A 107,079-nucleotide genomic window follows, 5' to 3' on the forward strand; every position below is an offset into this window, starting at 1 on the left:
AATTGGTTTGCAACGAAGATAAATACTGACTCGACTTCTTTAAAAGAAAATCACCCGATTCATTGCTTTTATTAGCAGTTTTCGATAAAATTGTAAACATAAAAAGACCTCCTGATTTTCGTTTGAGTTTGTAGTGACTCTCAAATTTAATCAGAAGGTTCTTTTTTTATACATCCCTAAATTCGGGATGACTCATGTTCTTAGCCAATACTTCGGTGATGGCCTTCGGATAACCTTTGGAGTTGTACTTCCGAGTTTGATTCTTGCTCAATTTGATTTATTAAAAATCGGAATTTCGTTTTCACTGGGAGCAGTTTGTGCAAGCATTGCCGATTCTCCTGGACCAATTACACACCGCCGAAATGGGATGTTTCTAACAATCGGCTTAGTAACAATTACTTCGCTTCTCACAAGTTTGGTCGGACTTTCGGTTTATACTTTGGGAGCTTTCGTAGTTGCATTAAGTTTCTTATGCTCAATGCTTTATGTGTATGGCCCACGAGCGGCTTCAATGGGTGTGGCGGCATTGTTGGTGATGATTATTGGCATTGATGATGTTCGCCCAATCAACGAAATCTTGTTTTATTCACTCTATATTTTCTTGGGTGGTATTTGGTATGCTTTGCTAAGTTTGTCCATTTATCAAATCATGCCTTATCGTTTGGCGAGACTTTCTTTGGCCGAATCTATCTCTGAAGTTGCCAATTTTATGCGAATCAAATCAGGTTTCTACAAAGAAGGAATGGACTATGATGAAAACTATAAAAAACTCATTGAAGCCCAAATAACAGTCAATGAAAAACTGGATGCAGTCAGAGAACAACTCTTTAAAAACCCGAAGATTGTACAAGAAAACTCGCAAGAAGGAAGGCTTTTATTGGTGATTTTTGTAGATATGGTTGATTTATACGAGCAAATCATGTCAACATTTTATAATTACCAAAAACTCCACAAACAATTTGACCACACAGGAATTTTAGTCGATTTTGAACATATTCTCAATCTTTTATCCGAACAAATAGATGAAATAAGCGAATCGTTGAAAGATGGAAGCAAGCCCGAAATAAATCTCCTTTTACCTCGAAAGCTAAATGCATTAAAGATAAAAATTGACACATTCACTGAAAACGATACAATTTCGGTGATTGGGCTGCAATCCTTGAAAAACATTGAGGTCAATATTGAGAATATTTTTAACCGCATCAAAAAGATAAACGGCTATTTTAGAGCAAAAGAACAGAAAAAACTTTCGAGAAATGATGTTCAGACGACGGCTTTTACTACAAGTCAAGTCTATGATGTCGATACTTTTTTGGATAATCTTAATCTAAAATCTGAGAATTTTAGACACGCTCTAAGAGTTTCAGGAATGATGCTCGTGGGCTTTATCATTGCACAATCGACCCAACTTTTGCACAGTAATTGGATTCTCCTGACCATCATGGTGATTATGAAACCAGCTTATAGTCTTACCAAAGAAAGAAATCTTGATAGGCTTTTTGGTACAATCGGCGGTGCATTGATTGGAATGTTCATCTTAAATTATATTACTGACAGATACTGGCTTTTCGGAATTTTGTTGATTTGTATGCTTGGAACTTACAGTTTTCAACGCAAAACCTACCTCGTGAGTGTCGTTTTTATGACTCCTTTTATCCTGATTTTATTTGAGTTTTTGGGAATGGGTAGCCGTGCGTTGCTCATTGAGCGTGTTTATGACACGGCAATCGGCGGTGGACTTGCATTCATCGGAAGTTACGTTTTATTGCCACATTGGGAACACAAAAAGTTAAAAAATACTTTAATAGAAATGCTGGAGGCCAATTTGGCTTATTATCATCAGGTTTCTCAGATGTATTTTGGGGAGGAATACCAACGAGTGCCTTATAAAATTGTACGGAAAGAAGTTTTTGTACGAAGTGCCAACTTAGCTTCGGGAATTCAACGTATGTACTCAGAGCCTAAAAACAAACAATTGAGTATTAAAGAAGTTCATAAATTTTCTGTATTAAACCATTTACTTTCTTCGTATGTAGCTACGCTCGCTTTGTATTCGAGAGAACATTTTGATACATTACCTAACTTCGATAAATTAAAAGAAATTACAACCAACACTGAGAATTTATTGAAAGAAGCTATCAAAATCATCGAAAAAAGTGATTTTGTCGTAAAAGAAAATATTCAGCTTTTGAAAGTGAAAAATCATCAAGCCGAAGAAACTGATGAAAGTACGATTTTGATTACTGAGCAATTTATGAATATTCAAAAAGTGGGTTATGATATTTGTAAAATTTCGGAGCGAATTGACCTTTGATAACCATTACAGAAGGCGATTAAACAAGTAGAACTATTTTATACCCAGTCAATCTTTACTTTCCTCCCATTATCAGCCGATTGCTTAATGGCTTCGATAATCTTTAAATCAATCATTCCTTCTTCGCCCGATGCTTCAGGTTTTTGTTTATTGATAATACTTTCAGCAAAAGCATCTATTTGTTTAATCTGCTGATAATCAAGCACTTTAAAAATCATTTCTTTGCGTTCGCCATCAAAAAACTGTCCCGCCGTACCGATTGCATTGTATGACGGACTCAACGAAAACCATCGCCAGCCAGTTGTGGCATGAAGCCTATCCACATAAGATGAATAAGTTGTAGTCGAATTTGAAATTGCTCCACTTGGAAAATCCATCTGAAAAGTCATTCCTTCATAAATATCTTTGAAAATAGTTTTGTCCATTATAAATCCTTGTGCCGAAACTGCCGTTGGTAATTCGCCCAACGTGCGTCTCGCACCTTGAATACAATAAACGCCCAAATCCATGATTGCTCCACCTCCACCAAGTGCTTTGTTCAACCGCCAAACTTTCGGATTTGCCATCGAAAAACCTAAGCTACTTTCTATCATTTTCACATCTCCATAGACTTTCTCCGTACCCAAACGCTTCATTTCGAGGTGATGTGGCTCAAAATATAGCCTATATCCTACCGAAAGTTGTACTTTTGCTGCATTACAGGCAGCTATCATATCTTTACATTCCTGCACATTCATAGCCATTGGTTTCTCACAAATTACATGTTTACCAGCTTTTGCTGCTCGAATCGTAAATTCGGCGTGCATCGAATTGGGCAGCACAACATACACAATATCAATGTCAGGATTATTCCTGATTTCATCGAAATTTTGATAATTATAGATATTTTTCTGCGGAATATTATATTGTTTTGACCAACTTTCAGCCTTTTCTGGGCTTCCCGTAACGATTCCAGTTAGCTTACAAAGATTGGTTTGTAGTAAAGCTGGAGCAAGTTGGTTGGTTGCATAATTTCCCAAACCGACCAAAGCGATACCAAGTTTTTTACCTTCTTCAACAAAAGCCAAAGTTTTGTCTGAAAGCATCATCGCACCTGATGCAAGAGCAACTTTTTGTATGAAATCTCTTCTATTAAACAACTTATTAAAAGTAATAAATATCAGATTAAATAGTTAAAATGGGATAGGTTCATTATAAACAACTCCTATATTTTCTACAAAGTTCTTCTCAGCAGCAACTATAAGTCTCTTTCTAATATCAAGAATTCTATTTATGCTATTTTCAGAATTATCATAGAGATTACACATCTCAATATTTATAAATAATGTTTCATTTTCCTGTTCTAATAAAAATGAAAACTCCTTTGGTCTTTTTGATTTACTCAAAGATTCTATAACAACTTTCCCATCTATTTCTTTCCTCTCTTCAATAATCGGTATAAAATTTTCTGACGAGTTTTCTTTTTGATTTTTCAAAAAAAGGTTACCTATTTCAAATGACTCTATGTAATTAGAATCTATCTTATCTAAGCTAATTTCCTTAAATCCCTTATAATAGTTAATCATAAATAATGCTAATGATTTAGCTCTTACACTACCCATAACTATTTTGTTGGGAAAATCTAACGTTGTAAAACTATTGCTTTCATTATCATAAAAAATTGGGTCTAAGTCTTCATTATCTATGAATGCAGCAAACTTCTCAAATGCTTTTCTTTGATTACTCAGTGAATAAATAGTAAAATAATTAGAATAGGAGGTCACCCAAAACCATTTCTTTACTTTTAAAATTTGTTTTGAGTTCAATTTTTTATCTCCCAATGAGTTAAAAAAAGTTGTCAAAAAAATTAACTGTAAATTGTAAGGTATTAGTTTACTATTTAACACTAATAAATCTTCAAATAAAAACTTTACAGCTCTTTTTATACTTGAAATTGTTTTTTTTGTTACGGTTGCAAAATCATTCCTTTTAACCAAATCTTCGATTTTATAATCAAAATAAATTTTACCATAAGAACTCTGAATACATTGAAAGATAATGTCTCTTTTTATAGTGTCATAATTATAAGGCTTCAAATCTTCAAGTAATTTATCAATTTCAGTACCCAATCTAAAACCGTCTTTATTTGTAATAGTTAAAGCAGAAACTATCCAATCCTTCGAAATAGGCAATCCTTTCTCATTGACTCGCCAAAATATCTCAACTGCTTCTTCTATTGTAGCATAATTTATATCTACTGAGGCAATTTGGTAATTTGTAAATATTTGTCCAATTTCATCTGCTCTATCATAATATAATTCAATTTTACTCTCATCATCAATTTTTTCAAACTCTTTTCTTGCATACTGTCTAAAATCAATAGAATTCATAAACACATATACAGGTACTTGGAAAGCTAAGTTTTTTGATTTCTGTCTTAAATAAATAAACTGCTCTGCTTCTAAATCATAATATAAATTAAATTTATCCTCCCACTTTTTTTTATCTAAGTCTAAAGCTGTTTTTCTGGGATTTGACAAACAACCAAATAGTGAAGATAGCCTTTGAAGCCCATCTAAAATAAAAAAAGGCTCTTTACTCTCTTTTTTTTTAATATTATAAGGTCCAATATTAGAAACCTCATTGATAAAATCTGGCATATCTTCCAAAGGCTTCCAAAATAAAATAGAACCTATTGGATAATTATTCTTTATGCTATCAAAAAGCTGCTTAATTTTATCTTGCTCCCACAAAAAATCTCTCTGAAAAGAAGGAATTAAAAAAGCCCCTTGCTCAAACTCTTCCAAATAATTTTTAAGTGAACGAACCCGTGTATCTATTTTTAATTTTGAACTCATAATAATTTACTTATTTTATCAAGAATATCTTTCAATTCATTAGGATTAACTTGTTCTTTGCATCTTTCCATTAATTCCTCTTGAGTAGCATGCTCAAATAATTTAGGAAAATCATTCTTGAAATTATCAAATTTAGCCTTAATCCCTACCCTTAAACCTTGCAACTTACTTTCTATGTCACTTTGGGTATCATTTTCATTAATGAATAAATTATAAACATTTATCTTTTGTTTTTTCAATGAATCTATACTCATATTAAGTCCATTTTCAATATCAATGAAATCTTTTTGAATATGAGTCAATCTCTTACAATATGTTTTAATAAAACTATCTTCAATATCTATAGTTGCAATTATATTATCAGGTAGGTAATTCTCAATTTCCCTCTTTTCTAAAAAATGATAAGGAATATTATTTTCAAGTAAATATTGCTCTATTTTTATCCTTTTTGTGTTTGTATTTTGTGGATATTCTAAATCACTATCCAATAAAACGAAACATTTTAAAAACCTGTTATCATTGGAAAATCTACGCCTAATCTCTTCAATAAAATTAATCACATTTCCACTTCCACCACTATTTCCATAAACAAGCCAGTGATTATCTTTAAACCTTTTTATCTTTTTAGATTTCTTAACAAACTCCCTTTGTAATGCATCCAAAAAATAGCCATCATTATTACTATTTTCAAGTATAACAGTAAAAGGCAAATTAAAAAAAATTATAGCCTCAGTAAGAGAAAACTTACCTGTACTTAAACTTTTAGATGAAACGACAAAGTCAATACTACAACTCTCGGTAGTAAACTTATTATAGAAAGCTTCAATAACTTCTTTAATATCACCATAAATGCTTTTAAAAGCTGATAATCCCTGAACTTCAAGCAAATTTATATACACCTCATATTTGTGTTTGTAACACAAATCTTGTAATAATTTTCTTATTTCAGCTATATTTTGATTTTCGAAGAAGATTTCTGATTCAATTTCTACCCACATTATTCATTTCTATTTGAGCTGTCCTTATTCCTATTGTTTCTTCAAGTGTTTCACTAAAAATTCCTTCAGGCCAAAAATTGACGTTACCAAATTTATCAACTTTAATTTCTCTTAAATTACTTTCATTAGATTCTTCATCAAATTCAACATAATAAATTCCTAAATCTGATTCATTTAACATACCTTCTGCAACTAATCTACGTAACCTTAAAATGAAATTTTGTGAGTGAGTTTCAAACAAATATTTTTTATTTATATCTTCTTTTATTGACTCAGCGAATAATTGGGCTAATTGTGCGTGTGCATAAGGATGTAAATGACATTCTGGTTCTTCAACGATTATTAGGGTTTCTTCTTCACAAGGTTTATATGCTCTGGTAATTAATGGTAAAGACTGTCCTATCCCCATTCCTGTCTCAGTGATATTTGTTTCTAATTTCCCTTTTCTCAATTCAATATGATATGGTTCACTATCAACATCAATATATAGTTCCCAACCTTCAAATTTTTCTTTAATCCATTGTGAAATTTTTGTAAAGTATTTCTTATCAGTTGAAAGATAATCTCGGATTAAAAAATCATATAAGTATCTGCCATCAAAATGAGATTTAACTTGTGAACTTACATTCAATCTATAATCTTGTTTGGTTTTCTCTCTAATTGCACCAATAAAATCAGTAGCCATAAAATGTGGTGGTGGAAGTGGTTTACCTTCACGTTTATCACTACCATTCTTTAAATATTTCATTAACGAAATACCTAAAAATTCACAATAATACTCTTCCCCATCAAGTTCATTCTCATAAATATTATTTTCTATATTTCTAAACTTAATTTCATCATTCAAGTTCCAAAAATCTAATATTGGTATGTTTTTATTAATATCAATAGCAACTTCAAAACTTAAAATATCATCTAAATCTTCACCCGTCTTTTTCTGGAATAACTCTATTTCTAATGCTCTACCAAATTTACCATAAACTAAATCTTTATATTCATTTCCCGCTTGTACTTCATCATTTATTAAATTTACTACGGAATTACTCTTTGCTTTTAGAGCCCCCTCAATTACAGTCATCAATTTCAAAATAGCACTCTTACCCGAATTATTCTTACCAATAATAATAGTTATTGGCTTTAAATCAAGCACCTGTCTTTCTTTAAAAAGTTTGTAATTTTTAAAAGTTACTTTGCTAATCATATTTTAGTATAGTATTATATACACAAAGATAGATATAATAAATTTATTTTTTGACTACGCTTTCATTTGGACTACATTACTCAGAATTCGTATTTGAATCTTCAAAAGTATCATTTTCTCTCCAATATACTCGCAAAACCTTGGCATTAACCCCAATTTCTTGGAAATACTGTAACCACGAAAGCTGTTGATTGGATAAATTATCGGTCGGCGATTTTACTTCTACAAAACAATATTCTCCCGAAACATCATCCCACATAAAAAGGTCAGGAAAACCACGCAAATGCTCGACCAAGTTTTTCGACATTTCGTGTAGAATTTTCTTCATTGCTTCAAATTCTATCAGTTCGACTGCTTTTCTGACAATCAGCCAGATTTCTTCCAGCCAGACTACAAACGGATTGGCAATACCAAACTTCGATTCGTAACGCTCGCCCATATAAATCAGTAAATCTTGCACATCTGCAAAACCTTCTAAATGACTGACGATTAAATCTTTACGTTTTTCGTAAAAATCGGGTAAATACAAATCTGAAGGACGACGCTGGAATGGGTGATGAAAAGCCACCAAACTTGGGTCAAAGACAATATCCCAGAAAACCAAGCCAAAAATGGCTCGCCAAAGATGGTTCTCGGAGAAAACTGCCAGTTTTCCTTCTTGGTTATAATAATCTACGACACCCATCTCAACTTGATGCCTAAAGTCAATAGAAATCGTAATCGACTCAGCTTGATGCAGCCAAGAAGTTGTACTTTTCTTAGCTCGCTTTTTGGTATTGAGTTTATTCAGAAAATCAATAGCATAAAATTTTTCATCAGCATTTTTAGGGTACTCAATCATTTGCTGACACAAAGAAAACGCTTCATCAATGTGGTTGAGTTTTTGGAGTGTCCGCACTTGTCGCTCTCTCGATGGCACTTGCTCGGTAAGTCGATAAACCAACAAAGCTTCGTCTAAAAGTTTACTTTTTTCTAAGAAAGTGGCCACTTTTATAATCAAACGCTCGTAAGAAGGTTTAGCTACTTCGCTCAACTCATGCACAGAATCAGCAAAATTCATGAACCAATCATACACATCAAGTGCGGGAGCAGTATCTTTCAGTTGCGAAAATAAATCATTTTGGTCGGTAATGAGCCATTTGTCTTCAGCATCTTTTCGAGTCGTAAATCGGGCTACAAGTTTGTCATCGTCATGATTTTCAAATTGTACTAAACCCATATCTCGCATCACAAACTCTGTCATGTCGAGGTAGCGATTACCAAAAAACAAAAACTTCATAAAAGTGACTTCATATTCAAAGCAAACTTTTATGATTGGCTCGAAATTATTGAGGGTTTCCACAATTTCATTAAGCTCAAAATCTTGTAAAATTGTCTCTACAAGTTCCTCTTTTTTTAGTTTTTTATACGCTGCTTTTTTCTCGGTGAGCAATTTAGAAAATTGCTCTACAAGCTCTTTTGTGGTCCAAACACTGAGCATTTCTTTGCTAAATGTTTGGTGTTTTTCGGGGTTAAGGGTTTCGATAAACTCTCGTTCGAGCAATTCATTGAGCAGTGCAGGAATATTCGTTAATTCGCTATAAGACAACTTATTAACTCGAAAAAACAAACCTCTGCGATTTGAGAAACGAATAAATAAACATTGAGCATCTTCGCTCAAGCAATAGTATTTTCGCAAGAAACGCCACTCGCCTTCATTTAAGATATGGCGGTACTTTTCCTGCACAAAATCAAGTACATAATTGAAATATTCGAGGTAATATTTTGGAGGAAGTTCATTTTTGGGCGTTTGTTCAATTGCCATAGTTAAGAACTTTGTTCATAGAAAAACACACTATAAATACACTAACAAAACAGGCAAGTTAGAAACTTGCCCTATAATCACTGCTTCACCTTCGGCTTGATAATTAATCTCAACGATTGGTCATACGTTACATAATTCCAAAGCCAGTTGATAAATACCATTACTTTGTTTTTTACGCCCAAAATTGCCATTAAATGCACAAACATCCAGACATACCACGCAAAAGCTCCTTGAAATTTCCAGAAAGGTAAATCAACCACCGCCAAGTGCCTTCCAACGGTTGCCATCGAACCTAAATCTTTGTATTCAAAACCCACAGGCTCTTCTTTCCGCATAATTTTCAAAAGGTTTTTTGCCAATAATTCACCTTGTTGAATCGCAGGTTGAGCCACTTGTGGGTGTCCATTAGGGAATTTTGGGTCGCCATTCATCAAAGCAATATCACCAACGGCAAAAACATTTGGCAAACCGTCAACTTGATTAAAAGCATTGACTTTCAGACGATTGCCACCGCCATAAACTTCTTTCGGGAAACCTTCAATCGAATTACCTTTGATTCCTGCCGCCCAAACTACATTATTTGTTCTGATTTTTTCACCCTCCTGCGTATAAGCATATTTCCCATCAAAATCTGTGATTCTTACGCCATTTCGCACAATTACGCCCAAACGTTCGAGGTATTCTTTGCTTTTCATCGAAGCTTCATCTGACATCACTTCCAGCACTTCAGGCGATGAACCAAACAAATAGATTTTCATTTGATTGAAATCTAATTCTGGATAATCTTTCGGCAAAATCAGACGTTTCATTTCAGCCAACGTTCCCGAAACCTCAACGCCCGTTGGGCCAGTTCCAACCACAACCATATTCATCAAACCTTCACGAGTATCGGCATCAGTAGCCGTGAGAGCATCTTCTAAGTTTTGTAAAACCTTGTTTCTCAGATAAATAGCCTCCGAAACTGATTTCATTGGCATGGCATTGTTGATGATATTATTCATACCAAAAAAATTGGTATCGGCCCCCATTGCCATTACTAAATAATCGTAGCTCAGTTCACCCAATTCAGTTTCTAAGGTTTGCTGTTCGGTATTTACCTTCAGCACCTTAGTGATACGTATATGAACATTTTTTTTATGTTGAAAAATCTTACGAAGCGGAAACGAAATCGAACTCGGTTCAAGCCCAGCCATCGCAACTTGATAAAAAAGTGGTTGAAATTGGTGATAATTGTTTTTATCAATCAATACAATCTGCACATCATGCTTAGCGAGTTTTTGAGCGAGAGCTAAACCACCAAAACCTGCACCGACAATTACGATACGAGTTTGGTTAGTTTCTGGAATGTTTGGAGTCATGTTTTGAGTTTATGTTTTGGATTAAAACTGTGATTAAAATCACAGTCTAATTGAACATAGGATTTATTAAATAAAACGATTTAAATCGTTTTATTTTTTGCATTTTCCCTTTGTTTCAATATCCACTGAATTTATTTACCGGCTTATCATATCAGTTTCAAAATTACATTTTTTGCTTTGGTTTTCGTAGTTTTTCTGTAATATTCTTACCGAAATTGTTTAGGTCTTCAATCCTTTGTACCTTTGTGCTTTTATAGAACAGTTGATAGAAACTATCGACCGTTATCTATTGACCATTGAGTAAATGAATTTCAAAGAAAACTTACAGAACGAACCTATTTTTGAGTTAATTGCACGCTCGGCAGCCGAAATAAATGTCGATGCTTATGTGATTGGCGGATACGTTCGTGACCTTATATTAAATCGCCCAAACAAAGATATTGATGTTGTTTGTTTGGGAAGTGGCATCGAATTAGCCGAAAAAGTAGCCAAAAATCTTGAAATTCTGAAAGGACAAGAACACGTCTATGTTAGTTTTTTCAAAAATTTTGGTACAGCACAAATCAAATCAGGCGACATTGAGATAGAGTTTGTTGGAGCAAGAAGAGAATCTTATCGCTCTGAATCTCGCAAACCATTAGTAGAAGACGGAACGCTCGAAGACGACCAAAATCGCCGAGATTTTACGATAAATGCCCTCGGAATCTCATTAAATGTAAAAAACTACGGTGAATTAATCGACCCATTTGGTGGTGTAGAAGATATTAAAAGAAAGCTCATTCGTACACCTCTCGAACCCGAAGTTACATTTTCCGACGACCCGCTTCGAATGATGCGTGCCGTGAGGTTTGCTTCGCAACTTGGTTTTGATATTGACGGAAAAACTTTCGATGCTATTGCGGCCATGAAAGACCGCATCAGTATTGTTTCGCAAGAACGAATCACTGATGAGTTGAATAAAATTGTCTTGTCGAAAACGCCATCTTATGGCTTCAAGCTATTGTTTTATACAGGCTTGCTACAAATCATTTTTCCAGAATTTTGTGAGCTACAAGGAGTTGAAACACAAGATGGTAAAGGGCATAAAGACAACTTTTATCATACATTACAAGTACTTGATAATGTGGCAGTTAAATCGAATGACTTGTGGTTGCGTTGGGCGGCAATCTTGCACGACATAGCCAAGCCTGCTACCAAAAGATTTCATCCAAAAATCGGTTGGTCGTTTCACGGACACGAGGAATTAGGCGGAAAAATGACTCCTACTATTTTCCGAAAATTGAAATTACCACTTGATGGAAAAATGCGAATGGTGAAAAAACTGGTGCGTTTGCATCTTCGCCCAATCGCTTTGGCAAAAGAAAGCATCACTGATTCAGCTTTACGTAGATTGCTATTTGAAGCAGGTGAAGATTTGGAATATTTGATGATTTTGTGCCGAGCCGATATTACTTCCAAAGACCCAAATAAAGTTAAAAAATACCTCGCCAATTTCGATAAAGTAGAAGAAATGCTCGTTGAGTTGGAAGAAAAAGATAAACTTCGTAATTTTCAGCCAGTAATTACGGGCGAGATAATTATGGAAGTTTTTGATTTGAACCCCTCGAAAGAGGTTGGAACAATAAAACTGGCTTTAAGAGAAGCCGTTTTAGAAGGAATTATTCCCAACGAATTTGAGCCATCTTTTGAATATGTTTTAAGAGAAGGTGAAAAATTGAACTTGAAGCCCGTGAAAAGTAAAGAAGAAATCAAACATATTTTAGAAACACCTAAACTTGAAGATAAGGAATGAATGACGGAACTAAATTTAAAAGAATGCTCGGCGGAATTTTAGCTGGAATGGGACTATTATTATTATTATTTGCTTGTATTGCCTTTATGTCAGCCGATGATACAGTAATGGGCTTGACAGTAAAAGGTGCAAGAAAAATCGCTCCAGCAGTTTTAGGATTAATCTTATTAGTATCTGGTATTTCGATGGTCAATCGTACTTAGCAGTGAAAAATGAAAGTTGAAAGGTGAAAAGTGTTTTTCACAAACTCTTCACTTTTCATCTTTCACTTTTTCAATATCTCAATACCCACATTACATTGCAAACAGCATTTTTGGGTACAAAAATTATTATAAAGCTCAATACTCGCTTGCGAATCGAAGGCTGTTTTTATTTTCATTCCCAAGCCTTCCCACATTTCGGTTATATGATTTTCTTCGGCTGGTAAAGCCTCCAAAAAACTCACACATCTTGCCATAAGCTCTTGATTATCAATTTTCTCAGAATAACACGCCAAGAGAGGAATAACTGTATTTATCAAAATATTATTGATAGAATCTTTGCCTAAACCTACCAATTTCTTACTGACAACTTTTCCAAAGTTATAATGTTCTTGCCAATAAATAGATTGTTCAATTTTTAGAGCATTTCGTAAATCTTCAATAGAATTGGTCTGAGTAAAAAGCGAGAAAAAACTTTGTTGTTGTGTAATCAGCTTAGCTAATTGAGCAATACGAATGGTCGGAAAATTTGCAGGACGAGTGCGTAAGAACTTCCATTCATGCCTGCTTAATTGATTGGTTTTTAAAGAAAACTTTGCGGCAAAGAAGTCATATTCTTGACTCAGTTTTTCGGAATATTCATCGCATTTATCTATCAAACCAGCTTGACCGAAAAGCATGGCTTCGATTTGGGTAATATTATCTCGGTGTTTTTGTAAAACCTTTAATGGAAGATTTTGAGCAAGTCTTAGAAACGTTTCTGAATTAAGCTTAAACCCAAAATTTCGGGCCAGAAGTTGATAAGCTGTTTCTTCCCAATCTCCATTATTTTGTTCAAAGAGTTGTTCTACAATTTGAGCTTTTTGTTGCAAACGCTTTGCCAAAACCTTATCTAAAATGGCAAATTTTGATAAATCAGATACTTTTAAAAACTGTTCTTTGCATGGAATAACAGCCTGATTATCAACTAAATGCTGATATTTGTTAAAAATTTGTATATCAGTAATTGTTTTCAATTCAAGCGTCGGTATCAGACTACCATCTTGTCGAGTGATGGCTTGGTCGTTTTCCCAAACCACATGCAGAATTACATTATTATAAGCTTCGTTATTCTGATGTTTATGAAGTTGCCAATCAGAAGATTTTATATGAATTTCTACATTTCCCACCCATTCAATTTCATTGATTTGAAGCCGAGCATTTGTAAAATCGGGGCCAGCATTGGTATTTAAAATACCTGTTTTTAGTACAGAAATCTTTTCACCCGAAATCGTTTGCAAATTTGATTTATCAAACTGCTGAAATTGCCAAAGATAGTGTAGAAATGCTTCATTCATATTGATAACAGCTTAGTTGTACAATTTTCCAAATTGTCTATTTTAATAAAACAATTTGGAAAATTGTACAACAAATTACAAATACTTCTGCAAATATTTCTTCATTTCTTGTTGCACGGCTTGAGCTTCTTTGGCGGCTACTTGGGCAAAATCTTCGCCAGAAGAGGCATAAATAATGGCTCTTGAAGAGTTTACTAACAAACCACATTGTTTGTTCATTCCATATTTTGAAACTTCTTCTAAACTACCACCTTGAGCTCCAACGCCTGGTACAAGTAAGAAATGCTCGGGAGCAATTTCTCTGATTTTCAATAATTTATCTGCTTTTGTAGCACCCACAACATACATCATACGCTCTGAGTCAGCCCATTGTTGGGAAGTTAGAATTACTTGTTCAAATAAATGTTTATCTCCTATTGATAACTGCTGAAAATCATCGCCACCAGCATTAGAAGTTAGAGCCAAAAGAATCACCCATTTTCCTTCAAATTCAAGAAAAGGCATCACCGAATCACTTCCCATATATGGGGCAACCGTTACTGAATCGAAATCCAGTCCTGAAGATGATTGATCGAAAAATGTACGAGCATAAAGCCCCGAAGTATTGCCAATATCGCCACGTTTGGCATCTGCAATTGTAAAACATTCTTGCGGTATATATTCTATCGTGCGTTGTAAACTCTCCCAGCCTTTCGCACCCAATGCCTCATAGAAAGCTATATTTGGCTTATATGCAACGGCATACTCGGCGGTTGCGTCTATAATCTGACGATTAAATTCAAAAATTGGGTCTTTTTCTTTGAGTAAATGCGACGGGATTTTTTTAATGTCGGTATCAAGACCAACACACAAATATGAGTTTTTTTTTGTTATTTGCTCAAAAAGCTGCTTTTTTGTCATTCTTTGATGTTTTTTACAGGCAAATTTCTATAAATAATACGATTTAATCAGAAAAATAACACGATTTTATTTTGTAAATACTACTTTTGTATATTCTTTAACCTTAGAAGAAATCAATTATTAGTTTAATTGATGAAAAAGTTAACTTGCCGATTTTAAAATTATTACCTAATAATGGAGTTTAGAAAAACAAGTATTGAAGGCCTAATTGAGATTTATCCAAGAATTTTTGGAGATGCCCGTGGTCACTTTTTTGAGTCATATCGACAAGATATTTTTGCACAAAATGGGATTCCTTTTCAGTTTGTACAAGACAATCAGTCATTTTCAACAGCTGGGGTTTTACGTGGACTTCATTTCCAGAATACTCCTTTTTCTCAAGGTAAACTTGTACGAGTAGTTACGGGAAAAGTCATTGATGTGGCGGTAGATATTCGTCCAAACTCACCAACTTTTGGCAAATATCAAAAGTTTACGTTGGATGCTTCGCTTCAAAATATGGTTTATATTCCAGAAGGATTCGCACATGGATTTGCTGCACTTGAAGACTCTATCTTTTCATATAAATGCACCAATAACTATAATAAAGCCTCTGAAGGTGGAATCATCTGGAATGACCCAGACTTAAATATTGACTGGGGAATCAAAAATCCAAATGTTTCAGAAAAAGATTTAGAACTAACAACTTTTAAGGATTTATTCAGCAAAATTTAAGCGAATTTTTGCAACATAAATTGTACCAATTTTGTAATTAGAGACAAATATTTTTTTAATATATTGAATAGCAAGCGATTGATACCGTTTGCTATTTTTATATAACAAGCGGATACATTTGGCATGGTCTTGGAACTTCATGGGTATATCGCAGACTAAGGTGCTTAGACTGCCTTGATTGAATCCTAATATGCCAAAGAATAAACTATCCTTAATGTTTGAGTCAATTTTCAAGAGAGATGTTTTGAGTGGTAATACTCCGAAACCAGAATTGACAGTTGATATTCATGCTCATGTACTACCTCAACTTGATGATGGCCCAGTAGATATAGAGCAGAGTATCGAAATAATTAAAGAGATGTATGCAATGGGGTATCGCAAAATTATTGCGACACCGCACGTAATGGCTGGCTATTATAATAATGCTCCTGAGGATATTCTACAATCATTACATATTCTCAAAACTGTTCTGAAACGTAGAAATATTACAATGGAATTGGAAGCAGCAGCCGAATATTATTTGGAAGATGAATTATTCAGATTGATCGAATGCCATGAAGTTTTAACTTTTGGTGGAAGTAAAAAATATCTACTTTTTGAGGCTTCGTTTGTTACAAAGGCCTCTTATATTCTTGAAGCAGTTATTAAAATCAAACAGGCTGGTTATACTCCTGTTTTGGCTCATCCCGAACGCTATGTTAGCCTCAATGATTTGGACGTAATCAATCGTTTATCTTGCAATGGTGCACTTTTTCAAGTGAATATTGGTTCATTGACAGGTTATTATTCAAAGCAAGCACAAGAGTTAGCAGAATTACTGATTAGCAAAAAACTGGTAGCTTTCTTAGGTTCAGACTGCCACAGCATCGCTCAACTCGAAAGTATCAAGCATGCTTTTAAGCTCAAAACTTTCAAAGAAGCAACTCAGCTCAATATCTTGAATAATACATTGATGGAGAAAAAAACAACTGTATTTGCCTAAACATGTTTATTTAGGTTTATAGGTAAGTAGTTGCATGGTTTCTCCATCAAAAACTGCGTAACTATTATACCAAATCCAATCGCCTAGATTTACATAACGAGCCGTTGGAGAAATATTCATTTCGGCCATTGTGTGTCGATGCCCAAAAACATAAAAATCATGGTGGGTTTTAGCTTCAATCTGCTTTGAATATTGCACCAAATGTTCACGTTCTTCGCTCAAAAACTTTTCTGGTTCACGTTTTTTCTTCCAGCTATTTTTAGTCCAGATTTGCCCGAGCAACATTCCAAGATTTGGATGCATAACTCTTCCGAACAGAAACCTTGGAAGTTTCCCTTCAAAAATTACTTTCAAAATTTTATAACCAAAATCATCAGCACCGAGTCCATCGCCATGGCCTACATAAAACGTTTTTTGATTGAATGAAAAAACTTGTGGTCGGCGAATGGTACGAATATTCAGCTCCGTTTCAAAATAATCAGTCATCCACATATCACGATTACCTAAAAAGACTATTATTTCGATTCCAGCATCTGATAATTCAGCTAATTTCCCGAAAAAACGCACGAAACCTTTCGGTACAACATGCTTGTATTCGTACCAAAAATCAAACAAATCGCCTACTAAAAAAATTACTTCGGCATCATGGCGGATATTTTCAAGCCACTCAATGATTCGGCGTTCACGGATAAGACTCTCAGCGTGCGTGGGTGCACCTAAATGAAAATCAGACGCAAAGTATATTTTTTTACCTGTGGGTATTGTACGATTCATTAACATTAATACAATTCTATGAAAATTAAAACTTTGCACAAAGCACACAAAATTTTATGAATATTTTAAATGAAAACAGAAAATTTGTTAAAAACTTATCGTTTTTGATGCTAATTATGCGTAGTTTTGAAATAAAGCAAAATTTGATTTTATAGAAAATCATCTTTCCTTATATTTACAACCGAATTCTTATAAGACCATTTTATAAAACAATATTATTATCCAATGAAACGAGTATTAATTGCCGAAGACAGCTCAGTGATTCAGAACTTAGCCAAAAAGATTTTGGAATTCCAGAATTTTGAAATTACTGCCGTTAAGAATGGCGAACAAGTGATGCAATTGCTCGACAAAGAAGATTTTGACATCTTGTTACTCGACATCAATATGCCGATTATGGATGGTATGGAGTGTGTAAAAGCGATTCGTGAATTGAGCGATAAATCAAAGGCAAATCTTCCTGTTGTGGCTATCACAGGCAATGCAAAAAATTATTCAGAAACTGATTTCAAAGAAGCGGGCTTTAATGATGCATTGATGAAACCTCTGAATTTTGATAAATTAGTCGAAGTTGTAAAAGGACTAACAGAATAAATCTAATGTCGAATGATAGAATGAGTGAATGATAGAATATCTTACTGACAACTATTATTCACTCATTCTATCATTCACTCATTCATTAAATTATGCAAGTAACTTTTCTCGGAACAGGTACTTCGGGCGGGATTCCCGTACTGACGTGTGGGTGTGAGGTTTGTAGTTCGCTGGATTATCGTGACAAACGCCTCAGAGTATCGGTTTGGATTGAAGTAGAAAATAAAAGTTTTGTGATTGATACGGGTCCAGACTTCCGCCATCAAGCACTTCGTGAACGAATTCCTCGAATTGATGGAATCATCTACACCCACGAACACAAAGACCACACAGCTGGTCTGGACGATATTCGTCCCTACAATTATCTGCATGGAATTCAGCATTTAGACCTTTATGGGCATCCGAGAGTGCTGGCTCAACTCAAACGTGAATTTGCGTATGCATTTGATGAACAGAAATACCCAGGTGTACCTTTGATAAATGTACATGAAATTGGTAATCAAACGTTTACAATAAAAGACACTACATTTATACCAATAGATGTTTTGCATCATCGTTTACCAGTTTTTGGTTTCCGTATCAAAGATTTTACCTATATTACTGATGTAAACTATATTTCTGAACAAGAACTGGCAAAAGCTTATGGCTCAAAGGTTTTAGTTTTGGGAGCTTTGCAACGCCAAAAACATATTTCACATTTCACACTTGATGAAGCTATAGAAGTTGCCAAGAAAGTAAATGCTGAAATGACATATTTTACACACATTAGCCATAAAATGGGACTTCATGGCGAAGTTGAAAAAGAACTTCCACCTAATATTCGACTGGCTTATGATGGTTTGAAGGTTCGATTATAATCAAAATTGCCTCAAATAAGCACTCGGTGACATTTTCATGCGACGCTTAAATTGTCGATTGAAGTTAGAGACATTATTAAAACCACTCGAAAAACAGATTTCCAATACACTTTTTTCATTGTTCTGTAGCATTCGGCAAGCGTGACCAATACGCACATCATTCAAGAAATCAGAGAAAGTTTTTCGTGTACGAAGCTTGAAAAATCTACAAAAGGCGTTGGGGGTCATATTGGCTATTTCGGCCACTTCTTCCAATGAAATTTCTCGCTCAAAGTTTTTCATCAAAAACTCAAACGTTGCATTAATCCGCTGATTATCAACTTCTTTCTGTGGAGATTGATAAGTAATACTTGATAAAAATTCTTTATTGGGCGAAATATCAATTTCATTTAAAATCTGTAAAAAAGTAAGTAATTTATCAAAACCTTGTTTATTGGCGATTGACTTTATCAAATCTGTGAGGGCATTTGCTTCATTATTTCTAATTCGGATTCCTCTCGACGCTTCTATCAATAATGCCTTCAAATGCTGAGTTTCTGGAATATCAAAGAAATTCTCTCCCAATAAATCTCCTCGAAAATAGACTGAAACCGAGTACGCACGCTGGTTTTCGGCATAATATTCTGCATCATTTCGGAAAACATGGGGTAAATTACTTCCCAAAAAGTAAATATCGAAAGGCTGAAAACGCTCTACATTATCGCCCACAAATTGCGTTCCTGTACTTTCAAGAATAAGTGTTATTTGCCATTCAGGATGAAAATGTAGCGTATCGTAAAAATACGGCAAATCATCGACCTGCACTCTAAAAGACTCAGTTTCGGTTTTTGGAATTCGGAATAATAAAGGTTTCAAAGTAAATTTTGAATGAATGACGGGGTCGCCCGTGCGATGATAGAATGACTGAATAAAAAACCTAATCAAATACTAATTTACCTTAATATTTCAATATATTTTTATTTTAAGAATAATTTAGTACAACTATCTGCGAAATTAAGATAAGTTTTCTATTATTAGCTCTATTACTTTTGCAAAAGAAATAATACATTCACTCATTCTATCAATCACTCATTCACTCATTGTAATATGAAACCATCGTGGACTGGCGTTTATCCTGCCGTAACAACTCCTTTTTTCCAAGACGAAAGCCTTGATTTAGATATGTTTAACTTCAACATCGAAAAACAAATCGAAGCTGGAGTGCATGGTATTATTATTTGTGGTTCGTTGGGCGAAAACGGAACGCTTACAAATGACGAAAAACTAACTTTGCTTGATTCAGCAAAGAAAACCATTGCAGGGCGTGTGCCGTTGGTAATTTGTATTGCTGAATGTATCACTCGTGAAGCGGTAGCTCTTGCAAAAACCTACGAACAAGCGGGTGCAGATGGTTTTATGTTATTGCCACCGATGCGTTATTCGGCTGATGAACGTGAGATTCTTCATTATTTACACCGTGTAGCTGACTCAACTGATTTGCCTGTTTTGGCGTATAATAATCCATTGGCGTATAAAAACTTTATTTCGATTCCAATGTTTCATGATTTGGCGGCAAACCCACATTTTGAGGCCATGAAAGAATCAACTGGAGATGTTCGTTACATGACAGATATTATCAATGAGTTTGGTGGACGATTCAAAATTATGTCTGGTGTTGATGATTTGGCCTACGAAAGTCTCGTAATGGGTGCTGATGGCTGGGTTGCGGGCTTAGTTGATGCTTTCCCAAGAGAAACAGTTGTGATTTATGAATTAGTAAAACAAGGTCGCTACGAAGAAGCTCGTCAAATTTATCGTTGGCACTTCCCGTTGATGCACCTTGATGTTTCGACTAAATTTATTCAAAATATTAAACTTGCTCAAGTGGCAACTGGCCTTGGTACTGAGTGGGTACGTGAACCACGTTTACCATTGGCAGGCGAAGAAAGAGAAAGAATCTTGAAAGTTATCAACGATTCGTTGGCAACAAGACCAGTTTTACCGCAGATTTAATCATGACAAAATCATTCTTTTGCATAGATGCCCATACTTGTGGGAATCCTGTACGTTTGGTGGCTGGTGGTGGGCCTAACTTGGAAGGTAAGAATATGTCAGAAAAACGCCAGCATTTTCTGCGTGAATATGACTGGATTCGTAAAGGTTTGATGTTTGAACCTCGTGGACACGACATGATGTCAGGCAGTATTTTATACCCACCCCATGACCCCGAAAATGACGTTGCGGTTTTGTTTATAGAAACCTCTGGTTGCCTTCCGATGTGCGGACATGGCACAATCGGAACGATTACGATTGCCATCGAACATGGGCTTATTCAACCTAAAAAGCCAGGTTTTGTGCGAATGGAAGCACCTGCGGGCTTAGTTCTGATTGAATATAAGCAAGAAGGAAATAAAGTAAAATCGGTAAAATTGACCAATGTTGCTTCATTTTTAGCTGCTGAAAATATAGAAGTGGAATGTCCAGATTTGGGAATATTAAAAGTTGATGTGGCGTATGGTGGAAATTTCTATGCCATTGTTGATGTGCAAGAAAACTTTCCAGGTTTAGAACATTTCAAAGCTGACCAACTAATTGCTTGGGCAAGAGTTTTACGTGAAAGAATCAACGCATCCCATACTTTTGTTCACCCTGATAATCCTACCATTAATGGGCTAAGCCATATTGAGTGGACTGGACAAGTAATTGACCCAACATCCACTGCTCGAAATGCCGTATTTTATGGTGATAAAGCCATCGACCGTTCCCCTTGCGGCACAGGAACTTCTGCTCGAATGGCACAATGGGCAGCCAAAGGCAAGCTCAAAGCAGGCGATGAGTTTATCCATGAGAGTATTATTGGGAGCAAGTTTATTGGGCGAATTGAAGGCACGACCAAAGTCGGGGAAATTGATGCGATTTATCCAAGCATTGAAGGTTGGGCAAGAATTTATGGAAATAATACCATAACTATTGATGACCAAGACGACCCTTATGCGTTTGGGTTTCAGGTGATTTAACCCCCAACCCCTAAAGGGGAGCTATTTTCGATAATTTTATGTAATAAATGTTTAAATTTGTCGAAAATAGCTATTTCAGACAATGAAAATTCAAAAATTACAACTCAAAAACTTCAAACGTTTTACAGATTTAACGATTGAAGGTATTCCCGAAAACACTAAATTAGTGTTGCTTATTGGTGCTAATGGCTCGGGGAAATCTTCGGTTTTTGATGCTTTTGAGGTTCTGAATACAATTACAAAAGGCGAGTTAGTTGATAAGAATACCCTTTACTACAAAAAGAATAATTCAATTTCATCCACTCTTTACATTCTAAAAAATGATGGAGATATTGATGTAAACCTTTTTCATCCAGATAATAGTGTGAATTTTGGGTGGTCAGGAAAAAGCAATTTTTACGGCAGAACAAGTTTCAGACAAATATCAAGGTTGACAAAAACAGTTTTAGGGAGTGATTTATCCACTCAAAATGATGCTGACCGCCCAAAAACCTACATTGACCGAGATGAGCGTTTTGAAAATGACATTGAAAACATGCTTAGGGATATTCTTAAAAATGTCTTTTCAAGCATTGATTCAAGTAAGTATTTAAGAGAAAAATATGTCTACCCAATCAACCAAGCATTACATAGAATATTTGATAACGACCATAATATAGAGATTGAACTACTTGAAATTATACCCCCATTGGAAGGTAAAACTGCTGAGATCAATTTCAAAAAAGGCAATTCTGAAATTCATTATAATTTATTAAGTGCTGGTGAGAAAGAAGTAGTGAATATTTTATTCAATTTATTGAGTAGAAAAGATTTATTGCAGGATGCTATTTTATTTTTTGATGAAATGGACTTGCATCTAAATACTGCCATTCAATATAATTTGCTAAAAGAAATCACCGAAAACTGGATTCCAGATAATTCTCAACTCTGGACAGCTTCTCATTCTTTGGGCTTTATTGATTATGCCCGTAAAAGTAACAATGCAGCTATCATTGACTTTGATTCTCTCAATTTCGATGTAGCTCAAACTCTTTTGCCACAATCAAAAGAAATGCTTGATGTATATGATATTGCAGTGCCCAAAAGTATGCTTTCTCAACTTTTTAAAGGTCAAAAAATTATTTTCTGTGAAAATAAAAATGATGAGTGGTATAACTTATTGGGGATTGATAAAACAATTTTTGTAGGAGGAAAAGATTCAAGAGATGTTTTTTTACATATCAAAAAAGACAAAAATAATCATGCTTTAAGAGACCGTGATTTCTTGTCAGATAGTGAAGTTTTAGCAATAAAAAAAGATTTTCCAAACTATCATATTTTAAAGTATTATGATTTTGAAAATTACCTCTATCACCCTGAAAATATAGCAGAATTTTCTCCAGAAGGATTTGATAAACAAACATATATCGAGGAAATAATCCGACAAAAAAACATTAAAATTTTCAATATTCTTACAACTGTTGCTTCATCAAGACAAACTTACGAAGAGTTCAAAACTAATGAAAAATTGAAAGACAAAGAAGTGGATGCTATTGTTGAAGATTTTAGAAGTGATGATTTTGAGCGTTTTTATAAGTTTTTTGATATGAAAGTGCAATTCAATAAAAGCTATTTAACAAAATTTAATCTGAGCAAAGAAAAATTAGTTTCAACCAAATGGTTTAAAGCTAAAATTCAAGAAATTATCAAATGAAAACAACCATCATCGGCAGCGGAGTAATTGGCTTATTTTCAGCATATTACCTCAACAAACAAGGATACGAAGTCACAATTATCGAACGCTCAAATGGCGATGATAGCTGTTCGATGGGAAATGCAGGAATGATTGTTCCGAGCCATTTCATTCCATTGGCGGTACCTGGAATGATTGAAAAAGGTATCAAATGGATGTTCAATTCTGAAAGTCCTTTTTATGTAAAGCCTCGCCTTAATCTTGATTTACTTTCGTGGGGATTGAAATTTTATCAAGCAGCCAATAAAAAGCAAGTTGAACGAGCGATGCCTGCCCTTAGGGATATTAGTTTATTGAGTAAAGCCCTCTATCAAGAGTTAGCCAAAACACCCGATTTTGATTTCTCGTTTGAAGAAAAAGGCTTGATGATGCTTTGCAAAACCGAACATAGTTTTGAAGAAGAAGTGGAAGTTGCTCACCAAGCCAACGAACTTGGATTAAAAACGAAAGTTCTTTCTACCAAAGAGTTACACGAATTTGAACCCGAAGTAAAACCCGATGTAGCAGGAGCAATTTTCTACGAAGGCGATGCTCATTTGTACCCAAACCAATTAGTAAGAAACCTAAAAAAATACCTCGAAAATAAAGGCGTAAAATTCCTTTACAACACCGAAGTAACAGGCTTTGAATTTGAAAAAAGTGAGATTAAAAAAACAAAGATTAAGCAAATAGTAGGTCATACAACTCAGAATTCAGAACTCAAAACTCAGAACTTAATTATCGCTACTGGCTCGTGGTCACCACTTTTGGCAGATATGCTCAATATTGGACTTCCAATGCAAGCGGGTAAGGGGTATAGCGTAACTTACGAGCAGAATGAAGGTAAAAAACTCAATATTCCATCTATTTTACTGGAAGCGAGAGTTGCTATTACTCCAATGTCTGACAATTTGATACGTTTTGGTGGAACGATGGAAATTGGCGGTTTGAACGATGAAATAAATATGAATCGTGTGCGTGGCATCATCAAGGCTGTGCCTAACTTTTTCCCGAATTATGACATAAAAATGCCACAAAAAGAACAAGTTTGGTATGGTTTACGCCCGTGTTCGCCCGATGGGTTGCCTTACATTGGACGAACAAATAAGTATAAAAACCTCGTGATAGCATCGGGTCACGCCATGATGGGGCTTAGCCTTGCTCCTGCTACGGGCAAATTAGTTCAAGAAATAATCGACAATCAGAAAAATAGCATCGACATTGACCTTTACAAACCTGAGCGATACGATTAAAATTGTTGCATTTGTTTCAGATTGTTGCAAATTGTTTTCTTAGTTTTACACACAAACAATTTGCAACAATCAAACTTTATCAACAAATGAGTTTTACTTGCCAAAAACATCTATTTTCTATTGAAGAAGGCGTAACTTACCTCAACGGAGCGGCCTACTCTCCTACCCTTAAAAGTTCGGTCGAACGAGGAGTTGATGGCATTCAATTAAAAGCATCGCATACGCATCTCATTAAAGGTAGCGACCATTTTTCTCTTCCACAGAAAGTACAAAAACTTTTCGCTCAACTCATTAACGAGTCTGATTATGAACGAATTGCGGTTATTTCTTCAGTTTCTTATGGGATGGCCGTTGTGGCAAATAATGTGCATCGCTTGCCCAATCTTTCATCAAAAAAGCACATTATTCAAATTCAGGATGAGTTTCCAAATAATGTTTACGCCTTCGACCGAGTTTGCCAAAAACATGATTTGACTTATAAAACCATTGCCAAACCTGATATTTTAGAAAATCGTGGTGGACTATGGAATCAGGCCATTTTAGAAGGTATCAATGCCGAAACTGCGATGGTAGTTATGCCACATATTCATTGGATTTACGGCGTAAAGTTTGATTTGGTAGCCATCTCGAAGCGATGCAAAGAAGTGGGTGCTTTATTAGTAATTGACGGTACTCAATCGGTTGGAATGCTTGACTTTGATATTCAGAGAATTCAACCCGATGCTCTCATTTGTGCAGGTTATAAATGGCTTTTAGGACCATATAGCATAGGAGTAGCTTATTTTGGTGAGTTTTTTGATGAAGGTGTACCCGTTGAAGAATCTTGGATGCACCGAGCCGAAAGCGATAATTTTGCCCAACTCATTCGCTACGAACGAGCTTACCGACCAAAAGCACAACGCTATAATATGGGCGAACACACACAATTTATTCAAGTACCAATGCTTGAAGATTCTCTTACCCAGCTATTAACATGGGGCGTGAATAATATGCAGAATTACTGTGCAGAAATCATCGAAAAACCATTAATAGCACTTCAAGAATTGGGTTGTTGGGTAGAAGATTCGGCCAATAGAGCAAATCACTTATTGGGTATAAATTTACCACAAACAATTAATAATCAAGCTTTTACTGAACAGCTTTCTGCTAAGAAAATCTTTGTATCGAATCGTGGGGTAGCTATTCGGGTTTCTCAGAATGTGTATAATACCGAAGCTGATTTATGGGCTTTAGTTGGGGTTTTGAAGGAAAATCTTTAGTAGAAACTTACATTTCTTACGTTGCCCCTTTTGGTCTTGTATGATTAAAAGGGGCTTTTTGTTTTTTTAAAGCTGTTTTTGTCTAATTTGCACAACAATCCAGCTCTCAAATCTTATTTTGAAAAATATCAACCCAAAACTAAAGCCATTTACCTTGAAAACTATACTCTTTAACTTTCTTCATCTGGTTGGTTTGTATCTAAAAGCGACATTTCTATCAGCATTTTTTGTGTTTTTATCAATTCTTTTTTCATTGGTTACAAAAGCACAATCTACAAATACTTATACACCGCTTGGAAAAGGTCTTCAAACTTTGCCTCTTGATACAATTCTTGTAAAACTGGGCAGTGCCGTACAGAATATGGATGTTAAGAATGAGGTACAAATCAAACAAGAAATACTCACTACTTTAGCACGAGCTAAAGCTACCAATAATCCGTTATACATAGCTAAAGCCAATCAACAGTTGGCAAATTGGCATTATGGCAGTACGACTTCAGGAAATAAAGATTCCATTTATCATTATGATAAGCAAGCATTAACGTATTTTTTACAAACCAAAGAAAATGAACTTATTACACGGGCATACCGAAATGTGGGCTTCGACTTTGATGAAATGCAACAATTTGCTCAAGCAGAAATCTACTACTTCAAAAGCCTAAAAGTAGCTCAATCCATTGGTTATCAGAGTGGTATAAATGCCGCTCATGCAGCTTTAAGTACTCTTTATAACAACACCAAAGATTATAATTCGGCGATTAAATATTCAAATTTAGTAATTGAAGCATACAAAAAAGACAAGAAAACCCATCCTTTGATTAGAGCCTTAAATAATATCAGTGATATTTATGTTAGCATCGGACAGCCCGAAAAAGCACTGACTGCTACTAATGAAGCTTTAGCTCTTACTGCAAATTTGCCAGAAAGTGTAAAAGAATCAGAAATCATCAATGTACGAGCATGGCGTGGAAAAGCATACCGAGCTTTGAAACGATACGATGAAGCCCTCAAAGACTTTGAGTTTTCGTGGAAAGCAATGCAAAAAATAAATGGCAATGACCAAGCAAATGGTTGGAAAGGCGATATTGGAAGTATTTATCATTTGCAAGGAAAACACGCAGAGGCAATTCCTTATTTAAGAGATTACATCAATCATTTGAAAGATAAAAAAGTTTATAGTCCAGAAGAATTGAAAAAACATAATATCTGGTTGGCAGAGTCTTTAAAGGCCTTAAATCAAACAGATTTGGCTTATAAATACCTTTCAGACGGTAAGGATATTGAAATAAATTCGTTGCAACAAGAAACAAAAGCACTAAAAAATGAGCTTCGTGTAAAATATGAAACCGAACAAAAAGACCAAACGATTGCTTCACAATCGGGGCAAATTGAACAACAAAATAAGATTCAGACCTTGAGTTATGCCATTGGTGGATTATTGATTTTGCTTTTGGGTGGTTTGTTTTTAACTTATAATAACAATAAAAAGAAAAATCAGCAACTACAAGAACTCAATAATAACTTAAACATTTCTAATACTCAACTCGATAAAAGAAACGCCGAAAACGAGTTACTCCTCAAAGAAATCCACCATCGTGTAAAAAATAACCTCGAAGTAGTTTCCAGTTTATTGGCCTTACAATCAGCCAAAATCGACGACCCCGAAATTCAAGATGCCATGCTTGCGAGTCAGAATCGGGTACAAAGTATGGGGATTTTGCACCAAAAACTCTATCAAAGTGAGCATTTAGCATTTATCGAAATGAAAAACTACTTTCAGAATCTTTGTGAAAATATTCTGGACTCTTACAACGAAACCGACAGAATTAACGTAGATATAGATATGAATGAAATTGAGTTAGATGTTGATACAGCTGTTCCAGTTGGTTTGATAGTAAACGAATTACTTACAAACTCATTAAAATATGCTTTCCCGAATGGTAAAAAAGGCTCGATTAAATTAAGCCTCAAAAATCTGGATAAAGATAGTTTAAGTCTGAAAATTAGCGATAATGGTATTGGTAAAAATCTGGACACAAAAGCAAAAGGAACTGGATTCGGCACACAATTGGTCGATTTGCTCACTCGCCAAATTGATGGTAAATTTGAGCAAGAAGTAAAAAATGGCACAGTAATTTCGATTAATTTTAGACGACAAAAAGCAGCTTGAAATGTTTACTGGTTATTAGATAACTGGTTGCAACTCACTAAATAACCAATTCTCAAGTAAACCAATAAGCAATTCACTAATAAGAAGTTTCCCAGTAAGCATTCACTAAGAAACATGCAAAGCCAACTCAAAATTCTAATCGTTGAAGACGAAATGCTGATTGCCGCCAATATCGCCAATCAGTTGGAAACCTTTGGTTATGAAGTAATTGGCATCATTCCGAGAGGTGAAGAAGCGATAAAAGTAGTTCAAAATGATAAACCTGACTTAGTATTGATGGATATTAATTTGAAAGGAGAAATTGATGGCATAGAAACAGCAAAAAGAATACAACAAGAAGGACAAATTCCGATTATCTACTTAACGGCAAACAGCGACGATGAGCATTTTAATCGAGCGAAAGCGACCAATCCTTACGCTTTTCTCTCAAAACCATTCAAAAGACTGGACTTACAACGTGCCTTAGAATTGGCCTCTGTACGAATTTTACAAGAGAATAATGAGCCAAAAACCGAACAAAATGGTTTAAAATTGGAAGACCGCATTTTCGTAAAACAAAATGACCTCATGTGCAAAATTCTCATTGCTGATATACTTTATCTCGAAGCCGACCGTAATTATTGTCAAGTTTTCACGAAAGACAAAAACTATCTTTTAGTAAATACGCTCAAAAATATGGAAGAGAAATTGCCTACTCAAAGTTTTCAAAGGGTTCATCGTTCATACATTGTAAATCTGAAAGAAATCAACGAATTCAATCATAACAACATCACAGTTGGCAATAAAATTTTACCTTTGAGCAAAGAACTCAGACCAGAATTATTGGCAAGATTACAAACTATTTAAGTTATTTTATATACCTCTTCTACTGAAAGCTTGCAGATTATTGAAATTTGTAAGTTTTTTTCGTTTTTCAGCTTCGGTAAATAATTCTACCCCTTCGGACAATTTCCAGTATGCTTCGTCCTTGATGAATTTCCTAAATAAACGTATTGGTATAGTTTGGTAAAACTTTATGTGAATTTTTCAATTCATAAAAAACAAAAACCATGAAAACCAATAAACTCATTCACCTCGGTAGTAGAAAAAATATCTCGCCTGCTAACATTCTGATGCTCAAAGCTGACATCAACTACACGCTTATCTACTTAGAGAATGGAAGCAAAATCATGTCTTCGACCACACTCGGCAAAATCGAAAAGCGATTGAAGGACTTTCAGTTTTTCAGACCTAACCGTTCAATCATATTCAATCTTGATTTTATGGCAGATTTTGAAAACAAAACTCAATCGGGCAGTTATGGCAAGATTTTACTCAAAAACAATGAAAAAATAGCTCTTTCAAGACGAAAAAGTGAAGCTTTTCTAAAAATCATTCAGTGAAAAACCACACTTAAATCATTCCAAAAACAATATTTACAATGAAAAATAATTTTACAAAATCTATCTTCGGTATTTTGGCAGTTATTTGTCTTTTACTAAGTTCAAATTTGATTTTTGCCCAAGCTACTTGGCTTTCTTCTGGCAATTTTACAGCAACTTATGCTTCCAGTAACGAAACCATTAAAGTTACCAATTCGGCTGGAAGTGTAGGCGGAGGAAATGTGGTGAAGGGTTATGCTAATAACAATACGGGTGATATTACAGCCAATGCTGGATATGGAGCAATTCCTAATGCCTTTACTAATGCACCAACGGCTCAACTCTTCAAAGCCACGGCAGGAAAACCTTTTACCATCACCTTAGAGTTTGACCTCCAAAATGCCATTTTTGGGGGTACTGAATCTACCATAACGATGTTGCAAAGTGGTCTTGGTAAAAATGACCAAAATTATTCCTATGACCAATTCATCACCATACCTCAAACGAGTGCAGTGGATGTTAATGGAAGAAAAAGGTACGTATTTACGGGCACATATACCTTTCCAGTAGGTAGAACTCAAGCATGGTTAGTATTTGGTTTTAGACGGTCATTAGGAAATCCCAATGATACAAGAGACAATATGATTATACTTCCGTTTGTGGTTGAAGGAGCTTATAATGACATATCTGAGGCGAATAAAGTAAAAATCTTGGGGAGATTCAGAGAACCCGCCATTCCGCAAATGATATTACACAATCCACCAGGCGATATGAGTAGTGTTACTTTTCAAACAGCACAGGAGGCTTGTAGAAACATGAGCGAATCATTGACCACCGAAGAATCTAACACAGGTAAGCTAAACGTTACTTTGGGAATTGCAGGTTCGGCAGGTTTGTTTGTTACGACCAATTTTGAGTTTTCGGTTACGGCATCGGTCAGTGGCGGTGGAGGTAGCACCGCTATGAGGTCTAACGGACAACAAAACTGTGTTTCGATTCTAAATGCCATTTCTACAATACCAGGGTCAGCTCCTGTCAATCAAGGCTCTATTTATTTAGGATATTCGTCCGATATAGACTATGGTGTCTTTCCGAGTGTAATTATCAATACTTCTCCCACCTTAACAATCGTAAAAGACTCCTCCTTGATTTTCGGAGTAGTACCCAATTCGGCTGCACCATTTTATTATTCAAAATCAGATATTCTGGCTGATATTGCTCAAAGACAAACCATCATAGATAATCTTGCAACATTACCAAAAATCAGATACGAAGCTCAAAGCCAAATAAATATATGGCGGCAAGTATTAGCAAAAGATAGCATCAATATCAATAATCCTAACGCCGAAGTTATTACTCCGTCATTTACCTTAACTGGTAATTCTTCATCGATTTCAAACTCGGTTACACAGTCGGTATCTACGAGTGAGACTTACGATGTGAGCCATTTTCTTGAACTCGGAGCTGGAGTAAGTTTTGTAGTAAAAGTTGGTGGTTCTGGCGTAGATGGAGGTTATGAATTTAAAACTAAAAAAACGCTGGGAACATCGGTTTCTAATAGTAACAATTCAAGTACAACAATCGCTTATACGCTACAAGACAATGATGCGGGCGATATATTTAAGGTCAAAATCATCAAAGATAAAACCTATGGTACACCCATATTTTTGCTTGACCATGCACAATCACGAACCTCTTGCCCCTATGAAGGTGGTTATCAAAGAGACCAACCAAGTTTACAAATCGTAGGCTCGGCTCAAAACAACATTACCATTCCGAATGTAACTTTGGGTACACCCGCTTCATTCCAAGTCAAACTTTGTAATAATAATTCGACCGAAGCACGTAGCTATAATTTAGGTTTTGTTCCGCAGACAAATTTAAACGATTTATTGATTTCAGCGGCTGGAAGTTCGGGGTCGCAATTTGGTCCTTTTACAATTCCTGCCAACGGTTGTAGAATCGAAAATTATGATGTAAATATTGCGAGACGATTTCCTGCCAGTGGTGTAAATTTCTCAAATCTTGAACTTGAATTATATACAGCTTGCGAACCGAGTATTAAATCAAGTATCATTGCCAATGTCAGTTTTGCTGCACCTCCAGCAGCAGTTGTAACCACTAATAACACCGAAGTTTGCTCTGGTTCACCTGTCACACTAACCGCAACTTGCCCCGTCAATTATGCCATAAACTGGTACACTTCATTTACTGGCGGTTTTGTCGTGGCGAGTGGCAGCAGCGTAAGTCTAAGCCCAACAGCCAATACGGTATATTATGTTGGTTGCGAAAGTACCAATCATGTACCACCGAGAGTTGCGAGCAAATTAGTTTTGGTAGGTTCACCTTCTACGGTTTTGAATTTAACTTCAAACTTTACAACAAGTACATTACAAATAGCCAATACAACCATTATAGCAAACAATAAGATATTCTCGCCAGCAAGTGTAACGTATAAGGCAGGAAAATCACTCTCATTTAACCCTGGTTTTGAGGCAAAAGCTGGGAGTAATTTTATGGCAAGGATTGGTGGGTGCGGGAATTAATTGACTAAGAATTTATTAAGATTTGAATCTTAACTATTATAACCAATCCAATTGTGGCAGTATTTTTAATCATTTATTAGGTCAAATGGCAAACCTCCTAATAAAAAATACTGAGAGTTTACCATTCGCTAAAGTTTCAATAGATAACTTTGAAGTAACTCAAGTAAGGTTTATCTTTAAGAATAACACAAACTCACTTATCTTTAAGCATAAAAGCATATTTGAGCCATTTTTTTCATCAACAACCACTTTTATTTACCCTAATTTCAAATTCAAACGAATGATAACAATCCAAGATTGGGAACTCAATAAGGAAAAATGGTTAGATAAAGACCTTGCTTTAATGATTTCGGATAAAGACTGGAAAGCAAGAACTCAGAAGGGCGATATTAAAATTTGGCAAAGGTCTTTTCCCGATGATAAAAACGACCTTTTCCGTTGGCGACTACCCAAAGTTGCCGCCAATCATAATGAAGTTTTTGATGTTTTTACCAATAAAATGGTTGATTATCATCATTATTGGACAGCCGAATATTCGGGCGGTTATCTTGTAAAAGAAATTGATGAAAACACCCAAATTATCTACCAACAATTCGACCCGAATAAACCATTTATTTCAAAGCGAGACCTTTTGTATATTCAATGGTCAAGGAAAATTGATGAAAAAACTATTCAAAGCAGTTTTAGGTCAATCGTTTGGGAAGAAATGCCATTACCAAAAGGTTTTGAAAGAATTGATTGGTGGGGAGGGCATCTTTTTGAGGCAAATGAAGATGGAACAAGTCAATTAGTATTGATTGACAGAGAAAATCAAGGTGGATTTTTTCCATCATTCCTGATGAACAAAATAATGCCACAATACCTCATACACCAATTTGAAAGTATTATTAAGTTTTTTGAGAAAGGAGGAGTAAAAACGCATGAAAAATTACCAAAATCTCAAAATACTGCTCTAACAAATAAAAACTAAACACCCTAAATCAAATCAAAATGACACTCTTTAATTGGCTGTCCCAACATCAAGCTATCATTAATCAGATTTGGGTATTTACACTCACCTCAACAGTAATTCTATACGTTGCGTGCAACCTACTGCCTGATAGAATCGTCGGGAAGTATTTGCCTTTACACAACGTTTTCAAACCTGAAACTAATATTGATTTAGACTATCAGTCAATCGGTTATGTACTTTTACATACTACTTGGGCAACAAAAATTACTCATTCTACCATCATCATCGAAGCAGTTTTATGGTTTATTATTTTTGAAAGTTGGCATTGGAGCGTTCCACTTATCGCACTAATTACCATTTTGATTCAATCTGTCTTTATTGGCGATAAAAAGTTTGGCCTTTTTTTTATTATCATTGGAATCCTTACCTATTTAACAGCTATTTTTAGTATCCAAATCATTGGTCTATCAGATTCAATTTTAGTCTCAAAAACATTCTTGATGCTGGGAGGATTGATGCGAATGCTGAGCCATTCGGCAGAACTCATACCACCACTTTTAATCAATAATACTGACCAATTTGAGAAATTAGACCCTAAAAAAATCACATTCAGATTATTACTTTCTTCACCTATTGGCTACATCGGCGAATTTGGTAGCAGCTTACCCAATCGAATTTTACCGATTCAAGTAAACTGCATTTACCAAACTATTTTTGGTATTGCTCCTGCAAAAAACTTGGGTTGGGGTGAAGTCAAAGAATCTGCTAAAATGGTTTTGACAGGCGGTTATTCAAAATTAAGTTCACTGAAAAGTTATTATAATAGTGTGATTAAAAATTAAGTTGTGAAAATTATATTAAAACAAAAAATGCTCTATTCTTTTCTGAATAGAGCATTTTTTGTAAATTTTGATTATTTACCATTCACAATTGGCGAAACCTTAGTTCCAATCAATTCGATGGCTTTCATTAATTTTTCGTGTGTAAGCCCCGCATTATCCATTTGGAATGTTACTCTCGTAATTCCACCCAATGCTTCGCTGTGCCGAAGTATTTTCTCCGCTACTTCTTCTGGATTTCCGATTAAAAATGCTCCGAGTTTGGTGGTTTGAGAATCAAAATGCGAACGTTGAACTGGTGGCCAGCCTCTTTCTTTACCAATATTCGTAAACATTTCAGCATAGCCTGGGTAAAATTCTTCGTGAGCTTCTTCTGTAGTTTCGGCTACATAACCCAATGAATGTAAACCGACTTGCAGTTGATCAAGCGAATGACCTGCTTTCAAACCTGCGTTTCGATAGAGGTCAATCAATGGTCTGAAACGGTGCGTTTCTCCGCCAATAATTGCCACCATCAATGGCAAACCCAACATACCAGCTCGCACAAACGATTGTGGAGTTCCGCCCACCCCTATCCAAATCGGTAGTTTTTCTTGCAATGGTCTCGGATAGATGGCTTGATTATAAAGTGCTGGACGAAACTTCCCTCTCCAACTTAAAACCTCATTTTCTCTAATTTTAAGTAAAAGGTCGAGTTTTTCGGTAAAAAGTTCGTCATAATCTTCTAATTTCAAACCAAAAAGCGGAAAAGCATCGGTAAAAGAACCACGCCCAACTACCATTTCGGCACGACCTTGCGAAATTAGATCAAGCGTAGCAAAATTTTGAAATGCTCTTACGGGGTCAATGGCACTCAAAACCGTAACAGCACTTGTCAATTTTATACGTTTGGTTCGAGCAGCAGCAGCAGCCAAAATCATTGTTGGTGCCGAATCAAGAAATTCTTTGCGATGGTGTTCTCCAATACCAAAAACATCGAGTCCAACTTCATCGGCTTTTTCGATTCTTTGCAATAATTCCCTTATCGACTGTTCGCTACTTATCGTTTCGCCTTGATTATTCTTTAAAACTGCCGCAAAACTATCAATTCCTATTTCCATTTTTATGCAACCACTCCTTGTTTTTCTTTCACTAAATCAACCAGTAACTCAATCCAAGCGTCAGAATCATTCAAACTCTCAACCAACTGCCAGTGTTCGCCACCATTTTCTTCAAATAATTCTTTATATTCTTCTCCTACTTCAAGCGTAGTTTCTAAGCAATCAGCCACAAAAGCTGGCGAAAATGCCAAAACTTTTTTGATACCTTGCTTAGCAAAACCTTTTACAACATCCTCAGTATAAGGTTGAATCCAAGTTTCACGACCAAGTCTCGACTGGAAGCAAGTTGTATAAGTTCCTTCTTTCAAACCTAATTCTTTAACTAAAAGGCGAGTTGTTTCAAAACATTCAGCACGATAACAATGCTGATTCATGGCAGTAATTGAATCACAACACGAACCGAGCTTACAAGTATTTCCAGTACAGTCGCCCTTACGTATATGACGTGCAGGAATTCCGTGATAACTAAAAATCACATGCTCATAATCATTCTCAGCCAAATGCTTTTTTCCCATTTCTGCAAAGGCATTGATAAATTTTGGATGATTGTAGAAGTAATTTAAGAACTTAATTTCGGGAATTACTTGCCACTTCGTCACGATTCGCATTACTTCTTCGTAAACCGAACCAGTTGTAGCCGAAGCATATTGCGGAAAAAATGGGATCACGATGATATTACTCACACCCATTTCTTGCAATGCTTTCAACCCCGACTCAATACTTGGGCTTTGATAACGCATTGCCAATTTCACCACATATTCGTCGCCTAATGCTTCTTGCAATTGTTTTTCGTTGGCTTCTCCGTAGATTTTCAATGGTGAACCATTCTCTGTCCATAATTCTTTATAAATTTTGGCAGATTTTGGCGAACGGAATGGTGCAATAATCAAATTGACCAGCATCCAGCGAGGAATAAAAGGAAAGTCAATTACTCGACCATCCATCAAAAACTCTCTCAAATATTTCCTTACATCAGGCACACTCGGACTATCGGGAGTACCTAAATTTACTATCAAAACTCCTGTTTTTCCAACCATTTCTTCAAGAATGAAGAATGAAGAATGAAGAATGAAGAATGATGGATTTCTTATAAAAAAATTAAAATATTATCTCTTTATGTTTACTTCCGCATTCTTAAATCTCAATTCTTAATTCTTAATTTTTTAATTTTAAAACTCTATTTTATCTTTTTTCTTATTATAATCTTTTGCTTTACTGAAATCGGGCTTTTTGAAATCGGTATAAATTGATTCTGGTAAAGCTTCAAAAACCTTAATTTCAGTTAAATCACGGTCGCCACGCTCGCCTGACAAGATAATTTTACCATAAGGCTTGTATTCTGTCCATGGACGAGTAAAACCTGGTTTTTCGTCAGTTGACTTTGCAAAATATGCCCATTGAGTCAATAAATTACTTTCTTTTTCAACCCAAACTTTATACATATTGTTTGGAGTATTACCAACTTCTTTAAAAGTCATCTGCAATAAGTACGCTTCTTTACCTGCTTCGGTTTTATCTTCGCCCAAATATTTAAGCGTTACTCCATTATCTCTCAATTTGAATGGCATCGTGAGCCAATATGAATCATTAATCCAAGCACCTTTGCCTACCTTCATATATTTCTTAACCGAATCGGCGGCTGTTTGTTCGGCTCCGTACTTAAAAACTTTTCCTGTATCAGTATTAATATTCATTAAAATTACTGATTTATCTCTCGGAAAATCAATTCTGACATTTCCCGTCCATTTGTCCCAAGTGAGGGTTCTTGCTCCAAAAAAATTCCAAGTAATATGGCGGGTTTCGTCCCAAGCTTTTTTACCTCCCATCGCTGTCATTACTTTATCAGCTATTTCGATGGCCTTTGCATCCGAAGCTTCTTGTGCTTTGATTGATTGGCTAAAAAAAGCCACAATACAAATAAATAGTAGTTTTTTCATTGAGTTATTGTCTTAAAGGGTTGATTTTTCTGAAGGTTTAATATAAAGAAAATAAGTAATAATTGGGTTTAATTTTGATTATGAATTAAACAACAAATTAATTTTATTGAAGCATACCGTTTAATAAGTATTTACTAAAATAAATATTAAATCATTTTGCGAATATTCGCTTTCTGCATTAACTTTGTTATATCAATACAAACTCCAATAAAAATGAATACTTCTACCATTTCATCGACACCAGCAATGCCCATCTCTAATGAAACTGTAAATATTATAGATTTGTTACGAGTGATTGGTATGCAAGAAGTTACAAACAACGTTTTTACATTACCAAAAAAGAAGAAAAAATAAAACGAATGACGATTTACGAATGACGAATTATGAATAATTTCTCGCAGAGCCTGCTTTAATTCGTAAATCGTCATTCTACTAATAGGCTCTCACCAATTTGCCTTCCATAAAGTTCACGAATGCACGGTTTACTACTCTATTTCCGCCACGAGTTGGATAATTTCCTGTAAAATACCAGTCTCCGATATGATTTGGACAAGCCTTGTGCAGATTTTCAACTGTCTGATAAATCATTGCGACCTCTGCTTTCATGTTTTCAGGTGTCACAATTTCGGCAACTTTCTGTGAAATTTCTTCATCAGTAAATTTGTCGTATAATTGCTTCACGAAATTTTGTTCATAAGCATTATCAGTTTGCAATGCACCTACACTTTGTGCATAAACCTCATGCTTCATATATTCTATACCGTTCTGGCGAAGTAAATCAAGCATAGCTCTGAAAGCCACAAATTCTTTCATCTTCGACATATCAATACCATAGCAATCTGGGTAACGAATCTGCGGAGCCGACGAAACAATGATTACTTTCTTAGGCCCAAGACGGTCAATCATTTTCAAGATACTCTTTTCGAGGGTTGTTCCACGCACAATTGAGTCATCAATCAAAACTACGGTGTCGATGCCTTTACGCACAACTTCATACGTCATTTCGTACACGTGCGAAACCATTTCGTCACGTTCATCATCATTAGTGATAAAAGTACGAAGTTTTACATCTTTCGATACTAATTTTTCGATTCTCGGACGGAAAGACAATACTTTCTTGATTTCTTCGGGCGAAAGATTGCCTTCGGTGATGCGTTTCAAACGCCAATCGGACAAATATTGTTCTAAACCTTCCACCATTCCGAAAAACGCACTTTCAGCCGTGTTCGGAATATAGGAGAATACTGTATTTTCAAGGTCATAATTGATTTCTTCTAAAATTTGCGGAATCAATAATTGACCGAGTTTTTTACGTTCTTCGTAAATTTGAGGGTCAGAGCCACGTGAGAAATAAATACGCTCAAAACTACACGATTTTTTCTCCAATGGTTTCATTATCTGAAACTCATTGTATTCGCCATGCTTGTCAATAATCAAAGCATTGCCTGGCTGAACTTCTTTAATATCATCATAATTGGCATTGAAAGCAGCTTTAATAGCTGTTTTTTCAGAAGCCACAATGACCACTTCATCATTTGCCCAATAATAAGCAGGGCGAATACCCGCAGGGTCACGCACCACAAACGAAGCACCGAAACCCGTCACACCAGCCATTGCATAGCCACCGTCGAAATCACGGCACGCACGGTGCAGTACTCTTGGCAAATCCATGTTATCTTCGATGATGTCTGAGAGGGCGGGGTTTTCGTAGATACCTTTGAAACGGTCGAATACTCTTTGGTTTTCTTCGTCGAGGAAGTGTCCGATTTTCTCCATTACGGTTACGGTATCTCCCAAGTCTTTCGGGTGCTGACCCAATTTTACTAATTTATGGAAAAGTTCTTCGGCATTAGTCATGTTGAAGTTTCCTGCTACCAACATATTTCGGCTACGCCAGTTGCTCTGACGCAACATAGGATGGCAATTTTCGATTTCGTTTTTGCCGTGTGTACCGTAGCGAAGGTGTCCGAGCCAAACTTCACCTGAGTAAGCTACATTTTCTTGCAACCATTCGGCATTTTTGAATTTGTCGGGATTGTTGCGAAGAACATCTTTGTATTTCTCGTTAATCTTGTTAAAAATATCAACAATCGGTCGATTTTCAACGGAACGGTATCGACTTATGTAACGATGGCCAGGGGCAACATCAAGTTTTACATTTCCGACTCCTGCTCCATCTTGGCCACGATTCGATTGTTTTTCCATTAAAACGTACAATCGTTGAATGCCATAAAGGGGCGTACCGTATTTGTCGATGTAGTATTGAAGTGGTTTGCGAAGACGAACAAGGGCAATGCCACATTCGTGTTTAATTGCGTCGCTCATTGAGAATTTTTGGAGATTGGTTATGCAAAGTTCTAAAGAATATACGTCCCTTGCAAAGAAAAAGTTCTATTTGTTTTAAGAGAATGTTAAGGTTATTGAGGAGAAGTTTACATTATCTAAATATAAGGAAATGTTTTCTTTGAAAAAGGCTAATTTATGCCAATTTTAAACTTTCAATTAGATTAATTAGCCCACTCGGACGCATAAATAGATAGATAATGAAAAACAGAAATATCAACAAAAAGCCTTTACGAATAAAACCAATTTGATAGTAGCGAACTCCAATTTTAGGTTCTTTAAAAATCATAAAATAAGGAATCTTGATATAGTAAAATATCGAAATAGCAGTGTTTAGAAGGCCAAAAATCATTACAATCAGCAACATATTACTGCCCGATGACTGGTAAGATTCCCACAGAGCAGTAAAAAGAAGTAATTTTCCTGTAAAACCTACGGTTGGAGGTAGCCCAACCAAGGCAATCATAATTATTACGGCCGCCAAGCCCAAAAATATATTTTCCTGCCCAAGACCTCGCAGACTTTCGAGTTCGTAGCTCTCAGTTTTTAAAGCCAATAAATCTATCAGTAAGAATGCAGCAAGCGTAATAAAAAGATAAGTAGCTATATAAAAAATTGTTGACTGAATGCCTATGATATTGGTAGCCAGCAAACCCACCAACATAAAACCAGCATGAGCAATCGTTGAATAACCGAGCATTCGCTTGGTATTGGTTTGCCACAAAGCCGATAAATTTCCAATCGTGATAGAAGCCATGATTACGATAGCCATTATCATTCGGAAATCGATACTCAATGAAGAAAACAGGCGAATCAAAACCAGTACAACGGCGGCTTTTGGTGCAATTGAAAGAAATGCTACGATAGGCGTTGGAGTGGCTTCATAAACATCAGGTGTCCAACTGTGAAATGGAACAGCCGAGAGTTTAAAGAGTAGTCCACCAATGGTCATAAAAATGGCAATTTGGGCAATCCAAGTAGGGTTTTGACCTAAAAAAGTAGCAAATTCTTGTCCAACAAAATTGAGTGTACCTGTCATGCCATATAATAACGAAATACCATAAAGCATAATTGCCGAACTCGTTGCTCCGAACAAAAGGTATTTGATACCAGCTTCGCTATTGTTTTTTCCTTTATTGAAAACCACCAAAATATATGAGCAAATAGAAACCAGTTCGAGCGAAACATAAAGCATGAGCCAGTTCGTTGTCATGGTCATGATAAACAATCCCCAAACCAAAGCCATAAAAATGGCGTAGAACTCCCCTACTACTTTATAGCCTACCACCCAAACATGAATCAAAACTGCTACTGATGCTATCGAAATGATAAGTTTGAAGAATAAACTGACGGAATCTAAATATATCAGCTGACCAAAAAGTACACTTCCCGACTCAAAATATTGTTTATAAAATCCAAAAAAAGCATAAAACACAAAACCAATACTAATTAAGACACTGATTATAAGCACATTAAAAAGTACGTAGGTACGTTCGGTATCTAATTTTTGGGAAAAAGCAATAGCGGCTACTATTACCAAAAATACTACTCCAAAGAGTAAGTCGGGCAATAGTACACGTGAACTAAAGAGAATATGTGATAATTTTTCGAGCATTGAATACTTTGTGGCTTTGGCTATAAAAAAGTGTGGCAAGTCTGACATTCAAATCTGACCATAAAAAATAAAGACGTGCCACACTTACTTTATCTTTCTAATTTAAAACCCATTTAAAAATGCTTTCACTGATTCGCCTGAAATATCAAAAATTAGGCTTGGGAAAATTCCAAAAATGATTGATAAGGCCGAGAGCGAATAAAGCATAACTATTTCACGGAAATCAAGGTCTTTCATGTTTTCTTCTTGGTTACGGTTTGCCCAAAATGTCCCAAAAAACATTTTTTGTAATGTCCAAAGAAAATAACCAGCCGAAAGTACAATTCCCAGCATAGCAAGCATCGAAACCCAATCTGGTAAAATTTCCGACTGAAAACCGCCCATGATTGTAAAAAACTCACCCATGAATCCTGGTAAGGTCGGCAAACCTAAAGCTCCGAAAAATGCCACCGTAACTGCCAATGTAAAATACGGCATGGCACTTGACAAACCTCTGAAATTCTCGATAAGTCGGTTATGCGTTCGGTCGTAGATAACTCCAGCCACCAAAAACAACATTGCTGAAACCAATCCATGTCCGAACATTTGATAAATTGCTCCATTTACACCTTCAACGGTCATTGAAGCCAAACCTAAAAGCACAAATCCCATGTGAGATATGGACGAATAGGCAATCATTTTCTTCAGATCTTCTTGGGCAAGGGCATTGTATGCACCATAAATAATTGAAATAACGCCCGCACCTGCAACAATATAAGTAAATTGGTAGGCTATATCAGGGAAAAAGCCATAAGCAATACGAATAAAACCATACGCTCCTACTTTCAATAAAATCCCTGCTAAAACTACCGAAACTGGCGTTGGGGCTTCAACGTGGGCATCGGGCAACCATGTATGAAAAGGTACAGATGGCAATTTTATACCGAAACCAACAATTAATAAAACAAAAGCAAAGAGTCGAGCTGGCATTCCGAAAATCATTTGCTTTTCGATTGGATGTAGGATGCTATGAGGAATATAATTTTTAAAGTCGGTCAATTGTCGAAAATCAAAGGTATGAACCGTTCCGCCCATTTCTTGAGAGAAAAACGAATCTTGCACCGACATCGACAAACCAATCATCACAATAAGAATGAAAATCGAGCCAACCAAAGTATAAATAAAGAATTTAATGGCTGCATATTCTCGACGTTCACCTCCCCAAATTCCGATTAAAAAATACATCGGAAGCAACATGAACTCAAAAAACAAAAAGAATAAAAAGAAATCAAGTGCCGCAAAACAACCAATAATACTACCCGAAAGCAATAGATAGAGCGAATGATAAGCCTTCTGGCGGTAACCGATAGTAAAAGATGAAATAGAGCCTATCAACAATACAATTCCCGAAAGTAGAACCATCGGCATATTAATTCCATCGACTCCCAAAAGATAATCAATCGAAAGTACACCGAGGTTTCCGAGGCTCATCCGAATCCACTCATGTTGCTCAATGAATTGATAATCAGATAATTGTCTATCAAAATTATTATAAAGCGTAAAAATATTGAGTAAATTAATGACACTCACGATTAACGAAATCCAACGAAATGAATCTCGGTAAGTGCTTGGCAACAACAACACCATCACCGAACCAGCAAAAGGTAGAAAAATGAGTGTTGAAAGTAAAAAATTATTCATGTTTATATTAGACGACGGTCCATAGTCGATGGACGACAGTTTTTTTATAAGATAATTTTGTCAGACAATGACAGTAACTTTTTCTATAATCTATTGACTGTGGTCAGTGGACTAAAAAAGCAAAAGAATCATCATTAATACCAAACAAACAAAAATCGTTATGATATAAGTTTGAGCCTTTCCGTTTTGAATTTGACGAGTATATGAGCCAATTTTTGCCGTTGTATAGGCTACCAAACCCACAAAGCTATCTATGATATTTCTTTCAAACCAATGATTCAAGGAAGCCCAAGCGATTGTCAGACTACCAACCGAATTTACTGCTCCATCAATTATCTTTCTATCAAAAAAATTGATTTTTGGACTTATCCAAAGTAAGGGTTTTATGAAAACAGTTTGGTATAGCTCACTCAAATAATAGTTTTTAAATATAAACTTAGCAATCGTCCCCCTCGGTTCAAGTCCCTCATTATCAAGTCGATAACTTTCTTCTTTTGTGAAAATGTAGCCTAAAAGTACACCATTGAGTGCCACCAAAATTGCAATGTATGCCACCCATTGATAACTTGTGGCCTCGTGGTGGAAAGTATGAAAAAACCAACTACTCTCCGCCGAAAATGGATTTATGGCAAAAACAAAGCCAATAGAAGCGATAGCCATAACGATTGCTGAAAGCTCCATTGGACCAATTTTAGATAAGAAATCAAGCAAGTCACCTTCTTCAGAATGTCTGATTTCAGCTTGTTGGCGTTCTTCATCATCTTCTACATTGATAATTCCATCAATTCGTTTTGCCACATTTTTATATAAACTTTTTGCACTTGAAGAAATCAGTTCGAGTGGATTATCTTCACGCTCCAAAAAGACTAAAAATACTTGTCGCATCATGTAATAAGCACTCATTCCCGAAACTACTAAACACACAGCAGGTATGATAAAATATGCTTGTTTAGGTTGATGTGAAGCCCACTCAAAAGCCGCAACAACAATTGCATCTTTCGATAAAAATCCAGAGAAAAACGGAATTCCTGCCAATGCTGCGGCACAAATTGTGTAGGTATAGTAAATAATTGGAATTTCTCGGCGAAGATTGCCCATTTTACGCATATCTTGCTCGTGGTGCATGTGGTGAATCACCGCTCCTGCCGACAAAAACAAACCTGCTTTAAAAAATGCGTGAGTAACTAAGTGAAAAAGTGCGGTATTAACTGCCCCAACTCCGATTCCGACCACCATCAAACCTAATTGAGAAATCGTTGAAAATGCTAAGAGTTTTTTAATATCATATTGAACAAGTGCCGAACACGCTCCAAAAAACATCGTCAACATACCCACAACGGCCATTACGATGAGTGTATCTGGAGATAATATTGGTTCGATTCTGGCCATTAGAAAAATACCAGCCGCAACCATCGTAGCAGCATGAATCAATGCCGAAACTGGCGTTGGGCCTTCCATGGCATCGGGTAGCCATACTTGCAAGGGCAACTGAGCTGATTTGGCGACACATCCACAAAAAAGCAATAAACCAATAGTTGTCATTATCGGACTGTTCAATGATGCAGCCGACATAAGCTGAGCTTTATCGACAATTGCCGTCACATCAAGCGTACCAAAATATCTGTAAACCAATAATATCCCAATAAAAAAGCCAATATCACCAATTCTGTTCACCAAAAATGCTTTCATAGCGGCATTGGTTGCTGATTTTTTCTCGTACCAAAAACCTACTAATAGATAAGAACACAAGCCCACCAATTCCCAAAACATAAAAATCATGAAGAGATTTCCCGAAATGATGATGCCAATCATGGCCAATATGAACAAATTGAGATAAGCGTAATAACGACCAAAACTTGGGTCGCCTTGCATGTATTTGAGTGAAAAGACCTGTACCCAAAGTGCTATAAACTGCACTAAAAAGTACATCAAATACGTGAGGTCATTGAGCAGAATATCAATCGTAAAGAGTTTATCGCTGATATAAAACCAATTATAAGAAATCACTTCGCCCGAAATATCGCTTAAGCGAATACCCATTGAGAAAAGTACACCAATAAAATTAATGAGTATTGAAAGTAAACCAATGGATTGTTCACTCAGTTGATTTCGTTTGTATAACAGAAACGAAAAACCGAATAAATAAAACAATATATTAATTAAAATGACTAATTCAGCAGACATCCAATAATGGTCTTTTTTGCAAATATCCGACCTTATAAGCGATAATGCAAAAATGAAGCCGAATTTTATATAAGAAAAACATACAGAAGCGATTTATGTTTTAACAAAAAATTATAAGTTTGTGGCATAATCTCTATTTATCCTACCATAATAGTATGAAAAAGCACTTTTTGGGTTTACGCACTACCATTTATAAAGTTTCAGATATTTCTCAAGCAAAAATTTGGTACAGCGATATTTTAGGCTTCGAGCCATATTTCGATGAACCATTTTATGTTGGTTATAATGTAGCTGGCTACGAACTCGGCTTGCAACCCGATGAAAAAAATGACGCAAAATCTGACGGAGTAATTACTTATTGGGGCGTTGAAAACGTTGATGAAAAGTATAATGAATTATTGGCAGCAGGAGCAACAACTTATGAAGCTCCAAACGAAGTTGGTGGAGGAATAATTGTAGCAGCAGTAAAAGATCCTTGGGATAATGTTTTTGGTATTATCTACAATCCACATTTTAGTTTGTAGGCTATTTCACACATCGAAAACCTACGTGCATCAACGAAGTTTCGGGCGAAGTAAAAGAGCGTCCCGAAACTCGGTAACCATGGCACCAACCTGGCTCGCAGAGAAATGAGCCACCTTTTTCTACTTTTTCAAGCGTATCGGTTGGCATAATTCCGTTAGCAATATCGGCATAATTGATTTTCCAGTTATCACACCATTGCCAGACATTGCCTGTCATATCTGTCAGGCCAAGTGGTGTTTTCCCAAAATGCCCAACGGGCGATGTATAGAAAAAGCCATCGGTATTTTTATTAAAATCAGGAAAAACCCCATTCCAAGTATTAGCAAGTGCTTTACCTTCTTTTTCTAAATCGTTTCCGAATGGATAAATTGTTCGGTCGTTTTTGGCATTTCGGGCGGCGTGTTCCCATTCTATCTCTGAGGGTAATCTTTTGCCAGCCCATTTTGCGTAAGCAGCGGCATCATACCATGATACTTGTGTAACTGGATGATTATCAGGTGCTTTCAGCTGATCTTTTCCGAGCGGATATTCCCAGTTTGCCCCTTTTTTCAATGTCCAACCTTTCGTATCTTTATCAAAAAAACCTCCATCACCAAAGTTTTCGGCGTAAGTTTTATAGTTTGTAGCCTTAACAAATTCACGAAATTGAGCCACTGTTACGGGTGAAATATCCATAAAAAAAGGCTTCACTTCTGCCCAAAACATAGGTCTTTCAAAATCCATTCCGTCAGTTGTTCCGATTTGTGTATAACCTCCTGGCACATAGACCATACCTGCGGGAATGACTAAGTTTTTTGGAATTTTTGGTTCTGGAAATGTCTTCGGAGCTTCTTTTAGGATTTTTACAGTTGGAGAAAAATCAAAAGAAGTTTGTTCTGCTTTTTTTTCAGAATTGCAGGAGAAGAGTAATTGCGTAATAATTAGAATAAATATATTTTTCATTTTTACCACTGCGTCGGCGGTCTGATATGAAACAAAGGAACACTAAGTTACACGTAGCTTTTTTATTTTTGTACTTTCATTGAAATTTTAATCAAATAACGGCCAATTCACTCCCAAAAAGAATGTTCGTCTCAAACCAGGGTAAGTTGAACTTACGTAATAGCCATTACTCGGAAAACCTTGGTTTACATGAGCAAATTTAAAGAAAAGTCTAACTTTATTGATTTTTAAATCGGCAAAAACATCGGCCACTGGTGTTCCCCAAACCTTCTGCCCATCTTGTAAGAAAAACTGGCGTGTAAGTGGCATAAAATTATTGGCATAATAGGCCGAACGATAATAAATTTCAACTCCTGCATTGATACGCAACACTTTTGCATAAATAAATTCGTAAGAAATAGTTGTATTATTAGCAAATTTTGGTGTTGGAAGTCGATTTTCGGCTGTGTTGGCGGTATAATAAGATTGATTGGCAATCAATAACCTTTTCCAACGATATTCTACACCAAGCCCCACTCTAAAAACATTAATGGCCGATGAATCCTGTCTTACTTGAGCCTTTGTATCGTAATAAATATAATTGGTAATGAGCGAGTTATAAGCACTTGGTAGCAATACAAAATTTCCTTTTTGCAAACTTGTAGAAGCATAAAGGTTAGTGGTAAAGGTTTTTGCGAGCGTTTTGTCCCAATCGTAGGCAACACTTGTAAATTTCTCGTCCAATATATTTGGTGGTACTCTCAAAATCGAAACTCCTGCCTTTATTCGGGGGCTTAAATACTCAGCTTGCAATCTCAGGTTTCCAAGCGTGTTGACCGCCCCAAGTTCCGCTTCTGCATATACCCTTCTGACGCTATCAGGAAAGAAATAATTTGCCCATCCACCTACGAGTGTCTCTGCATTTAACTTATTTGGCAAATAATTCCCTGAATCAGATCTCATCGTGTAAAAACGCTGACGTAAGTATAATCGATATGCAAAGCCTTTATAAATTCCTTTAATTCCGAACTTATTTTCAAGTAGATTATAGCGTAAATCCATCGAAAGTGTATCTTTTGTACTTTTCGGAATTACTTGATAAAAACCTGCTTTTTCAGATGAATCAGCTCCAAATTTTACATCAGTGTATAAATCTCGGCGTTTCTGATAATCTAAAATATGATATACCTGAAAACCATTCGTGAGTTTATACTGGTGATAAACATGTAATTCATTTCTCCAATCTCTTGAAGCTGCTCCACTAAGTTTTGACAAAAAATCTCGGTAATTTCCCAAACTACTTTCTGCCACAAATGCAGTGCTATCACCCAATGGCTGAATACCGCCTTGTTCGAGCGGAGCATGATTGAAGTGGTTATAACTTCCAAGAACAATATATTTTTCGTTTTTCGACTCGTAATTTGAGTGAAGCATCACCGCCCAACTATCAACTAAGCGTTCTTCACGGGTTTGTGGAGCTCCGTATTGCTTTGATGATGACATTCGTCTCACATCAAGTGTGGCATTCAGTCGAGGTTTGATGTTCTGCGAATGCGTAAAGTGCATGATTGCCGCTCCTCCGCCCGATTGCACATAATTGACATTCGTATAAGGAGATTTGGTATTGAAATAAGTAGTTTTTCGGACATCAAAGGCATACGCTCCATAAGTCAAATAACCTAAGTTTTTAGCAATATCGGTCGTTGGCGTAAAAAATAATGGTTTAATTGCCGTTCCGAGATTTCCTAAATCTTGATAAAGTTGTCCGCTACGCAAATTAAAATCGAATAAATGAAAATTGGCAAGCGTAGTATCTGGATTATAGAATGTTTTGCGATTATTCAGAATATCGTCTTCGAGGATATATTTAACGGTCTTTGTGCTATAAACTTGCTTTGTAGAATCATCAAGAATTTGGGCATAAGAAAAGCCATAAATTACTGATAATAAAAAAGTTATAAATATATGTTTTTTGTTCATCTAAATATTCAAAAGCTAAAATAGCGGTGTACTACGAACAAATCAAAGGACTTGTTCCACAAATAATAACGCAATTTACGGCAAATCTTTGAAAGGTGGGCGATGAAAAGATTGTTAATTGTTGTTAAAGATAATGTAATGGTGGTAAATGATAGTGATTTAGATTTCTCGACAAATATTTTTAGATGATCACCCAACCCAAAAACAAACCAATAAAAATGATAATATAGGTTGGCACAAGACGAGTTTGAAGCAAAATAAGCGTAAGTATGATTGTCAAATCTGAAACTAAATCAAAGGCCATTGGCTGATAGAGCGATAAAGCCGCCGCTGCAGTAAGACCAGTACTGGCGGCATTGATACCTTCGAGCGAGGCCCTGATTCCACGGTATTTTTTGAGTTCATTCCAAAAGCGTATCACAAAAAATATCAAAAATGTTCCAGGCAGAAAAATACCAACTGACGAAACAATGCTTCCCAAAACTTCGCCGCTTGTCCCCCATTCACGCATAGATAATGCTCCAACAAAAGCCGAAATTGAAAATACTGGTCCAGGGGCAACCTCAACGATAGCAACTCCCGACAAAAACTCATCGGCAGATAAATAATGTTTAAATTCCACAAACTCATTGTAGAGAAGTGGCTTCAAAATATGCCCTCCACCGAAGGCTAAACTTCCGTTACGATAAAAATTTTCAAACAAGCGTACGGGTAAATTATTGGTTATTTTACCCAAAACTACCGAAAACATAAAAACACCCAACCAAAGTATAAAATTACCCCACTCAACTTTAATCGGCTGCTTCTCCATTTTTTCATGCTGATCAAACTTAAATGAAGTTGCTAAACCTCCCAATAAAATCCAAATTGGTGTAATGTACGGTGAGGGGAATACGAAAGCCGCAATGGCAGCTAAAAGCATCAACAAAAAACTCGTTTTAGTTTTAATAACTTTTACACCGATCGAAAAAGCAGCAAAAATAATGAAAGCAACTCCCATTGGCTTGATGAACCGAGTCAAGTTTGTAAGTTGGTCTTTTTCAACGTAGGTAACTCCCAAAGCAGCCAATGTCATCAATAAAGTTCCTGGTAAAATCCATACTAAAAGCGTAAGATACGCCAAACTTGCCCCTCCTAATCGAAAGCCTATGGCAGTAATGGTTTGGGTAGAAGTTGGCCCAGGAAGTACTTGACAAAGAGCTTGAAGTTCGAGAATTTCAGCTTCGGTGATGTAGTTGTGTTTTTTTACGAGCCTATCCAAAAACATCGTCAGGTGTACTTGCGGCCCACCAAAACAAGTGAGTGCAAGTACAAATACGTCTTTCAAGAAAATGATATAACGAATCTGACGGGTTTTGGCCATGTTGTTTTGGACAGTGTTCTTACCACTAAGAGGGTGCTTAGTGCGACTTAGTGAGCTTAGTGCCTAAGTGGGTGAAATTTTAAATCTATTTTTTAAAGCCTAATTCTCTTAAACGCTCTGCTAAAAATTCGCCTGCTGTCATATTCTCATAGCGGCGTGGATTCTCAGCATCAATGCAAGATTCTAAGCAAGTCAAATCCATATCGCCACGTGGGTGCATGAAAAATGGAATTGAAAAGCGAGAAGTCTTCATTTTTTCTCGTGGTGGATTTACGACTCGGTGAATTGTTGACTTTAATTTATGATTCGTCAGACGGTCGAGCATATCACCAACGTTGATAACAATTTGTTCTGGTAATGCCGTTACGGCAATCCATTTTCCATCCAAACGTAATACCTCTAAGCCATCGGCCGATGCTCCCATCAAAAGGGTGATTAAGTTTATATCACCATGTGCGGCTGCACGCACTGCACCTTCAGGCAAAGCATCAGGATTTTCAATGGGAAAATAGTGCAAAGCACGCAAAATACTATCGCCATTACGTACTTTTTCCTCGAAGAAATCTTCCGAAAGGCCTAAATATAAGGCAATTGCACGCAGAAGTGTCTTTCCTGTGTTTTCAAAAGTCTTATAAACTTCGGTCGTATATTGCTCAAATTCGGGTACTTCAGCAGGAAAAATATTAGATGGCATATTGCCCTCAACCACTGGCTGACCAACGTGATAAAATTCTTTCAAATCGGGTTTTGTAAAACCTTTAGCAGTTTCTTTTCCTTTACCTACATAGCCACGTTGCCCCAATAGTTCGGGGAACTCATATTTAGTTTTATTTTCATCTGGTTGATAGAAAAACTTTTGAACCGCAGCGTAAAGTTTTTCACGAAGTTCGTCCGAAAGACCATGATTTTTTATAGCTACAAAACCGATAGTATTGAAGGCAGCTCCGAGGTCTTGAACGAATTTATTTTTACGAGCGTCATCGCCAGAAGTAAAGTCTGCCAAATCAAGTGACGGAATTGAGTCAAGAAGTGTTTGTTCCATAAGATGAAGATTTTTTTGGCAAAAGTAAGAAAAATCATTGATTGTGAGAAATCGGAATGCCACAATAGCATTTCTTGGACTCTTCTTCATTCATGATTCCAAAAGGAAAAACATCATTTTAAATCAAAACCAACCCGAATTTCTTAATATTTCAGCAATTAATATTCCCCAATAAGTTCCTGTTGCGTTTCCTAAAGCTCCAACTAAAATCCCAGGTAATGTAAGGTCAGTTCGATTAAGGCTTCGTGAAAGTGCCATTGCCGACGCCGAACCACCTACGTTTGCTTGTGAAGCAATCGAAACGATGTCCCAATCTTGTTTGAATAAAGCTCCTAAACCAAAAATAATAAGTCCATGCACTGTAACCAAAATTGTCACGAATATAAGTAACACAATTGCCAACGCTCCATCTTTAAGCAATGCTGGCACATCGCAATATGCCCCAATGACCGCCAAAAACAAATAAACGCCCAATAATCCAAGTAATTTATGACCTTTTAGCCGATTGACAGCTGGCATTTGAGCCAAAATCAAAGCAATGGTTGTGAGCCACAAAATAGTAGGAATTTGTGGAATCTGGCTACTTAACCAAGTCGAAAGTCGAATTCCAGCCAAACTGATTGCTATCAAAAAAGCTAAATCAAACGGACGCACACTTTCTACATCAGATGAATAATGTTGAGTTTCATTCAGCGTTTCTTCCGAAATTTCCATAAGTTTTTTTCTTGGAAACTTCTTATTTAATATCTGTGGCAAAGCCAGCGTAGCGATTACCCAAAGAGCCGTAATGATATTATCGGCAACGGTTGCGGCCGAAAAAAGGCTTCCTTGCTGTGAAACTCCATAGTGCAAGGCAACAGCATTAAAATTGATACTTCCACCGATATATGTACCCGTGTACATTCCTCCAATTGCATAGAACATTTCACCAATTTGAGATTTACCACTCACCAGCCACATGGCCAGCAAAGCACCAATCATTGTGGCAAACGACCCAATCAGAAACATCGTGAGCATTGGCTTTCCCGCTTTTTTTAAGCTACTCAAATTGACATTGAGCAACATCAAGAAAATAGAAAGTGGGGCAATATAAGCAAAAATACCATCGTATAGAGGCGTAGCGGGAGTAGATGCAGGAATGATTCCTATGTTTGCAACGATAGCTGTCAAGATTATCACCGTCAGACCAGTACCTACATGTCGGAAAAAAGGTTTTTGACAGAGCCATTCAGAAATGACAATATTTAGGCACAAAATGGCCAAAATTGAAAGTGTATCGTTAAACATATTAAGGGTTATAGGCTTGAGTTTCTGCAACTTACAGGCGTATAAATATACTGTTTTTTTCTCGTTTGTTACTGGAAAAACAAAATATTTGACAAGCTATTGTATAATTTCAGTAAAGAAACTCGAAAAGGTTTCAATACTATTTTTTTTATTTTCTTCATAAATACTTCTGCATTGACCTTCTTTAGCATTTGTTACTTCACTCAAAAGCACGCTACATAACATTTTATAAAAAAAATGATATTCTACTTATTCTTATTTATATTTTTACGGATAATCTGGGAAGCTACACAGTATTTTTGTTTACTCACAAAATCCTACAATTGTGTAACTTGCTCTAATTGATGTATAAATATCCATTTTTTAGTCTATCTATCAATTATTTTTAACCAAACACCCAAATACTTATTTAAACAAAACGACAATGAAAGTACAAAAAATCATTTTACTTACACTAATTTCATTTATGGGGCTAAATACATTTGCTCAAAAATGGACAGCTCAAAAAGCCAACGAATGGTATGCCAAACAAGGCACGCTTACGGGGGCAAATTTTATTCCCAGTAATGCAATCAATCAATTAGAAATGTGGCAGGCTGATACGTTCGACCCTACAACTATTGACCGTGAATTAGGTTGGGCAGAATCTCTTGGCATGAATGTTATGCGTGTATATTTACACGATTTAGTATATCAAGAAGATAAAGAAGGATTCTTGAAAAGAATGGACGAATTTTTGAAAATTGCAGATAAACACCATATCAAAATATTTTTTGTTTTCTTTGATTCTTGTTGGAACGACGACCCCAAGCTGGGCAAACAACCAGAACCTAAAACAGGTGTCCATAATTCAGGTTGGGTAAGAAGTCCAGGGACAAAAGTGTTGTTTGATTCTCGTAAATGGGGTCGATTAGAGGAATATGTGAAGGGGACTCTCAAACATTTTGCTAATGATAATAGAATTTTGGGCTGGGATTTATTCAATGAACCTTCAAATAGTGGCTATGTAGATGCTTGTTTACCACTTCTAAAAAAGACGTTTGAATGGGCATTAGAAGTGCGTCCTTCACAACCAATTACAGCGGCAGTTTGGAATAATCACGAACTTAGCAACCAACTCATGCTCGAAAATTCAGATATTATTACTTTCCATAATTATAAAGATGCTCAAAATCTTGAAAATGAGATAAAAGGGCTCCAAAAATATGGGCGACCAATGATTTGCTCAGAATACATGGCTCGTCGTGATAATAGTTTCTTCCAAACTTGCCTACCTGTCTTTAAAAAATACAATGTTGGGGCAATAAACTGGGGATTAGTAGCAGGAAAAACTAACACGATTTATGCGTGGTCGAATCCAATGCCCGATGGTGGAGAACCACCACTTTGGTTTCATGATATTTTCAGAAAAGATGGCTCTATCTACAAAGCTGAAGAAGTTGAGGCCATCAAGAAACACACAGGAAAGAAATAAGAGTACTTAAATCATAAGGATTTTAATTCAAGTTGCTAACTATCGGCACTTAAATGTTTACTGCAAACATTAAGCGGCTCTATCGCAGTAAGTAGCAACTTGAATTAATTAACCTTTAGGGTTTTCGAGCGTTTAAATTTTCCCAAAAACACCTAACTTTCTTCAAATTTACTTCAAACCTATTCTGAACTAACTTTATACCATGCGTATTTCGCTCATTTTAGTAGTATTTCTACTATTTTCATTGGCTTGTGAAAAGAATACAGACCCTATGACTTCTAAGGCATTTGGAAAGATACCCGATTATAATTGGGTATTTCCTGAGGCTGAAATAAGGAGTATTGTTATTCAGTTAGGCCAAGCCAATTGGGATAAAATACAAAAAGACATGGAATATCGAACAGCACGAAAGTTTGGTAGTGCAACCACTATTCCTGGAGCGGTACCACCAGCAGGAAACGGTAACCTTGATGCCGTACCTGGCGACCCCATTTATGTCGAGGCAGATGTACTACAAGGAAGCAATCAATGGAAAAAAGTTGGCTTTAGGCTAAAAGGGAATGCTTCTTTGAATGCCACATGGCGGAGTGGGGTTTATAAACTTCCTTTCAAAATACAATTTGATGAATTTGAAGATACATTCACTGAGACTAAAAATCAAAGATTTTATGGTTTCAAAGAATTATCTTTTGCTCCAAGCTATGGCGATAATACTTTTATGAAAGAAAAACTCTTGACTGACCTCTTCCGAAAAGCAGGCGTGATGGCATGTAAGGTTGCTTACTATAAAGTGTTTATTGACTTTGGGCAAGGACAAAAATATTGTGGTGTTTATCAAGCCATCGAGACTGTTGAAGAACACATGGTGGAAATTCAGAGTGGACTTAAAGTTGGCAATGTTTATAAGCCAGAGTCAAATATGCAAACTTTTATAACCGCACAATTTGAAAAGCAAAACAACAAAGAATTAGCCGATTATAGCGATGTAAAAAACTTTATTGCAGCTCTTAATAGTCCTTTGAGAGTAAGCGACCGACCACTTTGGAAAAAACAGTTGGAGGCAGTTTTTGATGTAAAAAGTTTTCTGAAATACTTGGCAGTGAATAATACTGTTGGTAATTGGGATAACTACGGGCAAGTCATGCACAATTATTTTTTGGCAAATACAGAAGGGGTTTTACGCTGGATTCCTTATGATTTGAACCTTTCGTTTCAAATGAAAGGAGGCTTAAATCGAACCGCTCTAACACTGGAAATGAAAGAAGTCAGCTCTCAATGGCCTCTAATAAGATATTTAATTGACGACCCAGAGTATTTTAGTTTTTATAAGGCAGCTGTAAAAGATTTTATAGAAAAATATTTCACACCAACTACCATGAATGAATACATCAAAAAGCATAAAACTATTTTAGCTCCAAGTTTTATAGCAACTGTAATAGAAAAACCGCCATACAGCTATTTGCAAAATCCACAAAGTTTCGACCAAGCAGTTTCTGATTTAGAGAAATATATCAATGAGCGATACATAGCCGCTTCAGCTTTTGCTTCTCTTCAGTGAGGACTCTCTGATAATCAATTCGCCTTCAATTATTTGATTATATGGCACAAAGTTTTTTCTGTTATTGATAAACTCAATTAGAATTCTGGTAGCAGCTTCGCCAATTTTTGTTGGAAAGTGATTAAATACCGTAAGCGATGGCTCAAAATATTCAGCAAGAATATCATCACCAAATCCAGCAAAAGCGATATCGTCAGGTATTTTTATTCCTTTTACCTTGGCAGCTCGCATCATTTCGATGGCATTTCTGTTGAGTATCGTAAATATTCCATCGGGAGGATTTGATAAATTCAAAAAATATTCTAGAGTTTTTGAACCAGATCCTTTTGAAATATCGGAATGAACGATATAGTCCTCGTTAATTTTGATTCCATGCTTTTGAAGTGCTGATTTATATCCTTCGATTCGGGATTTACAAATTAACATATCCTTCGGACCAGACATCATTCCGATTCGCTTACAACCTTGAGCAATCAAGTGTTCTACCAAATCAAAACTACCTTTAAAGTCTTGATGTATGACATTAGGTGTATTGATTTCAGTATTAATTCTATCATATTGAACAACAGGAATCCCTTTTTCGGTCAGTTTTCTTATATGTTCAAATGAAATTGTTTCTTTAGAATGGCTAATCAACAAACCATCTACTCTACATGCCATTAGAGTTTCGGTATTAAGCACCTCTATTCGATGAGACTCGTTAGAGTGGCAAACAATAATTCTATAACCAGTATTATTGGCAACTTGCTGAATTCCAGCCAAAACTGCCGCAAAAAATGGATGTTCAACGTCAGGAATAATTACTCCAATCGTATGCGTACTTCCTTTATGTAGGCTCTGAGCTAAAAAATTGGGCTTATAGTCTAAATCTAACGCAGCTTGAATAATTGCATCTTTTGTTTTGGGATTGATATCTGTCTTATTATTTAAAGCCCTTGATACCGTTGACACCGAGACTCCTAAATGTTTTGCCACATCAATTATCGTAATCTGGCTATTCTCTTTTGTTGATGTTTCAGCAGCACTGATTTCATTTACAAAATGGTGATTACACAATTTACAATGAAATCTCTGCTGGCCTCGCAAAAAACCAGCTTTTATTATCCCATCAACTTTACCGCACTTTATACATTTCTGCATTTCTATAATTGTATTTTTTTAAGATTCAGTAGAACCGCCTTTTGGTGTTTTTTACCATAAGATAAATCTAATTTTTTTGCTTAGCTATTTGATTTTCTTTCAAAGCATTTTTAGAAGAACTATCGAAAACGATTTCGGAAACGTTATCGGTAGTTCTTGTTTTTTTTCCATTGTCAATTTGAGACTTTTTGTTTGAAAATCAAAATTTGCAACTATACATTCGATTCAAGGTAGCTATAAGGATTTTAAGAAAAACTATCATTTCAGCTACAATAAATTGTATTATTTAAATAAAAAAATCTACTGTAAAATGACAAAAAACTACAGAATGGAAAAAAAATCGATAAGATGGAGCATAGCAGCTTTCCTATTACTGCTGAGCCCACTATCGCTACTGGCCCAATCAAAACTTATTAGTGGTAAAGTTAAAGATGCCTCCAACAATGACTTTCTTCCAAGTGTAAGTGTTACGGTAAAAGGCACCACTAAGGGTTCGATTGCTGATGCTTCTGGAAATTATAAAATTGAAGCTTCAGCCAACGACATTTTGGTTTTCAGTTTTATTGGCTATGAAAATCAAGAGGTTTTAGTCGGAAATCGTACAAACATTGATATAGCCTTAGTAGTAGGTTCAGCCAACGAATTGAATGAAGTGGTGGTGGTTGGTTATGGTACCCAAAAGAAAAGAGACATTACGGGTTCAGTTGTATCTGTTACGGAAGCAACTCTAAAAGAAGTACCAGCCCCTAACCTTTTGAATGCATTGAAAGGTAGAGCTGCGGGGGTTTCGATTGTAAGTAATGGTTCTACACCAGGTAGCCAAGCTTCGATTCGTATTCGTGGAAACCGCTCATTGACTACTGGTAATGGAGACGGTCTTGATGGCCCACTTGTGGTGGTTGACGGAATTCCTTATGGTGGATTAAATGATATTAACCCTGATGATATTTCTAATATTGAAATCTTGAAAGATGCCTCAGCTACTGCTATTTTTGGCTCAAGGGGTGCGGGCGGTGTAATATTAGTAACTACCAAGAGAGGTAAAGTTGGCAAACCAGTACTTAGCTACGACGGATATCATGGCGTAACAAGCATCATGGGCAAATACAACGTGATGAATGGCGAGCAATATGCAAAATTTAAAGAACTATCAGCTGCATATAATACACAAGGTGCAGGAACAACTGCCTACCCACTAACAGAAGAAGAAAGAGCAAATTTGGCCGCTGGTATCTCGACTGACTGGCAAGATTTACTATACAAACAAGGCTTTAACACAAGCCACCAGCTTGGTTTACAAGGTGGTGTAGAAAATACTCAGTATGGTATGGGTATTGGCTACTTCAACGAAACGGGTATCATGCCAAATCAAAACTTTGATCGTATGAACATCCGTGCAACACTTGACCAAAAAATTGGAAAAAGAGTGAAAGTAGGTTTAAATACAATCAATACCTTGACACGCAGAAACGACCCGGCGGGTGGTGGAATTCCTACGGAATTGGTGCGTCTTTCGCCATTAGTTCCTGCTTATAATGCAGACGGAACGGTGAACTTAAACCCTAAAAAAGGTACAATTGAAGCTCAAGCAGTGAGCCCATTAACGCTCATCTCACGTGGTGATGATATTCTTTCAAACGAGCGTTCACTCAGAACCTTCAATAGCTTATACGCAGAAGTAAATATTTTAGATGGTCTTAAATATCGTTTTAATGCAGGTTTGAACTTTAGTCAAGTGCATTTCAACGGCTATGGTCCACCAAATACTTTCGTAAATTCAGGTGTTGACCAAAGTGTATCGAATGCAGATATTAGAAATACAGAATATTGGGATGTGAATTTGCAACACTTGTTGTACTATGACAAAACTTTTGCACAAAAGCACAAAATTGGCGTTACTGCTCTTTATGAAATGACCAAAAATCATAATTTAGGAAGTAGTTTTAATGTAAAAGGTGTTCCAGCAGATTATATCCAAACTGCTAACTTCTCTTTAGCCTCAGGCCAACCAACTGGAAGTGGTAGTTTCGGAGAAACTGGTTTATTATCTTATATGGCTCGTTTGAACTATACCTTTAACAACAAATATACCATGACAGCGACATTCCGTAGAGATGGTTCTTCTACGTTATCTCCTGGTAATCAATACTTTAATTATCCAGCAATTGGTTTAAGTTGGAATATTATCGACGAACCATTTATGAAGAACCTTACTTTCTTATCTAATTTGAAACTTAGAGGAGGTTGGGGTATTTCGGGTAATCGTAATGTGGGAGCTTATGCAACACTCGGAGCATTATCTTCTGGATATTATAATTTCGGTACTACAACTGCTGGTCAAGCACTTGCATATACAGTAACAAGCTTACCTGCAAGCGATTTAGGCTGGCAATCAACTTCACAGTCGGATTTTGGTTTAGAAATTGGCTTATTTGATAACCGTATCACAGGTTCATTTGATGTTTACAAACAAAATACAAAAGACATTTTGCTTTCTGTGAATTTGCCACAAAGTAATGGAGCAGGTTCGGCTTTGAAAAACTTAGGTAAAACCGAAGGAAAAGGTTTTGAGTCATCTTTGACTTTTGATATTTTCAGAAACAAAAGTGGCTTTAACTGGAGTGCTGACGTAACGTACTTCTTCAATCGTGAGAAAATCACTCAACTTACTACCCCTACTGAGTTAGATAATAAAGGTAATTTCTGGTTTGTTGGTCATCCACTCACTGTAATTTACGATTATAACAAAATCGGTATCTGGCAAACTGGCGATGGTGATTTAGCTAAGCAAACTTCACCTGTTCAGGTTCCTGGCGAAATCAGAGTTGAAGATGTTGATGGAAATGGAAAAATTGATGCGGCTGACCGTAAAATTATTGGAAATTTCCAACCTAAATGGGAAGGCGGTATAACCAACAGAATCAGCTTCAAAGGCTTTGATTTATCAATCGTTACTTATGCTCGTATGGGCATGAAGGTTTTAGTACCTTATTTGGCTGGTACATCAGGTGGTGGCTCAGGTTTTGGTTTCTTAAACCAAGGTCGTTCTAACCAACTCGTAATGGATTATTGGACAGTTGATAATCCTACCAATGCTTTCCCGAGACCAAATGCTGGGGGTGGTGTAAGAGATTTTACTTCGACAACACAATACCAAGATGGCTCATTCATCAAAGTAAGAAGTATGAACTTAGGTTATACAGTACCTACAAAAGCTCTTGGCAAAATTGGTATTTCGTCGGCTCGTATTTACGTAAATGCAACAAATCCATTTATTCTTTACTCGCCATTGGTTAAAGCTAAACTTGCTGTTGACCCAGAAGGAAATGGATATGGAAATACAATCCAAGGAGGTAACTTCAACCGTGTTATAAGTGTAAACCTAAATAATCCGCCAGTACGTCAGTTTACTTTAGGTGTAAATCTTAAATTTTAATTGTAGAATAAGAATATGAAAAAAATAAAAATTTCGATACTCGCCTGTACTTTATTTTTGAGTTTAGGTTGTGAAAAAATACTTGAAGAGCGTCCACAGTCTCAAATCGTCCCTTCTTTTTTTAACAGTCCTGCTGGGGTTCTTGGTGGTATTGCTGGTGTGTATAACGAAATCCGTAACCAATGGGGAACTGAAGGCTTTTCTTCAGAAATGCAAGCGGGTACGGATGAGTTTATCCAAGGTGCAAGTAGTGGTGGTGGGCCAGTACACACTTTCAATGGCCTCAATAGTACTAATTTTGGTTCAGCGTGGGGCACTTCATTTACAAGTATCAATACTCTTAATGGTGTATTGAAGTTTGGTCAAAGTATTAATTTGCCAGAGGCCACCAAAAAACAATATTTAGCACAAGCAAAGTTTTTAAGAGCATTTTGGTACTTTTACTTAGTTCAGACTTGGGGCGATGTGCCTTTACATACTGAGTTTATAACTGTTCCTTCTCAGGCAGCTAAAAGAGACCCTGCATCTGAGGTATATAAATTAATCATTAAAGATTTAACTGAAGCTGCGGCCGAATTACCAGACAAACCAACTGCTCCATTCTTGGGGAAGGCCGCTACTAAGCCAGTTGCTATGTTTTTCTTAGCAAAAGCCTACTTAACACGTGGTTGGTTAACTAACTCGCAAGCTGACTTTGCAGAAGCTGCAAAAATATCAAGTGATATAATTGCCAACAAAGCCACTTATGGCTTAGATTTATGGCAAGACTTCGGAGATGCTTTTGTGCCTGCCAATGATTATGGAAAAGAAACCATGTTTGTAAGTGACCACTCAAACGATGCAAAATTTGGTTACTATTCAGTTGGTGGTGGTGCCAGTGGTGGCGGTGCTCAAAATCTTACCCCTTGGTTTACCAATTGGAATTACCCAAATAATAGCGGGGTTAACTCAACCGTAAATGCGAGTGGTGTTTTAGTGAATTCTGGTACATCATTGATGGTTCGTGATTCATATTATGGTCGTCCTTACCAACGTTTACGTCCAAATAGTGTAAAACAAACTTCGGGCGAACTTGCTGGAAAAAATTATTTCCTTGATCAAGCCTTCGTGAAAAGAGATATTGACTCAAGATACGCCAATACTTTTTATACCGTATATATCGCCAATCAATCAATTACAAACTCAGCAACTGCTGCCAATAACAGAAGAGGAATCGGATACACTACACAAATCGGTGTTGATACTGCTGTTTGGCTTCCTGATTTTGAAGTAGTGGGAGCTCCACAATTCAATGGAACTAAACCATTTAAAGGCATAATTGTACCGCCAAGTCTTTGGAAATCAGACGTTTATCCTGCAATAAAGAAACACATGGATCCAAGTCGTGGAAGCAATTTTAATGACCCATCGACTCGTCCAGTTGTTATTACACGCTTTGCAGAAGTATATCTTGTTGGAGCAGAAGCTTATCTTCAATCAGGGAATAAAGCGAAAGCAGCCGAACTTTTGAATGTAATCCGTCAAAGAGCAGCTTATCGTAAAACGAATACAGCGGCACAAAATGCAGCAGCAGCTACGGCTATGTTAATAAAAGATACCGATGTAACGGTTGATTTTATTTTAGATGAGAGAAGCCGTGAATTGTTTGGCGAATGGATGAGATACCAAGACTTAGTACGCACAAAGTCATTGGTGAGAAGAGTTCAACTTTGGAACAGAGAAGCAGGTCCTTATGTCAAGGATTTCCACGCTCTACGCCCAATACCACAGTCAGAAATTGACCGTACGGTTGAAGGACCGCCATTCACTCAAAACCCTGGCTATTAATTAAATGTAATTGGGCTTGTTCTAAAAAACTCATAGAACAAGCTCAATTAGATTAATAAACAAGATGATTACAGTCTAACGTTTATGTAATTTAAGCGTTAGATTTTTTAGTATTATTGCTGAAAAAGCTTTGTCAGTCTCAAAAATACGCATGGTATTCTCTCATCACAAGTTGTTTTTTATAGTATCCTGAAGAATGTAAAGCGGTATCTTCTAAGGAATTCTACACCTCAAAAATAAAGCCCTTATCCAATAATTTATTATAAATATTCTCATCAAAACTATAGAGCGTCGCAGCTCTGTGCGATACATCTTGTTGACGTTCTTTTGTATCTACCAATAAATTCATCTTCAAAAACTTCTTACGAAAATTTGATTTATCAAGTTTTTGGTTGAGAATGGCTTCGTAAAGTTCTAAGAGCTGGAGAAGCGTAAATTTAGCGGGAAGTAAATTAAAACCAATCGGTTCGTGCTGTACTTTGTGCTTCAGAAAACTCAAACAGCTTTCAAAAATAATTTTGTGGTCAAATGCCATCGTAGGTACATCCCAAACCTTAAACCATTGTACATCAGCTTCGGTCGGGCCAGCGTGAAGTTCAAACTTTTCAATATTTACGAGAGCGTAATAAGCTATCGTTATGACTCTTCGAGCAGGAAAACGCTCCAAGTCACCGAAGGTTTTAAATTGTTCAAGATAAATATTGCCAACCGATGTCTGCGAAGAAAGAATTCTACTGGCAGCTTCATCAATACTTTCATTGTATCTAATCCAGCTTCCAGGTAATGCCCATTGGCCAAGTGTTGGGCCAATACCGTGCTTAACCAGCAACACATACAGTTGGGTATCTTTAAAACCAAAAATAACGCAGTCAATTGAAAGTGCGTCAATAATATTATCTGAGTACTGCAATATTGTAAGGTCTTTAATAGGATAATTATGCAATTTAACAGAAAAAACTAACCTTTACACATACTTTCTTTCAAATTTTAATCATAATTCTTTTTTATACTTCCGGACTTTTCAATCATGAAAAGACCATTTCATTTATTAATATTTGTTCATTTTGCATTTTTTCAATAATTTATTAAATAAAATTTTGTAAATAAGAAAAATACGCTCTATACTTGTGGTAAAATTAACTATAAGGTTATTTTACTAACTTTCTTACTATAAATACAGTGTTTCAAATGTTCAGCTTAAACTTAGTTACATTCAGCAAAAACCAATCACTACAATAAATTATGAATTCAGAATCGCATAAATTATCGGTTATCGAAAAAATAGGTTATAGTCTCGGCGACTTGGCCGCTAACCTTATTTTTCAGACATTAATGACCTTTTTGGCATATTTTTACACAGATGTTTATAAAATACCCGCTGGAGCTGCCAGTATTATTATTTTTATTGGTGGATTTCTCGGGGCGTTTTTTAATATATTGATGGGTATTATTGCTGACCGAACTAATACTCGTTGGGGGAAATTTCGTCCGTGGGTTTTATGGACTTCCATTCCTTTTGGAATTATCTCATTATTAGCCTTTTCAACGCCAGATTTTGGTGAAACTGGCAAAATCATTTATGCTCTCGTAACCTACTTTTTACTTGTCATCGTTTACTCGGCCAGTAATCTACCCTATTCAGCATTGAGTGGGGTAATTACTGGCGACATGAAGGAACGAAACAGTCTTTCATCGTACCGATTCGTGGCAGTAATGGTAGCTCAGTTTATCATTCAGTCATTACTTTTACCTTTAGCCTTATCTTTAGGACATGGCAATAAAGCCGTTGGTTTTGAAAAAGTAATGTTATTTTTTGCTATCGTAGGAGTTATTTGTTTAGTTATCACTTTCTTAACAACAAAAGAGCGGATTGTACCTGTTACTGAAGAAAAAAGCAGCATCAAACAAGACTTAACCGACTTATCTCGCAATAAACCTTGGGTAATTATGCTGGTGGTTACGATCCTGGTTTTTATCACTTTAGCTCTTAAAGGTGGTATGTATATCTATTATTTCAAATATTATTTAGACCCTACTGCTCAAGCAAACTATCTGGAAAGTATCGGTTTTAATACTTTTATAAAAGGTTTAAATGCAACTGTTACAGGTTTAGGTCTTGGTAAATTTGAATGGCCAGAAGATGCTCCAACCTCAGCGAATAGTCTTTTTAATGCTGGTGGAATCATATTTATGATTATTGGTATTATGTTTACAAAGCCTCTTGCCGACCGATTTGGTAAACGTAATATTTTTGGAATTTTTCTCGCTCTTTCGGCATTATGCTTAATTGCATTTAATTTCTACGACAAAAACTCCATCGGTATTGTGTTTTTCACGCAAATTCTTCATGGATTTACTTACGGCGTAACGATTCCGCTACTTTGGGCAATGATTGCCGATGTTGCCGACTACTCAGAATGGAAAAATAACCGTCGAGCCACTGCAATCATTTTTTCAGCCATGATTTTTGGTTTAAAAATAGGATTAAGTGTTGGCGGTGCAGTTGGTGCTGCTTTACTTTCAAACTATGGCTATATTGCTGAGCAAGCCATACAAACCGATGACACTGTTTCGGGTATAAAATTATCGGTCAGTATTTACCCAGGACTCGTGTTTCTGATTGGCTGTATCTTGCTTTTTAGATACGAAATCAATAAATCTATGGAAACACAAATCGAAACCGACTTAAAACAAAGAAGAAATAAATAAATAGTTAGTGCTTGATAAGCAACAGACCAAACTAATATAAAACACTATCTATCAATAACTTATCTAAATGTTATTGAAAATTAGTATTTACTAAATTTAATTTAAGAAAATGCCAGAAGAAAGTATCGAACACATTGATTTTGAAGTTTTAAATCAAAAAGCTATTTCGCAGCCACTCGTCAAACATATATTTACTGCCGACCCATCAGCCCATGTTTTTGACGGTAAAATATATATTTATCCATCGCATGATATTGATGCGGGTATTCCTTTTGATGATTTGGGAAGCCATTTTGCAATGGAGGATTACCACGTACTTTCGATGGACTCGGTTGGTAGTGAAACCGTTGACCACGGAGTAGCTCTTCACGTAAAAGATGTGCCTTGGGCTACTCGCCAGATGTGGGCTCCTGATGCTGCTCGAAAAAACGGCAAATATTATCTCTATTTTCCAGCAAAAAAAGCTGATGATATTTTTCAGATTGGAGTAGCTGTTTCAGATTCGCCAACTGGCCCCTTCGTAGCCGAACCTCAACCAATTGAGGGCAGTTATAGTATTGACCCTGCGGTTTTTGAAGATGCAGATGGTAGTTTTTATATGTATTTTGGCGGAATTTGGGGCGGACAATTACAAAAATACCGTCACAACCAATACGCTATTAATAACGAAGAACCACTTCCAAACGAGACGGCTCTCTGCCCTATTGTGGCGAAATTGACAGATGACATGCTTCAATTTGCTGAAAACCCAAGAGAATTACAGATTTTAGATGAAAAAGGTGAATTGCTTTTGGCTGGTGATAACGAACGTCGTTTCTTCGAGGCTTCTTGGATGCACCGCTACAATGGTAAATATTATTTCTCTTACTCAACTGGCGACACACATTTTATTTGCTACGCCACTGGCGATAATCCTTACGGGCCATTTACTTATCAAGGTAAAATTTTGAATCCTGTGGTCGGTTGGACTTCACACCATTCTATCTGCGAAGTTGACAGTAAATGGTATTTATTCTACCACGATTCAAGCCTTTCGGAAGGTGTTACCCATTTAAGAAGTGTAAAAGTTGCCGAAATTAGCTATGATTCAGATGGTAAGATTTTGACGATTGACCCTTATTTAGATTAAGGTTTAGATACTAAGAGGGGGTAGATTCGATATTTACCCCCTCATTGTTTTAAAGGAATATATACTTCGCCTCTACTCAAAATCCGAGTAGTACGAATAACACCTGATTTATAAATTTTCACTTCATTATCATCTATTTCGTACTCAAGATTTACAGTAAACTCGCCCGAAGGATGCTCAATACTGAGTTCTGAATGCTGAGTTTTGAGTGCTGAGTTGAGATTATTCATAAATTCATCACAAACTGTATCATGAATTACACACGCTGTTGCCACCGAAACGGCCGCAAGTACCCCAATGGCTTCGTGAACAACGTGTGGAATAAACATTCGTGTATTGATAGCACCGCCATTTTCTGGAGGTGAAATCAAACACATTTTTGGAATTGTTTGGTCTTTTACATCGCCCAAATTCATTAAAAAACCTGCTTTTAACCTTATTGCCTCTATCTTTTGTTTTAAATCTTCGTTTGCTTCTAATGTTTCTTTGCTTTCATTACCAATCAGTCCAAAATCTGCGGCTCGCATAATTACGATGGGCATTCCATTATCAATACATGTAGTTTCGATTCCATCAATAATATCCGTTGTATTGCCTGTTGGAAGCAACGCTCCGCAAGTAGAGCCTATGGTTTCTAAATAATTACAAATTATTGGGGCGGCTGTGCCTACTACACCATCCACTTTGGCATAGCCTTTGGTTTCAATGATGCCATTGGGAGTTTGTACCACAACTTCACAAATACCACCAGTATTTACGATATTTATTTTTGCAGAAGTAGTGGGATGAGTTGCTTGAATCATACCTGTTTCGATGGCAAAAGGCACAATTCCTGCCAGTATATTCCCGCAAGTTTGAGTTGTTGAAACTTTACCTTTTCCCACCACTACTTGTACAAAAAGATAATCTAAATCTGCATCGGGGTTTTCTGATTTACTGATAATTGCTACTTTACTCGTTAGAGATGTTGCACCACCCAAACCATCAATTTGTCGAGGGTCACCTTCGGTTGTGCCTTCCATTGCCAAGATTAACACTTTGTTTCTTTCTGATTCATCTTTCGGTAAATCTTCGGCTTTAAAAAATAGCCCTTTTGAACTTCCTCCTCTTATTTGGTAAAATGGAATCTTCATCATTTACTTAATTTTTCTAAATTATCCCGTGTTCCTCTCGTTACTATCGGTTCAATACCTTGTGCTTCGAGCATCTCAATAACTGCTTCCATTTCGTGCATTCTTCGCACTGCATGGGTGCGACTTCCTTCTACAAAACGGTCGATTATTTCATCATTTCCTCCGATGAGCGAACCGATTTGACCACGAATATAGGTTTCCATACCAAAGGTTTCTCCTGCTTCCATCGCCTCGCACACTACGGCGGCAATTCCTTTATAGACAATCGAACGCAATAGTTTTCGAGTAGCAGCATCACCAATTTGACTATTTTCCAAAACTTTTAAATCAAGATTCAGTGATTTAACTTTATCGAAAAAGTCAGCAGCATATTCACCCGAAGCCAATAGCGGTGTAAAAATTCCTTTAGGAGGTACAGGAGCCATAATTGCCAAATCAATTACTTTTAAGCCCGAAGGTTTCAAAATCTCGGCAATCTTCTTTTTCTTTTCGGGTCCAGATGTATTCATTTCACAGAAAAATTGATTAGGAGTTAAAACACTCGCTAATTCTTCAGCAATCTGAATCGAAACCAATGATAGGTTTGCACTAAAAATAATATCTGCTCCTTCAACAGCTTCAATATTAGTAGCTTTTACCACAATCGAAGCATCTAATTTTCTAATTGGGTTAGGGTCATAGCCTACCACTTTAACGCCCAATCTCACTAAATCATTGGCAAAGTGAGAACCAGCTTCGCCAAGTCCAAGAATTGCTATTTTTAATTTTTCATTCATCATTAAAAATTTATCATTAACTTCTACCAACCATATTTTTCTCTCCAACCATAAATATCAATCGAAACCCTACCCTTGCGTAGTTCGGTACGTGTGCGTTCTTCTTTGGCTTCACGAGCTATTGCTTTTTCGATGGTTTCTTCTATTTTATTTTGTGGCACTACTACCACACCATCACGGTCACCAACAATAATATCCCCTGGATTTATCAATACATCACCAATAATAATCGGCTCATTGAGCGTACCATCACCATGATTTGAAGTCCCACGAATACATAAACCTCTCGAAAAAACAGGAAAACCCATTGCTTCAATATCATCGGCATCTCGCACGCAAGCATCTATCACGAGTCCGTTGATACCTTTTGTTTTTGCTCCCAGACTCATTAAGTCTCCCCAATAACCTGCTTCGTAGAAACCCGAGCAATTGGCAATCAGTACATCGCCAGCCTGTGCGTAAGCATAGGCTCGGTGCAACAAAACGTTGTCTCGTGGCATGGTCTGAATCGTGTAGGCTGGTCCGCACACTTTCATATCCTTGCCAATTGGTTTAATCCCCGAAGGTAAATATCCTTTATTTCCTAAGGCTTCGCAGATTGTGGCAGCAGAGAATTTAGACAATTCTTTATACATATATATTGAATGTTTGATGCTGAATGTTTGTTTTTTGATGAACCATTCAACATTAATCATTAAAAATTGATTTTGTTACTCTCGGCAAATGGCTTTGGAAAGCTTCGGCATATTTTACTTCTTTTTTACCCGAAATTCTGCGAGCATGATTGGCCCTTCTTCCACCTAATTCGGTGTAGTATTCTACCAAATATTTCTGAGCTCCCATACAATTCATGGCTGCTATTTTTTTATCAAAAACAGTAGATACATCAATAAAAGTATCGGGTTTGAAATCGCAAATTTCGGGTTGATGTGGTTCAAAAGAATACCACATTGGCGGGTCGATATTTTTAAATGCACTGGCCACTCCTGCCCCACAACTCAGTAATCTTGCTCGTTCTGTGGCTTGATACGCCAACGGGTGGTCGGGGTTAAATGGGTCTTTGGCAGTATGGGTTAGAATAACTGTTGGCTCAAAATCACCAATTATTTTGGTTAATTGGGCTATTCTTTCATCAGAAATCAGCATTGGATAATCGCCCCAATCTAAAAACTGAATGGAAGTTTCGAAAATATCGGCGGCTTGTTGGGCTTGTGCTTTACGAATAATTTTCACACTTTCTTCGGTACGGTTTGGATCTTCTTTCCAAAGTTCACCAGATTCACCTCGCTCTCCGAAAGAGAGACAAACTACGAGCGTTTCAGCCCCTTGTTCTACACTTTTTGCGATTGTGCCTCCGCTTCGCCAAACAAAATCGGCAGAATGAGCAGAAATTACTAATAATTTATTCATGCTTTTGATATATTTTTTCTATGCAAATCTGTGTTATCCGTGTTCTAAAAATGGCACGCTGATGACGCAGATTTAAACGGATTTTTTATTTTGTTGAAGCATCAAACACTCTTAAAAAGTTTGTGCTGCCTATTTTTATTATTTCTTTTTCTGAAAAACCTGTTTTTAGCATCTCAGCGACTACTTCGTAGAAAAAGCCTGATTGTTGATTTTGCCAAATTCCGTTGGTAAATTCTCCCAATCGAGGGGTGCTATTATCGTTTGGTTTGATGGCACGAGTTACTTTTGTGTCAGTGCCGATACAAACATTATCGACTCCGATTGTATCAACCATTGCTCTGATATTCTGAACATAATCGGCTGGGGTATCAGTCAAATGTCGCCATACGCCGATAACACCGCCCGCATTCGCCACAATTTTTGCTTGTTCTTTGCTAATAAGTCTTGGTTTCATCATCTGAGCCATTTTTTCGTTATTCCCAAGTCTGCTGTCTAAACTCGTATGTGTAATAATGATTGGCTTTGTTGAAATTTTCAGAGCATCATCAATGGCTTTATTTGAGCAATGCGTAAGGTCAATCAAGATTCCGAGTTTGTTGCATTCTGCTACAACCTCTCTACCAAATGGACTTAAACCGCCAAAAACAGGCTCTTTTGTGTAAATATCGCCCAACGGAACAGCAGCATCGTTATCGTGCAATAAACCTAAAACTCTCAGGCCTCTATCATAAGCAGGTTTTAGTCTTTCGATTTTTCCTTCCAAAAAATGCCCACCTTCAACTGATTGAATGATTGTGGGTTTCTTTTTTTTAAAAGCTGATTTTAGGTCTGATAAATTTAAGGCTCGCTGCAAATCATATTCTTTAAGTAAATTATCTGCCGCATCTATTCCAGCCATAAAACGATTATACCCATCGCCTTCGTTTTGAAGTTTTTGATAATCCACTGCAAAAGTCATGACTATTGCTGCCAAGCCCGACTTTTTGAAATCTGCCAATAAATTATATTTGGGCAATGGTTGGTCGGGGTAAATTCGCACATCAACATGATTATGCGTATCAATTGCCATTGCTTTGGCAACGATTTTAGCTACTTTTTCATCCATCTGATTTTGACTTCCAAAACTCAATTTTGAATTCATCAAAATGCCTGTTCCAATCAATGATACAATGAATTTTCTTCTGCTCGAATATTTTTGTTCTAACTCCATTATGATAATTTCCTTTAATATTTGCCACGAATTCAATAATACTTTATTTCACTCAAAGCAACTCTTCTGGCATTGGATTTCCTCTGGTATGAAAACTCTCTACGGTTTTTAGTCCCCATGCTTGGCCTTTCATACGTTCTTCTCTGTTCCAAACTACGGTTTCGTAGTCGGGGTCGAGAATCAATCGTGCAGTAGGGTTTGCGATTTCTATTCGGTTTCCTCCAGGTTCGTAAAGATACAAGAAGAAAGTCTGCTGAATAGCGTGCTTATGAGGCCCAGTTTCGATAAAAACACCATTTTCGAGAGCAATATCAGCGGCAATCAACACCTCTTCACGGCTATTGGTTACGTAGGTCAGGTGGTGAAGCCTGCCGTTTAGTCCGCTGTGGTCTTCTGTAATCGCCAAATCATAGGTTTTATTGTTTACCGAAACCCAAACGCCTTTTGGACCATCTTCAAATTCAATTCGTTCGGTATTTCGCCCACCCAATATATTAAACTGAAAGTCAGAAAAGGCTCGAATATCTTTTGCCAAAAGGTTTAGATGGTCAATTCTACGCACATTTGCCCCACGAGCTGGGTACTTGCTATTGGTGTTTTTGAGTGCCGACTGCATATCGCCTTGAGCTTTATATTTATGAGTATCAAAATATAATTCGCAGATATGCCCATCAGGGTAACGAAAACGATAGGCTTTACCATAGCCACATTCGTGGTCAATCCAGCCAATGCCTAAACCTGTAGCTTCAATGGCTTTTACTCGTGCTTCGAGCGACTCTTGGCTTCGTGTTCTCCAAGCAAAATGCCCGATTCCGCTGTGCTTGTGTGCGGTTAGCTTTAGCGAATGGTGTTCGTAGTCATCATACGCACGCAAGTAAGCAGAGTCGCCATCGGTTTCGGTAATGTACATTCCGAGAATATTAGTAAAAAAGCGAATACTTTCGTCTAATTTCGGTGTAAGTAGCTCTGCATGAGCCAAATGGGCGAGTTCCCAAGTAATATTTTTCATATTTTTTATTATTTGTAGAGACGTTGCATGCAACGTCTCTACCAGATATTATTTACAAATTCCGTCTGCCCAATTAAATAATTCTTCGAGGTCATAATCACCGCTGTGAGGTTTATCCCATGGCAATTCGAGATTGGCTTGATAACCTTTATTTTTGAGCATTGTTGCCAAAATCACCGAAATCGCAAACCCTGTATCTTTATCCTTTGCACCATGACGGATTCGCCAGTTTTTAGCGGTTTTGGCTTGCTTATCTCCGATATAATTCATCGGATTCATCATTTTTATAGTCTGTTTATTGGCCATTGTGGCTTTCAAATCTTTTGAATGTGTAGAAGCATAGGTTGTAAAATGCTGATTATCAATTGAAACTGTACCGAAAAGGTTATTTTCAAACGATTTATTGTCCAAAGCATCAAAAGCTGGTGGGGTTTTCATACGTTCGAGGTAAATCATGTAGGCATCATAATCAACTGAAAGTACTTTGGCACGGTTCGACGCATCGATTTCAATTTTCAAGAAACTATGTTTCGATAAATCCATACCTGCGTCTATGGCTTTTTGAGCCGATGCTACAATGTATAATTTTACCAAATCTTTAAAATTGCCATTTCCTTCTGCATCTAAACTTAATCTTTTATCTGAATCATTTTTCAGATTCAAACCATTGATGTAATTCGGAAATGCCGCTTTTAAATCATCAGAAACTTTGATTGATTCGGCATTTAATTCCCCTGCTTTTCCTCTAAAATTATAGGTATGAATTTTATTCAACTGCCATTCATAAGCCATATCGGCATTTTCTAGGTTAGTGATTGGACAATAGGCCGACACCGCAAAAATATTATCGGTGGCATTAGCCGCCCCAAGTGCTTTGAGATAAGGATCATAATCAGGGTGATTGCCCGTTGCACCCAACAAAGTGGACATTGCACCGCCCGCACTTGTGCCATTCGAGATAATTTTATTGGCATCGCCAGCCATTAATTTATCATTGAATTTTAAGTATCTAACAGCCGCTTTTAAATCAACAATTCCTGCGGGAGCTTTGCCTGTAAATTCCCCTTTTTCGTTTTTATTGATTCTTCCTCTCGCCCCAGCCGACGCCACAATGTAGCCTTTTGAAAGAGCAGTCAAAACAGTTTTATTATTATATGGAAAGCCGCCTTTTTGTTCTGGAACCACAAAAGTAGCAGGCACGGCGGGCATATAGCCCCCTACACGATTGGGGAAAAATATGGGTGCATTTTCGGCAGAATATCCATTGATAGTGCCACCAGTAAAATATTCTTCGGGAATATAAATATTAAGAATATGATGTATTAAATCTACTGGATTAGCCACATAAATGACTTTCTCGTAAGCCCTGACTTTGATGGTTTTACCATTGAAATCTTGGGTTTGAGTTTCGTATTTTGAGGCATCGAATTGAAGATTGTTTTGGGCTTTCGTAGTAAATACTGCCAATAACAAGCCACAAAAACTGCCAAATAGGGCGATTTTCATAGTTAATCAAATAGGTCTAAAATGCGTTCTAATTTCTGATACAAATTTCTTGACATTAATTGATATTTATAGGAAACTATTTTTACTTTTATGGATAAAAATCAAACATTAACTCTATGAAGCAAGAAAAGAATATTCTTAACTTTGATGGACTTTATGGCGATGATTACGGGCGGTATTCATCAGAGTATATATTCTTGGAGTTGATAGCGACTCGTAGCCAAACCTTCGATTGGCGTATCAAGCCACACATACATACGCAGCTTTTTCAAGTATTTATTGTACAAAAAGGCTCACTTCTGTTTCAAGAAGCTACCAAAGAGCAAGAACTTCATGCTCCGTGCATTATTCTGATACCGCCTACCAAACTGCATGGATTGGTGTATAATCCAGATGTTGAAGGATATATCCTGACGCTTTCAGAGAGTATCATGGAAGATATTTTTAAAACATCAAACCCGATTTGGCAAACGTATGAAGACATCAGAATTTTGAATAGTTTTGAAGAAGAAATAACCTTTGATCAACTTAAAAAACTATTGGTGAACATTGAAACCGAAATATTTAGAGAAAATCCAGAACGATTCTTGATGTTGCGTGCGTTTCTCACACAATTTTTTATTCATCTGCATCGGCTCAATAAACAAGTGGAAGCACAGAAAGGAGATTCGTTGATGATGATACATTTCCGCAAATTTCAGCACAACATCAAACATTCTGAATACCCAAAAAGTATCCCCGATTTTGCTGATGAGCTCAATATTACGCCTGTGCATCTGAATCGAGTTTGTAAGGCAGTAGCTGGAAAATCGGCCATCGAATTAGTGCATCAGAATATTATTAACGAAGCTCAAAAGTACCTGCTACATACTTCTTATTCGATTTCAGAAATTGCATTTATGCTGAAATTTGAATATCCTAATTATTTTGCGAAGTTGTTTAAGAAATACGTGGGAATGTCGCCCAATGAATTTAGGCTTCAAGATAGAAAATAAGTTTTATTTATCAAAAATAGCCTGATATACAACTCTGTCTGTGTATGAATTAAAAATTTTCGCCCAGTATATCATGCATCAACCACCCTGCGTGGAGTGAAGAAAGATTATAGTTCTAACTTAACTATGAAGCCATTTTCATAATATACACTCAATGTCGCACCAATATTTTTGGCTCTCATTTTCATGTTGTTTAACCCCAAACCATCACTATTGGTTGTTTCTTTCTCAGAACCATCATCTTGAATCAATAAATACAAGGCATTTTTTTCCTGTTTAAAAACAATATTGACATTTTTTGCGTCAGAATGTTTACAAATATTTGTGATGGCTTCCTTAAAAATCAGATAAATATTTTGTCGTTTTTCGGGGTCGATAAATTTCTTGGTATCTTCTACTTCTATTTTGAAAGTATGCTTTATGTTTTTTAGATTGAGGTTCTTTTCGGCAAATGCCCTCATTTTATCAATCAAATTTTCGTACTTATCTTTTCTTGAATCTATCGCCCAAACAGTGTCTCGCATGCGTTCCATGGCTTCGTGGCTCATATCGCTGAGTTGGAGTAATGACTCTTTTTCTGTGCCTTTGGTAGTTAGTGCCATCATCTGCGATTGCATGGCAAGCCCTGATAAAATAGTGCCGACATCATCGTGCAAATTGCTCGAAATTCGCAACCTCACTGCTTCTAATTCTCTGATTTTCTGTAAACGACTTTGTACCCTAAATCGAATATAGTAGTAAATAATGGTAGAAATTATCGCTAAATAAAGTAAATATGCTCCCCATGTTTGCCATATCGGAGGATTAATTTCGATGTTCAACTTAGCACTTACTTTGTTCCATTCACCATTGCCATTAGCTGATTTTACTTGAAAAACATACTTTTTAGGCGATAAATTAGTATAAATTGCCTCTTGTTCGTCGTGTGCTTCAATCCAATAGGTATCGTAGCCATCTAATTTGTAAGCATACTTAGTTTGGTCGGCGTTATCGAAATGCAAACCTGCATATTTCAATGTAATTTTATTTTGAAAATAGTCTAATTCGAGATTTTCAACATCATAAAGTAACTGCGTAGTATCAATCTTTCGCTTATTTTTACTTGTTGTAAAATTGGCAGATTCGATAAGAATTTGAGGTTCAGTGCTATTTTCTTTGACTTTGGATGGCTCAATGATAGTTAAACCTTTGAAACCACCAAAATAAATCTTATCATTGAGTTCAGCAACGGGGCTCGGCGAGTCAAAAGTATAATCGGCAACATTTTGTGAATAGTAAATCGACGAGCTTTTTTCTGCAATGTTATACTTTACAATACCTCGAAAACAACTCAACCAAAGTGTTCCTTTCGGAGATTCTACAATCCATTTGAAGCTATCAACGTTGTATTTTGTGGCTATTTTTAATTCTTCCAAAGTAAAATTTTCAAGATTTAAACTACACGGCTTTCCTGCAACAATGAGCCAAGCATTGGCAGATTTACCTTTATATATGTACGAAATATTTTCTTTCGACAAATCTAAGTCATTGACTATTAGTTTTTTATACGATATTTTATTAGTAGAATAATCAACCGTAGCCAAGCCATAATCGGTACAAACTATGATTCGTTGATGGCTGGGGTCGTCTATCATGCCAAGCGAATTGACAAACTTTTGTTTACTTTCATCCTGCGATAATTCTGTTATCTGAACGACCTCATTTTTCTTTTCATCAATCTTGTTTAGCCTACCCCAATGATTGATTGTCCAGACCACCCCTCTACTGTCTTGCATCATTCGGCATGCTCTTTTCAGAAAATTAGCCTTACTGCTATCAACAGGTAGCTTTGCATCATATTCTTTGAGGATTTTGCGTGTTTTTGCCTCAAAATGAACGATTTTATCTTTAAAACTCAACCAATATGAACCATCTTGGGCACCTAAAACTCCATACGTCTGCAAGTTTTTTGTACCAAAATCTATCGAATTATCGAATGTCTGAGTACTGTCGTCATACAAACTCAGACCATTTGCAGTCGAAACCAGTAATTTATTATTTGGGGCATTTGCCAAACTATAAATATTGTCGTTTCTGAGGCTGTTGGGTGTTGATGAAGCAAAAAAATCTGTGAAGTGATAAAATTTTGGTGAAGCATTTTCAAGTGTTCCCGAACTAACCCAAAACGTACCTTGACGGTCTTTGCTAATGTGTCTAACGGTATTTCCAGATATTCCTTTTTCTACGTTTACACCTTTCTTATATTGAGCAATTACTTTATTTTGACTCAAATCAAACATAATCAAGCCATCATTATCAGTGCCTAAGCACAACGTATTTTTATCTTCGAGAAACATATCTCGGATATTAACTGCTTGATTTTGCTTCAAAATCTCGTTGATTTTGATAGTTTTGATTATTTTTTCTGTAACAGGATTCCAATGAATGATGCCGACGTCCCACTCTGAAAGTAGCAACGTGCCATCGGGTAATGGAATGATGTCGGTAATCCAATCTGATAAAATTTTGAAATAATATTCTTTGTCATACCGGTAGGTGTGGTAAGTTTTTGAGGCAATGTTGAATTTTACAAACCCGAATTTCCGAGTGCCAATCCAGATATTTCCTCGCTTGTCGAGGTGCATTGCACCAAACCTTAGTTTTTCTTCGTGGAGCCACGTCGTATCTCGTATTCTCGTAATCGGGTACGTAATAATGGTGTCTTTTTTTCGGTCGAAATACTGTAATCCGCCATACGCACCAATCCAAAAATTTTTCAGCGAATCTTCGATAATCGTATGCGTACTTTGCTCCGACCAGCCATTTTCAAAGGGAGTTTTGATATGAAAAAATTTATCGGAATTTCTATCAAATCTATTCAAAAATCCACTTCCACTTAGCACCCAGAGCGTTCCGTCGCTGTCTTCAAAAAAACGACTCGCCATTTTTAAGTGAATATTCTTTTGGGCATCGTCATAATAAGGATAAAAATGGTAGCCGTCGAAGCGAGCTACGCCCTCGTTGGTGGCTGCCCAAATATAGCCAAAACGGTCTTGGTAAACATTCCAAACTTGGGTAGAAGGCAAGCCATTTTTTGTAGAAAACTGATTGAAATAAAGTTTTTCGGTGGAAGAAGAGGTGCTTTGAAGAGGAAATTGGGTAAATGCTAAAGCCGATTGTTTTTTTTCGGAACTACTTTTACAAGACAAACAAAAAATTAGGGCAAAAATGACAATGCCAAAATTTAATAGCCTGAATTGTATATTTTTTTTCAAGAATATGGCTGTTTTAAGCAAAGATATTAAAAAAAATCACCCAATTTGTCCTTTCATATATTTATTTATTGCTTCGGTCTTATTATTGACTTGCAAGATTTTATACATCTTTTTGATATGTGAACGTACGGTTTCGACCGAAATAAACAACTCTTCGGAGATAATTTGGTAGCTTTTCCCATCAACCAATTTTTCTAAAATTTCTTTTTGGCGGTCAGATAGTATCGTGGCTTTGCTCACTCGCCCACCCATGAAGTGATTGATGATTTCTCTGGCAATACTGGGCGACATATACGAGCCACCGTTGACAACGATACGAATGGCATCCACGATTTCGGAAAGGCCTGCTTTTTTTGATATATAAGAGCATGCTCCCGAACATAAGGCCTTCAATATAACATCTTCTTCTTCGTAGGTACTTAAAATTATTATATTGATTTCGGGCATCAAATCGAGCAAAATGGGCAAAGCATCTAAACCTGACATTCCGGGTAAGCCAATGTCGAGCAATAAAATATCGGATTGTTTGCTGGGATTAAAGTTTTTTTCTTGCAAAAACGCCTCCACCGAGCCTTCAACTATCACTAATTCAAACTCTTCATGAAAAGCAATAAACTTCGATACATTATCTCTGATAATTCTATTGTCTTCTATGATGCTGATTCTTGTCTTATTCATAATCATAAATTTTCTACAAAAATATTTTTTTTAGAACGAAATCCCTATCACCCTATCGGGTGATAATTAAATTATAATCAGCCATTATTTCACCTTTTAGGGTTATTTATTTTTAAAATTAATTCCTTCAATTTTGTAAAAACAACTAATTTACTTTATAAGCATGAAAACTCCTAAAATTTTAAAAGACATGAATCAAGAAAGCATCGGCTATCTTGAATCTTCCATCAATTATACTCTTTTTTATCTACGAGATGGAAAAAGTATTCTTTCCGCCTACAATATGAAAGTTTTTGAGAAGCTTTTAAACAATGATGATTTTATAAAAATAAACCGCTCAAACTTGGTCAATGTTTCTTTCATTCAAAAAGCCTTGATTCAAAAAAACGCTTGTTCTATCCTGCTTTTCAATGGCGATGCAATGTCTGTTTCTCGCCGAAGACTAAACAAACTTAAAGAAAACTATCCCCTATTATTTTAAAATCATTGAGTCAAAATCAAAGTTTTCTAAAACTATTATATTACCATGAAAACAACTTTATTTTTTAGAATCACTTTTATAATCACAATGTTTGTAGGACCATTGGCCTTTGCACAGGTAACCAATGGCAATACCTACAATATGCAAATGAATTTTGTGCAAGGCTCGTGGGATGGAGCAAATCTACACGACGGAGTAAGCCAAGCTGAGGCTTCCTTCATTTCAAGGGCAGTAAATGGTGTGGCAGGTCAACCTATTTCACAATTTTCGGCAGCATTTGGTGCAGCCAATACACCCAAGTACACTTATGGATTCGATACTTGGGTAACAGCATGGGGTCCAACGGTCACAGGCAAAATGGGTTCAGTAATTGGTGGAACTGGAACGATGTATTATGAGGTATTTGCTTGGGAAGATGATGGAGGTGACAGATATGTTTACGATTCTGGTGATGATTATGCTGGATGGGAGTTTAGGTCTGTACAGCTAACAAATTCGCTTCCTGGTGTTTGGAACAGTGAAGGTGTCCGAGGTATCAATCAAAGTGGTACTACGACTTGGATTGGCAATTATATTGTTCAACACGTTTGGCGATATACCAACGGCACAAAAGCATCTCCTTTAAATTTTGGAACCCTTTCGGCAGGAACATTGACACATACCAATGCCAACCGAGCAGCTCCTGCAGATGCTGATGCTGCCTTAGGATATACGAATGAGTGGACATCATCTACAAATTCTCTATTTAAACTTGGACAAGATGTAAGCTATAAATTTAACATTACTGGCACAACAAAGAGGGTTATTTTTTCTACGGCTTTTACCGAAACAAATTTTGATACATATCTGCATGTAGTAAAACTAAATAGTGATGGTTCTTTCAATAGTTATGTTGGTGGGGATGATGACAGTGGTGGTAGCTCCAAGTCATATAAACAATTAGACTTATGCTCAGGTAGTTATGCCGTAATTGTAGAAGGCTTTTATTCTACGACAGAGGGTAATTTCAAACTTAGTCTTCAGACATCCGATTTGCTCATCAATCCAGGTTCAGTTGTGCATACCGGGACCAATGAAAGTGTTATAGGTTTTTGTCCAGCTGCAACTTTAACGGGTTTTTCGAATTCAGTTTCAGCATCCACCCAAGCAACAAATAATACAATTACTTACGCTTGGGAGCGAAGGAACTACACAAATGCGGATGGTTATTCGGCATATACGGTCTACACAGATGCTGGTACGGGTGCATCCGCTACAAATCTGGGTAGTATGGGAACCTTTGACGCCGTTGGTTTTAGAAGAGTGGCCCAAGACTTTTGTGGGGTTCGAGCAGAAACACCCGCAGTAGGTTTTGTAAAACTAAGCCCTACTGCCAACGGTGGTACAATTGGCATTAATGGTTCGGCAACGTCACTGGTAATACCTACACCTCACGAGCAAGCCTCTGGAACGCTTACTTCAATTGCAAATGGCAGTGGGACCCCAGGATTTACTATTTCTTGGGAAAAAAATGATGGAGGAGGTTGGGTTAACGCTGGAGGAGGTACTGGGCAAACTTTTACGATACCAACATTGACGGTCCCAACGCAATATAGAAGAAAAACAACAAGCACTTGTACAAGTACGACGGCAACTTCCAATGTTGTTTCGATGAATGTTGTCTTTCCGAATGGCCAACTAACAGGAAGAGTTGTAAGTAAAACAGGGGCAGGGGTCAATAATGTTACCATTACCGCCGTCAGAACCAGCAATCCTGCACCTTCGGGTGGTGTATTAAATACTACCTATACTACTACCACAGGTGTTGATGGGATTTATACTTTTGCCCCAGTTGGTTTATATTATGGGAATACCGCTAATGGTTCGGGAGCTGCTGCTAATTTTCGTATTACACCTTCAAAAGGAATTGGACCAGCTGCCCATGTTTTTGAACAAGTTTTTTTGGATAAGACTATTTCACAGGTAGCCCCTGTGGCGGAAAATGTAAATTTTGTTGATAAAACTACATTTAGCATTACGGGTAAGGTAACCCAAGAATGTGCTACCTGTGTAAATGGAACACCCACTATTCCGATTGTTTGTGCGATTAAAGACGTTGAGTTTTTAATTGATAATACTTACTCAGGAAATAAAACCATTGCTGATGGAACGTACGGCCTTTCGGTAGATGAACAGCGGAATTATACCATAAAACCTCGTTACAAAAACCATAAGTTTGCACCTGCCAACATAGTTTTGGCAGTTGGTGAGACACCATCCATCGAAAATGTAAATTTTAAAGACACTACCACTTTTACTATTTCGGGTAAAGTATTGGCTGGTTGTGAAGAGTTTATTGGTCGGGCTACACTACGTTTTACCCAAGTTTTGCCTCCAATTAATGGCAATCCTGTATCTGGTTGTTTAATAAAAGAAATAACTACTAATGCAGTTACTGGCTATTATTCCATCAGACTTCCAGCAGGCAAATATCGAGCAAATGTGGTAAGTTTCGTTAAAGGAGGAACTGGCAATGACCTTGAAAACTTAACGATTACAGATTTTTTAAATAATCAGGTTTTGAATCAAGATTCACTAATACGAGATATTGATACAACCAATAGAGTACTCAATTTAGTTTATCCGAGAGCTCCAGTATTAGAGGTAATAGGTCTTGCTACTGTTTGTACTCCTAATACTAACCTTTGTTCAGGTCAGGGTTCAACTCCTGCCTTTTCTGTCGTAGCCCAAAATGATAGTGTGGCTTATACGATTAAAGTGTGGCAAGGTCCCGCCAAGACATGCCCAGCCAAAGATAGTATAGTTTACCTTTCTACCAATATACAGAAGGATGATACCAGTGAAGACATTTCTTTTCCGAATCCCACTGGCGTTATCGAGACAAAAATATTTGGTGGAACACCAAATATCGTCTGTCCTTATTTTAAGACATTCAATTTAAGATATACCGATATATTCAAAAGACCAGCCACAGCTATCAATAAAAATGTGGTGGTTACGGGTCTCAAAGCTGATATCGGAACATTTACCACAGTATCCCCCGAGGTACCAATAAAAGTATTACACGATCCACCAGGTGACCTAAGTTATAGTTTTTGGGAAACAAATACTACAACAGAGAATGCTTTTAGATTCTTTAAAGCCAAAGGTGGTAGCGAAAATTTATGGCTCACTTTAAAGGTAGGAGCTAAAACGTCAACTGGTATAGGGGTAGAAATAGAAAATGAAGCATGGGGTACAATTGGTGGTGGTGTTACGGTTAGTGGCAGAAATGTTACCACAGCTGAAACAATAGTTTCGGTCAGTACAACCGAACAGTTTTCGACTGCCAATAACTCAGAGGTTACTGGAGCTCAAGGAGATGTTTTCATTGGGTCAGCGATTAACTTGCTATATTCAAAAGTAAATATAATTTCCTATACACCTCCTTGTAATTTAGCAAAAACAATTGATCTCATCATTGCTCCTGATGGTTTTGCTACGGACTATGTATATTCTGAAAGTCATATTGTAAATTCAATTCTACCCACTTTAAGGGCATTTAGAGATAATCCAAGCAATACTGCGGCCCAAAAAGCAAAATTTGCCAATCAAATCTCTGTATGGGAACAAGTGATTAGTAACAACGAACGTAACAAAAAAACGGCAGCATTCGAAAAAAACAGGTCATTTGATGGGGCAGTGGGGCCTATAACCTCTACTACGACTGCAACTGCAACCCTTTCAAACACAGTAGAATTTGGTATGGAAATTAACACCGAGATAGCCTTAGAATTGGGATTTGAAATCGCTGGTAGTGGTGCAGCAGGGGGTTCGATTACAAACCTTAAAATGGAATCAGGAGAAAGTACAACTACTACCCTAAGTGGTAGCACAACAACGGGCTATGTCCTTGATGATAAAGACTCTGGTGACTTCTTTTCGATTGATATAAAAAAAGACCCAGTTTACTCCACTCCAGTATTTGAATTAGTGGCAGGTACATCGAGCTGTCCTAACGAAGAAGGAACACAGCCACGTGACGATATGCAACTGGTATGTGCTACGCCAACTCAAACGGTGAATGACCCTGCCGGCGAAGCCGAATTTGTACTCCAACTATCTAATATTAGTCAGAGTGGAGAAGCCCGGACCTATAGTTTAAGTTTTGACCAGTCAAGCAACCCCAATGGAGCTATAGTTACCATAGGCGGAAGCCCCGTAGTTGGTAGTACAAACTACACCATTGCTTATGGGGGAAGTGTGAATGTGATTGTAAAAGTAAAAAGAGGAGCATCTACTATATTTTCTTACCCAGGCCTTAAATTTAAGCTTTCGGATAATTGTGGCGGTGATATAAGTAAATCAGTAGATTTGAATGCCTTTTTCGGTAATCCATGTAGTAGTATTACATTGTTCTCACCTGTAAATGATTTTAGAATAAACACTACCATTGTTCCGATTATAATGAAGAATTATGTTGTGGCTAACCTAACCAATGTCTCTCTTGAATATTCAAACGTTGGTTCGAGTAGTTGGTTTACAGGGTTTACCCGAACCGCCGCTCAGCTATCACCCGATGCGGCAGCAGGTACGCAAGTTGATTGGAATATATCTACACTTACAGATGGTAAATACAATTTTAGATTAAAACTGCTGTGTGGTACTAACGTAGTCTATACCCCAGTAGTAACGGGTGTGATTGACCGAGTGGCTCCGATTTTGTTTGGAAGCCCCGAACCAGCCGATGATAATTATGTAATCGGTGACCAAATTTCGGCAACATACAATGAGGTATTGGGCTGTGCTAATATGAATAACACCAATTTAATTCTAAGAAATGCAAAAACTAATGCTGTTGTTTCTGCCCAATTTGGTTGTTTTGAAAACAAAATAATGATTATGCCCCTCAGTACTATGGGTGTAGCAGGTGATAGTATGAAAGTTACACTCCTAAACATCCGCGATTTAGCTGGAAACGTAAAGAGTTCATCTGATACTTGGAAATTTATACTTGGAACTTTCGTGCCTGCTACAGGTAATAAAGCTGTATCTTTAAGTCCATCAAATATATCTGCTCCTACTGAAACTAATAAAAACCCTACATTAAATAGTCCTAATACTTCCATTTCGATGCTTGAAAACGCCTCGGGCACCTTAGACTTCTACTTTAATCTACCTGCAAATGTACCTAATAATTATGTGATAAATTATGCGATTTCAGGTAGTGCAAGATATGGAGTAGATTACTCAACTTCTTTTTCTCCGAGTAACTTAACTACCGGCAGAAAAATACTGACAAATCAATTTAATGGAACAGATGGAACAATCACTATTTTACAAGGTCAAAAAACAGCTAAACTATCAATTGACCCAATTGGAGACGGTATTTTTGAAAGCGATGAAACCATCATTATTACAGTTAACGAAGGTGGAGATTATGGCATTAGTGCAAGCTACACAATGACTGCTACTATTCTCAATGATGATGCCGATGATTGTTTGAATGGAGGAAACGTATTTGTATTGAATAATAATAATATTGGAAATACTGCTATTTCAGCAGGAACTTACCATAAATCATTATTGGAAACAACAGGTACGGTTGAAACACCTAGTAATGTAACAATGAAAGCAGCCAAATCTGTAACAATGAAACCTGGCTTTCAGGTTAAAGCTGGTAGTATCTTTACCGCAAATATTGAGGGATGTCCTCCATCACCTGCTGCCTTTAGTGTTCCAATTATTGAAAGTAATAAGCAAAACTCTAACAATATTCTATTGGCTTCCAATGATGGTGGTTTTGCAGCTTCAGTTACCGAACCATCGTCAGACATCAAATTTGAACCAAATGTTTTTGCTACCGTCAATGATAAAAAAGTTTTTTTTGAGTTCAAATTAGATAAAGACGACGATGTTACACTCATGCTCTTAAATGATTTCGCTGGCGAAAAACTAAGGATAATAGATAAAGTAATTTATAAAGCTGGTATTTATAATGTTGAGATTGAAACCTCTACCCTTAAAAAAGGTGACTATTATTTACAGTTGACAACAAGAGATAAGAAAACATATCAAAAAATAACAGTAATGTAATAAAGATTAAACTTCTTATCTTAACTCTTAATGAAGTCGAGAAAATTGGTTTCCCTGGCGTAGAATTTACAAATGCTAAGACTACAAAAATGCCATAAAGCCATACTTTTTTATCACCTAAAGTTTATCAGGAAAGCCCTCATTTTTTCTATTGAGGGCTTTTTTATTTTTACTTTGAATACAAATATTTGTAACTTAGCCAATAGTTAGGAATAATAAATATCAAAAAAATCAAATGAACAAAACCCTCTTTTTTGCTCTCTTCGTTGGCATTTCTATTACCTTCGGACAAAAAAACAATCCTTTACTTCCCGATTTCAGCCAAGCGACAACCTTAAAAGGCATGAAACTCGTTTGGCAAGATGAATTTAATACAAACGGCAAACCAAATTCCAAATTTTGGAAGTCAGAAAAAGGATTTGTCAGAAACGAAGAATTACAATGGTATCAAGAAGAAAATGCTACTTGCCAAAATGGTGTTTTGCTAATTGAAGGTAAAAGAGTGCAAATTCCTAACCCAAATTTTGAAGAAGGAAACACAAATTGGCGAAAAAACAGAAAAGAAATCAATTTTACATCGGCCAGTATTCAAACCAAAGGCTTACAAGAATGGAAGTTTGGTACTTTCATCATCAGAGCCAAAATCGACACAACGCTTGGTTCGTGGCCAGCTATTTGGACTTTGGGGAATTCGGGGCAATGGCCATCTAATGGAGAAATTGATATGATGGAATTTTATCGGGTAAAATCTGAGCCAACGATTTTGGCAAATGTAGCCTACGGAACAGATAAACAATACGTAGCCAAATGGGACGATTCAAAAACGAGTTTGAAGCATTTTACCGATAAAAATAAAGATTGGGTAAACCAATTTCATATTTGGAGAATGGACTGGACTCCCGAAAGCATCAATCTGTATTTAGATGACGAATTACTCAATTCAACGTCGCTTTCAGAGACTATCAATCCTGATGGTAAAAATCCATTCTTACAACCGCATTTTTTGCTACTAAATTTGGCAATCGGTGGGCAAAATGGTGGTGAACCAAAGCCAGAAACTAAGCTAATTAAATATGAAGTTGATTACGTAAGGGTTTATCAGAAGCAATAAAACAAAAAATCGGCAAAAGTAAAATTTTGCCGATTTCATATAAATCTATATTACCATTTCTTCTTTTTCTTCTTCTTATCTCCTACCGCCACAGCTTGAATTTGCTGTTCTTTTTTCTTCGGACTTGCCAGTAATCTATCTGCCAAATCAGGTCGATTGAGTTTGTGCAATCGACTACGAATCCAACTTCTAAACTCAGGTTTGTACCAAAAAAAGAAGCGATTTTGTGCCAGCTTTTCCTCACGAGTTTTGGCTGTTTTGATAGGCTGAAGTGTGTAAGGATGCACACCCGTGTAATAAATCACCTCTGCTACAGTCATTGGTGTTGGTGTAAAATCTTGCACTTGCTCCAACTGAAAACCTAAATCTTTGGTTTCGGCGGCCAAATTAGCCATATCGGCTTCTTCACAACCTGGGTGTGACGAAATAAAATACGGAATCAACGGCTGCTTTAGATTATGCTTGTCTTGAATCTTGTCGTATTTTTCCTTGAATTTTCTAAAATACTTAAACGATGGCTTACGCATAACACGCAAAGTATCGTCTGATGTATGCTCAGGTGCAACCTTCAAACGCCCCGAAACATGGCGAGTAACGAGCTGCTCCATGTATTCGTCATGATTGCCATCTTTGTTATTTTTATTAAAATCATCGACCAATAAATCGTATCGAACACCCGACCCAACGAACGCTTTTTTGATTTCGGGATGAGCATCTACTTTTCGGTAAATTTCAGTAATTGGCTTGTGCGAGGTATCAAGATTCGAACAAATAACTGGGTGAATACAACTCGGAGCTTGGCAACGATTACAAATAGACTCGTCTTTGCCTTTCATCTTGTACATATTAGCCGACGGCCCACCCAAATCTGAAATATAACCTTTAAATTCGGGGTGTTTCGTAATCTGCTCAACCTCTTTCATAATTGAGTTTTCGGAGCGAGAAGCAATAAATTTGCCTTGATGAGCTGAAATTGTGCAGAAACTACAACCTCCGAAACATCCACGATGCATATTTATCGAAAACTTAATCATATCATAGGCAGGAATCGGCCCACGATTTTTGTATTTCGGATGTGGCAAACGAGTATAAGGCAAATCAAAAGACTGGTCGATTTCCTTTTCTTCCATTGTCTTGAAAGGTGGATTTATCACCAATGTCTTCTCTCCTACTTTCTGCAAAATTCTATTTGCTTGCCATTTATTTGATTCTACTTCTACAACTTTAAAATTAGAAGCATATTTGATTTTATCAACTAAACACACTTCGTGGCTCGCAATTTCTACCGAACTCCACCCTTTATGCTCAGGAATATCATCATGCGATTCGTGCAAATACGCAACCTGATTGATGTCTCTTACTTGCTCAAATGTTTCACCATTTTTCAAACGGCTTAATAATTCACGCAATGGTTGCTCACCCATGCCATAAACCAGCATATCTGCTTCCGAATCGGCCAAAATTGTTGGCATAAGTTCATCTTTCCAATAATCATAGTGCGTCACACGACGAAGCGATGCCTCTATTCCACCAATTAACACTGGTACATCAGGGTAAAGCTGCTTTAAAATTTTGGAATAAACAGTGGTTGCATAATCGGGTCTAAAACCCGCTTCACCACCTGGGGTGTAAGAGTCATTGGAGCGTAAACGCTTGTTGGCTGTGTAATGATTCACCATCGAATCCATACAACCTGCCGTTACGCCAAAGAAGTATTTGGGCTTACCAAATTTCTTAAAATCACGCAAATCGTCCTGCCAGTTTGGTTGTGCCACGATTGCAATTCGAAAGCCTTCGCTTTCTATAATCCTACCGATTACAGCCGTTCCAAAAGCGGGGTGGTCAACATAGGCATCGCCCGAAATCAATACTACATCAACATCGGTCCAGCCTCTTTTCTCAACTTCTTTTTTGGTAAGTGGCAACCAGTCGGTTATTGGTCTTTCTATCATATAAATAGTCTGTAATTTTTGGTTCACCGTCGGCAGTTATTGCCAAATGCTCCCCAAAAGCTATTTAGTTGTTTGATTGACTATACAATCTTATCAACTTTTTGCAAAATTACGCAAATTCTACTTAGGTTAACTAAAATTACTTGGATTTGGTTTGAAGTTTACACTAAATGAGAATATTTTGAAATAATTAATAAAAACGGCAGCTCATTTTATCAGAGTCTCATATAAACCATCCCTATTCGGGGAATATTTTCCCCAATAAATTACAAAATATAGCCTCTCCCATGATGGCACAAAAGTTTTAGGTGTAAACATAAATTGATTCAGTCAATCAATTCTCTAACACTAAAACATAGAATACCATGAAAAAAGTAATTTTGATTTTAATGACACTTACAGGAATATATGGTTGTAATTCAAAAGCGACTAATTCGGATGCTGAAATTACAAAAGCAAAACAAGCAGCCATTGACTCAATGAAGCAAGTACATTTGATAAGCCAACAACAAAGACAAATTGATTCATTGAAAATGGCATCTGAGGTAAACCCAACGAAAGCAAATACAGTCAATAGTACCTCTTCAAATGCCTATACTTCAAGTTCAAGAAGCACAACTCCTTCAACACCTGTGAGTTATGCAAGTACTAACAAGAAAAAGAAAATGAGTAATGTAGCTAAAGGTGCAATCATCGGTGCAGGTGTTGGTGCAGTAACGGGTGCGGTTGTATCTAAAAAGAAAGGTCAAGGAGCAATTGTTGGTGGTGTACTTGGTGCTGGTGCAGGAGCTGGTGTTGGTGCCGTAATTGATAAAAAACAGAAGCAAAAAGAAAACGTTATTTATTTTAAATAACATTCAATTAGATAAATAAATACGAAGGGGAAGATAAATAAAATTATCTTCCCCTATTTTTTTGAATAAGACTCGATGAAATTTTTCTGTTTGAGCAATAATTAGCAACAAATTAGTAAAAACAACGTTTTGTATGTCTAAAAATAGATTTTCTCTAATTAAATTAATGAAAAAACTAACGTTTTTATTTCTTTCTTTTACACTACTTGTATCGTGTAGAAAAGAATTTGCAAGTTTTCAGAAGTCTCCAAACATCAATTATACTTCTCCAAAAAAGTCCATAGCAATTCCTGTTAGAATTACTCAACCCGCCCCCTCCGCCCTGATTGCTTCTACACAAGATTCTTTTACTGAACCAATCAAAGTTTTTGGGTTAGAAACGAATGAGGCAATTATTCAAAAACAACAAATCCAAGATGATGGAAGAAGAAAAAACCGAAAAAATATCAGTAGAAAACAAGAAACTTTTTTTGAAAAAGTATTCCCAAATCAGCACACAAAAGACAAAAAAACTGTTAAAAAACGCCGAAAACCAGTTCCTCTTAGTTCTACTATTTATACTGGTTTTATCATTTTAGGCATTGCCATTTTGCTTGCTTTGGTTTCACTTAATTCGCTTTCATTACTTTTTGGCGTAGCTTCAATTCTCTTCCTTTACTTGGGTTTCAAAAAGTATTTCCGAAAGAAACGCCGTCGTGATATTTTTAGATAAACTATCTATTTTCAAGCAGCAAATATTTTATTTTAAACATTTTTGTCGAACAAAAATATTTTATGCCTAAAATTGACCACGACACCAAAGAAAAGATATTTGCTGCTGCCGAAAAAGTGTTTCACAGAAATGGTTTTAAAGGAACTCGCACAACCGAAATAGCACAAGAAGCAGGAATTAGTCGGACGATGTTACACTATTATTTCAGCACCAAAGAAGAGTTATTTCAAGCAGTAATGAATAATACTTTGGGAGTTGTATTTCCTCATTTGGCTCGGTTGATGGAGCAGAATCTGGATTTGGTTCAGTTAGTTTCGTTAATGATCGATACACTATGCGATTTGTTCGAAGCAAAGCCAACTTTACCAAGTTTCGTTGTAAATATCATCAACGAATCGCTAGATGTAGTGAATATGCTTGCAACAAACTCGGATGATGATTTTCCACATCGTTTAGAGGTACTTTTAAACGCTGAAAGGCAAAAAGGCAATAATATTGAATCAGAATTTACTGGAGAAGACCTGATGATGAATATTTATTCGCTCTGTGCTACTCCTTATTTGGGATATATCTACATAAAAACTAAAGAGAACAGAACTGATGAGCAAATGATGGAATTGATGCGACAACGCAGACAAAAAATCAAAAATCTAATGCTCAAGTGTCTAATGAAGTAATAATCTGAGTAAAATATTTTTATGGCCATATTGGTCATATTTTTTTAGCTTATATTAAACAATTTTGTCGAACATATTTGTTTGCATGAAAAATCAAAAGAAATACATTGGTTATCAGACCAAAGATTTGGCTCTACCACATGCCAAATTTTATAATGAAATCATCCGACCAATTCCTGAATTGGTCAAGAAAGCAAGCAAAAAGCCTGAAAAACAAGGACTTTGGTTTGAAAATGTACGGCATCTTCATAATACTGGTTACCTTGACTTAGAAATAGGAAAACGAATCACCATTAGCTCGGGTGGACATAGCTTTAGTGCCAATTTCATTAGAGAAGATGCGATTTTAATTCTGATGAAAAACTTCAATCAATACTCTGTAAATAAAGAAGCCATGACTGCCGAAGCAGGGCCAGGTGTAGGCGGAAGTGTTTTGATGAAAGCACTCTACAAAGAGCATCTATTTTTTCCAGCGGGGCATTGCAAGGGCGTTTGTATTGGTGGATACTTGCTTCAAGGTGGCTATGGTTGGAATGGCCGAATGAAAAGCCTTAAAAGCATTATTATTATTATAGTATATTCCGTTCTAATTGTTTGCCATCTAAATGCCCAAATTGTATTGATAGCACCAGCAAATCAATAGATATAGAACTACCCAATCATAACCTTAAAGTAGGCGAAAAGGTAAAGCTAATTTTTGATAAAAAACATGGGCTATTTGAAATAATGTAGAAATCAAGATAATCACTTACTATCAAACAAAAACTAAAAATAGCTTTGCTTGTGCCAGTAAGGCTACTATATCATCAATCCTACTCTCGATGGCGAAGCACAAATGCCCGATTTCGCTCATATGATTTCTTGATGGCTTTGAGTTTTTCATCCGAAAGTCCAATTTTATCAATTTGAATAATGGCTGCTTCGTAATAATCTACTAAATAATCTCTCAAACTATTTCGATGCTCAGCTCGCTTAAATGGGCAAATATTTTCTTCTTTTTTAGCCAATTCTTCGTAGTTTTCTTTCAAGAACGATAATTCCATATCTTCAACTTCTGCGAGAAGTAAAAAAAGTTTATCAGGGTCGTTTATAAATGGTAAAATATTCGTAATCGTTTTGATAAGATGCCGAACAATTATATAATCTTCTTTTCCCCAATGATAAATTTGGTCGAAAGCCAAATCGACCAACTGCTCAAAATTGAATTCTCGAATATGAATGTTTTTTTGTTGGAGTAAAGTCGCTTCTTTTGAGATTGTGTTACTCGAGGCTGCTTTTTTGATAATGTTTCCCAGATAATCAATGCAGTTGAGAGCCGTAGTTGGGTCATTGACTGCGGGTGAAATGGCCTTGATGGCAATATCAACCAATTGGCGGATGCCAAAAGGAATATCTTGCTCATAGCTACGAAACTTACTGATAATAAACTGATTAGCAATTTTTGAGAGGTTCTGTTGATAAAAATCTCGTTCGGATTCCGAACATTCAATTTCGACCAATGGCATTCCTTCCAGCACAAAACTTCCTACGTGGGGTTTTACCGAAATTTTAGATTGGCTATTTTCGGGAATTATCTGATATAAACTTTTGTATCTTATTGAATCAAGATAACCACTTTCTTTAATGACAATCAAGAGTTTATTGGACTTACTCGACTGAAAATCAGCTACATCATATAATTCGTTTATTTCTTTGATAGTCCGTTTAGCAATATTTTGCGTAATACTTGATGCATTTATATTATCAACTACGTGGTGAATAAACAGCGGAAAAACCAAAAGAATGAGATAAAACGAACCAACGATTCCGAATTTTGGGTAAATAAGTGATGCATCCGAAAGTCCAAAATATTGCAAGCCCATCAAATAACCCACACAAGCCAAAAACGACCACAGAAAAAAACGGCTGAAATGGTCATATTCAAAAAAAGAACGAATAATTCGGGGAGAAAACTGCACCGAAGCCAACTGTAAAGCCACAAATACAAATGAGAAAGTTGTTACAACCAAAGTTGCCACGATACTGGCCAATGTAGAAAGATAACCATCAAGTAGCACTCCTTCTTGCCCTTTTCTGAAAAAATGAAGAATGGTTGTCAAAATAGCTACAATAAGATAGGCAAGCATTGTTAAATATCGCCAATCTTGTTTGATGTGTTCGTGGAGTAAAAATAGTTTACGCTTCAATTGATTAAGTTAGTTTTGACCGTAAAAGTAAATAAAAGCTTTTGATTCGGATACTTCATATGATGAAATTCTTATAGAGGTTTCCGCTAATGAAAAACATTTACAACCAAAAAACAGGTATTTTTACGCATACGCCAATTGTTTTTGCCAGCTACTTTTGTGTTCAGCATTTAACCAGAAGTAACCCAAAACAATTTTGTAGATTCACAATACGATCGGCAAAAATGGGTAAAAAACGTTTTTTCAAGCATTTTGTAAGAAATGAGCTAAAAAATGTCATTTTTGAGCTAATAAAAAAAGTTTTTCATTCATTAATTTTGCCGTTATTACAACCAGCTTTGTGCCATGAAAACTCTTTACTTAACACGTCGTCATCAAATTGAAATCAATGAGATAATGTATTTGCAAAGTGAAAGTAATTATACACTGATTCATACAACTAATAAAATAAAAACGATTGCATCACAGACGCTTCACTTAGTCCACTCTTCCATTGACTACGATAATTTCATCCGAATCAGTCGTAGTCATATTCTTAATATTGAGTATATCTCAACTTATAGCCTTGAAAGAAATAAACTTACGCTAAAACTTTCAAATGGTGAAAAATTTACTGCTTCGAGAAGAAGAATTAAAAATTGTTTAGATAAAATTGAAGTAATTCAAAAAAAAAGCAATTTAAGCCTGTAAAATGAAAAATTTTATTTGTTACTGAATCACACTATTTTTTTTAGTAAAAATTTGGTTGGAGAATAGTTATCTCATGCACTATATTTGCCGGCACAGAGATACAACCCAAACCATGAGAACTACACAATTAGCCTTTAACGTAATTGTATTTTGCTTGTTTAGTTTTGAAATAAATGCACAAGCAATTTCACTCCAAAATGCCGACAAATTCCCTTTAAACATTACGACTTCAGTCGAGATATTTAAGGATTCAACTGCATCCATACCTTTAGTCGAAATCACTCAAAAGCCATTTTATAAATCAACCAAAGACCATTTCTTATTTCCGTACTCTAATGATGTTTTTTGGGTTCGTTTCAATTTAAAAAACACTGATTCTTCCCAAGAAAACTACACTTTAATTTGGTCAAATCCATTAGTTGAACAGCTTGATTTTTATATTGCGGATAATTCCGAAATGAAGAATTTCTTACACAAACAACAAAAAATAATTACCTCAGAAAGAGATAAAAAATTTATTGACCAAGACCCAAAATTTGTTTTTGATCTAAAACCTAATCAAACAAAAACAATCTATATCAAGCTCACAAGCAAGCGTGGGCACTATGCTGAATTGAGGCTACACACCAAAGACTCATACACAAAGTTTAGAATGGATGATTTTTCGGGGCAGGGCTTTTTGAATGGTTTGATGTTTTTCAGACTTTTTTTGGTATTAGTCCTGAGTTTCTTTGTAGTTAACGATTTATCATTTAGGCTATTCTCTTTATATACCGTTATACGTACTTTCAACTATTGGGGATATATCAATATTGCAGGGCCGCTTTTTACAGATATTCCCGAATTAGCTCAAAAAATAGATTATTTATGCTATAACTCAGGAACTTTGGGAACTGGGATTTTTATTTTAGTGGCATTTCTGGTTCATAAACTTTCTAAAGTCCATATCTATCTCATCAGTTTCTTTTTGGTTATCAATGTTTTTTTTAATGTAATCATATTTGTCGATTATCAATGGTATTGGTTAAAGGCTGGAGTATATACCCTTGTTTACTCGGCGGCATATTATATTTTGTTGAATGTCTATTTTATTATAAAGAAGGTTACATTTGCCAAATATTATAGTATTCTCTTTATTTTTGGCCTACTTAGCACGTTTTTACTCAATGTCAGATTACTCGGCTGGATAGAAATGCAACCTATTTATACGCTTTCATATTATTTCTTTTTTGCTGAATTTTTCTTTTTTATCTTTTTCTTAGGTCGAATTTTTAGAAATACTGAGTTAATCAAAATTCTGACAGAGCAGCAATTAAAATTCAACATCGAACAAAATAGGAAGTTAAAAGAACTGGACAACCTCAAGACTACTTTCTTTACTAATATTTCACACGAACTCCGTACACCACTTACACTTATAACAGGACCATTCCAACAATTGGCCGATAAATACCCAACCGACAAACTGATTCCGCTGATTCAACGAAATACAGATAGGCTTCTGAAACTAATCAATCAGTTACTTGATATTAGCAAACTCGAAGCAGGGCAAATGAAGCCAGAAATAAGTCAGCAAAATATCACGCAATATTTACGCACACTCACAAGTTCGTTTGCTTCTTTGGCTGAAAGTCGAGAAATAAATTTTGAAAGACATATTAGTAAAACTGAAACTTACGGTTTCATCGACAGAGATAAAATTGAAAAAATAGTAACAAATCTTCTTTCAAATGCTTTTAAATTCACACCTAAAAATGGTCTGGTAAGGATTTCGACAAAATTTGATGAGTTACAGAAAACAATGTCGATTGAGGTAAACGATACAGGCATTGGTATCGAATCTGAGAAATTAAATAAAATATTTGACCGTTTCTTTCAAGTTGACGATACACAAAATCGGAAATATGAAGGAACAGGTATTGGGCTGGCTTTGGTGAAAGAACTAGTGGCGGTTCTTAAAGGCAAAATATCAGTGAATAGTCAAAAAGATGTTGGAACAACTTTTACAGTTAGTTTACCGATTGACATGAATACTTGGAAAGGTTTTATTATTGAAACAAGCGAAACAACGGTAAGAGAGCCAGATTTTGAATCAAAACCCTCAGAAAAAGTAACCACCGAACAAGACGTCTTACTCGACAATGAGAACATTCTTTTGATTGTTGATGACAACGAAGACATAAGAAAATATTTGCGTAGTATTTTTGAGAAAGAATACAAAATCATTGAGGCCGTCAACGGAAAAGACGGTATCGAGAAAGCAACGGCACAAGTACCAGATATTATCATCAGCGATTTGATGATGCCCGAGATGGATGGTTTTGAGTTTTGTAAGTTTCTGAAAGCTGATGAAAAAACAAGCCATATTCCAATTGTAATGCTCACGGCGAAGGCTAATATCGAGAGTCGAATTGAAGGCTTTGAACTTGGTGCTGATGATTATCTGACAAAGCCATTCAATAGCCAAGAAATGCAGGCACGAGTGAAAAATCTACTCGTGATTCGTGAAAAGTTAAACAAATATTATCAGAAAAATAATAATCAAAAACCCTTAGATGTAAAAGTCAATGTCATTGATGAACATTTTATTAAAAAAGTAACAGGGGTTCTTGATACTCATTTGTCTGACTCTCAGTTTAGTATCGAACAATTGGCCGGAGAGTTATCGCTCAGTCCGACTCAACTTCGTCGCAAAATCAAGGCACTGAGTAATCAAACAATTGTAGAGTTTATCAGAAACTACCGCTTAGAAAAAGCAGCCCAGTTACTCAGACAAAATGCGGGAAATGTATCCGAGATTGCTTTCAATGTTGGATTCGATAGCCTCAGTTATTTCGGAAAAGTTTTTCAAGAAATTTATGGTGTATTACCTTCTGAGTACAAAGAAAAAGTTCAAAAATAAGGTGTTTTAATTTTCACCGATGGTTTTGTTTTACAATTTTCTTAATTCTCAAGCTTTATCGCATGTATAGAAATCCCTTTTATTTCTATAACAATGCTACTATTGCGATGTGACATCTGCCCGCCAAATCTACTCTTGATTATGGCTGGACTGAGCTTAGGTAAATTATTTGCTTTCCAGAAGTTCTTTAGTTATAATTTCTCGACTCCAAAACAAAAGAAAGGCATCTCATTTATAAATGATTTTTAGAGTACTTATAATTTATTATCATATCAAATCTCGAGATTTCCTACATTACTCTCACTCATTGTAAGCTAAACCCCAATAGAGCTAAACAATTTGATGAGTCTTGAAAATTCAATGTCGAGCAAACTACCCCAAAAGAGGACATTTTACTGAAAAACTTGCAAAAAAATATCCAAAAGTTAAATCGAAAATGTAGGATCAAATCTTTTTATGTTTATATACAAAGGGGGCTTTTGGTAGATTTTTTTGTAAAGAAACCTAAAACTAACCCTCATTTCTCAAAGATTTGAAGGGTTTTCTTTTTTACATGGAAAAAGCATCTTTATCTATTATATTTGCCAAAAAAACTCCAAGATTTTATCCCAAATGAAGCAATATCACGATTTACTAAAGCATATTCTCGAAAACGGCACAAAAAAAACTGACCGTACTGGCACTGGCACAATAAGTGTTTTTGGTTATCAAATGCGTTTCAATCTACAAGAAGGTTTTCCCCTCGTGACTACCAAAAAAGTACATACAAAATCTATCATTCATGAGCTACTTTGGTTTATTAAAGGCGAAACAAATACCGCTTATTTAAAAGAAAATGGTGTTTCGATTTGGGACGAATGGGCTGACGAAAACGGAGATTTAGGTCCAGTTTATGGCAAACAATGGCGTAGTTGGGAAGCTCCAAACGGACAAGTGATTGACCAATTGAAAGATGTGCTTAATCAATTAAAAAAATCACCTGATTCTCGCCGAATCATTGTTTCAGCTTGGAATGTTGGTGAATTATCGAAAATGGCATTGATGCCTTGCCATGCTTTTTTTCAGTTCTATGTGGCTGATAATAAGCTTTCGTGCCAACTATACCAACGAAGTGCCGATGTATTTTTGGGTGTTCCGTTTAATATTGCTTCGTATGCACTTTTCACGATGATGGTTGCTCAAGAATGCGGACTCGAAGCCCACGAATTTATCTGGACGGGTGGCGATACGCATATTTATTCAAACCATTTGGAGCAAGTAGAAAAACAACTTTCTCGTGAACCAAGAAAATTACCTAAAATGACTTTAAATCCAGACGTAAAAAGCATTTTTGATTTCAGATTTGAAGATTTTACACTTTCAGAATATGATCCATATCCAGGTATAAAAGCACCAGTTGCTGTATAAAAACAATAGCCGTTGCAAATGCAACGGCTATTGTTTTTATACAAAGGTTTTTAGTGTTGACGAAGTTTGTCTGGGTTTTGCTGACAACACTCCATATTATTTACGGTCGTCACCTGCCAAAGCAATTCCACGTAAAGATTGTGTAGTGATTACAAAATCTTTTTTCAATTTTTCAGTTCCTAATTCTACAACGAATGTATATTCGCCATCAACTAAATTAGACAAATCAAAAGCTTTTACGTATTGAACATCATTTGATGGATAATCGTAGAAAAACAGATTGTTTTCTTTATCAACCAAAGAGATTTTAGTTTTTTGTTTTGAAGGGTTTTCAAAAGCGAGTTTGAAACGTAAGTTTCCTAAATCTTGAACGCTCAAAGCATTTTTTTCTGTAGAGGCAACTTTACCCGCTGCTTTTGTTTGAGCCATTCCTTCTGTTGTAGCAGTTGCTAATGTAAATACTAGTGCTAATGCTTTGATGATATTTTTAGTGTTCTTGTTCATTTTCTTAATTGTTTAAATGTTGATCTGTTATTTTAAAAGTGTAAGTCAAATTAATTACTCGCCAAAGAAACGCCTCTGAGAGTTTTAGTAGTGATAGCAAAATCTTTTTTCAATTTTTCTTTACCTGTTTCTACTACGAAACTATATTCACCGTCAGTCAAGTTAGAAAGGTTAAAAGCTCTAACATATTGAGTATTACCGAATGTGTACTCATCGAATAACACATTGCTTTCTTTATCAAGTAAATATATTTTCGTCTTTTGTCGCAAAGGGTTTTCAAAAGCTAACTTAAAGCGAAGACTTCCCATGTCTTGAACGCTCAGATTTGTAACCGTAGCTGTTGATGTCGTTTTTCCTGAAGCAGGCGTTCCTGAAGCAGCTTTCGCTTGTGCCATTCCTTGAGTGGCAGTTGCCGAAACTATTGTCGCAGCAAGTCCTAATACTAATGCTAATTTCTTCATAATTTTCTTTGTTTTCGTTTCGATTGGAGTAATATTTTAAAAAGTTAAAACTAAAAAAAGTCATATCAATTATTTGTCTCCGTCGAAAACCTTTGTGTTGCAAATGTATGTAAGTAATTGAACACAAGTCAATTAAGAAATCATTAAATTCTGAAAGTTGTTTTAAAATTATAGCAGAATATTAGAATATTACAACGTTTTTCGGAATACTTCAAGAGAAAATTTGAATAATCCTATTAAATTAATAGACTAAATAGCAGTCAAAATATCACTTTTCTGGGTCAGTTTGCAATACTTCCTTATAATAGTACAAAAACCGATTTTTTAACCGTTTTTTAGCATTTTTGCCAAATATTCTTTTTCAAAGAATGTATAGAATTTTATTTTTAAAATATTTTAATAATTAATTCTGATTCTCTGTCAATTTTTGTAGTTTTTTTTAACCACTGAGTTATTAGAACGGTCCGCCGTAGCGGTTCTTTCACGGAGTTTCACTGAGGAAAAAGCACCAAAAACTTTGTAAAACTCCGTGAAAAACTCTTTTAAACTCCGTGGTTAATTTGATATTCACAAAAAATTTAAAATAATCGTAACTCTTTAGTTAAATCGGGTACCTACCGTTGATGTAAATATTTTCGCAGAAATTCAAAAAAAATCGTAAATCGTCATTCAAAAAATCGTTAAGATGTTAAAAGTCAAAAACTTTTCAAAAAGCTACAATAACCACATAATCGTTGCGGTTGAAAATTTAGAGATTCCCGAAGGAATTCATTGGTTCAAGGGAATCAATGGTTCGGGCAAATCAACTTTCTTTCGTTCAGTAGCAGGAATTATTCCTTTTGATGGTAATATTTCTTGGAATAATCTCGATATCAGAAAAGACGCAGTTCCCTACCGAATGCAAGTAAACATGAGTGAAGCCGACCCACTCTATCCTGATTATTTATCGGCTTATGATTTGTTAAGTTTCATTGCCGAAGCTAAAAAAGCCGAAACCTCACAATTAAAAAATTTAGCCGAAACTCTGGGTGTAGATGTCTATTGGAAATCGGCTATCGGCACTTATTCGAGTGGAATGCTCAAAAAAGTATCATTATTGAGTGCATTTCTCGGAAAACCCAGCTTAATCATGCTCGACGAACCACTCATTACGATTGACGACCGCTCGGTGCAAATTGTCTATGAACTTGTAAAAGAATATGCCGAAAAACAAGGTGTGAGTTTTCTACTTTCTTCACATCAAGACTTCCGATTCGAGAAATTGGCCATTAAAAATATGTATTTGGTTCAAAATCAAACCATTACGCAATTATGAAAACATTCTCTCGCATACTCAGCCTGACTATTACGAAAGAATATTATCGTCAAAATGCGGTATTCATATTTGCCGTAATGATGTTTTCTTTTGGCTTCATGCGGGCCGAAGAGCATAAAACCATCATTAAAAGTGCATTAAATCTGCCTTCACTTCTGGGTTTAATATTTATTGCTTGGGCATTGCACGCTCTAAAAGTAATATTATTCTCGCTCCGAATGTTTGAATCGAAAAACAATGAGTTTCTATATCATATCCGTCTATTTTCGCCACTAAAACGCTATTTAGCACTGGGTTTAATGCAACTTTCTTTGCTTCAACTCACCGTACTCTATTCACTTTGGATGATAAAAATTGGTATCGAACAAAGTAAATTTTTAGAAACATCGGCTATTATTGGTTTCAATATCCTGTTAGTTATAGTAGGAATCATCGTTTATGAATATCGCATCAAGCACCCAAATGTTGTTCGAGCTTCATCAAAACCTATTCAAAATCTTCTTAGTCGCTTCAAAACTCCATCGTATATTTTTTTCATAAGATATTTATTTGCCAAACAACCTGTATTACTCCTATTGAGTAAACTTTTTTCTTGCTTTATGCTTATTGGCGTTTGCAGCCTCTACCCTACCGATGCATACGACGAACGCCTTTTGGCTCTCGGCGGACTTTTTGCAGCAGCTGGTCACACCGTTTTTTGTCAGCAGTTTTTCTATTATGAAAATCAATTTTTATCCTTTAGCCGTAATCTTCCTATAAACTTACATCAGCGAATTTTGGGTTACTTACGAACCTACTCTTTGCTGCTCATTCCTGAATTGATAGTTTTACTCCGTAACCTACCCGAAGGTGTAAATTATTTCTTTGCTCTGCAACTCACTATTTTTATTCTTTCGATGATATTTCTTAATCATCATACACAGTATATCAATAATGTATCAAACGATGCCTACTTACAGCGGTTGTTTTTTGCAGGAATTCTGTTTTTACTATTGATAATGTTCAAAATTCCAGTAATTTTGATGGCATCAGTCAATTTTTCGCTGGCTATTTTCGTTTTCCACAAGAACTATTACGAAAGCCAGTCTTCATAAATCAAATAACTATGATTCGCTTCTTATTCCTGTTTGCGTTTTTATCAAATATTTGTTCAGCTCAAGGTGTATTCAAACTCTCAGGTGAAGTACAAAATCCCACCGAAAGAAAAGTTTTGATTACGCTTTACCGAGACTGGGTGGGTGAAGAAGAAGAATACGAAATCAAACTCAATGATAAAAATCAGTTTAGTTTCAGCACGAGTCTCAACCACGTAGCATACATTGATTTTTATTACGCTGACCAAGGTTTTCATTATTGGATCATCGAACCAGACGACGATATTTCAATGAAATTTACTCCTAAAAACTTTTGGCCTTCGTTAAAATTTACAGGAATGGGGTCGGACAAACTCAATTACTACGTAAAACAACGAGAAAAGTTTGAAGAAAAACGAGATTTTGAAAAAGAAGCTGATGCCCTCAGCAAAGCTCCACAAGAACAATATTTTGATTTTCTGGACAACGAACAACAAGCACAAATAGAGTTTTTGGAGAAAACACCTTTTCTTTCTGAAAACTTCATCCAATCTCGTAAGGCCGATATTATTGGCACACTACAAAACTACAAAGTCAATTTTTTGTCGGGAAGCAAGTACGGCTCTTGGACAGAAGAAAAAGTAAAAAGTTCACTAAAAATCGAAGAACTCCCCGACTCTGTTCAGGCTCATTCGCTCGAATATGGCAATATGTTTCAGAACCTCATGGACTTGTTTGTAGCAAAATCGGCCGTCAGAAAACGTAAAGATTTGACCGAACTCGAAGAGATTAACCTCATCAAATCATCGTATTCTCGTGCCTATTTTTCTTTTCAATTGATAGAAAGAGTCACGGCCTTCAAGCTCAAAAATATGATTGAAGCCGAAAACATCACGCCAAAAATACAAGCAATGGTCGATGATTTTCTGGCAACTGCCACCAGTCGAGACTATAAAAATTATCTTTCTAAAAAGGTAAGTTTCTCTAAAACTCTTGCTAAAGGCTCACCCGCCAAACCATTCAAGCTAAAAGATATTGATGGTAAAGAAGTTTCGCTCAAAGATTTCCTTGGTAAGACGGTCTATCTTGATTTTTGGGCAAGTTGGTGTGGCCCGTGTATTTATGACATGAAATTTATGGAAACTGTGAAAGCAAAGTTTCAAGATGAAGTAGTTTTTATTCAGATTTCGCTCGATAACGAAACTGAATGGCGTGAAGCGATAAAAATGTATGATGTAAAAGGCATCAACCTGAGAGCTGACGAAAATAGCACGATTACTAAAAACTACGGCGTAACGGGGATTCCCGCCTACTATTTGATTGATAAAAAAGGAAATTTTGCGGTCTCACAAGTAAGCGACCCCAGCAACGATGAAGGACAAGAATTAATCAGACAAATTGAAGAGGTATTGCAAAGAAAATAACTCAACCTACTTACTAAGAATCTGCTTAAATTCATTCAATTTTACCACGTTTAATGGAGGAAAATCTACTTTCTTGAAAATGTCAAAATGTTTATCGTTTGAAACTAAATAATGAGCATTAGTAGAAATAGCAAGGTCAGAAAATTTATTATCATCAGGGTCATTGATAATCAGCCCTAAACGGAAATATGGAACGGCTAATTCAGTATTTGGCGAGGTAAGTAAAACTTTCAGGACTACATCAGCGGTTTCTGGGCTATAAAATTCGCTTAGTTTCTCTTCATACTCTTGCAAAATTTCAGTACTAACAACCCAAGTAAACTCCTTATTTCTGAACGCCAAATAAAGCCAAAAATAGTCACCATTGGCAGGAATTGATGCAATCAAGCAATTTGTATCAATTACTACCCGCATTATTTTGTACGTTGGCTATTACCTAAAACATTTTCAATGTCTTCTTTGGTGTATCCTTTCAAATTAATGGCACGCTGTACTTCTTTTTGAAGCAAATTATCATAATATTTCAAAAGTATTTCATTGATTTCAGCTTGCTCAGTTTCAGACATCTTCCTGCTAAACAACTTCAATAAATTCAATTGAACATCATTTAAACTTTGGGCAGAAACACTCATAATATATTGGTTTAATAAATCAAATATAGAGCAATATTTACATTTCTCAAATAATGCGTTGCATAAAGTAGCTTTTTATAGCACATTATACTATTTTCACGTATATAAAATTTAAAGCAAAAGCAGAAATGCAATACCTTATTATACTTATATTTACCTTACTACCCTTCCAAACCTTCGCCCAAGAAGGAAACCCTTACGAAGCCTATAAAGCAAAATGGATTGGTAAACCTGCCCCCGATTTTAAATATAAAGATATTAACGGGAAAGAATTTTTCTTATCTGACCTCAAAGGAAAAGTAGTTTTAATGAATTGCTGGTTCATTAACTGCTCTGGTTGCAGAATCGAATACCCAGGCTTACAAAACCTAAAAAACAGACTTGAAAAACAACGAAAAGCTGACCAAATTGTACTACTCTCGTTGGCTCTTGATTCTAAAGAGCAATTACAAGAATATCTAAAGAAAATGCCTCTCAATTTCTTTCACATGGCCGATGCTGGCGAAATCACACAAAGTACTTTTGGTGCTTTAGGCTTCCCGACAAACCTTATTATCGACCAAAATGGTATTATTCGACACATCAAACTCGGTGGTTCTCCGCAATCGGCTGATGATATTGAATATGAGATGTTGCAGTTATTGAAGAAATAGAACTTTAAGATAACATACTCTTTTTTTCAACTACCCTTATCTTTGCTGACTGTGTTCCTACAAACTTGATTTTTGTAAAATCTAAAAAAAGTTCCTCACTATCGTTTCCTTGGGTCATCCTTATTTTTACCCAATCATCAACTTCTCACTTGGCTGGTCATTCAAAACTCTCATACATTTGATGCAACAAAACGCAACAAATTATGTGGACATCTATCCTCAAAAGAATCTTAAATATTAGTAAAGCTCAAGCCCACTCGGCTCTCGATACTATCGAAGACCCCGTGCAAATGATGCAATTAGCAGTAGTTGAATTAGAAGCCTCAATCGTCAAATTATCGAAAGCAGTGGCCGTAGCAATGGCCAATCAGAAAAAGTTACAAAAAGACCATGAACAATTTAAACTCGAAGCTATTTCGTGGTATCAGCGAGCAGCCTTGGCTATGCAAAACGGTAATGAAGATTTAGCAAAAAAGGCATTGACTCAAAAAACGCTTGCCGAGAAAAAGGAAGTTGAATATGATCTTTTAGCCCAAAATTCACAAAAAATGGTTGAGCAACTCAACGTTCAGTTAGATGAATTTAAGCTAAAGCTTGAAGAAACTACTACCAAGCAAAAGATTTATGCCGCACGAGCCGAAACCGCCAAAGCACAAAAACAAATTGCAGAATCGCTCGGTGGACTTAATGCAAGTGCATTGGCTAATCTCGAAAAGTATGAAGATAAAATCAACCAATTAGCTGCCGAAGCGGAGAGTATTTCGGCCATGAATTCGGCAAAAAACAATCTGAATCAAGAGTTCCGAGAAATCGAAACAGAACTGAATGTTCAGTCAGATTTTGAGCAGTTAAAGGCACAACTGGAGCAAAAATCTATGGTCGAAAAACCACTCAATTTAGAGGCTATTGAGGTAAAAATTAAAGAAATGCAGTCGAAAGCACCGCAAATCGAGCAAAAACAAGACTTAAATAAATTATTAAACGAATTTTTCAAACAGTAAAAAGCTATGTCTATTAACTTAAAAAAGGGAGGTTCAATTAACCTCAGCAAAGAAATGACCAAACTCAACAAAGTAATGATTGGGTTAGGTTGGGAAAAAACTAATATGAATATCGACCTCGACGCTTCGGTTTTCATTTTGGGCAGTAATCAAAAACTGATTGCCGATGATTATTTTGTGTTTTATAATAATCTAAAATCTCCCGATGGAGCAATTCAGCACACGGGCGATAATCGCACTGGTGCAGCCGAAGACGACGATGAAATAATCTTGGCAAACCTTGAAACGATTTCACCAAATGCCCAAGAGTTAGCAATTTGTGTTTCGATTCATGATGCCGTCAACCGTGGTCATAATTTTGGTTTACTCAAAGACGCTTACATTCGCATCGTTGATGTTGATTCTAAAAAGGAAATCACCAAATATGATTTAGATATTTCACATGCTTTTGATAACGCCGTTGTCTTTGCACAAGTCAGAAGGTCGGGTAATGAATGGCATTTTTCGGCCAACTCACAAGGCTCGATTGCTGAACTACAAGGTTTGGTTGATATGTACGCTTAATATTCACACAATGATAAATCTGACAAAAAACGCAAGAATATCGCTCGAAAAAAACGGAATCGAGCTAAAAGAAATAACCGTTGGCCTCGACTGGGGAAGTATCAAACAAAAAAGTTTCTTTGGTTTACTGAATACTCAAGAAGCAGTTGATTTAGATGGAAGCGTGACGCTTTTCGATAAATTTATGAATGAAATCGAAACGGTTTATTACGGAAATCTACAATCAAAAGATGGTACAATTAGACACAGTGGTGATGACCGAATTGGCGATACTTCAGCCGATAATAAAGATAATGAAGTGATTAGTATTAATCTTGAGCGAATTTCAAATGATGTAGATAGTATCTATTTTTACCTGAATTCATACAAACAGCAAGATTTTGCTACAATTCCGTACGCAAAAATCAGAATCATTGAGGGAAAACATCACAATCCAAAACACGTTTTTGCTTCATTCAATTTATCGACGGATGATTCTTATCAAGGCTATGTTTCGATGCTGATGGCGAAACTCAAACGTGTAGGCTCACGTTGGGAATTTACGGCACTGGGAGAACCTGTGTCTGCCAAAGACATTGCCGAAACCATCAGATTGATAAAGCACAGTTATGCCTAAAGTTGTATAGAATAGTAGAGACGTAGCAGTGCTACGTCTCTACTATTCTATTTTTTTCTTCTTCCCAAATACTCCTCCATCTCAACCAAACTAAGAGCATTAAAAGTCATATTTTTTGTTAAACCACCTTTTCGAGCAGCCGCCACACCATAGTGCATATCGTGATAGCCTTGCATTTCGTGAGCATCGGGATTGATACTTAGCATGACGTTTCGGTCGAGGGCATATTCAATCCAACGCCAATCAAGGTCAAGCCTGTATGGGCTGGCATTGATTTCTATTACTACTCCATTGGCAGCACAACAATCAATAACTTCCTTATAATCAATCGGGTATCCTTGACGAGAGAGTAATAAACGCCCAGTTGGATGCCCCAAAATTGTAGTATATGGATTTTCGATGGCACGTACTAAACGCTCGGTTGCACGTGCTTGATTCATGGTAAGATTTGAGTGAACCGATGCTACGATATAATCAAAACTCGCCAAAACTTCATCAGGATAGTCAAGCGAGCCATCACCCAAAATATCTGATTCGATTCCTTTCAAAATCCTGAATGGGCGGTCAACCGATAACTTTTTGTTCAACTGCTCAATCTCGGCGTGTTGTTGTTGCACTTTCGTAATCAACAAACCACTGGCATAGGTGGCAGACTGCGAGTGGTCGGCAATACCCAAATATTCAAAACCTAATTCCTTGCAATATGTGGCCATTTGTTCAAGCGAATGTTGACCATCTGAGTAAGTAGAGTGATTGTGCAGAATACCTTTTAGACTATCCCACGTTACTAAATCTTCGTTCTTATTTTTCTTTATCCAATCAAATTCGTTTACGCCCTCACGCATTTCTGGAATAATATATGGTACTCCGAATTTTTCATAAATAGCTTCTTCGGCAGCTGCTTGCGTTTGGACTTCGTCCAAAGAAGTTGACAAACCAATACTCAGCAGAGAAACTCCACTTTCATTGCGGTGCTTCAAATGATTTTCGTTGGCGGTATAAACAAATTGTTTATTAAGTAATTCATTTTCAGCAACATAACGAACCTCAATGCTAATCTTATTCTCCAAAAACTTCCCACGCCATACAAATGGTGAAGAAGTTTTCTCATCTTTTATAAAACCTTCGGCCGTAAAATCTGGTAGCGAATCGGTGTAAGCAGCTAAGAAAGTTAGAGTGTCAACTGTTTCTGATTTTCGGCGAATTTGCCCCGAAATTTCAACTTTAGTGAAGTTTTTCTTGAGTTCTTCCAATATAATTTCAGCCAAAATTGCGGCCTTATCCATTCGTAATTTTCCTGCTTGGCTCTGAATAAACTTCAACGATTCAAGAATAGATTCTTGTGTTTTTCCTCCAAAACCTTTTACTTTCGATATACTTCCGTTTTCACAAGCAATCTGCAATTCGTTGAGGTTATCAATGCCCAATTCATTCCACAAAACTTTGATTTTCTTCGCTCCCAGCCCTTTAATCTTAAACATTTCGATAACACCTTCAGGAGTTTTAGCCAATAATTCCTGTAAATCTCTGAGCTGACCTGTACTAACCATCTCCAAGATTTTACCCGCCATCATTTTGCCTACTCCTTGAATCTGTGTCAGTTGCGAGAAATCAAGTTGCGATAATTCGCCCACGTATTTGTCCAAATTATAGGCGGCATTGGTATATGTTTTTATTCTAAACTCGTCTTCATTGTGGAGTTCGAGTAGTTTTGCGGTGAGTTCGATAGTATCAACAATATCGGAGTTAGACATCATAGTTTTTTCTTAATTTTTGTGCAAATTACAGCAAATTTGGGTCAAATAAAATTCAAGTTCACAAAAATCCCACTTCCTTTTTTGAAGAAATATCACTATAAATAAAAAACTCGTAGAAGCCAAGCCTCTACGAGTTTTCGTTAAATAATAAATTGAATATTACAATGTAGCCAGTACATTATTCATATTTCTAACTGCATCAGCCGATTTTGCAAAAGCAGCTTGTTCTTCTTGGTTTAAGCGAATGTTGATGATTTTCTCCCAACCGTTACGACCAATCACTACTGGTACTCCCATACAAATATCTTTTTGGCCGTATTCGCCATTCAAATAAACGCTTGAAGGAATTACTTTTTTCTCGTCACGAACGATAGCTTCTACAACCGCACAAGATGCGATACCTGGAGCATACCAAGCCGAAGTACCCAACAAACCTGTGAGCGTAGCACCACCAACCATTGTATCAGCAGCAACTTTCTCAAGAACTTCTTTAGATAAGAAACGGCTTACAGGAATACTGTTTACAGTAGCCAAACGAGTCAACGGAATCATTGTAGTATCGCCGTGTCCACCGATTACTTGTCCGTGAATATCGCTTTGAGCAAAACCAGTTGCTTGTGATAAGAAATAACGGAAACGAGATGAGTCTAAAGAACCACCCATACCGATGATACGTTTTTTGTTTACACCCATTTCTTGAGCTACTTGATAGGCCAAGTAAGTCATAGTATCCATTGGGTTAGAAACAATCAACAAAATAGCTTTTGGTGAGTGAGTTAAGATTTTTGTAACTACATCTCTCACGATGCCTGCATTAATACCGATTAACTCTTCACGAGTCATACCTGGCTTACGTGGTAAACCTGAAGTAATAACAACTACATCAGATTTTGCAGTTTTTGTATAATCATTTGTCGAACCGATGATAGTTGTATCAAAGCCTTCTAATGAAGCCGTTTGCATCAAGTCCATTGCTTTTCCTTCAGCAACACCTTGCTTAATATCGAGCAATACAACTTCATCTACGATTTGCTTACGAGCAATGTTGTCGGCAGTGGTTGC

General features: G+C 36.4%; 85 protein-coding genes. 44 read left to right on the top strand and 41 right to left on the bottom strand.

Translation table 11 applies throughout. The features are described 5' to 3' along the window. Positions 1 to 187: 187 nt before the first annotated feature. Positions 188 to 2,314 carry an FUSC family membrane protein gene (locus A6M55_RS11940; protein WP_064197819.1) on the top strand — a complete coding sequence of 709 codons (2,127 nt, stop codon included), beginning with the start codon at positions 188 to 190 and terminating at the stop codon, positions 2,312 to 2,314. Between the two features lie 38 nt (positions 2,315 to 2,352). Here A6M55_RS11940 and A6M55_RS11945 read toward each other — a convergent pair whose 3' ends face one another. The 6 genes from A6M55_RS11945 to A6M55_RS11970 form a co-directional block, all read right to left on the bottom strand. Continuing rightward, a complete protein-coding gene (locus tag A6M55_RS11945) occupies positions 2,353 to 3,453 on the bottom strand; it encodes a Gfo/Idh/MocA family protein (RefSeq protein WP_229235525.1) in 1,101 nt (366 codons plus the stop codon). Between the two features lie 33 nt (positions 3,454 to 3,486). After that, complete coding sequence (locus A6M55_RS11950) at positions 3,487 to 5,151, bottom strand: DUF262 domain-containing protein (protein ID WP_064197820.1); 1,665 nt, start codon at positions 5,149 to 5,151, stop codon at positions 3,487 to 3,489. Further along, on the bottom strand, positions 5,148 to 6,149 hold the full coding sequence (locus A6M55_RS11955) for a hypothetical protein (protein WP_064197821.1): 1,002 nt from the start codon (positions 6,147 to 6,149) through the stop codon (positions 5,148 to 5,150). The genes A6M55_RS11950 and A6M55_RS11955 overlap by 4 nt, the downstream gene beginning before the upstream one ends. After that, entirely contained in the window at positions 6,133 to 7,350 is a 1,218-nt protein-coding gene (locus tag A6M55_RS11960; protein WP_064197822.1) for a DUF3696 domain-containing protein, read from the bottom strand. The genes A6M55_RS11955 and A6M55_RS11960 overlap by 17 nt, the downstream gene beginning before the upstream one ends. A gap of 76 nt (positions 7,351 to 7,426) precedes the next feature. Further along, positions 7,427 to 9,154: a VRR-NUC domain-containing protein gene (locus A6M55_RS11965; RefSeq protein ID WP_064197823.1), complete on the bottom strand. Its 1,728-nt coding sequence runs from the start codon at positions 9,152 to 9,154 to the stop codon at positions 7,427 to 7,429. A gap of 77 nt (positions 9,155 to 9,231) precedes the next feature. Continuing rightward, the gene (locus A6M55_RS11970) at positions 9,232 to 10,512 is read right to left on the bottom strand and encodes an NAD(P)/FAD-dependent oxidoreductase (protein ID WP_064197824.1); all 1,281 of its coding nucleotides are present in this window, start codon (positions 10,510 to 10,512) and stop codon (positions 9,232 to 9,234) included. A gap of 304 nt (positions 10,513 to 10,816) precedes the next feature. Here A6M55_RS11970 and A6M55_RS11975 point away from each other — a divergent pair, with 304 nt between their 5' ends. Together A6M55_RS11975 and A6M55_RS11980 are read left to right on the top strand one after the other, a co-directional pair. Beyond that, positions 10,817 to 12,304 (top strand): CCA tRNA nucleotidyltransferase, encoded by a 1,488-nt coding sequence (locus tag A6M55_RS11975; RefSeq protein WP_064197825.1) that lies wholly within the window; start codon positions 10,817 to 10,819, stop codon positions 12,302 to 12,304. Then, on the top strand, positions 12,301 to 12,507 hold the full coding sequence (locus A6M55_RS11980; RefSeq protein ID WP_064197826.1) for a hypothetical protein: 207 nt from the start codon (positions 12,301 to 12,303) through the stop codon (positions 12,505 to 12,507). The genes A6M55_RS11975 and A6M55_RS11980 overlap by 4 nt, the downstream gene beginning before the upstream one ends. A 62-nt stretch (positions 12,508 to 12,569) precedes the next feature. Here A6M55_RS11980 and A6M55_RS11985 read toward each other — a convergent pair whose 3' ends face one another. Together A6M55_RS11985 and pyrF are read right to left on the bottom strand one after the other, a co-directional pair. Continuing rightward, positions 12,570 to 13,841, bottom strand: a complete 1,272-nt coding sequence (locus tag A6M55_RS11985) for a DUF2851 family protein (protein ID WP_064197827.1) — start codon at positions 13,839 to 13,841, stop codon at positions 12,570 to 12,572. Between the two features lie 75 nt (positions 13,842 to 13,916). Further along, positions 13,917 to 14,741 (bottom strand): orotidine-5'-phosphate decarboxylase, encoded by an 825-nt coding sequence (pyrF, locus tag A6M55_RS11990; RefSeq protein WP_064197828.1) that lies wholly within the window; start codon positions 14,739 to 14,741, stop codon positions 13,917 to 13,919. Between the two features lie 174 nt (positions 14,742 to 14,915). On the opposite strand from pyrF, the gene rfbC reads away from it, so the two are divergent. Beyond that, entirely contained in the window at positions 14,916 to 15,455 is a 540-nt protein-coding gene (gene rfbC, locus A6M55_RS11995; protein ID WP_064197829.1) for a dTDP-4-dehydrorhamnose 3,5-epimerase, read from the top strand. Positions 15,456 to 15,669: 214 nt separating this feature from the next. Continuing rightward, positions 15,670 to 16,437 (top strand): tyrosine-protein phosphatase, encoded by a 768-nt coding sequence (locus A6M55_RS12000; RefSeq protein ID WP_064197830.1) that lies wholly within the window; start codon positions 15,670 to 15,672, stop codon positions 16,435 to 16,437. A gap of 6 nt (positions 16,438 to 16,443) precedes the next feature. Here the strand turns inward: A6M55_RS12000 and A6M55_RS12005 are convergent, their stop codons facing one another. Further along, the gene (locus A6M55_RS12005; protein WP_064197896.1) at positions 16,444 to 17,211 is read right to left on the bottom strand and encodes a UDP-2,3-diacylglucosamine diphosphatase; all 768 of its coding nucleotides are present in this window, start codon (positions 17,209 to 17,211) and stop codon (positions 16,444 to 16,446) included. 225 nt (positions 17,212 to 17,436) lie between these two features. On the opposite strand from A6M55_RS12005, the gene A6M55_RS12010 reads away from it, so the two are divergent. Further along, complete coding sequence (locus A6M55_RS12010; protein ID WP_064197831.1) at positions 17,437 to 17,805, top strand: response regulator; 369 nt, start codon at positions 17,437 to 17,439, stop codon at positions 17,803 to 17,805. A 92-nt stretch (positions 17,806 to 17,897) separates the two neighbouring features. Further along, positions 17,898 to 18,662, top strand: coding sequence for an MBL fold metallo-hydrolase (locus A6M55_RS12015; RefSeq protein ID WP_064197832.1), 765 nt, complete (start codon positions 17,898 to 17,900; stop codon positions 18,660 to 18,662). Here A6M55_RS12015 and A6M55_RS12020 read toward each other — a convergent pair whose 3' ends face one another. Beyond that, the gene (locus tag A6M55_RS12020; protein ID WP_229235526.1) at positions 18,663 to 19,586 is read right to left on the bottom strand and encodes an AraC family transcriptional regulator; all 924 of its coding nucleotides are present in this window, start codon (positions 19,584 to 19,586) and stop codon (positions 18,663 to 18,665) included. A 162-nt stretch (positions 19,587 to 19,748) separates the two neighbouring features. Between A6M55_RS12020 and A6M55_RS12025 the strand changes: the two genes are divergently transcribed. The 11 genes from A6M55_RS12025 to A6M55_RS12075 all read left to right on the top strand — a co-directional run bounded on the left by A6M55_RS12025 (position 19,749) and on the right by A6M55_RS12075 (position 33,752). Continuing rightward, complete coding sequence (locus tag A6M55_RS12025) at positions 19,749 to 20,654, top strand: dihydrodipicolinate synthase family protein (protein ID WP_064197834.1); 906 nt, start codon at positions 19,749 to 19,751, stop codon at positions 20,652 to 20,654. A 2-nt stretch (positions 20,655 to 20,656) separates the two neighbouring features. Further along, entirely contained in the window at positions 20,657 to 21,658 is a 1,002-nt protein-coding gene (locus A6M55_RS12030) for a 4-hydroxyproline epimerase (RefSeq protein WP_064197835.1), read from the top strand. A gap of 82 nt (positions 21,659 to 21,740) precedes the next feature. Continuing rightward, positions 21,741 to 23,351, top strand: a complete 1,611-nt coding sequence (locus A6M55_RS12035) for an AAA family ATPase (RefSeq protein ID WP_064197836.1) — start codon at positions 21,741 to 21,743, stop codon at positions 23,349 to 23,351. Next, on the top strand, positions 23,348 to 24,622 hold the full coding sequence (locus A6M55_RS12040; RefSeq protein ID WP_064197837.1) for an FAD-binding oxidoreductase: 1,275 nt from the start codon (positions 23,348 to 23,350) through the stop codon (positions 24,620 to 24,622). The genes A6M55_RS12035 and A6M55_RS12040 overlap by 4 nt, the downstream gene beginning before the upstream one ends. Before the next feature lie 86 nt (positions 24,623 to 24,708). Next, positions 24,709 to 25,881, top strand: coding sequence for an aminotransferase class V-fold PLP-dependent enzyme (locus A6M55_RS12045; protein WP_064197897.1), 1,173 nt, complete (start codon positions 24,709 to 24,711; stop codon positions 25,879 to 25,881). A 154-nt stretch (positions 25,882 to 26,035) separates the two neighbouring features. Then, complete coding sequence (locus A6M55_RS12050; RefSeq protein WP_156511045.1) at positions 26,036 to 28,051, top strand: histidine kinase dimerization/phosphoacceptor domain -containing protein; 2,016 nt, start codon at positions 26,036 to 26,038, stop codon at positions 28,049 to 28,051. Between the two features lie 114 nt (positions 28,052 to 28,165). Continuing rightward, on the top strand, positions 28,166 to 28,897 hold the full coding sequence (locus A6M55_RS12055) for a LytTR family DNA-binding domain-containing protein (RefSeq protein ID WP_064197839.1): 732 nt from the start codon (positions 28,166 to 28,168) through the stop codon (positions 28,895 to 28,897). Positions 28,898 to 29,100: 203 nt separating this feature from the next. Next, positions 29,101 to 29,433 (top strand): LytTR family DNA-binding domain-containing protein, encoded by a 333-nt coding sequence (locus A6M55_RS12060; protein WP_064197840.1) that lies wholly within the window; start codon positions 29,101 to 29,103, stop codon positions 29,431 to 29,433. A gap of 38 nt (positions 29,434 to 29,471) precedes the next feature. Further along, positions 29,472 to 31,958: a 3-coathanger stack domain-containing protein gene (locus A6M55_RS12065; protein ID WP_064197841.1), complete on the top strand. Its 2,487-nt coding sequence runs from the start codon at positions 29,472 to 29,474 to the stop codon at positions 31,956 to 31,958. A 280-nt stretch (positions 31,959 to 32,238) separates the two neighbouring features. Then, entirely contained in the window at positions 32,239 to 32,928 is a 690-nt protein-coding gene (locus A6M55_RS12070) for a hypothetical protein (protein WP_156511046.1), read from the top strand. Between the two features lie 20 nt (positions 32,929 to 32,948). Next, entirely contained in the window at positions 32,949 to 33,752 is an 804-nt protein-coding gene (locus A6M55_RS12075) for a hypothetical protein (protein ID WP_156511047.1), read from the top strand. A 71-nt stretch (positions 33,753 to 33,823) separates the two neighbouring features. Here the strand turns inward: A6M55_RS12075 and A6M55_RS12080 are convergent, their stop codons facing one another. The 3 genes from A6M55_RS12080 to A6M55_RS12090 form a co-directional block, all read right to left on the bottom strand. After that, positions 33,824 to 34,849, bottom strand: a complete 1,026-nt coding sequence (locus A6M55_RS12080) for an LLM class flavin-dependent oxidoreductase (RefSeq protein ID WP_064197844.1) — start codon at positions 34,847 to 34,849, stop codon at positions 33,824 to 33,826. Between the two features lie 2 nt (positions 34,850 to 34,851). Further along, a complete protein-coding gene (gene hemH, locus A6M55_RS12085; RefSeq protein WP_064197845.1) occupies positions 34,852 to 35,886 on the bottom strand; it encodes a ferrochelatase in 1,035 nt (344 codons plus the stop codon). 132 nt (positions 35,887 to 36,018) lie between these two features. Next, complete coding sequence (locus A6M55_RS12090; RefSeq protein ID WP_064197846.1) at positions 36,019 to 36,786, bottom strand: hypothetical protein; 768 nt, start codon at positions 36,784 to 36,786, stop codon at positions 36,019 to 36,021. Between the two features lie 213 nt (positions 36,787 to 36,999). On the opposite strand from A6M55_RS12090, the gene A6M55_RS17310 reads away from it, so the two are divergent. After that, positions 37,000 to 37,140 (top strand): hypothetical protein, encoded by a 141-nt coding sequence (locus tag A6M55_RS17310; RefSeq protein WP_156511048.1) that lies wholly within the window; start codon positions 37,000 to 37,002, stop codon positions 37,138 to 37,140. Positions 37,141 to 37,218: 78 nt separating this feature from the next. Here A6M55_RS17310 and A6M55_RS12100 read toward each other — a convergent pair whose 3' ends face one another. The 4 genes from A6M55_RS12100 to A6M55_RS12115 all read right to left on the bottom strand — a co-directional run bounded on the left by A6M55_RS12100 (position 37,219) and on the right by A6M55_RS12115 (position 44,608). Further along, positions 37,219 to 39,111 (bottom strand): amidophosphoribosyltransferase, encoded by a 1,893-nt coding sequence (locus A6M55_RS12100; RefSeq protein ID WP_064197848.1) that lies wholly within the window; start codon positions 39,109 to 39,111, stop codon positions 37,219 to 37,221. A 154-nt stretch (positions 39,112 to 39,265) separates the two neighbouring features. Next, positions 39,266 to 40,744: an NADH-quinone oxidoreductase subunit N gene (locus A6M55_RS12105; RefSeq protein WP_064197898.1), complete on the bottom strand. Its 1,479-nt coding sequence runs from the start codon at positions 40,742 to 40,744 to the stop codon at positions 39,266 to 39,268. Between the two features lie 102 nt (positions 40,745 to 40,846). After that, positions 40,847 to 42,424 (bottom strand): NuoM family protein, encoded by a 1,578-nt coding sequence (locus A6M55_RS12110; protein ID WP_064197849.1) that lies wholly within the window; start codon positions 42,422 to 42,424, stop codon positions 40,847 to 40,849. A gap of 111 nt (positions 42,425 to 42,535) precedes the next feature. Continuing rightward, on the bottom strand, positions 42,536 to 44,608 hold the full coding sequence (locus A6M55_RS12115; RefSeq protein ID WP_064197850.1) for an NADH-quinone oxidoreductase subunit L: 2,073 nt from the start codon (positions 44,606 to 44,608) through the stop codon (positions 42,536 to 42,538). A 155-nt stretch (positions 44,609 to 44,763) separates the two neighbouring features. On the opposite strand from A6M55_RS12115, the gene A6M55_RS12120 reads away from it, so the two are divergent. Next, entirely contained in the window at positions 44,764 to 45,132 is a 369-nt protein-coding gene (locus A6M55_RS12120) for a VOC family protein (protein ID WP_064197851.1), read from the top strand. Between the two features lies 1 nt (position 45,133). Here the strand turns inward: A6M55_RS12120 and A6M55_RS12125 are convergent, their stop codons facing one another. The 5 genes from A6M55_RS12125 to A6M55_RS12145 all read right to left on the bottom strand — a co-directional run bounded on the left by A6M55_RS12125 (position 45,134) and on the right by A6M55_RS12145 (position 51,726). Further along, positions 45,134 to 46,075, bottom strand: coding sequence for a formylglycine-generating enzyme family protein (locus A6M55_RS12125; RefSeq protein WP_064197852.1), 942 nt, complete (start codon positions 46,073 to 46,075; stop codon positions 45,134 to 45,136). Positions 46,076 to 46,162: 87 nt separating this feature from the next. Continuing rightward, positions 46,163 to 48,034, bottom strand: coding sequence for a putative porin (locus tag A6M55_RS12130; protein ID WP_064197853.1), 1,872 nt, complete (start codon positions 48,032 to 48,034; stop codon positions 46,163 to 46,165). A 181-nt stretch (positions 48,035 to 48,215) separates the two neighbouring features. After that, positions 48,216 to 49,397, bottom strand: a complete 1,182-nt coding sequence (gene chrA, locus A6M55_RS12135; RefSeq protein WP_064197854.1) for a chromate efflux transporter — start codon at positions 49,395 to 49,397, stop codon at positions 48,216 to 48,218. Positions 49,398 to 49,482: 85 nt separating this feature from the next. After that, entirely contained in the window at positions 49,483 to 50,439 is a 957-nt protein-coding gene (locus tag A6M55_RS12140; RefSeq protein WP_064197855.1) for an isopenicillin N synthase family oxygenase, read from the bottom strand. A 123-nt stretch (positions 50,440 to 50,562) separates the two neighbouring features. Further along, positions 50,563 to 51,726 carry a DUF819 domain-containing protein gene (locus A6M55_RS12145; RefSeq protein ID WP_064197856.1) on the bottom strand — a complete coding sequence of 388 codons (1,164 nt, stop codon included), beginning with the start codon at positions 51,724 to 51,726 and terminating at the stop codon, positions 50,563 to 50,565. A 424-nt stretch (positions 51,727 to 52,150) separates the two neighbouring features. Between A6M55_RS12145 and A6M55_RS12150 the strand changes: the two genes are divergently transcribed. Both A6M55_RS12150 and A6M55_RS12155 read left to right on the top strand, forming a co-directional pair. Further along, the gene (locus A6M55_RS12150) at positions 52,151 to 53,200 is read left to right on the top strand and encodes a cellulase family glycosylhydrolase (protein ID WP_064197857.1); all 1,050 of its coding nucleotides are present in this window, start codon (positions 52,151 to 52,153) and stop codon (positions 53,198 to 53,200) included. Positions 53,201 to 53,402: 202 nt separating this feature from the next. Continuing rightward, complete coding sequence (locus A6M55_RS12155) at positions 53,403 to 54,758, top strand: CotH kinase family protein (RefSeq protein WP_064197858.1); 1,356 nt, start codon at positions 53,403 to 53,405, stop codon at positions 54,756 to 54,758. On the opposite strand, the gene A6M55_RS12160 is transcribed toward A6M55_RS12155, so the two are convergent. After that, a complete protein-coding gene (locus A6M55_RS12160; protein ID WP_064197859.1) occupies positions 54,735 to 55,898 on the bottom strand; it encodes a substrate-binding domain-containing protein in 1,164 nt (387 codons plus the stop codon). The two genes, A6M55_RS12155 and A6M55_RS12160, sit on opposite strands and share 24 nt — an antisense overlap. 328 nt (positions 55,899 to 56,226) lie before the next feature. Here A6M55_RS12160 and A6M55_RS12165 point away from each other — a divergent pair, with 328 nt between their 5' ends. Next, positions 56,227 to 59,334 carry a TonB-dependent receptor gene (locus tag A6M55_RS12165; protein ID WP_064197899.1) on the top strand — a complete coding sequence of 1,036 codons (3,108 nt, stop codon included), beginning with the start codon at positions 56,227 to 56,229 and terminating at the stop codon, positions 59,332 to 59,334. Between the two features lie 15 nt (positions 59,335 to 59,349). Beyond that, complete coding sequence (locus A6M55_RS12170; protein ID WP_064197860.1) at positions 59,350 to 61,161, top strand: RagB/SusD family nutrient uptake outer membrane protein; 1,812 nt, start codon at positions 59,350 to 59,352, stop codon at positions 61,159 to 61,161. A gap of 223 nt (positions 61,162 to 61,384) precedes the next feature. Here the strand turns inward: A6M55_RS12170 and A6M55_RS12175 are convergent, their stop codons facing one another. Next, positions 61,385 to 62,071, bottom strand: coding sequence for an NrtR DNA-binding winged helix domain-containing protein (locus A6M55_RS12175; RefSeq protein WP_229235527.1), 687 nt, complete (start codon positions 62,069 to 62,071; stop codon positions 61,385 to 61,387). A 332-nt stretch (positions 62,072 to 62,403) separates the two neighbouring features. On the opposite strand from A6M55_RS12175, the gene A6M55_RS12180 reads away from it, so the two are divergent. After that, positions 62,404 to 63,870, top strand: a complete 1,467-nt coding sequence (locus A6M55_RS12180; RefSeq protein ID WP_064197861.1) for an MFS transporter — start codon at positions 62,404 to 62,406, stop codon at positions 63,868 to 63,870. Positions 63,871 to 63,979: 109 nt separating this feature from the next. Then, positions 63,980 to 64,999, top strand: a complete 1,020-nt coding sequence (locus A6M55_RS12185; protein WP_064197862.1) for a glycoside hydrolase family 43 protein — start codon at positions 63,980 to 63,982, stop codon at positions 64,997 to 64,999. Positions 65,000 to 65,040: 41 nt separating this feature from the next. Here the strand turns inward: A6M55_RS12185 and A6M55_RS12190 are convergent, their stop codons facing one another. The 7 genes from A6M55_RS12190 to A6M55_RS12220 all read right to left on the bottom strand — a co-directional run bounded on the left by A6M55_RS12190 (position 65,041) and on the right by A6M55_RS12220 (position 72,043). Further along, positions 65,041 to 66,135: a 4-oxalomesaconate tautomerase gene (locus A6M55_RS12190; RefSeq protein WP_064197863.1), complete on the bottom strand. Its 1,095-nt coding sequence runs from the start codon at positions 66,133 to 66,135 to the stop codon at positions 65,041 to 65,043. Beyond that, positions 66,132 to 66,908 (bottom strand): NAD(P)-dependent oxidoreductase, encoded by a 777-nt coding sequence (locus A6M55_RS12195; RefSeq protein WP_229235528.1) that lies wholly within the window; start codon positions 66,906 to 66,908, stop codon positions 66,132 to 66,134. The genes A6M55_RS12190 and A6M55_RS12195 overlap by 4 nt, the downstream gene beginning before the upstream one ends. Positions 66,909 to 66,931: 23 nt before the next feature. Continuing rightward, positions 66,932 to 67,543, bottom strand: coding sequence for a 4-carboxy-4-hydroxy-2-oxoadipate aldolase/oxaloacetate decarboxylase (locus A6M55_RS12200; protein WP_064197902.1), 612 nt, complete (start codon positions 67,541 to 67,543; stop codon positions 66,932 to 66,934). Between the two features lie 52 nt (positions 67,544 to 67,595). Beyond that, positions 67,596 to 68,318 (bottom strand): PIG-L deacetylase family protein, encoded by a 723-nt coding sequence (locus A6M55_RS12205; protein ID WP_064197864.1) that lies wholly within the window; start codon positions 68,316 to 68,318, stop codon positions 67,596 to 67,598. A gap of 85 nt (positions 68,319 to 68,403) precedes the next feature. Beyond that, positions 68,404 to 69,528, bottom strand: coding sequence for a dipeptidase (locus tag A6M55_RS12210; protein WP_064197865.1), 1,125 nt, complete (start codon positions 69,526 to 69,528; stop codon positions 68,404 to 68,406). 52 nt (positions 69,529 to 69,580) lie between these two features. Then, positions 69,581 to 70,537 (bottom strand): VOC family protein, encoded by a 957-nt coding sequence (locus tag A6M55_RS12215; protein WP_064197866.1) that lies wholly within the window; start codon positions 70,535 to 70,537, stop codon positions 69,581 to 69,583. Between the two features lie 48 nt (positions 70,538 to 70,585). After that, positions 70,586 to 72,043, bottom strand: coding sequence for a subtype B tannase (locus A6M55_RS12220; RefSeq protein ID WP_064197867.1), 1,458 nt, complete (start codon positions 72,041 to 72,043; stop codon positions 70,586 to 70,588). Positions 72,044 to 72,159: 116 nt separating this feature from the next. Here A6M55_RS12220 and A6M55_RS12225 point away from each other — a divergent pair, with 116 nt between their 5' ends. Next, positions 72,160 to 73,038 carry a helix-turn-helix domain-containing protein gene (locus tag A6M55_RS12225; protein WP_064197868.1) on the top strand — a complete coding sequence of 293 codons (879 nt, stop codon included), beginning with the start codon at positions 72,160 to 72,162 and terminating at the stop codon, positions 73,036 to 73,038. 107 nt (positions 73,039 to 73,145) lie between these two features. On the opposite strand, the gene A6M55_RS12230 is transcribed toward A6M55_RS12225, so the two are convergent. Beyond that, on the bottom strand, positions 73,146 to 76,226 hold the full coding sequence (locus tag A6M55_RS12230) for a sensor histidine kinase (protein WP_156511049.1): 3,081 nt from the start codon (positions 76,224 to 76,226) through the stop codon (positions 73,146 to 73,148). Positions 76,227 to 76,328: 102 nt separating this feature from the next. Beyond that, the gene (locus A6M55_RS12235; protein ID WP_064197903.1) at positions 76,329 to 76,970 is read right to left on the bottom strand and encodes a response regulator transcription factor; all 642 of its coding nucleotides are present in this window, start codon (positions 76,968 to 76,970) and stop codon (positions 76,329 to 76,331) included. A 163-nt stretch (positions 76,971 to 77,133) separates the two neighbouring features. Between A6M55_RS12235 and A6M55_RS12240 the strand changes: the two genes are divergently transcribed. From A6M55_RS12240 to A6M55_RS12250, 3 genes are all read left to right on the top strand, one after another. Beyond that, entirely contained in the window at positions 77,134 to 77,451 is a 318-nt protein-coding gene (locus A6M55_RS12240) for a LytTR family DNA-binding domain-containing protein (protein WP_064197870.1), read from the top strand. A gap of 45 nt (positions 77,452 to 77,496) precedes the next feature. Then, positions 77,497 to 83,526, top strand: coding sequence for a 3-coathanger stack domain-containing protein (locus A6M55_RS12245; protein WP_064197871.1), 6,030 nt, complete (start codon positions 77,497 to 77,499; stop codon positions 83,524 to 83,526). 235 nt (positions 83,527 to 83,761) lie between these two features. Next, the gene (locus A6M55_RS12250; RefSeq protein WP_064197872.1) at positions 83,762 to 84,637 is read left to right on the top strand and encodes a family 16 glycosylhydrolase; all 876 of its coding nucleotides are present in this window, start codon (positions 83,762 to 83,764) and stop codon (positions 84,635 to 84,637) included. 50 nt (positions 84,638 to 84,687) lie between these two features. Here the strand turns inward: A6M55_RS12250 and A6M55_RS12255 are convergent, their stop codons facing one another. Next, positions 84,688 to 86,589: a YgiQ family radical SAM protein gene (locus A6M55_RS12255; protein WP_064197904.1), complete on the bottom strand. Its 1,902-nt coding sequence runs from the start codon at positions 86,587 to 86,589 to the stop codon at positions 84,688 to 84,690. Between the two features lie 365 nt (positions 86,590 to 86,954). Between A6M55_RS12255 and A6M55_RS12260 the strand changes: the two genes are divergently transcribed. From A6M55_RS12260 to A6M55_RS12275, 4 genes are all read left to right on the top strand, one after another. Continuing rightward, positions 86,955 to 87,443 carry a YMGG-like glycine zipper-containing protein gene (locus A6M55_RS12260; RefSeq protein ID WP_064197873.1) on the top strand — a complete coding sequence of 163 codons (489 nt, stop codon included), beginning with the start codon at positions 86,955 to 86,957 and terminating at the stop codon, positions 87,441 to 87,443. A gap of 166 nt (positions 87,444 to 87,609) precedes the next feature. Continuing rightward, complete coding sequence (locus tag A6M55_RS12265) at positions 87,610 to 88,155, top strand: hypothetical protein (protein ID WP_064197874.1); 546 nt, start codon at positions 87,610 to 87,612, stop codon at positions 88,153 to 88,155. A gap of 62 nt (positions 88,156 to 88,217) precedes the next feature. Further along, positions 88,218 to 88,832: a TetR/AcrR family transcriptional regulator gene (locus tag A6M55_RS12270; protein ID WP_064197875.1), complete on the top strand. Its 615-nt coding sequence runs from the start codon at positions 88,218 to 88,220 to the stop codon at positions 88,830 to 88,832. Positions 88,833 to 88,917: 85 nt separating this feature from the next. Next, positions 88,918 to 89,475, top strand: a complete 558-nt coding sequence (locus tag A6M55_RS12275; protein WP_064197876.1) for an FAD-binding protein — start codon at positions 88,918 to 88,920, stop codon at positions 89,473 to 89,475. 169 nt (positions 89,476 to 89,644) lie between these two features. Here the strand turns inward: A6M55_RS12275 and A6M55_RS12280 are convergent, their stop codons facing one another. After that, positions 89,645 to 91,018, bottom strand: coding sequence for a DUF2254 domain-containing protein (locus A6M55_RS12280; protein WP_064197877.1), 1,374 nt, complete (start codon positions 91,016 to 91,018; stop codon positions 89,645 to 89,647). A 345-nt stretch (positions 91,019 to 91,363) separates the two neighbouring features. On the opposite strand from A6M55_RS12280, the gene A6M55_RS12290 reads away from it, so the two are divergent. The 3 genes from A6M55_RS12290 (at position 91,364) to A6M55_RS12300 (ending at position 96,017) form a co-directional block, all read left to right on the top strand. Further along, positions 91,364 to 91,708 carry a LytTR family DNA-binding domain-containing protein gene (locus A6M55_RS12290; RefSeq protein WP_064197879.1) on the top strand — a complete coding sequence of 115 codons (345 nt, stop codon included), beginning with the start codon at positions 91,364 to 91,366 and terminating at the stop codon, positions 91,706 to 91,708. A 112-nt stretch (positions 91,709 to 91,820) separates the two neighbouring features. Further along, positions 91,821 to 94,610 carry a response regulator gene (locus A6M55_RS12295; protein WP_064197880.1) on the top strand — a complete coding sequence of 930 codons (2,790 nt, stop codon included), beginning with the start codon at positions 91,821 to 91,823 and terminating at the stop codon, positions 94,608 to 94,610. 612 nt (positions 94,611 to 95,222) lie between these two features. After that, positions 95,223 to 96,017 (top strand): thymidylate synthase, encoded by a 795-nt coding sequence (locus A6M55_RS12300; protein ID WP_064197881.1) that lies wholly within the window; start codon positions 95,223 to 95,225, stop codon positions 96,015 to 96,017. 96 nt (positions 96,018 to 96,113) lie between these two features. On the opposite strand, the gene A6M55_RS12305 is transcribed toward A6M55_RS12300, so the two are convergent. Next, positions 96,114 to 96,521, bottom strand: a complete 408-nt coding sequence (locus A6M55_RS12305; protein ID WP_064197882.1) for a hypothetical protein — start codon at positions 96,519 to 96,521, stop codon at positions 96,114 to 96,116. A gap of 50 nt (positions 96,522 to 96,571) precedes the next feature. Next, positions 96,572 to 96,982, bottom strand: a complete 411-nt coding sequence (locus A6M55_RS12310) for a hypothetical protein (protein ID WP_064197883.1) — start codon at positions 96,980 to 96,982, stop codon at positions 96,572 to 96,574. A 685-nt stretch (positions 96,983 to 97,667) separates the two neighbouring features. Between A6M55_RS12310 and A6M55_RS12315 the strand changes: the two genes are divergently transcribed. From A6M55_RS12315 to A6M55_RS12325, 3 genes are read left to right on the top strand one after another with little or no spacing between them, the layout of a single operon-like run. Then, positions 97,668 to 98,297, top strand: coding sequence for an ATP-binding cassette domain-containing protein (locus tag A6M55_RS12315; protein WP_064197884.1), 630 nt, complete (start codon positions 97,668 to 97,670; stop codon positions 98,295 to 98,297). Then, the gene (locus A6M55_RS12320; protein ID WP_064197885.1) at positions 98,294 to 99,391 is read left to right on the top strand and encodes a hypothetical protein; all 1,098 of its coding nucleotides are present in this window, start codon (positions 98,294 to 98,296) and stop codon (positions 99,389 to 99,391) included. Before A6M55_RS12315 ends, A6M55_RS12320 begins: the two co-directional genes overlap by 4 nt. An 11-nt stretch (positions 99,392 to 99,402) precedes the next feature. Continuing rightward, positions 99,403 to 100,794, top strand: a complete 1,392-nt coding sequence (locus A6M55_RS12325; protein WP_064197886.1) for a TlpA disulfide reductase family protein — start codon at positions 99,403 to 99,405, stop codon at positions 100,792 to 100,794. A 6-nt stretch (positions 100,795 to 100,800) separates the two neighbouring features. Here the strand turns inward: A6M55_RS12325 and A6M55_RS12330 are convergent, their stop codons facing one another. Together A6M55_RS12330 and A6M55_RS12335 are read right to left on the bottom strand one after the other, a co-directional pair. Then, a complete protein-coding gene (locus A6M55_RS12330; RefSeq protein ID WP_064197887.1) occupies positions 100,801 to 101,208 on the bottom strand; it encodes a putative toxin-antitoxin system toxin component, PIN family in 408 nt (135 codons plus the stop codon). Next, entirely contained in the window at positions 101,208 to 101,426 is a 219-nt protein-coding gene (locus tag A6M55_RS12335) for a hypothetical protein (RefSeq protein ID WP_064197888.1), read from the bottom strand. The genes A6M55_RS12330 and A6M55_RS12335 overlap by 1 nt, the downstream gene beginning before the upstream one ends. 128 nt (positions 101,427 to 101,554) lie before the next feature. On the opposite strand from A6M55_RS12335, the gene A6M55_RS12340 reads away from it, so the two are divergent. The 4 genes from A6M55_RS12340 to A6M55_RS12355 all read left to right on the top strand — a co-directional run bounded on the left by A6M55_RS12340 (position 101,555) and on the right by A6M55_RS12355 (position 104,260). Then, positions 101,555 to 102,079: a peroxiredoxin gene (locus tag A6M55_RS12340; protein WP_064197889.1), complete on the top strand. Its 525-nt coding sequence runs from the start codon at positions 101,555 to 101,557 to the stop codon at positions 102,077 to 102,079. A gap of 203 nt (positions 102,080 to 102,282) precedes the next feature. Beyond that, the gene (locus tag A6M55_RS12345; RefSeq protein WP_064197890.1) at positions 102,283 to 103,080 is read left to right on the top strand and encodes a PspA/IM30 family protein; all 798 of its coding nucleotides are present in this window, start codon (positions 102,283 to 102,285) and stop codon (positions 103,078 to 103,080) included. A gap of 6 nt (positions 103,081 to 103,086) precedes the next feature. Continuing rightward, positions 103,087 to 103,644: a TerD family protein gene (locus tag A6M55_RS12350; protein ID WP_064197891.1), complete on the top strand. Its 558-nt coding sequence runs from the start codon at positions 103,087 to 103,089 to the stop codon at positions 103,642 to 103,644. Between the two features lie 10 nt (positions 103,645 to 103,654). Continuing rightward, the gene (locus A6M55_RS12355) at positions 103,655 to 104,260 is read left to right on the top strand and encodes a TerD family protein (RefSeq protein ID WP_064197892.1); all 606 of its coding nucleotides are present in this window, start codon (positions 103,655 to 103,657) and stop codon (positions 104,258 to 104,260) included. Between the two features lie 47 nt (positions 104,261 to 104,307). On the opposite strand, the gene A6M55_RS12360 is transcribed toward A6M55_RS12355, so the two are convergent. Together A6M55_RS12360 and A6M55_RS12365 are read right to left on the bottom strand one after the other, a co-directional pair. Then, positions 104,308 to 106,014 carry a PHP domain-containing protein gene (locus A6M55_RS12360; protein ID WP_064197893.1) on the bottom strand — a complete coding sequence of 569 codons (1,707 nt, stop codon included), beginning with the start codon at positions 106,012 to 106,014 and terminating at the stop codon, positions 104,308 to 104,310. 162 nt (positions 106,015 to 106,176) lie between these two features. Continuing rightward, positions 106,177 to 107,079: malate dehydrogenase (locus A6M55_RS12365; RefSeq protein ID WP_064197894.1), on the bottom strand; the 903-nt coding region annotated here is incomplete at its 5' end.

This window comes from Emticicia sp. MM (assembly GCF_001649495.1).

Excerpts from the sequence above, each read along its gene's own strand:
- A6M55_RS11940 (WP_064197819.1), top strand. The coding sequence starts at position 188 with ATGACTCATGTTCTTAGCCAATACTTCGGTGATGGCCTTCGGATAACC.
- A6M55_RS11950 (WP_064197820.1), bottom strand. The coding sequence starts at position 5,151 with ATGAGTTCAAAATTAAAAATAGATACACGGGTTCGTTCACTTAAAAAT.
- A6M55_RS11955 (WP_064197821.1), bottom strand. The coding sequence starts at position 6,149 with ATGTGGGTAGAAATTGAATCAGAAATCTTCTTCGAAAATCAAAATATA.
- A6M55_RS11960 (WP_064197822.1), bottom strand. The coding sequence starts at position 7,350 with ATGATTAGCAAAGTAACTTTTAAAAATTACAAACTTTTTAAAGAAAGA.
- A6M55_RS11965 (WP_064197823.1), bottom strand. The coding sequence starts at position 9,154 with ATGGCAATTGAACAAACGCCCAAAAATGAACTTCCTCCAAAATATTAC.
- A6M55_RS11970 (WP_064197824.1), bottom strand. The coding sequence starts at position 10,512 with ATGACTCCAAACATTCCAGAAACTAACCAAACTCGTATCGTAATTGTC.
- A6M55_RS11975 (WP_064197825.1), top strand. The coding sequence starts at position 10,817 with ATGAATTTCAAAGAAAACTTACAGAACGAACCTATTTTTGAGTTAATT.
- A6M55_RS11980 (WP_064197826.1), top strand. The coding sequence starts at position 12,301 with ATGAATGACGGAACTAAATTTAAAAGAATGCTCGGCGGAATTTTAGCT.
- A6M55_RS11985 (WP_064197827.1), bottom strand. The coding sequence starts at position 13,841 with ATGAATGAAGCATTTCTACACTATCTTTGGCAATTTCAGCAGTTTGAT.
- pyrF (WP_064197828.1), bottom strand. The coding sequence starts at position 14,741 with ATGACAAAAAAGCAGCTTTTTGAGCAAATAACAAAAAAAAACTCATAT.
- rfbC (WP_064197829.1), top strand. The coding sequence starts at position 14,916 with ATGGAGTTTAGAAAAACAAGTATTGAAGGCCTAATTGAGATTTATCCA.
- A6M55_RS12000 (WP_064197830.1), top strand. The coding sequence starts at position 15,670 with ATGTTTGAGTCAATTTTCAAGAGAGATGTTTTGAGTGGTAATACTCCG.
- A6M55_RS12005 (WP_064197896.1), bottom strand. The coding sequence starts at position 17,211 with ATGAATCGTACAATACCCACAGGTAAAAAAATATACTTTGCGTCTGAT.
- A6M55_RS12010 (WP_064197831.1), top strand. The coding sequence starts at position 17,437 with ATGAAACGAGTATTAATTGCCGAAGACAGCTCAGTGATTCAGAACTTA.
- A6M55_RS12015 (WP_064197832.1), top strand. The coding sequence starts at position 17,898 with ATGCAAGTAACTTTTCTCGGAACAGGTACTTCGGGCGGGATTCCCGTA.
- A6M55_RS12025 (WP_064197834.1), top strand. The coding sequence starts at position 19,749 with ATGAAACCATCGTGGACTGGCGTTTATCCTGCCGTAACAACTCCTTTT.
- A6M55_RS12030 (WP_064197835.1), top strand. The coding sequence starts at position 20,657 with ATGACAAAATCATTCTTTTGCATAGATGCCCATACTTGTGGGAATCCT.
- A6M55_RS12035 (WP_064197836.1), top strand. The coding sequence starts at position 21,741 with ATGAAAATTCAAAAATTACAACTCAAAAACTTCAAACGTTTTACAGAT.
- A6M55_RS12040 (WP_064197837.1), top strand. The coding sequence starts at position 23,348 with ATGAAAACAACCATCATCGGCAGCGGAGTAATTGGCTTATTTTCAGCA.
- A6M55_RS12045 (WP_064197897.1), top strand. The coding sequence starts at position 24,709 with ATGAGTTTTACTTGCCAAAAACATCTATTTTCTATTGAAGAAGGCGTA.
- A6M55_RS12055 (WP_064197839.1), top strand. The coding sequence starts at position 28,166 with ATGCAAAGCCAACTCAAAATTCTAATCGTTGAAGACGAAATGCTGATT.
- A6M55_RS12060 (WP_064197840.1), top strand. The coding sequence starts at position 29,101 with ATGAAAACCAATAAACTCATTCACCTCGGTAGTAGAAAAAATATCTCG.
- A6M55_RS12065 (WP_064197841.1), top strand. The coding sequence starts at position 29,472 with ATGAAAAATAATTTTACAAAATCTATCTTCGGTATTTTGGCAGTTATT.
- A6M55_RS12070 (WP_156511046.1), top strand. The coding sequence starts at position 32,239 with ATGATAACAATCCAAGATTGGGAACTCAATAAGGAAAAATGGTTAGAT.
- A6M55_RS12075 (WP_156511047.1), top strand. The coding sequence starts at position 32,949 with ATGACACTCTTTAATTGGCTGTCCCAACATCAAGCTATCATTAATCAG.
- A6M55_RS12080 (WP_064197844.1), bottom strand. The coding sequence starts at position 34,849 with ATGGAAATAGGAATTGATAGTTTTGCGGCAGTTTTAAAGAATAATCAA.
- hemH (WP_064197845.1), bottom strand. The coding sequence starts at position 35,886 with ATGGTTGGAAAAACAGGAGTTTTGATAGTAAATTTAGGTACTCCCGAT.
- A6M55_RS12090 (WP_064197846.1), bottom strand. The coding sequence starts at position 36,786 with ATGAAAAAACTACTATTTATTTGTATTGTGGCTTTTTTTAGCCAATCA.
- A6M55_RS17310 (WP_156511048.1), top strand. The coding sequence starts at position 37,000 with ATGAATACTTCTACCATTTCATCGACACCAGCAATGCCCATCTCTAAT.
- A6M55_RS12100 (WP_064197848.1), bottom strand. The coding sequence starts at position 39,111 with ATGAGCGACGCAATTAAACACGAATGTGGCATTGCCCTTGTTCGTCTT.
- A6M55_RS12105 (WP_064197898.1), bottom strand. The coding sequence starts at position 40,744 with ATGCTCGAAAAATTATCACATATTCTCTTTAGTTCACGTGTACTATTG.
- A6M55_RS12110 (WP_064197849.1), bottom strand. The coding sequence starts at position 42,424 with ATGAATAATTTTTTACTTTCAACACTCATTTTTCTACCTTTTGCTGGT.
- A6M55_RS12115 (WP_064197850.1), bottom strand. The coding sequence starts at position 44,608 with ATGTCTGCTGAATTAGTCATTTTAATTAATATATTGTTTTATTTATTC.
- A6M55_RS12120 (WP_064197851.1), top strand. The coding sequence starts at position 44,764 with ATGAAAAAGCACTTTTTGGGTTTACGCACTACCATTTATAAAGTTTCA.
- A6M55_RS12125 (WP_064197852.1), bottom strand. The coding sequence starts at position 46,075 with ATGAAAAATATATTTATTCTAATTATTACGCAATTACTCTTCTCCTGC.
- A6M55_RS12130 (WP_064197853.1), bottom strand. The coding sequence starts at position 48,034 with ATGAACAAAAAACATATATTTATAACTTTTTTATTATCAGTAATTTAT.
- chrA (WP_064197854.1), bottom strand. The coding sequence starts at position 49,397 with ATGGCCAAAACCCGTCAGATTCGTTATATCATTTTCTTGAAAGACGTA.
- A6M55_RS12140 (WP_064197855.1), bottom strand. The coding sequence starts at position 50,439 with ATGGAACAAACACTTCTTGACTCAATTCCGTCACTTGATTTGGCAGAC.
- A6M55_RS12145 (WP_064197856.1), bottom strand. The coding sequence starts at position 51,726 with ATGTTTAACGATACACTTTCAATTTTGGCCATTTTGTGCCTAAATATT.
- A6M55_RS12150 (WP_064197857.1), top strand. The coding sequence starts at position 52,151 with ATGAAAGTACAAAAAATCATTTTACTTACACTAATTTCATTTATGGGG.
- A6M55_RS12155 (WP_064197858.1), top strand. The coding sequence starts at position 53,403 with ATGCGTATTTCGCTCATTTTAGTAGTATTTCTACTATTTTCATTGGCT.
- A6M55_RS12160 (WP_064197859.1), bottom strand. The coding sequence starts at position 55,898 with ATGCAGAAATGTATAAAGTGCGGTAAAGTTGATGGGATAATAAAAGCT.
- A6M55_RS12165 (WP_064197899.1), top strand. The coding sequence starts at position 56,227 with ATGGAAAAAAAATCGATAAGATGGAGCATAGCAGCTTTCCTATTACTG.
- A6M55_RS12170 (WP_064197860.1), top strand. The coding sequence starts at position 59,350 with ATGAAAAAAATAAAAATTTCGATACTCGCCTGTACTTTATTTTTGAGT.
- A6M55_RS12180 (WP_064197861.1), top strand. The coding sequence starts at position 62,404 with ATGAATTCAGAATCGCATAAATTATCGGTTATCGAAAAAATAGGTTAT.
- A6M55_RS12185 (WP_064197862.1), top strand. The coding sequence starts at position 63,980 with ATGCCAGAAGAAAGTATCGAACACATTGATTTTGAAGTTTTAAATCAA.
- A6M55_RS12190 (WP_064197863.1), bottom strand. The coding sequence starts at position 66,135 with ATGATGAAGATTCCATTTTACCAAATAAGAGGAGGAAGTTCAAAAGGG.
- A6M55_RS12195 (WP_229235528.1), bottom strand. The coding sequence starts at position 66,908 with ATGAATGAAAAATTAAAAATAGCAATTCTTGGACTTGGCGAAGCTGGT.
- A6M55_RS12200 (WP_064197902.1), bottom strand. The coding sequence starts at position 67,543 with ATGTATAAAGAATTGTCTAAATTCTCTGCTGCCACAATCTGCGAAGCC.
- A6M55_RS12205 (WP_064197864.1), bottom strand. The coding sequence starts at position 68,318 with ATGAATAAATTATTAGTAATTTCTGCTCATTCTGCCGATTTTGTTTGG.
- A6M55_RS12210 (WP_064197865.1), bottom strand. The coding sequence starts at position 69,528 with ATGGAGTTAGAACAAAAATATTCGAGCAGAAGAAAATTCATTGTATCA.
- A6M55_RS12215 (WP_064197866.1), bottom strand. The coding sequence starts at position 70,537 with ATGAAAAATATTACTTGGGAACTCGCCCATTTGGCTCATGCAGAGCTA.
- A6M55_RS12220 (WP_064197867.1), bottom strand. The coding sequence starts at position 72,043 with ATGAAAATCGCCCTATTTGGCAGTTTTTGTGGCTTGTTATTGGCAGTA.
- A6M55_RS12225 (WP_064197868.1), top strand. The coding sequence starts at position 72,160 with ATGAAGCAAGAAAAGAATATTCTTAACTTTGATGGACTTTATGGCGAT.
- A6M55_RS12235 (WP_064197903.1), bottom strand. The coding sequence starts at position 76,970 with ATGAATAAGACAAGAATCAGCATCATAGAAGACAATAGAATTATCAGA.
- A6M55_RS12240 (WP_064197870.1), top strand. The coding sequence starts at position 77,134 with ATGAAAACTCCTAAAATTTTAAAAGACATGAATCAAGAAAGCATCGGC.
- A6M55_RS12245 (WP_064197871.1), top strand. The coding sequence starts at position 77,497 with ATGAAAACAACTTTATTTTTTAGAATCACTTTTATAATCACAATGTTT.
- A6M55_RS12250 (WP_064197872.1), top strand. The coding sequence starts at position 83,762 with ATGAACAAAACCCTCTTTTTTGCTCTCTTCGTTGGCATTTCTATTACC.
- A6M55_RS12255 (WP_064197904.1), bottom strand. The coding sequence starts at position 86,589 with ATGATAGAAAGACCAATAACCGACTGGTTGCCACTTACCAAAAAAGAA.
- A6M55_RS12260 (WP_064197873.1), top strand. The coding sequence starts at position 86,955 with ATGAAAAAAGTAATTTTGATTTTAATGACACTTACAGGAATATATGGT.
- A6M55_RS12265 (WP_064197874.1), top strand. The coding sequence starts at position 87,610 with ATGAAAAAACTAACGTTTTTATTTCTTTCTTTTACACTACTTGTATCG.
- A6M55_RS12270 (WP_064197875.1), top strand. The coding sequence starts at position 88,218 with ATGCCTAAAATTGACCACGACACCAAAGAAAAGATATTTGCTGCTGCC.
- A6M55_RS12275 (WP_064197876.1), top strand. The coding sequence starts at position 88,918 with ATGAAAAATCAAAAGAAATACATTGGTTATCAGACCAAAGATTTGGCT.
- A6M55_RS12290 (WP_064197879.1), top strand. The coding sequence starts at position 91,364 with ATGAAAACTCTTTACTTAACACGTCGTCATCAAATTGAAATCAATGAG.
- A6M55_RS12295 (WP_064197880.1), top strand. The coding sequence starts at position 91,821 with ATGAGAACTACACAATTAGCCTTTAACGTAATTGTATTTTGCTTGTTT.
- A6M55_RS12300 (WP_064197881.1), top strand. The coding sequence starts at position 95,223 with ATGAAGCAATATCACGATTTACTAAAGCATATTCTCGAAAACGGCACA.
- A6M55_RS12305 (WP_064197882.1), bottom strand. The coding sequence starts at position 96,521 with ATGAACAAGAACACTAAAAATATCATCAAAGCATTAGCACTAGTATTT.
- A6M55_RS12310 (WP_064197883.1), bottom strand. The coding sequence starts at position 96,982 with ATGAAGAAATTAGCATTAGTATTAGGACTTGCTGCGACAATAGTTTCG.
- A6M55_RS12315 (WP_064197884.1), top strand. The coding sequence starts at position 97,668 with ATGTTAAAAGTCAAAAACTTTTCAAAAAGCTACAATAACCACATAATC.
- A6M55_RS12320 (WP_064197885.1), top strand. The coding sequence starts at position 98,294 with ATGAAAACATTCTCTCGCATACTCAGCCTGACTATTACGAAAGAATAT.
- A6M55_RS12325 (WP_064197886.1), top strand. The coding sequence starts at position 99,403 with ATGATTCGCTTCTTATTCCTGTTTGCGTTTTTATCAAATATTTGTTCA.
- A6M55_RS12330 (WP_064197887.1), bottom strand. The coding sequence starts at position 101,208 with ATGCGGGTAGTAATTGATACAAATTGCTTGATTGCATCAATTCCTGCC.
- A6M55_RS12335 (WP_064197888.1), bottom strand. The coding sequence starts at position 101,426 with ATGAGTGTTTCTGCCCAAAGTTTAAATGATGTTCAATTGAATTTATTG.
- A6M55_RS12340 (WP_064197889.1), top strand. The coding sequence starts at position 101,555 with ATGCAATACCTTATTATACTTATATTTACCTTACTACCCTTCCAAACC.
- A6M55_RS12345 (WP_064197890.1), top strand. The coding sequence starts at position 102,283 with ATGTGGACATCTATCCTCAAAAGAATCTTAAATATTAGTAAAGCTCAA.
- A6M55_RS12350 (WP_064197891.1), top strand. The coding sequence starts at position 103,087 with ATGTCTATTAACTTAAAAAAGGGAGGTTCAATTAACCTCAGCAAAGAA.
- A6M55_RS12355 (WP_064197892.1), top strand. The coding sequence starts at position 103,655 with ATGATAAATCTGACAAAAAACGCAAGAATATCGCTCGAAAAAAACGGA.
- A6M55_RS12360 (WP_064197893.1), bottom strand. The coding sequence starts at position 106,014 with ATGTCTAACTCCGATATTGTTGATACTATCGAACTCACCGCAAAACTA.